Below are 95312 nucleotides of genomic sequence, written 5' to 3' on the forward strand. Positions count from 1 at the left end.
CGGCATCTGCGCGCGCGACAGGCCCGTGGCCGCGAGGCCTTCGTCCGACCAATCGCGCCGCGTCACGTCGAGCCAGAGCGAGCCCGAGGCATCCGAGGCGTCCTCGATCGCCTCACCTGACAGGATCAGGCGCAGATAGGCCTTTGGCTGCAGGACGAGCTTCGTCGCCGCAAAACTCTCCGACTCGTGCGCTGCGATCCAAAGCAGTTTTGGCGCGGTGAAGCCTGGCATCGCCTTGTTGCCGGTCGTGGTCCGAAGCGCCGGCCAGCGCTCTTCCAGCAAACGACATTCGGCGGCGGCGCGGCCGTCGTTCCAGATAATGCAGGGCCGCAGCGGCTTGTGATCGGCATCGAGCAGCGTGGCGCCGTGCATCTGACCGGACAAGCCGATGCCCTCGACCGCGGCAAGCTCGCGCGGATGATCCGCCTTGAGGGCATCCAGTGTCGCAAAGGCGGCCTCGATCCATTGCCGGGGATCCTGCTCGGAATGGCCTGAATGCGGCGAGAGCGTCTCGATGGGATGACTGCGGTTCGCGACCACGCGCTGCCTGTCGTCGACAAGCACAGTCTTCACCGCCGAGGTGCCGAGATCGATGCCAAGATACATGATACAGTCCGGTACGCGATCCGGATCGCGGCGGCAATTGTATCAAATGTGTGGCGCTGGCGCATTGTGCCGCGCGAAGAGTTCGCTCGGCGCCCTCGCAACTCGCCGCGGACCGGACTAACCTTAAGGTTGCCGAGCCGGATCGACCGGCCGGCGATACACCGGGAGGCTACGACGATGCGCGAGCAAGATCGCGACTTTGACGCTACACTCTCACGACGAACCCTTGTCCAGGGCCTGGCCGCAGCCGCCGGCGCCACGGTCGCCGGAGCGGGCACTGCATTGGCGCAGAATGCGACGCCAGGTCCGGCGGCGCCACCAACCACGATTACGACGCCGCCGCGCGATTTCAGCCCGCGCGGTGCGCCGACCACCTATTTCTGGGACCCCGATATTCTCGCGGTCGATCCGTCCTTCAACGACCTCGCGCAGCCGAACACCGCGATCAAGCGGCTCCACACCGGCCTCTTGTGGGCCGAGGGCCCGGCCTGGAGCGCCCAGGGCCGCTATCTGCTGTGGAGCGACATCCCCAACAACAGGCAGATGCGCTGGAGCGAGGACGACGGCCACGTCAGCGTATTCCGTTCGCCGTCCAACAACTCCAACGGTAACTCGTTCGACTTCCAGGGCCGACAGCTCTCGTGCGAACACCTGACGCGCCGGGTGACGCGCTACGAGCACGACGGCACCGCGACCGTGCTTGCGGACTCCTATCAGGGCAAGCGGCTGAACTCGCCGAACGACATCGCCGCGCATCCCGACGGCAGCTACTGGTTCACCGACCCGCCCTATGGCGGCCAGCTCTACGAGGGCGAACCGGACGGACCCGGCGGCCCGAGCAATGCGGGCGGCAAGCTCAATCCGCGGATCGGACAGCCGGCCGGCTTCGTGCCGGGCAAGCGCGAACTGCCGACCAATTGCTATCGCATCGATCCCTCAGGCCGCATCGATCTCGTCGTCTCCGAGGAGCAGGTGCCCGATCCGAACGGCCTGTGCTTCTCGCCGGACTTCAAGAAGCTCTATGTCATCTCGACCGGGAAAGGCCCTGGCGACACCGGGCCTGGTGGCAAGGGCGAGATCTTCGTGTTCGACGTCGGCAGTGACAACAAGCTGTCCAACCAGAAGCGCTTCTCCGACTGCGTGATCGACGGCGTGAAGTGCGGGCCGGACGGCGTACGCTGCGACGTCAACGGCAATGTCTGGGCCTCCAGCAATGCCGGCCGCGCCGTCGGCTACAGCGGCGTGACGGTGTGGTCGCCGGAGGGCAAGCTGCTCGGCCGCATCCGCCTGCCGGAAGTCTGCGGCAATATCTGCTTCGGCGGACCCAAGCGCAACCGTCTGTTCATGGCCGCGAGCCAGTCGCTCTACGCGGTGTACACGGCGACGCAAGGTGCCGGCCCGGGCTGAAGCGGCGCAAGCGTGCGACGCGGCGCCGGCATGCCTCGCCGGCGCCGCATCTTCTCTCCACCCGATGTTTTTCGGGGCTCAGCTATTCAGCTGCAGGAACGCGCCATATTGCTTGCTCGCGGCAACGGCGGCGGCCTGGCCGACAACACGCATCGTCGCCAACATAGGCCACGGCCCGAGACTCACCCGCCGAACGCCGACGCGGGCGAGATCGGGGATTTCGGGAACACCCTGGGTCACCATGATGTTGACCGGCAGAGGCGTAAGCTGAACGAGCTTCTCGATCAGGGCGAGGTCCGTGAGGCCGGGGACAAAGATTCCATCAGCTCCAGCATCGGCATAGACCTTCGCGCGCCTTGCGGCTTCATTCAGGCATTCATCCGGCGATCCGAATTTCAACAGAAATGGATCAGTCCGCGCATTGATGAACAAGCGCACATCCAGCTTTTGCGCAGCATCCCGCACTGCTCTGATCTTCGCCGCGTGCAGCTCGGGACTGACGAGTTGCCGCCTTCCACCGGAGAGCCCGTCTTCGATATTGATGCCGATGGCGCCGGCTCTGAGGATCCTGGTCGCTGAATTCGCGGCAGCGTCCGGGGTGTCGCCGTATCCTGCCTCCAGATCGATCGATACCGGAACCGACACGACCGCGGTCATTCGCGAAACCAGGCCTTCTACCATATCGAGCGGGGCATTTTCTCCGTCCGCGTATCCGAGTGCGGACGCGACCGCGCCGCTACTGGTCGCGATGGCCGGGGACGTCTTCGCAATGGCCCTGGCCGTCGCGACATCCCATGCGTTGAAGAGGACGAGCGGATCGCCCGTCTTGTGAAGACCGTGAAACGTCTCGGCGTATTGCTGCTGTGTCTTGGCGTCCATCGCCCACTCCTGGTCAGAGAGCCCGAGAGATATTGCACCTCGCGCGACTCATGGCTTCGGCACGTGAATTTCAGTTGGGGGCGTGCGTCTGGAACCAGTCCATGATCAGACCGGTGACTTCGGCTTCTCGCTCGAGGTGCGGGAAGTGACCGACATCGGGCAAGACAATGCGCTTGTGCGGCCCCTTGAAGAAGGGCTCCTCTTTGACCGAATACCTCGAGGTCGGATCGTTGGCGCCATAGATTGTCAACGTCGGCGTATGCATCTCATTCATCGGCAGCCGGCGCGCGCGTCCCGATTCGAACAAACCCCCGTAGTATTTCAACGCCGCCGTCATGGTGCCGGGAGAGCTAAGCGTCTCCTTGATCGAACGTAGGTGCTCATCATTCTTGAACGAGGGCGACCACAGCTTCCAGAGATAATCGACGAAGGGCAGGCCCTCGATATTGACCGCCGTGTCGGCGCCGGGAAGCTGGAAGAAATAGAAATGGAAGAGCGATCGAACGGCATCGGGATCCCTCCTGATGCTTGAGAATGTGATCGGGTGCGCGGTGTTCATGACCACCGCGGCCTTGATCGCCGACGGCGCCGTGGCCAGCGTCTGGAAGGTCGACGTGCCGCCCCAATCCATGCCGACGACGCGCGCCTGTCCGTCGTCGCTCAGCGCCGCGATGAGCGCTTCGAGATCCTTGCCCAGTGCGATGGGATCGAAGATTCCGTCTGCGGGAATCTCGGTCGGCGCATAGCCACGCAGGAATGGCGCGACCGCACGATACCCCGCATCCGCGAAGACCTGCATTTGCTTTCGATACGACCAGGCATTGTCGGGAAAGCCATGCATGAACATGACGAGAGGCCCGCTTCCCTGTTCGAGGTAGGCAAACCGCACGCCATTGGCCTGCACGTATTTAAGGACGGGCTCGCTGCCGGCGGCATTCGGCGTTGTTGATGCAGTGCTTCGCATATTCATCGCTCTTCTCCATGCTTCTTCGTCTGCGGTCGCGCGAGACAGGCGGCACTCAACAGCCGCGTTGACCTCGCCCTGGTGTGATGGTTGCTCGCCTTCATCCAAATATGTGCGCTACGCACATATTTGGTCAAGTTGTTTTTTGTGTGCTGCGCACATATTGTTCCGCGCATGGACACAGGAATCGCAAATCTGCTGGGGGCGCTTTCGCTCGCCGTCATGGATCGGATCGAGCAAGGCGCGCGCGAGGTCGTGGGCCGTGGCGGCGAAACGCCCGCAGCGCTGATCGTCATCGGGTATGGCCAGGGCATGACCAACGACACGCTGCGGCGGATCCTAGGCTTGTCGCATTCGGGAACCGTCCGGCTGGTGGATCGCCTGGTTTCTGATCAGCTCGTCGAACGCCGGCCGGGAAAGGACGGCCGGGAGGTCGCCTTGCACCTGACGACTAAAGGGGCTGCGAGCCGGAACGATCTGTTGGCTTCCCGGATTTCAGCTGTTGCGTCGCTTCTGGAAGTGCTGTCTCCGGCCGAAACCAAACGCCTGGGAACGCTGATACACGACTTGCTGGAGAGGCAGGACACCTCCGAGATGGATCGTTTCACGATCTGCCGGATGTGCGACGACAAGTGCTGTACCAATTGTCCATTGCCCACGAGCAAGAGCAAGCTCGATCGCTAGTATCAGCCTTGCTTGCCGGCGCGGCGGCAACACAGGATAGCTCCTGGCGTCCTGGGACTTGCGGACGGGATCATCAGGGAAGACCCCATGCGCGTCATCATCTGTGGCGGAGGCGTGATCGGCGCCTGCATCGCTTATTTCCTTCGCCGCCAGGGCGTCAATGTCGTCGTGGTCGAGCGGACCGAGGTGGCGGCTGCCGCCTCCGGCAAGGCCGGTGGCTTCCTGGCGCGCGACTGGTGCGCCGGCACCCCGCTCGATGCGCTGGCGCGACGCGGTTTTGCGCTTCACGCGCAACTGTCCGGGCAGATCGCAGGCGATTGGGGCTATCGCCCGATGATGGCTTATAGCGGTTTCGTTGCCTCCGATGCCGATCCGCGCCGGGACGCGCCATCCGCGCTCGGCTGGCTCGCCAAAGGCGTCGTCATCGCCCAGCGCATCGGCACGACGGAGACGACTGCGATCGTTCATCCCCGCAAATTCACTTTGGCCGTGATGAACGCTGCACTCGCGCAAGGCGCAAAGCTTCGCGTTGGCCGCATCACAGGCATCGTACGCGATGCAGATGGCACGACCGCGAAAGGCGTCGAGATCGACGGCAACGTCATCGAAGCTGACGCCGTCGTGATCGCGATGGGACCTTGGTCGCTGCTCGCCGCGCAATGGATGACCCTGCCCGCTGTCTATGGCCAGCGCAGCCCAAGCATCGTGTACGACACCGGCACCAATGTGCCGGCCGATGCGCTGTTCCTGGAGCATAAGGGCGACGACGGCGCCGTCTCGATCGAGGTTTTCCCGCGAGCGGACGGCAGCACGCACATCACGGCATTGTCCGACATCGCGCCGCTGCCGATCGACCCTGCGGCCGTGACACCGGACGCCGACGCGATCGCGCGTCTGCAAGCCATGTCCGAGCGGCTGTCGCCGCTGTTCCGTCCCGAGAAGATCATCGCGCAGCAGGCCTGCTTCCGCCCGGTGACACAGGACGGCCTGCCGCTGATCGGCCGGGTACCGCAGAGTGACGGCCTCTATGTTGCAACCGGACACAATGTCTGGGGCATCCTGAATGCCCCCGCGACGGGCGAAGCGCTGGCGCAACTGATCGCCGAAGGCGCAGCGCGCGACGTCGATCTCTCGCCATTCGATCCCGCCCGGCTTCAGCCGCTCGATCCAGCGCTGCTGCAAGCGCGTTGAAACCATTCGACGGCATCGCTGTTCATCGATCGGGTTATTGTGTGCTTGCGATACCCACGCATGCCCGCCGACCAAATCTGCATGCCTGCGCACGAAACGGGGTCCTGCGCCTATCCTGCCCGCTATTTACGCAGCGGTAGACTTTAGTCCGGCTCTCACAATCCTGAACGCGGTTTCACTTGCCGAGAATGCCGTCGCCGTTATAGTCGCGGCCCAATAGCTCAAAAGAAGCTTGGTTCAAGGGAGAGAACAACATGAATAGAGCACTCTCTGGTGCATTACGAATTGCGCTTGGTGCGGCCGCGACTGGCGCGGTGATGGCAGCTTCAGGCGCGGCACTTGCGGCCGACCCCATCAAGATCGGCGTGATCGCGGAAGCGCAGGCAATTGCCGGCGCGTCGATTCCACAGGCGGCGCAGCTCGCGGCCGACGAGATCAACGCCAAGGGCGGCGTCGATGGCCGCAAGATCGAGATCATCGGCTACGACAATCACTCCTCCTCGGCGGATTCGGTGCGAGCGTTCCAGCGCGCGGTGAACGAGGACAAGGTCAACGCGGTCATCGCCAGCTACATCAGCGAAGTGGTGCTGGCACTGGAGCCCTGGGCCTCGCGGCTGAAGACACCGTTCATCACGCCGGGCGCCGCCTCCAACGAGATCAGCAAGAGCGTTCACGCCGATTACGAGAAGAACAAGTACACTTTCCACGGCTATCTGACCTCGGCGGCGCTGGCGCTGTCGGTCTGCGATGCCGCCAAGGATCTGCTCGTCGACAGGATGCACATGAAGTCGGCGGTCATCATGAGCGAGGACGCCGCCTGGACCAAGCCGCTCGACGTCGGCTACGAGGAGTGCCTGCCCAAGATCGGGCTGAAGGTGCTCGACCACATCCGCTTCTCGCCTGATACGACCGACTTCACGCCGATCTTCAACAAGATCGAGGGCTCCAAGCCGGACGTGATCATCACCGGCATCTCGCATGTCGGCGTGCAGCCGACCGTGCAGTGGAAGAACCAGCAGGTGCCGATCCCGATGTTCGGCATCTCCTCGCAGGCCACCAACGAAACCTTCGGCAAGGACACCAACCAGGCTGCCGAAGGCGTGCTCTACCAGGGCGTCTCCGGACCCGGCGTCGCCGTGACACCGAAGTCGGTGCCGTTCGCGGAAAACTTCAAGAAAAAGTACGGCAACTATCCGTCCTATGCCGGCTACACCGCCTATGACGAGGTCTACTACATCGCCGATGCGGTGAAGCGGGCCGGCTCGACCGACGCCGACAAGCTGGTCGATGCACTCGAGAAGACCGACTGGGAGGGCACGATCGGCCGCGTCCAGTTCTACGGCAAGGACGATCCGTTCACCCACTCGATCAAATACGGCAAGGGTCTGATCACCGGGCTGATGCTGCAATGGCAGGACGGCAAGCAGATCGCGGTCTGGCCCAAGGACGTCGCGAAGGTCGACGTCAAATTCCCGAGCTTCATCAAGCTCAGCAACTAGCCGGAACAGCTCCCGGGATCACCTCCCGGGAGCTTCCACATGCGGCCACCCGCAGCACCTTCCCTCAAAGCGGCAGCCTGGCTGCCACCCGGCCAATCATAGATGCGAGCTTTCCAGATTCTGATCGATGGCTTTGCCATCAGCGCTCTCTACGCTCTCGGTGCCACCGGCTTCACGTTGATCTTCGGCGTCTCCGGCGTGCTCAACCTCTCCCACGGTGCCATCATGGTGGCGGCAGCGGTGGCGGCCTGGGCCGCCGCCAGCATCCTCGGTGTCGGCACCTATGCCGGCGCGCTGATCGGGGTCGCCGTCGCCCTCCTCACCGCCTTCGCCACCTATTTCGCGGTGGTCAAGCCGATCCAGGATTCCCGGCGCATTCCCAATGAGGAGAAGGAGATCTTCGTCCTCACCGGCACGCTGCTCTGGGGCATCATGATCCAGGAGCTGATCGCCTATTTCTTCACCAACAACGCCAAGACGGTGCTGCCGATCGTCGAGGGCGTGGTCGAGATCCTCGGCGTCCGCACGCCGAAGAACGAGATCTTCACCGCGATCGTGTGCTGCCTCGTGATTGCGCTGCTGTGGCTGCTGGTGAACCGCACCCGCACCGGCAAAGCGGTGCTGGCGGCCTCGATGAACCCGCGCGGCGTCACCCTGCTGGGACTCGAGCTCACCAACATCTACATCGTGGTGTGGGCGATCTACGGGATCCTCGCCGGCATCGCCGGCGTCCTGCTCGGAATGTTCTTAGGGGTAAGCTCCTACAGCGTCGGTCCGCTGACCGCGAGCGCCTTCTCGATCGTCGTGCTCGGCGGGCTCGGCAGCGTCTCCGGCTCGCTGATCGCGGCCTTCGTGGTCGGCTATCTCGAAACCCTCACGGCCTACCTGGTCTCGCCGGCGTACCGGACCATTCCGGCGCTGCTGCTGCTCGTGTTCGTAATGTACATCCGGCCCCAGGGCCTTCTGGGGAGGCGCTGAGATGTCCACCTTCTTCACCTCGCGCCTGTTCTTCGTTTCGCTCGCGCTCGTCATCATCGCGGCGACGCTGCCGCTCTACGTCTCCGGCTATGTGCTCGGCCTCCTGACCGTCGCCTTCTATTTCGGCGTGTTCGCGATGGCCTGGGACCTCTTGTTCGGCTTCGCGGGCGAGGTCAATTTCGGCCCGACCTTCCTGATCGGCGTCGGCGCCTACACTGCCGGCATCCTCAACAACCAGTTTGGCTGGTCGGTCTATCTCTGCATCTTGTTAGGGGCGCTCGCCTCGGTCATCGCCGGGCTCGTGCTGGCGCTGCCGGCGCTGCGGGTGCGAGGACCGTATTTCGGCTTGACCACGTTGGTCGCGGTCCTGATGCTGCAGAATTTTATCGTGGTGTTCGCCGATCTCACCGGCGGCGAGATCGGCCTGACCATCCCCGACGTCATCACCATCAACGCCGGTGCCAACTACTGGATCGCGCTCGGCTTCATGACGATCTCGGCTGCCATCCTCTACGGCCTGTCGCAATCGCCGATCGGGCTGGTGCTCCAGGCGAGCGGTCAGGACCCGGTGCAGGCCGGCGCGCTCGGCTTCAACATCGTCAAGCACAAGCTCGCCGCCTTCGTCGTCAGCGCGTTCTTCTCAGGGCTCTCGGGCGCGCTGCTGGTGTTCTACTTCGGCACCGCCTCGGTCGGCACCGTCGTCGACGTTGCGGTCGGCGTGAACGTCATCGTCTCGGCTGTGCTCGGCGGCCGGCGTACCGTGCTTGGCGCTGCGCTTGGCGCAATCTTCCTGATTGTGGCCGGAGAATTCCTGAGGCCAACCGGCGAGCTCGCGACCTTCATCGTCTCGGCGGTCGCTCTCCTCGTCGTGCTGTTCTTCCCCGGCGGCTTCCTTGGAGCGGCCCTCTCGCGCGAGGCTCGCTCGTAATGGACCAGAGGCTTTCAAACCGACCCGTGCTCGAAGTCCGTGGCCTGACAAAACGCTTCGGCGGCTTGACCGCCGTGAAGAACCTCGGCTTCGAGGTCAACAGCGGCGAGATCTTTGGCCTGATCGGACCGAACGGCTCGGGCAAGTCGACCGCGATGAAGAGCGTGATGGGCATCGAACGCCCGACCGCAGGCGAAGTGGTCTTCGAGGGCGAGAACGTCGCCGGTCTTCCCGCGCACAAGATCGCGCGAAAAGGCTTTGGCATGGTGTTCCAGCACTCGCGGCCGCTCAACCGGCAGACCGTGCTGGAAAACATCATGGTCGCGCTGCTGCCGGACAGCCTGTTCATGCTGTTCCCGGACAAGGCGCTGGTCGAGCGCGCCAAGTGGATTGCCGATCGCGTTGGGCTCGGTGCCGTGATGAACCGCCGCCCGCCGACGCTGCCATTTGCCGATCTGCGCCGGCTCGAGCTTGCGAAAGCGATCGCGCGCGATCCGAAGGTCGTGCTGGTGGACGAGCCCTTCGCCGGGCTCACGCGCGCGGAGGTCGATGTTTTCTCCGACCTGATTCGCAGTTTCCGCGACGAGGGCCGCGCCGTCATGCTGGTCGACCACAACGTCAAGAGCGTCGCCGCGCTCGTTGATCGCGTGCTCGCGATGTATCTCGGCGAGGAGATCGTCACCGGCAAGGCTGACGACGTCATGAAGAACGAGACCGTGCGCCGGGTCTATCTCGGCGGCGCGATCGAGACTCATGCGCGGCCCGAGACCAGCTTCAAGGACAAGGTGCCGCTGCTCCAGGTCGAGAATGTCAGCGTGTTCTACGGCAAGGCGCAGGCGCTGGAGAACGTCTCGATCCACGTCCACGAGGGCGAGTTCGTCTCCGTCGTCGGCCTCAACGGCGCCGGCAAGACCACGCTGTTCAACACGATCTCCGGCTTCCTGCCTTATACCGGCGAGATCGTGCGCGGCGGCGACAAGCTGCGCGGCAGGAGCCCGGCGAAGATCGCACGCAGCGGTCTCGTGCAGTGCCCGGAATCGCGCGAGCTGTTCGGCGAGATGAGCGTGCGCGAAAACCTCGATCTCGGCGGCCAGCACCTCGCCGACGAGAAGCGCGCCGCGCAGCTTGCCTGGCTGTTCGAGCTGTTCCCGATCCTCAAAGAGCGCCAGGGCCAAATGGCGCAGACCCTGTCGGGCGGCGAGCAGCAGATGCTCGCAATCGGCCGCGCGCTGATGATGCAGCCGCAGATCCTGATCCTGGACGAGCCGACGCTGGGCCTCGCGCCCGTCATCCTCGAGCAATTGTCCAAGGCGCTGGAGAAGCTGCGGCAGACGACCTCGATCACTGTACTGCTCGGCGAGCAGAACGTGACTTTCGCGCTGCCCCACGCTGACCGCGTCTACGTGCTGGAGCATGCCCGGATCGTCTGGGAAGGCGATCCCGGCCGCTTCGCCGCGGAAGCCGGCGCCGACTTTCTCTAGTTCTGGCGTATCAACAACAAAACAAGCAAAGGGAAACGACCATACGATCATCGACGATTCTCGGCAGCAGCTTCCTCGCCTCCGCGTTGGCGCTGTGCCTCGCCGCACCCGCCTACGCGCAGTCGAACGATCCGATCAAGATCGGAGTCATCGCCGAGGTGCAGTCGATCGCAGGTGCCGCGACCCCGGGCGGCGCGCAGATCGCCGCCGACGAGATCAACGCCAAGGGCGGCGTGCTCGGCCGCAAGATCGAGATCGTCACCTACGACAACAAGAGCTCGTCCGCGGATTCCGTGCGCGCGTTCCAGCGCGCGGTGAGCGAGGACAAGGTCTCCGCCGTGATCGCGAGCTACATCAGCGAGGTCGTGCTGGCGCTCGAGCCCTGGGCCGCGCGGCTTAAAATGCCGCTGATCACGCCCGGCGCCGCCTCGAACGAGATCACCAAGGCTATTCACAACGACTATGAGAAGAACAAGTACACCTTTCACGGCTATCTGACCTCGGCCGCACAAGCGCAGCTCGTCTGCGACGCAGCCAAGGATCTTCTCGTCGACAAGCTCAAGTTCAAGACGGTCGCGATCATGAGCGAGGACGCTGCCTGGACCAAGCCGCTCGACGTCGGCTACGAGGCCTGCCTGCCCAAGGCCGGGCTGAAGGTCGTCGAGCATGTGCGCTTCTCGCCCGATACCACCGACTTCACGCCGATCTTCAACAACATCGAGAGCAAGAAGCCGGACGTGATCGTGACCGGCATCTCGCATGTCGGCGTGCAGCCGACGGTGCAGTGGAAGAACCAGCAGGTGCCGATCCCGATGTTCGGCATCAGCGCGCAGGCGCTGAGCCCTACTTTCTGGAAAGACACCAACGGTGCCGCCGACGGCGTGCCCTCGCTCGCGGTGGCGACGCCCGATGTCGCCGTGACCTCCAAGACGAAGCCGTTCGCGGCCGCCTTCAAGGCCAAGTTCGGCACGCCGCCGGCCTATACCGGCTACACCTCTTATGACGAGGTCTACATCATCTCCGAGGCGATCAAGCGCGCCGGTTCGACCGATCCCGACAAGATGGTCACTGAACTCGAGAAGACCGATTTCGAAGGCACGATCGGCCAGATCAAGTTCTACGGCAAGGACGACGAGTTCACCCACGGCATCAAGTCCGGCCCCGGCGCCGTGACCGGCCTCGTCTTCCAGTGGCAGGACGGCAAGCAGATCGTGGTCTGGCCCGAGAAGATCGCCGAAGGCAAGATGAAGTTTCCGAACTTCGTGAAACTGTCGCAGTAATCGGCTCACGCCGGCGTCAAGCCCATCGCTCTGCAAGGAGCGGTGGGCTTTTTCTTTGTCTCTCGCAGATGCGTAGGGCCGCGGCCGGCGCGTATCGACCTTGGGCGATGTTGACTTTCCGCTTTCCCGCTCCCCATACTTCGCAAACAAGAATAACAAGACCAATCACACGACGGTTTTGAGGGAGGATAGGATGCCGACTTCACGCAGGCAGCTGCTGAAGACTTCGGCGGCTGCCGCCGCCGCACTCAGCCTCGATTGGACACGGGCCCAGGCGCAAGCCGAGACATTGCGCATCGGCCTGATTTACGACCTCACCGGTCCGTTTGCCGCCGGCGGCTCGGTTGCTTCCTCGGTCGGCGCGCAGATCGCCATCGACCTCGTCAACGAGAAGGGCGGCATCGGTGGCAAGACCAGGATCGTGCCTGTTGCCGCCGACTCCCAGAGCAAGGCCGATGTGGCGATCAACGAGGCCGAACGGCTGATCAGCCAGGAAAAGGTCGACATAATCAACGGTGTCTATTCCAGCGCGCACGCGGTGCCGATGGCGGCGAAGGTCGAGCAGCAGAAGAAGATCCTCTGGATCACGACTGCCGTCTCCACCGCCGTGTTCAAGGACAAGAACCTGCAATACGTGTTTCGCGCGCAGATCCACTCGGATCAGTATGGCCAGGCGTTTGCCGGCTTCATGAGCGAGCACGCCAAGGCGAAGCTCGGCATGGAGCCAAAGGACGTCAAGATCGCGCTGATCCACGAGGACGGCCCTTACGGCGTCGGTGTCGCCGCCGCCGACGAGGCCTATGCCAAGGAGGCCGGGCTTCAGGTCGTGCTGAAGGAAGGCTATTCGGCCTCGGCCCCGGATTTGTCGGTGCTGGTCACGAAGATCAAGCGCGCCAAGGCCGACGTGATCTCGCATGCCGGCTACAACCCCGACATCACCCTGTTCCTGCGCCAGGCGCGAGAAAGCGGCTTGCGCTTCAAGATGCTGTTCGGCGCGGGTGCCGGCTATAGCCAGCTCGACAAGCTGCGCGCGACCTTCGGCGCCGACATCGACAATTTCTGCAACATCGATCCGGTACCGGCGCAGCTGCTGGACCCGGCAAAGCTCGCACCGGGCATCGGCGATCTCATCAAGACCATGGTCAGCCGCTACCAGGCCAAGACCGGCGCAACCGACGTGCCGCCGCACTGCTCGATGGGCTTCAACCAGACCTGGGTGCTGCTCAACAACGTGCTGCCGGTCGCCAAGGAAAAGTACGGCAGCTTCGAACCCGAGGCTGTTCGGAAAGCGGCGCTCGACGTCGACATCCCGGCCGGCGGCACCATCCAGGGATACGGCGTGAAATTCTTCCCACCGGGCACGCCGCTCTCGGGCCAGAACGAGCGCTCGACACCAGTCGTGATGCAGAACGCCGGCGAGCACATCTCGGTGGTGTGGCCGACGAACATTCGCACACAAGACCCGGTGTTCCCGCTGCCGAAGGGATCGACTTACGGGGCGTAGCTCTTTGCGCTGCGTTGACGGTGCCCCCTCTCCCCTCGTGGGTCCCCTTGTGGGAGAGGGTGGCATAGGCGGCCTTCGGCGGCCGTTTCACAGCCTGCCTGCCGCTAACCAATCGGTACTGAGACTCTACAAAACCTCCTCATCGCGCTGACGGCGTTGCATGCGATTGTGCTTGCATCCAGAAGTAAGTTGTTTCGCTTTGTAGTTGGATTTTTGACCGCGCGGCAGCGCGCTCAGGTTGTTTGACGAAATTTTTCTGAAACAGAAAACCGCTACAAATGTGATCTAGGTAATTTTGCCTGTTCCGCTTTCTTTGTACATACAGGCCAGTCAGCCAATCGCGTTTGAGTCGAATTGGCGCAGTCTGCCGAGAGGCTCCCATAGAGGAGCCAAGGCTCTCGTTGAGGAGCCTTCGAGCAGTACCTTGAAATTTCAGACCGTGAATTTCAACGATGGGGGTGAGGATGCCCGCCATATTTGACTTGCTCTATCGCGAATATTGCCGCGCCCGCCTTGCAGAAATGCGCAAACAGCTTCTGCTCACGGGCAAGCATCCCGAACTCTTTCATGCAGATTACGACCCTGCTGATCCGAATAGCGTTGGCGGGAAGGACACTCAAGACGACATCGAATCGAAGCGCGCCCCGAAATAGGGGCCTCTCGTCGTGGCCACAGAAATCAGGAAAGGACATTAACTCAGGAGGCAACAATGAACACACCCGAATTCTATACTGCGTCGATTGCCTGCATCTCATGTATGACCATTTTTGTTATGATGGCTATCGGGGCGTGGTAAGTGGCGGCATCGCCGGTCAGCAAGCACGTGGCGGCGTCCTACAGCACCACCCGCCGCCCCTCCTCCGCCGCCCAATAGCCGGCGTAATTTACCTTGATTGTCTCGTACGCCAGCGCCAGATCCGACAGTGGCTGTCGTCCGCTCGCGGCGCATTCCATGAAATCCTGCATCTCCTGCAAATATCCGCGCGTCCATTCCTCCTCCAGGCAGACATATTGCCAGCCGGTTTTGCGATCGACCTTCTCGGTGATGTAGACTGAGCTGAGCTTTTCTTCGCTGGTCTGGTAGCTCATCAGATGTGTGTTCGGCGTGATGTTGGCGAACAGCGAACCGCCGCTCGTGTAGGTCTCGATCAGGTTGCGCACACCCCCCATGATCATGTCACCGGAGAACAGGGTCGCCTTGGTGCCGTCGGAGAACGTGGCCGTGAGCGTGCCCCAGTCCTCGACATCGACCGGGTTGGCCTTGATGTAGGTGCGCTCCTCCGGCCTGAGGCTGGCTGTGACGTTGCCGACATCGCCGGTGACGCTGGCGACGCGGATGGTCTCGCCGCGCGCTTTCGCCTCGACCTGCTTGAGATAGAGCACTGCCGAGAGCGGATGACAGCCCATGCGGATCAGCGAACCGCCGCCGGTCATCGCCCATTGCGCGGCATGCGCCGCGTGTGAGCCGGAATGGCTCTCCTCGCCCTTCATGAACAGGATCTTGTCCTTGGTCGCCTTGATGATCTCAGCGGTCTTGGTCACCGCAGGCGCGTAGATCCAGTCCTCGGCATACATGAAGAGTTTTCCGGTGCGCTCGATCGCAGCACGGGTCTGGTCCATCTCCTCCAGCACGCGCTCATACATCAGCGCCTTCGGCACGTGCTTGCCGATCGGCTGCCTGTCGCCCTCGCGGCCGAAATAGCCAGCGAACGGCTTTTCGCAGATCACATGCTTGCCGGCCTGCATGCTGGCTATGATCATCTCGGCATGGAGATTGGGCGGCGTGCAGATGTCGATGACATCGAGCTCGCGGTCCGCGATCAGCTCGGCGAAGCTGCGATAGACCCGCGCAATCTGATGCCGGCGGGCGAATTCGACGACATGGTCGCCGCGCGCGGCCACAGCCACGACCTCGACGTCCACACCGTAGACGCGCCGGAACGCATACATATGCAGCTCCGACACGAAGCCGCAGCCCACCAAACCCACCCTGATCTGCGTCATAGCGCCCCTCACCTTGCTTTGGGGGCACTATAGCGCGCCGTCAGGCCTATTCCACCGAGACCCGCACCACGCCGGCGCTCATCATGCCGAGCGCGCGGGCGGCAGGCACCGAGAGATCGACGATACGGCCGCGGATGAAGGGGCCGCGATCGTTGACGCGGCACTGGATGGTGCGACCGCTATAGGACACCGTGAGCACGCTGCCGAACGGGCGCGTGCGGTGCGCGCAGGTCATCTCGCCGCTCCTGCCAACTTTTCCGTACCCGTAGTAGGAGGCAAGCCCGCTTTCGGCATGTGCAAAAGGAAGAGCTGAAAGCGAAAAGGTGGACAGGCAAAACAGTAGCGTCGTTTGCGCTCGCACGGCATCGCTCCGGGTTTGCCCCGCGCTGCAAACGACCGCTTGTTCCGATAAGTTCCTAAAGCTGCCGGGCTAGCGCCCGGCAGTTCCATCAAAGATTGTTACTGTTTGTGAAAGACGAGGGTCCGGATTTCGATGCTCTCGCGCGGGGCTGCGTCGGCCGGCGTGGTCGGATCGACGAAGGCCGTGTGCGGCCCGAAGCGCGTGCGGCCGTCGGTTGCGGAATCATAGCACTTGAGCAGCAACGCTTCGTCCGGCGTCATCTCCGGGAAATAGAACCAACGATGGTTCGGATTGTATTTCACCGAATAGGTCTCGCCCCGGCGGTTGGGATAGATCAGGTCGGAGGCAACGAGATCATCAGCCGCCACCGTCGTGCCGTCGGCCATCGCCAGCGGTGAATCGCGAAGCGGACCGCGGATCGGCCGCCACAGATTGATCACCTGCACACGCCCCCCTGAGCAGCTCGTCGGCTTCATCAGGCAGATGCTCGCGCACGCGGTTGGCGCCCGAGATATCGGTCTGGTCCACATGGACGCGCGTTGCCGGCTGACGCGGTCCGCCACCGCGGATATCGGCTGCGCCTTCGACACGCTTGCGAACAGTATGGTCGAAGATGAAGACGCGTTCGGCCTTCAGCGTCGCGCGCAGGAACGCTTCGACAGCGGGATAGTAGACCGCCCTCACCTCCTCTTCGTTGTAGAAATCCTTCACCTGCGTCGGATGACGGACGAGCGCAAAGCCCTCGCGATCGAGCGAGAAGTTCTGCGCGATAAGGCGTGCATCGAAGATCGGGACCTGGTGCGGCTCTGGCAGCGACGTGCTCTTGGGCTCGCCCGGCGGCGGATCGAAGGCATAGGTGCGAGGCTTGCCCGAAACCGGCGCGAGGTAGTTGAGTTCGGCAGTGACGAAGGGAAGCGATTCGATTTTTGTTTCTTGCAGGCCCATGGCCGGTCTCCCGATGTGGTCGTCTGTCTGATTTTTGCCGGGATGCAGCGCGCTGCAAGGGAGGTGGTGCAAATAGCAACGCGGCTATCGCCGAGCGCAGGAAATGCAGAAGGAATGTTTCGAGGACGGCGATCAGGTTGGAAGCCTCGTTCCTATCTCACGGGCCCTTGATGAACTCGTGAGGTATCGTGCCCCGGACGCAGCGCATCACGCAGTGGTGCGCTGCCGAGCCGGAGCCCATGTGACCAGGAGCAATCCGTGTGGCATGGGTCCCGGCTCTGCGCCGCAGCGTTGCACGCTGCGCCGCGTCCGGGACACGGGGCCTATAATCCCGCCTTCGCAATCGCGTCCGCGAAGGAGCGATCGACGATCTCCGCCGCATCGAGCTTCTGCTTGATCAGTCCCCAGCGGAAGTAAAGGTCGATCGTGCCCTGCTCGTCCGCGACCACGCCGTCATCGATCGGCGCGATCCGGATCTTTGCGCGCGACAGCCAGTTTTGCGGCACGGCCGTCGGGACGTTCATCAGCTTGCCCCACATCGCAGCGTAGCTGTCGACGTTGTTCAGCGACCACGCCCGTGCCGTAGTGAGGCGCCGGATGAAGTCCGTCAGCTCGGCGCGCTTGTCGTGGATGGCGTCGGGCCTGGCCACCTGAAAGCTCAGCCCCGGCGTCAGGCCCTCCGAGGTGATGACACGGCGCGACCGGAACAGCACCTCCTCCTGGCTGACATAGGGCTCCCAGGTCGACCAGGCATCGACGGCGCCTTGCGTGTAGGCGATCTTGGCATCGGATGGCGCGAGGAACGCGATCTGCACGTCGCTCGCACTCCAGCCGTTCTTCTCGAGCGCGGCGAGAATCAGCTGGTGGCCGATCGAGCCGCGGCCGGTTGCGATCTTCTTGCCACGCAGATCGTCGAACGTTCGGATCGGCGAGTTCTCCGGCACGAGGATAGCGAGCCCCTCGCGCGTCTGCCGGATCGCAGCGATCGCCTTCACCGGCGCGCCCGAGGCGGCGGCGAAGGTGAACGGCGCATCGCCGACGAGACCCGTCTCGATCGCACCGGCGCTGAGCGCCTCGAGCAGCGGCGCGGCGGCCGGGAATTCCTTCCACTCGATCTTGTACGGGACGTCCTTGAGCACGCCCGCCGCCTCCATCACGGCTTGCGAATTGCCCTTCTGGTCGCCGACACGCAGTGTGGTCTGCGCCGCCGCCAACTCGAACGAGCCGAACAGCAGCGCGCCGGCCAGCATGAGGCGGATCATTCCGCCGCCTCGCCGCGAACAGCCTGACGCTTCGCGATCAGCTCGCGCGTCAGCGGGATCAACTCGCGGCCGTATTCGATGGTGTCGATCAGGGGATCGAAGCCGCGGATCAGGAAATGGCTGATGCCGAGGTCGTAATAGTCGCCGAAGACTTCGGCGACCTGCTCGGGCGTCCCCACCAGTGCGGTGGTGTTGCTGTTGGCGCCGGTGAGCTTTGCGATCTCGGTCCAGAGCCGCTTGTCGATGCGGGTGCCCTGGTCGGCGAGCGCAAGCAGCCGCCGCGCGCCGGCAGTGGCGTGGCCGTCGGCGGGCTTGCGGTAGCCGGTCTTGTCCTGAAGCGCGGTGGCGCGCGCGAGAATCTCCTCCGCCTTCTCCCAGGCCTGCTTTTCGGTCGGGGCGATGATCGGCCGCACTGAGAGGCTGAAGCGCGGCGTCGACCGCCCGTGCCTGATTGCCGCGTTGTGGACGCGGGAGGTGACATCGCGCACCTGCGCGTAGGACTCACCCCACAGCGCGAAGGTGTCGGCATGCTTGCCGGCGACGTCGATCGCCGCATCCGAGGCCCCGCCGAAATAGATGCGGATGCCCTCGGGACGATACGGCTTCACCTGCGAGAAGGCGTTCTCGACCTGGTAGTACTTGCCCTTGTAGGTGAATGGCTTGTCGCTGGTCCATTCCAGCTTGAGGATGTCGAGGAACTCCGAGGTGCGGGCGTAACGTTCATCCTTGTCGTCAAGCGTATTGCCGTCCTGCCGGAGCTCTGTCGCGTTGCCGCCGGTGATGACGTGGAGCGCGACGCGGCCACGGGAGAACTGGTCGAGCACCGCGAACTGCCGCGCCAGCAACGTCGGGGCGGTGAAGCCCGGCCGCTGCGCGATCAGCACGTTGAGGCGATCGGTGACACCAAGGATGTGCTGGGCAACCTGGAGCGCGTCCGGCGTGGTCGAATGAAACGCCAGCAGCGCACGATCGAAGCCGGCATTCTCGTGCGCTTTCGCCACCGTCTCGATGTGGGTCGGGTTGAGGATCGGACCTTCGCGGACGATGGTCTCGGACGAATTGTTGTTGCTGATGAAGCCGATGAACTCGATCGACATGGTCGTCTCCCTGTTTGTCTCTTAGAGCCCGAGCGCCGCGCGGCCGAGGCCGGTGCGTGTGGAATCGTCCTGCGGCGTGTGCACGCGCCCGCATAGGACATCGCGATAATGCCGCTCCAGCGGATTGGTGCGGGACAGGCCGTGATTGCCGGTCAGCGACAGGGCATCCTCGACCACGGCGACGGCGTTGTTGGTCACCGTCAGCTTGATGACGTTGGATTCGCCGGCGGAAAGCTGGACCCCGTCATCGAAATCGCGGGCGAAGGACTCGATCAGCCGCGCATTGACGGCGAGCCGCGCCTCGATGGCGCCGAGGATTTCCTGCGCGCGCGGCAAGGTCGCGAGCGGCGCGCCGAGGCTGGCGGGGACACGCTGTTTCAGGAACGAGATCAGCCAGTCGCGGGCGGCGCGCGCGACGCCGTCATAGATCGCAGCGACGAAGACCGTGTGGACGGTCGCTTGCGCAACGTCGGGCGCACGCCACTCCGCCGGCTTGCGGAGATCGACCTCGGCATCAAGGGGGATCACGACGTCGTCGAAGATGACGTCATGGCTGCCGCTGGCGCGCAGGCCGTGATGATCCCAGGTCTCGACGATGCGGGTGCCCGGCAGGCCCGCCGGCACCAGGAACTGTCCGACCCGCGGCTCGGCTTCGTCCGTCCGCGCCCAGACGAGATACCATTTCAGGATCGGTGATCCCGTCGAATAGATCTTGTGACCGGTCAGGCGCCAGCCGGTCTCGGTGCGACGCGCGATTGTTGCCGGCAATCCGCCGCGCGCAGGCGAGCCGAGCTCGGGCTCGACGCGCAGTGCGTTGATGAGCGCGAGACCCTCCACACTCTCGCGCGCGAGCTTGCGCGACAATCGCGCCGGCCAGGTCGGGCTTCGCGCCATGACCAGATGGTTGATGTAATGCATCGACAGCACCAGCGCGGTCGACGGATCGGCCTTGCCGATGATGCCGACGACGCGCGCGGCATATCGTGCGCCCGCTCCGGCCCCGCCATGGGCCGCCGGCACCGTGAGCGACAGCAAGCCCGCCTCGGATAGTTCGCGAACATTTTCGAAGGGGAAGCTGCCGGTGCGGTCATGTTCAGCCGCACGCGCGGAAAAGCTGTCCGCGAGCCCTTCGGCACGCGCGATGTAGTCGGGCTCGCCATGAATTGCCCGGCCCAGAGCTACAGAGGTCACCATGTGGCGTCGAGCCCCAACAGGCTGAGGATCTGGCGGCGCAAATCGGCCAGATACGGATCACCGCGATGGCGCGGATAGGGCCGGTCGACGCGGATGTCAGCCTTCACGCGCGCGGGGCGATCGCTGAACACGATCACGCGGTTGGCGAGCACCAAAGCCTCCTCGGCGTCATGCGTCACCAGCAGCGTGGTGAATCCCTTACGCTGCCAGAGCGCGACGATCTCGGCCTGCATGGTGATGCGGGTGAGCGAGTCGAGTTTTCCCAGTGGCTCGTCGAGGATGAGGATCTTGGGATCGTTGACCAGCGCACGGGCCAGCGCGACGCGCTGCGCCATGCCGCCCGAGAGCTGATGCGGATAGGCATTGCGGAAGGAGGCAAGGCCGACGAGATCGAGCGCGTCGTCGACACGCTGCCGCTGGCTCTTCAGGATACCCTGCGCCTCCAGCCCGAGCGCGACATTGTCCCACACCGATCGCCAGGGAAACAGCGTCGGATCCTGGAACACGACGACGCGCGAAGGATGCGGCCGGGTGATGCGGCTCTCGTCCTCGCGCAGCGTTCCTGCCTTCGGCTTGTCGAGGCCGGCGACGAGCCGCAGCAAGGTCGACTTGCCGCAACCGGAGGGGCCGAGCAGCGCGACGAATTCGCCCGGCTCGACCGAGATGCTGACGTCGCTCAGCACCGGCAGCTGGGCACCATCGATGTCGAAGGCGTGGCTGACCTGCTCGATATCGAGCGCGGCACCAGCGGCGGGCAGAGTGACAGTTTCGGCTAATGCGGCTGCGGCTACCATTTCACGGTCCCCTTCTGCCAGACCAGCAGGCGATCGCGGATCGCGAACAGCAGCGTGATCGCGCCGGAGCAGAGCAGCGACATCACGATCAGCGCGGCATACATGTTGGCGTAGGCGGCCCAGCCCTGCGCCCATTGCAGGTACCAGCCGAGCCCGGCCTTGACGCCGATCATCTCGGCGACGACGAGCACGGCGAAGGACGAGCCGAGCCCCATGAACAGGCCGACGAAGACGTGCGGGAGTGCGGCCGGTATCGCGACCTTCAGCACCAGGAAGGACGGCTTCGCGCCGAGCGTCCGCGCGACGTCGTAGTAGGCGTTGCTGACGCTCGCAACGCCCGACCACGTCAGCACGGTCACCGGGAAGCCGGTTGCGAGCGCGATCAGGAAGGTCGAGGCGCTCCAGCTCGATGGGAAGGTGAAGAAGGCGATCGGGAGCCAGGCGGTCGCCGGCAGCGGCCCGATGAAGCGGAGCACCGGATGCACCCAATAGCCGACAGCGCGCGACCATCCAATCGAGACGCCGGTCAGGAAGCCGACCGTGGCGCCTATCAAATAGCCGCCAAGCTGGAGCTTGACCGAGGCGAAGACACTGTCGAGCAGCTTTGGCAGGTCATCGGTATAGACCTCGACGATCGACTGCGGCGGCGGAAAGAACGGCAGCGGCAACCAGGCGAACTTTGCCGTGGCGACCTCCCACAAGGTCAGGAATGCGCCAAGCGCGACGAGCCAGGGCGCGCGCTGGCGCAGAGCGCGGCCTGCGGAGCCGAGATAATCGGCGCCGACCGTCCCGAACAAGGCGACCGCAGCGACGACGAAGGCGGCAATGCCGAGCGAATGGGTGCGCGACCAGTCGCCGACATCCTCCCACCACAGGCAGGACAGGCCGAAGGCGACCCACGCGATGCTGGCGAGCACGCCGACGCCCGATTCCCGCACCCAGTTCGCAAGCAGTGGCGCGCGCGACAGGCGCGGCGCGCCGGACGCGAGACCGTCAGACAGCGAATACGTCGACATAGATGCGCTCCGCGAATTTGGCCGTGTCGGTGCCCTGCTTGAAGACCTGCACGCTCTTGAGATCGTCGGCATAGGACTTCAGCTCGCGCTTCAGCACCTCGCCGACGGGATGATGGTGGTGGGTGTGGTAGCGCACCATGCCCTCGATATCGGCGAGCGTTGCCGCCTTCGGCGCGTAAGGCTGGAACGACTTTGCCGCCACTGTCGGATTCTGCGAGGTGAACATCGCGGCATCGAGCAACGCCTGCGTGATGGCGCGGGCGACCTGCGGCTCCTCGCGCACGAGGCTGCCGCGCAGGCCAACGATGCAGCAGCTCTTGTCGCGATATTCACCGTCGAGATTGGAGGCGACTTCCTTGTACTGGGTGTCCTTGAGCCAGAGATATGCCAGCGGATCGGACGACAGGAAGGCCTGCACCTCGCCCTTTTCCACGGCGACGTTGAGGAGGTTGCCGGGATAAGCGCGCCAGTCGACATCCTTGTTGGGATCGATGCCGAGCTTGGCCAACTGGATCGAGAAGAAGTTCTTGTCGGGCCCGGCGAGGTCGCCGACAGCGACGATCTTGCCCTTGAGGTCGGCAAGCTTGGCGACGCCGGAATCCGTGCGCGTCAGGACGCGCATGCAGCCGCCATGGGTGCCGGCGGCGATCTTGACGTCAAAGCCCTGCTCCAGCGGCTTCAGCCAGCGCAGCGCCATGCCGAGGCCGGCATCGCTCTTGCCGGTCGCGATCGCCTCGAGCAGCTGGTCGGTCGAGCCGGAATAATTGACAAGTTCGACGTCGAGATTCTGCTTCTGAAAGAAGCCGTGCTCGATGGCGACGGGCAGTGGCGCGAGACACACCGCGCCGGCATTCCATGACAGTTTCAGTTTGCGCGGCGCGCCGGTGAGCGCGGGGCCATCTGCGGCCGTCCGGCACAGCGGAAACTCCGAGAAGTCGACACCGAGCGCGATCCCGCGCGGCGCAAAGGCCTGCGCACCCAGCGGCGCAGCGAAAGCCGCCGCAAGCCCCGCCTGGAGCAGATGGCGCCGGTCGAGGCTCGATCCGCCGCGCTTGTTGTCGTTGTTCATCAGTCCCATTCCTGCGCTGGCACGGCTCCACCACTTGCGCAACGTTTCGCGTTGCGCATGTTCCCGGCGGAGCTGCGTTGAGAGAAAATCTTTCCGTCGGCGCTTCGCGCGCCGAATTGGTGCGATGCGCAAATCATGCGACGCGCACGCCGCATCGTCAATGAAATGGAATTTCGAATGTTGCGCAAAGCGAAGTCATTCTCTCCATCGGCGTGCGCGGACGCGATGAAAGGATTTTCGCAGATGAGATTGCCGGCGATGCGCATCGCGATCTCGCGATCTGAATCACCTTCATGCATCTTTCCAGCGAGCGCACGCTGCCTTCTCACGCAAGACGTTTCAGTGAAACGTCCTTGCTTGATGCATGCGCAATACGGACGGACATTTTATTGACTGCGTATTGCGCGGTCATAGACTTGATTATCTCGCTGCATCGTTCGCTCACGCGTCGTGAGCAAAGCAACAAGACAGGCCACATGAGCATCAACTCCCACGACCATCCCATCACGCGTCGGCTCGCGCTATCGCTGTTCGCCGCCGTCGTCACCTTGTCGACGACGGCCGCGTCATTCGCGGCGGACGCGGTCGTACTGCGCGTCGGCGACCAGAAAGACGGCAACCGCTCGCTGCTCGAAATCTCCGGCTACGCGAAAGATTTGCCCTACAAGATCGAGTGGTCGGAATTCCCCGCGGCCGCGCCGATCCTGGAAGCACTCAACGCCGGCGCGCTCGACGTCGGCTATACCGGCGATCTCTCCTTCCTCTCGGTTTATGCGGCCGGCGCGCCGATCAAGGCGATCGGCGGCACCAGGTCGGATGCGAAGACGCAAGCCATCCTCGTGCGCCAGGATTCGCCGATCAAGTCGGCGGCCGACCTCAAGGGCAGACGCCTCGCCGGCACGCGCGGCGGCTGGGGCCAGTTCCTGATCGACGCGACGCTGGAGAAGGCTGAGATCAAGCTGGAGGATGCGACTTTCGCGCCGCTCGGTCCTGTCGATGCCAAGATCGCGCTGGTGGCCGGCTCGATCGACGCCTGGGCGGTGTGGGAGCCCTACGTCTCGTTCGCGACGCTGAAGGACAAGGCCCGCGTGATCGCCGACGGCGAAGGCCTGACACCGACCATCACCTTCATCGTCGCCTCCGACAACGCCATCGCCACCAAGCGCGCGGCGGTGCAGGACCTGGTGCAGCGGCTGAACAAGGCGCGGCTGTGGTCGCTGGATCACCTCGGCGAATACGCCAGGAACACGGCCGAGCTGACCAAGCTGCCCGAAGACGTGCTGCTGTCGGCCTACACCGCGCAGCGCACCAGCCCGATCGTGATCGACGAGACCATCGTGAAGGAGGTCCAGGAAGCGTCCGACCGCTCCACGCGCTACGGCATCCTGCCGAAGCCGCTCGATGTGAACAAAGCCGTCGACCGCAGCTTCACGGCCGCGGCCGCCGGATCGAACTAGGCGGAGGCGGCGAGATGCGTGGGCTTCCTCTCAAGGCCGGCCCGCTGCATCTCGCCGTGATCGTGCTCGCGCATCTGGCCTGCATGAGTCTGCTCGTGTGGCTTTCGCTCTAGCCGCGCGAGGCGCTCACCAATATCCGCCGTAATAGCTGCGCGGATAGACCGGGTACGGCCGGTAGTAGTCACCGTAATACGGACGATAAGGCCGATAGTACCGCCGATAGGCGTAGGCAGGCCCATAGCCATAATAGGCCGGCGCATAACCATAGCCGTAACCCGGCCCCGGATATCCATAGCCGCCGTAATACGGGCCGCCGCCATAATAGCCATAGGGTGTGCTGCTCGCGATAGCAGCGCCGATGATCGCACCGGCCGCGAAGCCACCGAGGCCCCATCCCCAACCGCCGCCCCAGCCTCCGCCGCGCCATTGTACTTGGGTGACATCATCGCCCACAGCGGCCTTGATGGTCGCGACATTGGTTGGAAGCGGGGCCGCCGCCACCTGCTCCATTTGACCGGCCATAACCGCGCCCGCCAGCGAACAGGCAATTACCCTTTTCCACATACTCATGGTCTCCCTCCCTGTCTGACGTTTTCACCTGGAAGAGGATCGCCGGCGCATGATCGGTCATCCTTGCGCCAGGTCAAAGCCCCGATTTTTGCGTGCGACGCACAAGAGAGCCGCGCATGCCAGGATTGTGGTCTGCCCGGCGCCGGCACGCCGTGCGGTTATGACACCGGTGCGACGAAGCCCAAGGCCACCTCAAAGGCCACAGACACCGCAAAGCATTAAGCTTCCCGCGCGGTCGCAACCAACAACGACCTTTCCGATTTACTATTCGTACCGCTACTATCGGTTCCAATGGTGCGCGGCCGAAAGCCGTCTCGCGAAGGCCGGGCATGCGCCAGAGTGTGGGAGGATGACATGAGTGCCGTCGGAAATGAGCCGCTTGCCCGTCAGGCGCTAGCGTTCGTCCTCGCCGGCGGGCGCGGCAGCCGGCTTTTGGAGTTGACCGACCGGCGCGCCAAGCCTGCGGTCTATTTCGGCGGCAAATCCCGCATCATCGATTTCGCCCTCTCGAACGCGGTGAACTCAGGCATCCGCCGTATCGCGGTCGCCACCCAGTACAAGGCACACAGCCTGATCCGGCATTTGCAGATGGGCTGGAACTTCTTCCGTCCGGAGCGCAACGAGAGCTTCGACATTCTTCCCGCCAGCCAGCGCGTCTCCGAGAACATGTGGTATGTCGGCACAGCAGATGCGGTGTACCAGAACATCGACATCATCGAGTCCCACAACGCCCGCTTCATCGTGGTGCTCGCCGGCGACCACATCTACAAGATGGATTACGAGGTGATGCTGCGCCAGCACGTTGCGAGCGGCGCCGACGTCACGGTCGGCTGCCTCGAAATGCCGCGCGCGGAATCCTCTGGCTTCGGCATCATGCATATCGACGAGAACGGCTGGATCCAGTCGTTCCTCGAGAAGCCCGCCGATCCGCCGCCGATGCCTGGCAAGCCGGACGTCTCGCTCGCCAGTATGGGCATCTATGTGTTCGATGCGAAATTCCTTTACGAGGAACTCAAGCGCGACGCCGCGGACCCGAACTCGAACCACGATTTCGGCAAGGACATCATTCCCTACATCGTCAAGAACGGCCGCGCGATCGCGCACCAGTTCTCGACCTCCTGCGTTCGCTCCGGCAACAACGGCAGCGCCTATTGGCGCGATGTCGGTACCGTCGACGCCTATTGGGCCGCCAATATCGACCTCACCGATGTGGTGCCGGAACTCGATCTGTTCGACCGCGCCTGGCCGATCTGGTCCTACGCGGAGATCACGCCACCTGCGAAATTCGTCCACGACGAGGAGAGCCGGCGCGGCCAGGCCGTGAGCTCGCTGGTCTCGGGCGGCTGCATCATCTCCGGCGCCTCGCTGCGCCGTTCCCTGCTGTTCACCGGCGTGCGCATCAACTCCTACGCCAATGTCGAAAACGCCGTGATCATGCCCTATGTGAGTGTCGGGCGCGGGGCGCGGTTGAAGAACGTCGTGATCGATCGCGGCGTCGAGATTCCCGAGGGCCTCGTCGTCGGCGAGGATCCGCAATTCGATGCCCAGCGCTTCCGGACCACTGAGACCGGCATTTCGCTCATCACCCAGCCGATGCTCGACAGGCTCAATACATGATGCCTGTTCGCGTCCTCGCGGTCGCCTCCGAAGTCTACCCCATCGTCAAGACCGGCGGCCTCGCCGATGTCGCCGGCGCGCTGCCGCTCGCACTGAAGGCGCACGGCGTAGAGATGCGCACGCTGATGCCGGGCTATCCCGACGTGATACGGCTCGTCTCGGGCACAGAGGAAATCCGGCGCTGGCCGGACTATTTCGGCGGACCAGGCCGGCTGCTCGCCGGCTCCCAGAATGGGCTCGACCTCTTCGTGCTCGACGTGCCGCATCTCTACGCACGGCCGGGCAACCCTTACGTGACAGCCGAGGGCGTCGACTGGCCCGACAATGGCATGCGCTTCGCAGCGCTGTCGCGCGTCGCCGCCGACATCGGCCACGGCCTCGTTCCGGCTTTCGTGCCCGATGTCGTGCACGCCCATGACTGGCAGGCGGGGCTCGCGCCAGCCTATCTGCACTATGACAATCGTCCGCGGCCCGGCACCGTGATGACCATCCACAACATGGCCTATCAGGGCAAGTTCGACCGCGAGCTGATCGGTGCGATCGGCCTGCCCTGGTCCTCCTTCGACGTTCATGGCCTCGAATATTTCGGCGGCATCAGCTTCCTGAAGGCCGGACTGCAATTCGCCGATCGCATCACGACGGTGTCGCCGACCTATGCGCATGAGATCCAGAGCGACGAAGGCGGGATGGGGCTCGGCGGCTTGCTTCGCGAACGCGCGGGCGTGCTGAGCGGCATCCTCAACGGCATCGACATCGAGGTCTGGAATCCGAAAGAGGATCCGCACATCGCCTACCGCTTCGGCGCGGAGGATCTTACGTTTCGCGCGGCGAACAAGGCGGTGCTTCAGAAGCAGTTCAATCTTGCCTCCTCGGACGAGGCGCCGTTGCTCGGCGTCATCAGCCGCCTGTCCTGGCAGAAGGGACTCGATGTCCTGCTCGAGGCCATTCCGACCATTTTGGGCGAAGGCATGCAGCTCGCGCTGCTCGGCAGCGGCGACCGCGATCTCCAGGACCGCTATCAGGCGGTTGCGCGCGCAAATCCCGGCCGCATCGGGGTTGTGATCGGCTACGACGAGATTCTGGCGCATCTGATCCAGGCCGGCTCCGACGCGCTGATCGTGCCGTCGCGGTTCGAGCCATGCGGCCTGACACAGCTCTGCGCGCTGCGCTATGGCGCCGTGCCGATCGTGTCCCGCGTCGGCGGTCTCGAGGATACCATCGTCGATATCGGCGAGGCCGACACGTCGGACCGCGATGCCACCGGCTTCAAGTTCGGCCCCGTGACCGCGGATGCCCTCGCCGGCACGCTGCGCAAGGTCAACACCGCCTTCCACGACAAGCTGACCTGGCGCCGGCTGCAATTGAGTGGACTTGCGACCGACGTCTCCTGGCGCAACCGCGCCGGCGACTATGCCGCGCTCTATCGCGGTCTCATGGCATCCCGCCGGGCCTAGAGCCATTTCCGTTCCGATGGAATCGGAACGGGGCTCTAGATTCTCATTTTGACGCGTTTTCTTTACGCGAACCGGTATCCACTTCGCTCGAAAACGCTCCAGGCACGCCCAGGAGCGAATCCATGCTATAGAGTCGGCATGGAACCATTCGCGATCAAGCTGCTCGGCTTTGCCGCCGCAACCTGCACCACCGTCGCCTATGCGCCGCAGTTCATCAAGGTGTGGAAGACGCGCTCGGCCCGCGACATCTCGCTCGGCATGTTCCTGGTCATGGTGCTGGGCCTGGCGCTCTGGCTCGTCTACGGCCTGCTCAGCGGCGACGCCCCGCTGGTCGCCGCCAACGCCGTCACCATGGTGCTCGCCGGCGGCATTCTGTTCATGAAGCTGAAGTACGGGTGAGCTTGCAGCTGCGTAGGACGGATTAGCGCGTGCCCCCATAAATCCGGAATGTCTGCTTTTACGAAGAGGTCGCCGTTGAACTAACCAAAGCGCGGCCGAACGTACTCGTGGTATTCGGACCCGACGCAGCACGCGCTGCACAAAAAGCTACTCAACGCATTCCCATCGTTGCGCTTGCAGATGACTTGCTCGGCAGCAAGCTCGTCGCCTCCATGTCTCATCCCGACGGCAACACAACCGGTGTCGCCATTTTCGCATTTCAGCTAGATGTAAAGCGGTTGGCGCTGTTACATGAGGCACTCCCCGCAGCTCGAAAAATAGCTGTGTTTGCCGATCACGAGCCAATACGAAACATCGACGCTCTTGAAAGTGCTGCCCGTGCGTTCGGCATCGAGATCGTTCCGTATGTCGCAGGGTCTGAGGGGGAAGTCATTCGGGCGATAGATGCCATGAAGGCGACATCGGTCGAGGCGGTCAATGTCTTGGCGTCACCCTTACTGGGGGGATCTCTCCGTTTGCTAATCCGTGACCGCTTCGATCTGCATCGCCTGCCGGCCATCTTGCAATGGCCTGAAGAGGCTGAGGCAGGCGGCCTGATTGCCTATGGTCCCCGTCTCAGCGTTGTTTTTCGTCAATGCGCTCGTCAGGTCGCGAAGCTCTTGCGAGGCGCCAAAGTGGCGGAAGTACCTGTGGAACAGCCGACTGAAATCGTTCTGGCTATAAACCTTAAGACGGCCAAAGCATTTTGTGATCATTCCGCCAACGCTCCTCAGCGGTGCGGACCAAGTGATCGACTGAGGTCTGGTGTTGGTTCTGAGCTGACATCGCCGCGGTGCTGGCCGACATCCTAGCGTCAGCTTCTGCCAGTTCGCCGTTGTGCTAGAGTTTTGCGGTCAATCCAAGGGGGGGACGGACTTTGGTCGAGCAGCATGTCGAGCGCAGGCTTGCCGCGATCCTGGCCGCCGACGTGGCTGGCTACAGTCGGCTGACAGGGGCTGATGAAGAAGGAACAATTGCAAGGCTACGGACGCTGCGGAAGGAGGTCATCGATCCGGCTGTCTCGACCCATCATGGCCACATCGTCAAAACGACCGGAGACGGAATGTTGGTAGAGTTCGCTTCCCTCGTCGATGCCGTCCGGTGCGCCGTCGAGTTGCAGCGGCAGACGATCGATCGAAATACCGGCATCACTGCCGACAAGCAGATCAGTTTCCGGATCGGCATCAACCTCGGTGACGTCGTGGTCGAACCGGACGGCGATCTGATGGGCGATGGCGTCAATGTGGCTGCCCGCTTGGAGAACTTGGCGCCTCCGGGCAATATCTGTCTGTCCCGCGCGGCCTACGATCAGGTCAAGGGCAAGATTGCAATCGCGATGCACGATTGGGGTCAACAGCGCCTGAAAAACATCGCGGAGCCGGTCCAGGTGTTCATGCTCGATCCGGTCGGCGCGAAGCTGCCGACGCTGGCGAAACCCGGCATGCGATCAATCACAGTGGCCGCATCCGCAATTCTCGCTCTCGTAACCATTGGAGGCGGCGGGGCGTGGTATCTGTTAGGTGGCACGGGCGTCACATCGCGGGTAATCCAGGCCCCGAATACAGTGCCACTCAGGACGGCACCGCGCTTATCGATTGTCGTGCTTCCCTTTACCAACATGAGCGGAGATCCTCGGCAGGATTACTTTGCCGATGCGGTCGCCGACAGCCTGACCACAGATCTCTCCCGGATTCAGGGCAGCTTTGTTATCGCGCGCAATACGGCGTTCACCTACAAGAGCCGGGCGATAGAAGTCCGCCAGATCGGACGTGAACTCGGTGTTCGCTACGCACTCGAAGGCAGCGTGCAGCGCGCCGGTGATCAGGTTCGGGTCAACGCGCAGCTCATCGATACCGAAACTGGGGGCTATGTCTGGTCCGACCGCTTCGATCGTCCGCGCAGCAACTATCTGGAATTGCAGGATGATATAACCGGCCGGATTGCACGCATGCTGGGATTGGAACTGGTCGTCCTCGCGGCCAGGAGCATCGAACTGGAGCACCAGACCAATCCGACCGCGTCGGACCTTGCCTTGCAGGGATGGGCCGCGGTGTACAAGCCGACGACGCCCGAGACGCGAGAGGAAGCGCGGCATCTGTTTGAGCGGGCGCTTGAGCTTGATCCCCACACGTTACGGGCATTGACAGGCCTTTCCCTGACGCTCGCCAATCTGGTCATCAATGGACAATCGAGCAACGCGGCCGAGGATTTGCGGCGTGCCGACGTGCTCTCGCAGCAAGCAATCACGCTCGATCCGAACAGCTCAGTTGCCCATGCGCAACGCGCCCGAGTTCTGCAGGCACACGGGCGGCAGCAGGAGGCCGCCGAAGAGTACAGGATCTCGCTGCAACTTAACGGCAATCTACCGGCGCCGACGCTTTTTCTTGGCGAAACATTGGTATTCACCGGGAAATCCGTGGATGCAATTCCGCTGTTCGAACGCGCCATTGAACTCAGTCCCCGCGACCCCGGCCTAGGTACGTGGCAGTTTGAAATGGGCCGCGCGATGATCCTGCTCAGGCGCGATGACGATGCGCTGGCCTGGCTGAGCAAGTCGGTCGCGACCAATTCGAGACTGGCGTATGGCCAGCTTTATTACGCCGCGATCATGGCTATTAGAGGTGACCTTTACGCTGCTCGCGCGGCACTTGCGTCGGCGGGTCGCCTGAATCCAAATTACACGACACTCGCGAAATTTCGGGCCACCGATCTATCGGACGATCCCACCTATGTGGAGCAGCGCGTGTACGTGGAGAACGCGTTGCACAAGGCGGGACTGCCGGAGCAGTGACTTCCGATTTTTCCGGCTATAACTGGCAGAGGTCGCGCTTTGAGCTAGAGGAGGCAAATATGAAGCGATCAATCGCCTTGTCCGCGTCGCTAATTGTTGACTTCTCGATAGGAAGCATGGAGGCGTGAGTGCCGCAACTTACTGCCAATACGTTGGCTATCCCGCCAATTGTGTCGTTCGGCCCGGCGTCATTGTCGCGCCAATCCATGATGCTCGCGGACCGCCACCGTCGACTGATCCCCGCCCGAGCGGCGTGATAAGGCAGGACTTGTTCGAAAGGAACAATCCGAACAACCTGCGATCGGATTGGCCCAGTCCACCCGCTCAACCGGCCCAGTTCTAAAATTACGCGGCACGGTCGTGGCTGTGGAGTAGAAGTAGCAGAACCAAATTCGCGGGCATTTCCCAAACCGCTTCGTCCGAGTTTGGGCCCTGAGCTGACATCGCCGCAGCGCCGGCCGATGCCGCCCTTTGAATCATTCTGATCTTATCGCAAGCACTCGAAGCTGAGCATCTATGCGCTGCGCTGCGAATGGCTGCGCCGCGCGGCCCCGGCCGCGACGCACGGAGGCCTTTCGCCATGATAGGATAACGCACGGTCCACCCAGGCTGTCCGAGAGCAAGTCAAGCCCGGGCCGTTGAGCGAGACTATCTTTGTCTTAAATTCCTCTGCCTCAAGAAGGGAGGACACTCTATGCCGAGAAAAGAGATTCTCGACCAGATCCAGAAGTATATCCACCCATTCCGTATCTCCAGCGGCAAGGGCTTTCAGCTGAAGGACTTCGACCCCGGCGACACGCGCGGTCTAAACATGGAAAAGGGCGAAGCTGCTGACCTTCTTCAACGGGGCACCCGGTGGCTCGCAGAAGAACAGGACATGCTTTATGCCCAGGACCGTTGGTCGCTGCTGCTCGTGTTCCAAGCCATGGATGCGGCTGGCAAGGACAGCACGATCAAACACGTCATGACGGGGGTGAATCCGCAGGGCTGCCAGGTCTTTTCGTTCAAGCCGCCCTCACAGGAGGATCTCGCACATGACTTCATGTGGCGCTACGTCTCGCGTCTGCCCGAACGTGGGCGGATCGGAATCTTCAATCGTTCCTATTACGAGGAGGTCCTCGTTGTGCGCGTTCACGAGGAAATCTTGAAGCAGCAGAGACTCCCGCCGCCGTTCGTGAGCTCCCGGATCTGGGACGAACGGCTGGCAGACATCGCGCACTTCGAGGATTACCTCACCCGGCAGGGCACAGTCATTCTCAAGTTCTTCCTGCATGTCTCGCGCGAAGAGCAGAAGAAGCGCTTCATGAAGCGCCTCGACAACCCCGGAAAGAACTGGAAGTTCTCGGCATCGGACGTGCGCGAGCGCAAGTACTGGCTCGACTTCATGGACTCGTATGAAGGGGCGATCGCAGCCACTGCATCCGAGCACGCGCCGTGGTACGTGGTGCCGGCCGACAACCGATGGTTCACCCGCCTAGTCGTCGCAGCGGCAATCGTGGAGGCCGTAGAGAAGCTCGACCTTGCGTATCCGAAGGTGAGCCCGGAGCAGAAGAAGGAGCTGGCAGCGGCTCGTGCGGAACTTGCGCGAGAAGCTTAGCTCCCGTAGCCCGAACACTCGAAGGTCGGCGCAATCGGCGCAGCAACAAAAATCACGCCGCGGGTGACGCTCCGCGGCGCATTTCTGTCGGCCGCGGCGCCAAGCCGCGGCAAGAGATCGAAGCACGCGCACGCCTGCGAAAAGGAACCGCTCACGCGCCTGCTTCCGCGGCGACAACAAACTTTCGCAACGAGCTCGACGAGCGAATGACAAGCTTTTCTGCCTCGACCACGAGGAAGAACAGCAATCCGCCGGCAAGGAGCCAGGGCCACACCCAAAGCGGGATGGATTCGTTGCCGAACATCGCCTGGACCGGTGGTGCGTAGGTGAAAATCAGTTGCAAGATCACGACGGCAATGATGCCGAGCGGCAAGTACGCGTTGCCTATGTGCGCCTTCAGGGAGAGCGACGAATCGAGCAGGTAGCGGCTATTGAGCAGATAGAACACCTGGCCAATCGTGATGGCATTGACGGCTACCGTTCGGGCAAGCCCATCCGAGGCGCCTTGCGCCTTCATCCAGAAGAACGCCAACAAGGTGTAAGCAAGCAGCGCCAAGCCGACAAAGATGATCCGCCAGATCCCGAAGCCGGTCACGATGGGGCGGTCTACTGCGCGCGGGGGCCGATCCATCACATCGATCTCGTGCGGCTCAAAGGAGATGACCAGGCCGAGCGCGACCGACGTGACCATATTGACCCAGAGCACTTGCGGGGCCGTGATCGGCATCGTGAACCCTGCAAAGATTGCCACCGCAATGACCAGCGCCTGCGCGACGTTGGTCGGCAGGATGAATAGCATCGCCTTCTCGATGTTGTTGTAGACGGTGCGCCCTTCCTTCACCGCCGCCGAGATCGAGGCGAAGTTATCGTCGGCCAGGATCATTTCAGCCGCTTCCTTCGTGACCTCGGTGCCTTTGATACCCATCGCGACCCCGATGTCGGCTTTCTTGAGAGCGGGCGCGTCGTTCACCCCATCGCCTGTCATCGCCACGATTTGATTGTTGGCCTGGATCGCTTTCACCAGGCGCAGCTTGTGTTCGGGGCTGGCGCGCGCGAAAACGTCAACCGCGCGAACGCGTTCCTGCAGCGTCGCGGCGTCCATGTCCTCGATTTCGGCGCCGGTGATCGCGGTCTTTCCGTCACCAAGCCCAAGCATCTTGGCGATGGCCGCGGCGGTGATCTTGTGATCGCCGGTGATCATGGTGACGCGGATGCCACCACCGTGGCACTCCTTCACGGCTTCGATGGCCTCTTTGCGCGGCGGATCCAGCAGGCCGATCAGACCAAGCAAGACAAGCGTCCTTGGCAGGTCAGCCGCGGTGAGACCGCCAGCCTTCACCTTCGGGTTCTGGAGCCACGCGAACGCCAGCACACGTTCGCCTTGGGCCGCAAGCCTGTCCGATTGTTTCAAGAAGTGCTCGCGATCGAGCGGACTCGACTGGCCGTCGGCGGTCTGCTGGCGATCGCAGTGCTCAAAGATGACTTCCGGGGCGCCCTTGACGAGCAGGACTTGCTCCCCGTTCGCATCTCTTTGGAGCGTCGCCATGAACTTGTGCTCGGATTCGAACGGAATGGCGTCGATACGCGGAGATGCTGTCTGCTCGAGCTGCCGATCCATACCGAGCTTGGCTGCGAACGGATAAAGCGCGCCCTCGGTCGGATCGCCCTCAACCTTCCAGGTGCCCTCCTGCTGGAACAGCTCTGCGTCGTTGCAGAGCAAGGAGACTCGCCCCATCAGCGCGAGTACCGGGTCCTTGCCCGCGGGCTGTCCGTCCTTTTTGATTTCCCCCTCGGGAGAATAGCCGTCGCCGGTGACCTGATACGCCGACTCAGCCGTGACGGCGGACACCACCATCATCTCCATGAGCGTCAGCGTGCCCGTCTTGTCCGAGCAGATCCGCGACACCGAGCCGAGCGTTTCGACTGCGGGCAACCGCCGGATAATCGCGTTACGCTGGGCCATGCGCTGGACGCCGATGGCCAGGGTGATCGTGATAAGTGCGGGTAGTCCTTCCGGGATGAGCGATACGGCGATGCCGACGACTGCCTGGAAGAGCTCCACAAAGTCGATCCCCTTCACCCACTTGCCGTAGGCAAAGACCAGAACGCTGATCACCCCGATTACCGCACTGATGGTGTAGCCAAACTTCTTGATCTGGCGCAGCAGCGGAGTCTCGAGCGGGCTCACGTCGGCGAGCAACTGGTTGATACGGCCGAGTTCCGTCTCAGTACCGGTCGCGACGACCAATCCGGTCGCGCGACCCGATACAACCATGGTGCCGGAAAATGCCATGTTTGCGCGGTCGCCAACCGTCGCGTTCGCAGGCACCGGCTCGACGCTTTTTTCTGCCGGCACCGATTCACCTGTGAGGGCCGCCTCTTCAGTTCGCAAGTTCTTTGTCTCGAACAGTCGCAGATCCGCAGGAATCTTGTCTCCCGACTCCAGGAGCACGACGTCCCCCGGAACGAGATCCTCCGCGGGAATCATGCGGGTCTCCCCACCGCGTACCGTCCGTGCCTCCGCGGTCAGCATATTGCGGATGGAATCCAGCGCCTTCTCGGCCTTGCCCTCCTGAATGAACCCGAGAAGCGCGTTGAGAACGACCACGCCAAAGATGATGGCCGCGTCGACCCACAGGTTCAACATCAGCTTGGTGAACCCTGCAGCGAGCAGCACGTAGACCAGGATGTTGTTGAACTGTGAGAGAAGCCTCGCAAACCAACCGCGCTTCCTGCCTTCGGGCAGGCGGTTCTGACCGTATTTCTGAAGTCGGACAGCGGCCTCAGCCGGAGCAAGCCCGTTCTCGTAGCTGGTAGCATGTCGCTCCACGACCTCATGTTGAGGTAGTGCGTGCCAGCGCGCCACCTCATTGGTCGTGTTCGCATTCGCTGCTGCGCTCATGCTATTTTGCCTACCGGCCGACGTCTAAGACTGGTCAAGCCCGCTTACGGCGTTGACGTCTGACAGTTCTTTCGAAGCTCCCGATGACATCGGTTGTGAGCCGCAAGGCCCTTGATCTGAATCAAGGAACTTAGGCCCCTAGGAAAACTGGTTTCAATCCGGAGAATCCCTCACTCAACTTGGAGCTTCGCAGTATGGTTTGACGAGAGAAACCCCGATGCCGAGATAGCGCTCCGTGCTTTCGATCTTGGTGTGGCCGAGCAAGAGCTGCGCGGCTCGCAAATTCCCCGTGTCACGGATCAGTGTTTCGATCAGGAGCCGGGTTCGGATCGGCCAGAATTGGTTTGGCCGCGACGGAGGTTTGGCTCCGATCAGCTTGCCCTTGTTCCAGGGTTCGCGGCATGGCCGGTCAATCGGCGCCATGATGGAATTTTGCCGCTGTTTTGCCCGACGTGTCAAATGTCTTCAGGACGGCGCTTGAGCAAGCTAGCCTGCCGGGGCGATTTTGCTAAGCTTTTCTACTTTGCATGGGGTTGTTTTCGAGATTTTGCGTTTGCCCGGTCTCGCCCGCAACAAGCAACATCAGCCGCCGAACACATACGACGCCATCGCAACGCTCGCGACCTCGTCGACGAAGACGCGATGGCCGACGTCGCTGCCGGCGGCACCGGCGGCCACCATCAGAGGCAGCAGATGATCCTCGCGGGGATGGGCAAGGCGCGCGCTGGGTGCGTTCTCCCAGTCCACCAGCATCGCGTTACGGCGCGCCGCATCCGGATTGCTGATCGCCTCGTTCAGATAGGCCTCAAAATCATACGAGACCGGCTTGGACTCCGCCCGGCCGAAGCCGCGCATGTTGTGATAGGTCAGACCGCTGCCGATGATCAGGATGCCTTCGTCGCGGAGCGAGGCGATCGCCTGCCCGGCCCTGATGTGCTCGGCCGCATCATAGGTCGACTTCAACGACAGCAGCACAATCGGCATGTCCGCGTTCGGATACATCAGGCCGAGCGGCACGAAGGTGCCGTGATCGAATCCCTGGTTGGCATCCTCTCGGCAATCGAGGCCTGCGCGCGCGAGCAGCGTCTTCACCTCCGCGGCGAGCTCGGGCTTGCCCGGCGCCGGATATTTGAGGTGATAGGTATGCTCGGGGAAGCCGTAATAGTCGTACACCATCGGCGGATGCGCCGAGGTGGACACTGTGAAGGCGTCGGCTTCCCAATGTCCGGTGATGACGAGCACGGCCTTCGGCCTCGCCGGCAGAAGCTGCGGCAGCCGGCCGAACTCCTCGGCAGTCTTCGCATACTGCACCCGCCTGTCCTCTATGAAGGGCCAGGGGCCGCCGCCATGCGACAGGAACAGGGTCGGAAATCGCGTCATGGGCGAAGGCTCGTCTCGTTGGCAACATGCGCGTGCGAGCTGCCCGCGCGACAGGCGGCGAGCATAGGCAAACCGGTATGGTTAGCAAGTCGTTAACGATTTGCCGCCCAGAATCCCCGGCGTGGCCGAAGGAATAGGCCAGAAGACAAGGACGGAATATGAAGAAGTTTGCGCTGGGGGATGTCGTCAACAGTGACAAGGGCCGCCGCGGCGTCATCCGCGCCGCCTTCAGGTCGAGGGAAGGCCAACAGTTCTACGCCGTCGAGAAGGACGGAGCGGTGGACTATCTGGAGGAAGGCCGCCTCACCCCGGCGCCGCGCGTCGAGCTCGCGGCCTGATCCAACTCATCCTGCTCTAGCGCGCGAGGCGATCGAGACGGTCCGACCAGGGGTCGTCTCCGCTCGCGATGCGATCATTCGTGATCAGCAAAAGACGATCGCCTCCTGCCGCTGCGTCCCAGCGCGGCAGGTCGGCACCGTTGGGATCGCCGCTCTTCGCGAAGTTGATCCAGTAGGTGCGCATCCGGTTTGCGACCTCGCGATCGCGCCGTGAAAACATGCCCGCACCCGGCACGCCTTCCGCGCCGAAGATGAACTGCAACTCGCGCCCGTGACCGCCATCGGGATTCGCGCGCTGCGCCTCCGGCACATAGGCGAAGCGATAGCGAAAGGTCGGCGCGCCGCTTGCGGCATGCAGGCGAGCCAGCAACCTCACCGGCTCGGAGAAAACCTCGTCGGTGTAGAAGCGCGCCGCAAGTTCGGAAGGTGTGGTGAGACCGGGGTAGAGCTTGCGCAGCTCATCGAGCGTGCCGCCTGACGATGCTAGCTGCTCCTTGATATCGAGGTCACTGTCAAACCGCGTCTCGTCATCATTCGAGCCGATGATGAGGGGAATGCGACTTTCATGTCCCGCCGCGAACCCCGCGGCGTGACCTTCGGCAATCAGGCTTCCATCGATCGCCGGGGCGAAGCTGTGCGAGGATTTTGCCAGCAATCGCTTTTCAGCGGCCAGCAGTTGCGCCGGTGAGGCCGTGCGCAAATCAGTCTCCTGCCCGAGTGCCGCTACGAATTCCCGGCCTGCGGCTTCCGCCTCCTGCGCCGGACGCAGTCGCGCGCGGCCCGGCACCGATTGCAGAATGGCTTTCTGAAACAGATCGCGCGACTGCGTACACAGCATCAGGAGCGCGATTGAGGTCGCGCCTGCACCGCTGCCAAACAAGGTGACGTTGTTCGGATCGCCGGCGAAGGCCGCGATGTTGTCGTGCACCCAATGCAGCGCTGCAATCTGGTCCATCAGGCCGTAATTGCCAGAGCTGCCTTCCGACAGCGTGGGATGGGTGAGCCAGCCGAGTGCGCCGAGACGATAATTGACGCTGACCACGATGAGGCCGGCCTGTGCGAGCTTTGCACCGTCGAACAACGGATCATTCGCTGTGCCGCTGACGAAGGCTCCGCCGTGGATGAACACCATCACCGGCAGCGGGCCATCGACGCCGAAGGGACGGAATACGTTCAGCGTGAGGCAATCCTCGCTCGCGCCGGGCAACGACGGCTGAAGGCACGGCGCCGCGTAGTCGTAAGCGGTCCGCATCTCCGAACTCTCGGGCGTCGCCTGTGGTGGACGCCACCGCAGCGGGCCCACCGGCGGCGTTGCGTAAGCAAGTCCCCTGAACGAGGCCACCTCGCCTTCGACGGCGCCGAGCATCTGTCCTTCACGCGTCACCGCAAATGGAAATTGTCCGACCGCCTGGGCTACGGCCATATCGGCGCAACCGAGGAACGCGGAAGCGGCAAGAAGCGCAAGCAGGGACCGCATCTTCAGGGGATCTCGATGCGCTGAAGGGTTCCCTGCAGGTTACGTCCGCGGCCGGCAGCGAAGCAAGCTCCGCGACGGACGGTTAGCTGCTCTTGTAGCTGCTCTTGCCGGCGATCTCTGCGAGCGCACGGCGGGCGACAATGCCAAGTTCGCCCAGCGTGGCGTGACCGGATTGCGCCGCTTCGATCAGGCGCTCGGCGATGAATCTGCGGCTGTCGTGATCACCGCCGTGAGGCAATTCGCGGCACGTCTCCTCAAGGACGACGTCCATGTTGGCTTTGGTCCGTTCACTCAACTCTGTCATGACATCCGGTGGGCAACGCGTGGCACGGAACCGTAGCATACACAGACACATCGAGCCTGATTAGCCCGGAGAATCACGGCCATTGTGCATCGCGATAGGTGTACGCCCGCAACCTTCGCGCCGCCACGATGTCGGCGCAAACGACTACCGAAGATTGCACTTGTCCTGATGACAAGCCCGCCCCCCGGCGATAGCCTGCCGGCACAACAAAATACACGGGAGGAATGCCATGCCTGACGCAACGGTCGCCGCACGTGAGTCCAAAGCGGCGAGTGGAAAAGCCCAACAAGTCGACGTTGCCGTCGTCGGCGCCGGATTTGCCGGTCTCTATCTTCTCCATCGCCTGCGCAAGGCCGGGCTCACGACAGTCGCTCTCGAAGAGGCCGGCGATGTCGGTGGCACCTGGTACTGGAACCGTTATCCCGGCGCCCGCTGCGATATCCAGACCATCGATTACAGCTACACATTCGATCCGGAACTCGACAAGACCTGGACCTGGTCGGAGAAATACGCGACCCAGCCCGAGATCCTGCGCTATCTCGGCTTCGTCGCCGATCGCTACGATCTGCGCCGCGACATTCGCTTCAACACCAAGGTCACGGAAGCCAAGTGGGACGAGGCGACAGAGCGCTGGCAACTCACCACCGACAACGGCGATCCCGTCTCCTGCCGCTACTACATCATGGCGACCGGCTGTCTCTCCGCGCCAAAGCCGCCGGAGATCGATGGCGTCAACGAGTTTAAGGGCGAGGTCTATTTCACCGGCCGCTGGCCGCATGACGGCGTCAATCTCGCCGACAAGCGCGTCGCCGTGATCGGCACCGGCTCGTCGGGCATTCAATCGATCCCGCTGATTGCCGAACAAGCCGCACATCTGACCGTGTTCCAGCGCACGCCGAATTTCGCGCTGCCTGCGCATAATGGTCCCTCGCCGTCCGATCGCATGAGCTTTTTCCAGGACGACCGTGCGGCCTATCGCGAGCAGGCGCGGCAATCGATGGCCGGCGTGCCCTATCCGCAGCAGATGGCCGTGAGCTGGCAATTGAGCGACGCCGAGCGCCGCGCACGCTTTGAAGAGGGTTGGGGTAAGGGCGATCTCGTCTACATCCTCACGCAGCTCTGGGCCGACCAGGCCGTCGACTTCGACGGCAACAAGCTGATCTGCGACCTCATCCGCGAGAAGATCTCGGCGGCCGTGAAGGATCCGGAGACGGCGGCGGCGCTGATGCCGCATGACCATCCTTTCGGTGCAAAACGTCCCTGCCTCGATACCAATTATTACGCCACCTACAACCGGCCCAACGTCACGCTGGTCAATCTGCGCCAGGAGCCGATCAAGGCGATCACAGCAAGCGGCATCTCGACAGACAAGCGCACCTTCGATGTCGACGTCATCGTGTTCGCGACCGGCTTCGACGCCATGACCGGCGCGATCCGGGCCGTGCATCCGATCACCGGGCGCAGCGGCAAGTCGCTCACCGATGTCTGGGCGCACGGGCCGCAGACCTACCTCGGTCTCACGGTCGAAGGCTTCCCCAACTTCTTCATGGTTACCGGTCCCGGGAGCCCGTCCGTGCTGTCGAATATGGCGGTGTCGATCGAGCAGCATGTCGACTGGGTGGTCGACCGCCTCGCCGAGCTGCGCGACGCCGGCTTCACCACGATCGAACCGACCGAGACAGCACAGGCCGGCTGGGGCCAGCACATGGCCGACTGTTCGATGCTGACGCTGCACCGGCTCGCCAACACCTGGTACACGGGCGCCAATGTGCCGGGTAAGGTGCAAGGCCTGATGCCCTATACCGGCGGCGTCGGCCCCTATCGCAGCATCTGCGACGACGTCGTCAGCCGCGGCATGCTAGGCTTCAAGCTCACCGGCCCCAACGTCGCAGCGCAGTGCAACGATGGCGAGGTGGTGCGCCTGCAGCCGGACGTGCGGCTGGTGCTGAACCTGCTTGCATCGCTGAATCTGCCACCGATCGAGTCGATGGGCGCGATCGGCGCGCGCGCCTTCGTCAACGAGTTCAACAAGGGCCGGCCCGCGGGACGGCCGATCGGCGACATCGTCGATGGCACCCTGCCCGGCCCCGACGGACCTCTGCCGTACCGTGTGTACCGGCCGGCAGCGCCCGGACCGCATCCTGTCGTGGTCTACTTCCACGGCGGCGGCTGGGTGCTCGGTGACGAACAGTCGGACGAGCCGTTCTGCCGCGACATGGTGCGGCGGACCGGCATGATCTTCGTCAGCGTCGGCTATCGCCATGCGCCCGAGCATCGCTTCCCGGCCGCAGCCGAAGACGGCTATGCAGCGACTCGCTGGATCGCGGAGCACGTCGCCGAACTCGGCGGCAAACTCGGTCCGGTGCTGGTCGCGGGCTGGAGCGCCGGCGGCAACATAGCCGCCGTTACCTGCCAGCTTGCGCGCGATCGCGGCGGGCCTGAGATCGCCGGCCAGCTCCTGGTGTGTCCGGTCACCGACTGCACCTACGATCGCCCGTCTTACAACGACAATGCGACCGGCTACTTCCTGACGCGCTCGCTGATGTACTGGTTCTGGGACCTTTACTGCTCGCCGGCCGACCGCACTGATCCGCGCGTCTCGCCGCTACGCGGCAAGGTCGCGGGTCTGCCGCCGGCCTTCGTCGTCACCTGCGAGTTCGATCCGTTGCGTGACGAGGGCGTCGCCTATGCCGAGGCGATGGCTGCTGCCGGGGTCCCGGTCGAGCAGCTCAAGGCGCGCGGCCATTTCCACTCGTCCTTTGCGATGGTGGACGTCGTGATCACCGGTGTGTCTGGACGGGTGAAGATGGCCGAGGCCTTGCGGGGCTTCGCCGGGCTTCCTCCGCAGGTCAGGCGCGGCGATGAGAACAGCCACGGTCAAACCAGCCCGGGGCAAAAGATCGCGGCGGCCGCGAGCTAACCGCAGGCGGCCGGGAACCTTTTCCCGGCTGCCGCGTTGAGTGCTTGAGATGCAGCGACAGTTGTAGACCCCGGCACGCAGGTCCGCGTGCCGGGGTATTGTTTGCGTGAGGCAGGACGATGGGGGATGTGTCAGTTGCGGATTCAAAGGTCAATTTTGGTGCGCTCGCGGCCCTGCACAAATGGCCGTCGCTTGCAAACCAGCGAAGGCCGCAGAGAGCGTCTTATCAGGTGAGCGAAGGCACTCTCGATGAGTGCATCTCCGCTTTCATGGGGAAGCCGGCGGCGACGCGGCATCTCTATGAGATCCACACGACGGCGCAGCCGCCGCTGGTCACGGATATCCTCTCGCCCGAGCACGTCACCGAACTATCGCGGCTGAGAGAGTTTCTCTGACTGCGTGTGGTTGCTCCGGCTGCACGCTCGCGGCAAGCTTTTCGCGAGGCTAGGAACCTTCTTCCGGTTCTTCCCGTTAACCGGGATCGGAAGCCAAGGCGTGAGTCCTTTCGATGCTTGAAGCCGGAGCCCCTTCCCCGATCGTGCCCTATGGCGCAGATCAGACCCTGTTCGTGGTGATCGACCGCCGCGACGACGCTACTGAAATCCGGATCGAGCGCAGCGACCTCGAAGCCACGATCGGCGAACTCGTCGCCGGCTGCTTCAACGACCCCATCAAGGTGATATCGTTCAACACGCTCGAACATTGGATGAAGGACATTTCGACCGATGTCGCCGGTGAAATCCGGACGCGCTGCGACATAGACGGCGTGACGCTGCCCGATTATCTCAGCGATTTCGTCGAGAGCCACACCTGAGCGGATTAGGCGCGCCGGTACTTGCCGGCGATGACTTCGATCTCGCGGCGGCGTTCGCCGGCGAAGGTCAGGAGCTTTTCGATCGTCAGCGTATCCGTGATCCGTTTGGCAAGCCGCTCGGCGCGTGCGGCCTGATCTTCGAGATACTGGATCGTGTTCAAGCGCCGCCTCCCCGAAAGGCCCCGAATTGAAGCCCCGATGTGTTCGGGCATCCATGGTGCGCCAGAGCGACTAACAGCCGGTTAAGCGCGGCGCCTCAATTCGAAGAACCGCAGACTATTGGACGACGTCGAGCCTGACATTGGCGACGCCCTTGTCGACCATGCCGAGCTCCGCGGCCGCGGAAGGAGAGATGTCGACGACGCGTCCGCGAACATAGGGCCCGCGATCGTTGACCCTGACTGTCACGAAGCGGCCGGAGGAGACATCAGTGACCCGCAGCTTTGTGCCGAACGGCAGGGTGGGATGGGCCGCGGTCAATTCGTTCTTGTCGAACTTCTCGCCGCTCGCGGTCTTCGTATCCGAGTAGAAGCTGGCAACGCCATTTGCAGCGGCTTGCCTTGCGTCTCCGGCACGATGAGCGACACGCACACGGTTGTTCGGCCGCGGGTGCAGGTGCGCTACTCGGTGGGGCCGCTGCACGGCGGCCTGCCGGCTTGTGACGGCGAGATCGGCCCTCTGGCGGCCGACCGGCGATTGCGCGCACGCGGCGAGCGAAGCGGCACCGATGATGGCAAGCAGCAATCGGCTCAGGGTTGCGAGGGAAATCCAGGCACTTTCGGTATGCGTAATGTGAGACATGGTACGCCCCTCCGAACAACCCTGAGTTTCGGTGGTTAATCGGGGCAGAACCTTGTCGGAACAAAAGCGGGCCTGAGGCTGCGGCCGTTTCACATCAGCTGTGACGATTCCACCACAGTGCGTGTCCTGAATTGGGACAGACTCTGGAAAAAATCACCCTGCGACGCGCCAGACGATCGGGCGCGCGTCTGGCTGAGCTTCGGTGACCCACCTGAAATGGTATCGCTGTGCTGACCTAATCGCGATCGGGCCGGCCACCCGCTGATCAAATAATGTGAGAGCTTGAGAGGTCGTCATGCCCGGGGCCTGTCATTGCTTGTCCCGGGCATCCACGTTCTTCGTGCCATCGTGGATGGCCGGGACAAGCCCGGCCATGACGATGTGGGAATATCAGCGCACTAACCACGCCGTTCGGGCTTGGCGAGGTTAGTAATGCGGCTCGTACATCTGCGACTGGACCAGGCCCTTCACGTCGTTGGGCGCCGGGCCGTCGGCCAGCCCACGCTGATAGGCGACGTCTGCGACAGCGGCGGCGATGCGGGCCGAGACCTCGCGGATACGGGGCAGCGCCGGATAGAGGCTGCCTTGATCCAGATCCTCCTTGCCGACGCAATCGGCGAGCGTATGGGCGGCCGCCATGAACATCTCGTCCGTCACCAGGCGCGAGCCACTCGCAATGACGCCGAGGCCGACGCCGGGGAAGATGTAGGAGTTGTTGCCCTGGCGAGGCACGAAGGTACGGCCACTCAGCTTCACCGGGTCATAGGGGCTGCCGCAGGCGAACAGCGCGCGGCCCTCGGTGTAGCGGTAGGCATCCTCGGCCGAGCATTCGGCCTTCGAGGTCGGGTTGGAGAGCGCGAACACGATCGGTTGTTCGTTGAGCTCGGCCATCGCCTTGAGCACATCGGGCGTGAAGGCGCCGCCAACCGCGGCGACACCGATGATCGCTGTCGGCTTCAGCGTCTTGATCGCGGTGAGGAAGTCGGCGATTGGCGCCTGGCCGGCATGCGCATAGCGGAGCTTGTGGCCGGAGAGGCCCTCGCGGCCGCTGACGACAAGGCCGCGGGAATCCACCAGCCAGTTGCGCCGGAGCGCCTCTGCCTCCGAGGCGCCCTCGGCCAACATGGCGGAGACCACGAGATCCGCGATGCCGGTCGCCGCCTCGCCCGCGCCGAGGAACAGGATGCGCTGGTCCCTCAGCTTGCCGCCGGATACGCGCAGCGCCGAGAACAGGCCGGCGAGCGCAACCGCCGCAGTGCCCTGGATGTCGTCGTTGAAGACGCAAGTCTCATCGCGATATTTGTGCAGCAGCTTGAATGCCGAGTGATTGGCGAAATCCTCGAACTGGATCAGCACGCCCGGAAAGGTCTTTCGCGCGGCCTGCATGAATTCGTCGACGAAGCTGTCATAGGCCGCGCCCGTGAGCCGCCGCTCACGCAGGCCGAGATAATAGGGATCGTTCAGGAGCTCTTCATTGTTGGTGCCTACGTCGAGCACGATCGGCAGGCACAATTCGGGATGCACGCCTGCGCAGGCGGAATAAAGCGAGAGCTTGCCGACCGGAATGCCCATGCCGTTGGCGCCGAGATCGCCGAGGCCAAGGATGCGCTCGCCGTCGGTCACGACGATCAGCTTGGCCGGATAGGGCCAGTTCTTCAGAATCTCCGCGATCTGCCCGCGATCGCGCGAGGAGATGAACATGCCGCGCGGCCGCTGGAAGATCAGGCCGTATTTCTGGCAGGCGAGCCCGACCGTCGGCGTGTAGATGATCGGCTGGATCTCGTCGATATTGTCGACGACAACGCGGAAGAACAGCGCCTCGTTGCGGTCATGCAGCGCGTTCAGCGCGACGTATTTTTCGAGATCGGTCGGAAGCGTGCGCAGATTGGTAAGCACGCGCTCGACCTGGGTCTCCATCGTCAGAACGCAAGGCGGCAGCAGGCCTCGCAAGCCGAGCGTGTCGCGCTCCGCTTCCGTGAAGGCGGTGCCCTTGTTGAGCAGGGGATCGCGCAGCAACGTCATGCCGTGCGTAGGATCGGATGGTGTCAAATGGGCGTTGACCGGAGCAGGTCTATTCACGGATTCCCCCAGGGAGTTTCTTATTGAAGGGCAAACATTGTCGGCCAGCGCTCAGCTGAGATCAAGAACGTAGAATCTCGTGCATCGATTGTGATCTCGCACCGCAGCGAATTTCGCAACGAACCGCGGGTTGAGCGCGACAAAAGGTTAACGCCGCGAGGCTTCCACCCCTCATGGTGAGGAGCGCGGAACGCGCGTCTCCGGACGATGCTTCGCATCGCCGGGAGAACCATGAAGGCCCCTCGCCCGCAGCCATCCTTCGAGACGCCCGCTTTCGCGGGCTCCTCAGGATGAGGAAGAGTGCATGTGAGACAGCTATTCCGGCTTGATGTCGGCAGCCTTCACGATCGGCCACCATTTCTCGGTCTCTGCCTTCTGGAAGCGCGCAAGCGCCGCGGGCGTCTGCTGATCCGGTGGCGGAATCTCCTGTCCCAATTCGGCAGAGCGCTGCTTGACCGAGGGGTCGGCAAGCACAGTGACAATGGCCGCGTTGAGCTTTGCGACGATGTCCTTCGGCGTGTTCTTCGGTGCCCAGATGCCGTGCCAGTAGGAGATGTGGAGGCCGGGCAGGCCCGCCTCGTCGACCGTCGGAATATCAGGCGCGGATGCGAGCCGCGTCGGCGACGTCACCGCGAACGCCTTGATCGCGCCGTTCTTGTATTGTGGCAGCGAGTTCGACGCCTGGTCGAACATGATATCGATCTGGCCTGCGACGAGATCGATCATGGCGGGCCCGGCGCCGCGATAAGGCACAAACTGGAAGTCGGTGCCGGTCTTCTCCTTGAAGAAGACGCCAGCGACATGGGCGCCTGTACCGGCACCGGCCGTGCCGGCGGTGGCCTTGCCGGGGTTGGCCTTCAGCCAGGTGATCAGCTCTTTGAGATTGTTGGCCCCGAGGGCCTTCCGGCCGACGATGAGCTGCGTGCCCATCGCGATCGTCGCGACCGGCTCGAAATCGGCGAGCACGTCATAGGGCAGCTTGAAGATCGCGCCATTCAGCACATGCGTGCCCCAATGGCCGATCGTGATGGTCGTGCCGTCAGGCGTTGCGCGCGCCACGCGGGCACCGGCGATGCTGCCGGAGGCGCCCGCCACGTTCTCGACCACGACCGTCGTGTGCAGCTCGGCGGCGATCCGCTCAGACAGGATCCGCGCCAGCGTATCGGTCGGGCCGCCCGCTGCGAACGGCACCACGAGGGTGATGGGACGCGATGGAAACGGTTGTGCGCTCGCCGCTGCAGTCCACACCGCAGATCCGAACAACGCGCAAATGACGATCACAAGGCCGCGCAACCCGGCCCACAGCCCCCGCATCATTCTCTCCCCACCCCTTTTGCCGCCCGCATCTTGTCAGCGGACTGGAGCCGGAGTGAACCCTGCCGGGCGAGCAGAGGCAAGCTGGAATTTTTGCGAAGGGACTATCCAGCCGCCCGCCGCGGCGCCAGATTGACCGAGCTATCAGCCGGCGGCGCGATCTGCATCAAGATGGTCTGGACCGGGGACGCGACCTCGATGCCGTTCTGCTGGAAGCGCAGCTTCATGCGACGGTTGAATTCGCGCTGGACCGGCCAGCGGCCGGCCTCGGTGCAGCGGATCTGGCCGACGATCGACACCATCGCGCCGTCGACCTTGTCGATGCCCCATAGATCGAGGTCGCCGCGGATCGCCGCGCGGAATTCCGGCTCGCGGCGCATCTCCTCGACGATGTCCTTGAGGATCTGGCCGGCGCGGTCGGTGTCCTCCTTGTAGGCAACATTGACGCTGACGGATGCATTGCCGGCGCCGCGACTGGCATTGGTGATGGTCGTCACCGCGCTGAAAGGTACGATGTGCACGGCGCCGTCGCCGGCGCGGAGCCGAATGGTGCGGATCGAGACGTTCTCGACCACGCCGGAAAGTCCGGAAACGCTGACGTTATCACCAACCTGAACTGTGTTCTCCAGCAGCAAAAAGAGGCCGGTGATGAGGTCCTGCACCAGCTTCTGCGAGCCGAAGCCGATGGCGATACCGATGATGCCGGCGCCCGCGAGCAGCGGCGCAACATTGACGCCGATCTCGCTCAGCGCAGTGAGCCCGACGACCGTAGCGATCAGGCAGAGAAGCGCCGTTCGCAACATCGGCTGGAAGGTGCGCAGGCGCGCGGCACGGGCGTAGTGCCCATCGCGTGACAGCGTATTGATCTGGCGGTCCAGGAGCGCATTACTGGCTTCCCAGATCGCTGCAGCAATGAATACGGCGATGCCGATAGTCACCACAGCCGAGATCAGCCGGCCGCCAATCTGGCCGCCATAGAACCAGACGACGGCGTCCACGCCCCAGACCTCGAGCACGGCGACGAAACCGATGAAGGCGATCACGCTAGATACGATCTTGCGTAGCAACGGCAGATAGCGGTTGGCGCGGGTCTCCAGGCCGGGAAAACGCTGGAGGATCTCCGGCTTGATGCGGAAGCCGCGGTCGATCAGGCCGAGCGTCACCATGATGGCGACGCGGGTGATCAGCGCGACCACGACGGTGCCCACGAAATATTGCAACAGAAGCGAATAGCCGTTGCGGATGTTGAGCGCCCAGACCGCCCACAGCGCGAGATCGAGCGCGATGGCGAGATAGTGCCAGCCGCCGGCGATGCGGTTGCGCAGACGGGCCGCGATCCCCTGCCGGTCGGCCGGCGCGCGGATGGCCTCGGCGACCTGACGGCGGCACTGCAAGATGATGACGACGACGAAGAGATGCACGACAAGCATCACCATCCGCAACAGCGCGGCGTAGCCGGCGCGATGCAGACCGAGCAGCAGCGCCACATTGGCGAAGGCGATGCCGGACACGCCGACGCCGACAATGCGGCGCGCCCAGATCTCGACATAGGCCGCAGTCTCGGCGCGTACCGGAAACAGGCCGAATGGACCCGCGAGCGAACGGACCACACAGATGAGTCCGCGCGAGAACGCATAGGCATTGACGACCGCGAGGATCACGAGGCGGACGGTTGCGGGATCGCCGATCTCCGTTCCGAGCAAGGCGGTTGCCAAGCCGACAAAGACGAACACCGGAAGCAGTTCGAGCACGAGGCGCCCGAGCACGAAGGGCAGCCGCAACAGCAGCTGCAACGCCCGTGCTAGACTATGGCGGCGCTTTTGCAGTTCAGGCGCGGGCGTCACGTCGGCCACTGACGACGGCGGATCGGCAATCGGCAGCGCCTGCACCGGCAGGCGCGCGGTTTGCGGCATGCGCCCTTCGAGGAAGGCGACCGGACGCCGGATCACCCGGAAGACCACCCACTCCGCACTGAAGGCGCAGCCGAACACCAGCGCGAGCTTCCAGGCGATCTCGATCAGGAGGTTGTAAGCCGCCGGATCATTGGCGGTCCGCACGATCCAGTAATAGAAGGTTGGGAAGTGCGTGAGCGTCCGCGCCACATCGGCGATCTCGCGCGAGATCTCGCCAATCTGTTCGGACACGGTGAGCAGGAGTTGCGCGCCGAGACCATCGGCCGAGAGCGGGATCGGCGATTTCTGCTCGGGCGCGGGCGTGGCGATCTGCTGCGGACCGGACGCGTTCGCGATCGCGCGCAACGTGTCGATCATCTGCGCGCGCTTCTTGTCGTCCTGCAGCGTCTCCAGCGCGCGCTTGGCCTGGTCGGACGACAGTGCGGCCGCTCCATTGGCGGCCGGCGCGGACGGCTCGGCATAGGCGCCGGACAAAGATGAGATGGCGAGGAAGAGCGCTGCGAGAAGCGCAGAAGCCAGCTTATGCGACACGAGGATTCCCTGAAAATAAACGCGCTGTCGGAGTCGGGACGTTCGCCGCCGAAGCACTGCGTCATGTCGGACCGCAGTTATTCGCCCCGATCCTGTGTCGGAAGTTGGCCACCGAGACGACATTCTCTTGGCATTTGCCGCGGTGCGCGAACGGGAACCGCGAGCTCAGCCCGGAAGAACCACGGACTGGAATACCGCGCAGAAGACCTCTGCCGTCATTCCAGGATTCGGCCCGGAATGACGGCGAGGAGGAGGAGAGGAAAAGCAGGATCTCAGAGGCGCCCCGTGGCCTCATCGCGGCCATCCGACACACTCAGCGTGTCAGAATACAGCGCCGGGAAGGTAGGGGCCTTGCCTCACTGATGCGGCCCACTAAACCTTGTCCCGGCGTGCCGTTCGCGGTTTTCCGCCGCTATGCGATAGTCCGAACGAGCTCCATCGCAATCAACGCGGCTGGATTTGCGGAGGTGGCGTCATAGACCTCCCCTTGCTCATGAGATGGACATTACGCGTCGCTTGTTTGCGACCACCCGGATGCTCCTCCTGTGACACAAAACTGTCAAGCGGGATCAATGGCCTGAAGATCACAAATGAACGCGCGAGTTCCTTAAGCAGCTGCGCACTGCGACAGGATTTATCGTGCCTGGATGGCCCTGCGACTCAATGCTGCGGAATAAAGTCTTCCAGGCAGCGTTTGTGATGGCGAGTATAGCCATCACTTCTCCCGCTCTCGTTCATTTCCGGAAAGTCAAAAGATGAAGATATCGATTTGCCTCACCGCGCTCGCCGCTTTCGTTGCGGGGCTTGGATCCGCCACCGCGCAAAATCCGCCGCAGACTTCGACCAAAAAGGTCGACGGCACCGAGAACGTCTACATCTTCCGCTATGGCGGCCATCAGTCGATGTTCATCGTGACCCCGCAAGGCGTGATCGTGACCGACCCGATCTCGTATTTGTGTCCTGCAAAGCCCTATATCGACGCGATCAAGGCCGTCACCGACAGGCCGATCAAATACGTCATCTACAGCCACCACCATTACGATCACATCGCCGGCGGCCAGCCGTTCAAGGATCTCGGCGCCACCTTCATTGCCCATCGCCGGGCCAAGGAGCGCCTGCTCGAGTTGAAGAAGCAGAATTCGCTGCTCGCGGATGTCGTGCTGCCGGACCAGGTGGTCGATGACAAGAAGAGCATCACGCTCGGCGGCACCACGCTGGAGCTGAACTATGTCGGCCGCAACCATTCCGACAATTCGCTGGTGATGCGGCTTCCGAAGGAGAAGATAGTCTTCGTCGTGGACTTCGCGCCGATCGAGTCCGTCCAGTTTCGCAACATTCCCGACAACGCCTCGCCAGTGGAATATATTGCCTCCCTGAAGAAGCTAGCGTCGCTCGACTGGGAGCGGATGATCCCAGGCCATCCCTATGCCGGTGGCCGCCTCGGCACCAAAAAGGACATCGAAGACGACATCGCCTACATGGAAGACCTCTCCGCCGAGGTGAAGAAGGCCGCCGATGCCGGCAAGTGCTTCGACACAGCGATGAAGGAAGTGAAGCTTCCGAAATACGAGAAGTGGGCGAACTACGAGGCGAGCCTTCCCGCCAATGTGGAGCGCCTCTGCTACTGGTGGGGCCGCGGTTATTGAGGGGCCATTCTCCCTCTGCCCGTTCTTACGGGGAGAGGGCTGGGGTGAGGGGCCCATCCGCCAAAATGGTAGCAGACGGACTCGCGGAGAGTCCCCCTCACCCGGATTGCATCTTCGATGCGATCCGACCTCCCCCCGCAAGCCGGGCGAGGTAAAGGCGATAATCAGCTTAGCGAACGCGCCGTCCCGTCCTCGACGACTGCGCTTGCGCGAAATAGGGATTCATCAGGCAGGTCGCCGGCCGACCCGATGCGGAGGCCTGGCACTGGGCGAAGGAGGCGAAGATGCAATCCATCCGCTCGCCTTCGAGCTCGCCGAAAACGTGCAGGCAGACCGGAGAGCGCGGATCGTAGGTCTGGGCGCACACGGACGCACTCATCACGAGCGCGACAAATGCGGACATGGCAAGAACAGACTTCAGCACGGCAACCTCGAATCCGGAAATAATGCTTGGCGGATCGACCGTAGAGCAACTCCGATCCCGGTCAATGCCCGGCATCAAGCCGCGCGCCACATTACCGCTTCCCGCCCCCCCTTCCCTTCACGCTCAAGCGCCTTGCGGACCTCATTGAATTCCTCCAGCGACGCCTTGTCCGCGCGGGGGAAGCGCAAGTCGAGCTTTTCGAGCGCCGCATTGATTACGGAGCCGATCACGACGCGTGCGAACCATTTGTGGTCAGCCGGCACGATGTACCAGGGCGAATGAGGCGTTGACGTGTGCCGGACGATGTCCTGATAGACCGCCTGATAGCGCGGCCACAGTGCGCGTTCCTTGATGTCGTCCATGGAAAACTTCCACTGCTTGGACGGATTCTCCAGTCGCTCGAGAAAGCGCTCGCGCTGCTCGTCCTTGGAGACATTGAGGAAGAATTTCAGCACGACGGTACCATTGCGGCAGAGGTAGCGCTCGAAGGCCGAGATGTCCTCGAACCGCTCCTTCCAGATGTTCTTGGTCACAAGTTTTGGCGGCAACTTCTCCTTGGCGAGGATCTCCGGATGCACGCGCGTCACCAGGCATTCCTCGTAGTGGGAGCGATTGAAGATACCGATATGGCCGCGCTCCGGCAGCGCGATCACGTGCCGCCAGAGGAAGTCGTGGTGGAGCTCCTTGGTACTCGGCGCCTTGAAGGCATGTACCTCGCAGCCCTGCGGATTGATGCCCTCGAAGATTGCCTTGATCGCAGAATCCTTGCCACCGGCGTCCATGGCCTGAAGTACAATCAGGAGCGACCAGCGATCCTGGGCGTAAAGCTTCTCCTGAAACTCGATCAGCCGCTTCTTGTTGGTGTCGAGTATCTCCAGCGCCTTCTCCTTATCGAGGTCGCCCTTCTCGTTGGTCTTGTGGTCCTTGAGGTGAAACTTGCCGGATCCGTCGTAACGGAATGGCGTGATGTAGCGGTCAAGTTCCTGGGCGAGCGATTTGGACGGCTTCTTGTTCATGAGCGCGAGGCACCTTGCGTTGCGGCTTCAACCGGTCGAGCAAGCTACCAAGGATACCCTTGGGAAGGAATATGATGAAGAGGACGAGCAGCACGCCGTAGACGAGGTTGTCCCAGCCGACCGCCTTGGTGCCGAAGCCGATGCGCAAGGTCTCGGCCAGCAAAATGGTGATGACAGCACCGACGGTCGGGCCGAGCGAGACGAAGAGCCCGCCGACGATGGCCGCGAACACCATCTGAAGGGACACGGCGATGCCGCTGACCGTGTCGGGCGTGATGAACATCTGATACTGGCAGTAGATAGCGCCTGCCAGGGCCGTCATCAGCGCACTGAGCAGCGTGATCTTCAGCTTCTCGGCCGTGACGTCGACACCGGCGGCGGCCGCGGCATCCTCGTCCTCCGAGATCGCCTCCAGCGCATAGCGCGCCATGCTGCGATCGACCCAGTGCCAGACCAGGATGCCCGCAAGCCATACCCCCAGCGCGATCAGGTACCAGGTCGTCTTGTCGTCGAATTGCAACGCCAGCAGCTTGCTGCCCGAGGCCCGGTTCGGCGTATAGCCGAGGGAGCCGCCGGTGTAGTCGCGCGTTGCGGTGATGACCTGAAGCACGATGCCGGAGAGCGCCAGCGTCACCAGCACGAAATAGTGCCCGGTGATGCGGAAGCGGAAACAGGGGTAGCCGACGACCAGCGCGAGCGCGCCGGCCGCGACCATGCTGAGGGGAATGCCGATCCAGGGCGTCAGCCCGAGATGATTCCAGAGCAGCGCGGTGACATAGGCTCCGATCCCCATGAATCCGCCATGGCCGAGCGAGACGAGGCCGAAGCGCCCCATCATCGACCAGGACGTATAGGCGAACGACCAGATCAGGATCAGCACCAGAATGTGCAGATGATAAGGATCGCGATAGACGAAGGGCAGCGCGACCAGCGCCGCCAGTCCCAGCGCCCATGCAGCAAGCCGTCCCTGCCCCATCATCGGCGCCTCGCCAAGAGGCCCGCGGGCCGGATGAACATCATGACGATGAAGAAGGCGAAGGCGAGCACATAGCCCCATTCGAGATCGGAGAACAGGCCACCGAGCGAGATGATCTCGGCGAAGACGAAGGAGGCGACGAAGCCGCCGACGAAATTGCCGAGGCCACCAAGCACGCAAATGAGGAAGGTGATCGGCCCGAAGGAAAGACCGACGAAGGGGTGCACGTCATATTGCAGCACCAGCAGGCAGGCCGCGAGCCCGGCCAGCGCGCCGCCGAGCGCCGACGTGATGAGATAGATCCGCTTCGTATCGACGCCCATCAGCGCCATGATCTGCCGGTCCTGCGAGATGGCGCGGATGGCGGTGCCGGTGAACGTGCGCGTCATGAACAGGTAGACCGCGACCATGCCGACCAGCGCCGCCAGGAACGAGAGCAGCCGCGCGTAACTGAAATTCATGTCGCCGAAGGCGAGCACCGGCAGGCGGATGCCGAGATTGCGGAAGTCGATGCCGAAGGCGACGGTGGCAAAGCTCTGGAGCACGATCAGCACGCCGCCGGTCGCGAGCAACTGGTTGATCGGTGGCGCGGTCAGCAGTGGCGCGATCACGAGGTAGTGCAGCGCTGCGCCGAGCACCGCGACCAGAAGGATCGTGAGCGGCGCGGCGATGAAGTAGCTGATGCCGTAGTACTGAACCATGAAATACATGGCATACATGCCGATCATCACGAGTTCGGCGTAGCAGATCCAGGTCACGTCGATGACGCCGAAGATCAAGTTGAGCCCGAGCGCAAGGAGCGCCAACACGCCCCCGAGCAGGATGCCGTTGATCACGGCCTCCAGCAGGTAGATGTCGAAAATGTCCAAAAATGCTTGCATTCCTGCATGCCCCTACACCCCGAGATACGCTTCCTTGACCGTGTCGTTCGCCAGCATCTCGGCAGAGGTGCCGGAGGCCCTGATCGTACCCGCCTCGATCAGATAGGCGCGGTCGACCACCCGCAGCACCTGCTGCACGTTCTGCTCGACGATCAGCACAGTCAGCCCGCTGGCGCGGATCCGCCTCACCAGCTCGAACACCTGCTGCACCACGACCGGCGCCAGCCCGGCCGAGGGTTCGTCGAGCAGCAGGAGCTTTGGATTCGACATCAGGGCGCGGCCGATCGCGCACATCTGCTGCTCGCCGCCGGACATGGTGCCGGCCATCTGGTGGCGGCGCTCCTTCAGGCGTGGGAACAGGTCGAACACGACATCCAGCCGCTCGGCATAGTGGCCTCGGGCCTCCTTCATGAAGGCGCCCATCTTGAGATTGTCGTCGACCGAGAGCTGTGGAAACAGCCGCCGGTTCTCCGGCACATGCGCGATCCCGAGGCTGACAATCTTGTGCGGCGGCGTCGCCACGACGCTGGCGTCCTCCATCCTGATCGACCCGCGCGAGGGACGGATCAGGCCGGAGATCACGCGCATCAGGGTGGTCTTGCCGGCGCCGTTGGGACCAATGACGCCGACGGCCTCGCCGGCCCTCACGTCGAGATTGATGTCGAACAGGGCCTGGAACGTGCCATAGCCGGCATTGACGGCGCGGAGCTCCAGCATTGTCTAGCCCCCCGCGCGGCGGCGCGCTTCGGCGGCCGCGGCCTGCGTGATCTCCGCATCGGTTCCGAGATAGACCTCGATCACGCGCGGATCACCGGCAACCGCGCTCGGTAGTCCCTCAGAGATCTTCTCGCCGTGATCCAGCACCATGACGCGGTCGACGACGCGCATCAGCACGCCCATGATGTGCTCGACCCAGATGATTGTGATGCCGAGTTCGTCGCGGATGTTGCGCAGCATGTCGGCCGCCTGGTCCATCTCGGCCTCATCGAGGCCGCCGAGGCTCTCATCGGCGAGCAGCAATTTGGGCGCGGTGGCGAGCGCTTTCGCGAGTTCGAGCTTCTTCAGGCCGGCCGCGCCCAGGCCGTCGACGCTGGCGTGGCGATCGGTCGGCAGGCCGACCATGGCCAGCGAACGCTCGGCTGCCTCCTCCGCCTTGACGCGGCTGTGTCGACCCTGGCCGTAGAAGCCTGCGAGCGCGACGTTCTCGAAGATGGTCAGTCGCCGGAACGGCCGCGGGATCTGAAAGGTACGGCCGATGCCGCTGTTGATGATCCGATGCGGGGCAAGGCCCGCGATCTCTGAGCCGCCGAACAGGATTGAGCCGGAGCTCGGTGCCAGCGTGCCGGAGAGCATGTTGAAGATCGTGCTCTTGCCCGAGCCGTTAGGGCCGATCAGGCCGAGGATCTCGCCCTGATCGACCCGAAACGAAACGTTGTTGACGGCGGTGAAGCCACCAAACCGCTTCACCAGCCCGCTGACCTCCAACACCGGAACACTCCGCCGCTACTGGTTGCTGTAGGTGGTGCCCTTCGGCAGCGGCAGCACGGCCTCGCGCTGCGCCTGGCTCTTGGGCCACACCACAGAGGACTTGTCGTCGATATACTGGATCACGACCGGGAACGAGCGCTCGTTCTGCCCGGCCATGGGCGTGCCCTCGCCATAGAACTTCACGCCGAAGCCGAGCATGGTGCCGCCTTCGGGGATGTCGGTGTCGAGCGCCGCCTTGCGCAACGCGTCAGGATCGACCCCGCCATATTTCTTGATCGCGCGCGGCAGCACGTCGTTCATGAAGACATAGGTGTTGGATGCGCCGATGCCGACATGCGCGGAGCGGATTGCTACGCCCGGCTTGATCTTGTCGAATTCCTCGCCGACCATCTTGATGACCGGCGCGAGCTTCGGATCCATCGTCTTCTGGTTGGCGAGCCAGATCGAGATCGGGTCGGTGTTGAAGATGTAGTTCGCGTCAGTGCCCATCCCTTCCTTGAGCTTCTCATAGACGCCGTAGCCGGCGCCATGACCGACGAGAGCTGCGAACTTCAGGCCCTGCTCGCGGGCCTGGCGGAGCAGAAGCGTGATGTCGGGATTGTAGCCGGTGTGGAAGATCACGTCGGGCTTGGCGCGCTTGAGCTTGGTCACCAGCGCGGAGAGATCCGGTGCGGTCGCCGAATAACCCTCCTTCAGCACCACGTTGAAGCCGGCCTTCCTCGCGCCGGCCTCATTGCCCTTGGAGACGTCGACGCCGTAGGAGCCGTCCTCGTGGATGATGGCGACGCGGAGGTCCTTCGGCTCCTTGCCCAGCTTCGTCTTGGCGTTCTGCGCGATGAAATCCATCGTCATCGCACCGAACTGGTCGCCGCTCGCCTGCGGACGGAAGACGTACTTGTAGTTCTTGTCGGCGAAGACGGCGGACGAGATGCAGGTCGTCATCCACATGAACTTCTTCAGCTGCTCGACGCGGGCCGCGACCGGCACGCATTGCGCGGAGGAGAAGAAGCCGAGCACCATGTCCACCTTCTCCTGCTCGAGCAGGCGGACGGATTCGTTGATGGCGACGTCAGGCTTGCTCTGGGCATCGGCGTAGACAGCCTCGACCTTGTAACCCTCGACGCCGATCTTACTGAACTGGTCGAGGATGATCTTGGTGCCGATATATTCGAGCTCGGATCCGCCGCCGGCGAGCGGGCCGGTCAGGTCAAAAATAACGCCGATCTTGATCTTCTTGTCCTGAGCCTGGGCGGACATCGCCAGACCCGTTGTCGCAACCGCGACCATCAGCCCACACACCACGCGGGCAGCCATGCGCAAGCGCATCAAAACCTCCCTGAACGATTGTGCATTGCATTCTTTTTGGTTTTTCTTTTTGCCCATCACATGGGCTGGGCGATGCGATGTCAAGCCTCGCGCATCAGCGCGAAGCGAACTGCCGCTCGACGAAGGCCGTGACAAATCGCGGCATGGACGGCGTGAGATCGCTCATCCCGCGCACGAGATGAATGGCCGACAGCTCAGGCTCGGCCTCGCGGGCGAGATTGGCTTCTATCCGGGCACGGGCCACCTCGCCCGGCATATCCAGGTTGAGGACCTGCATCATTGCAATCGACGGACCGGTGACAACACAGTGCCAATCCGGCTCGGCCCGGTAGTCGGCCGTGGTCAGGCCGGTCTCCTCCCCGATCTCGCGCACGACGCTGCCGGGGATATCGAGTGTGCCGTCCCTGACGTCGTCGAGGTCCGGCGTGCCCGAAGGGAAATAGATGCGGCCCGCGTTAGCGGTGTGCTGCGCCATCTCGCCCATGACGAAGGCGCCGTCGGAGGTGCGCAGCGCGCCCATGCCGAAGCCGTTGAACACGGCCGGATCAGGAAAGCCCCAGTCGCGCCAGGCAAGGAAGCTCGCGAAATCGGTCTCGAAATAGGTCGCTGAGAGATGGCCGTCCGTGAACACGGCGTCGCGCCCGAGCAGAACGCGGCCGTTCCATATCTTCGGCCGCTCCCGTTGCTTCTCGGCGAAATGCGCTTCGATCTCCGCACGCCGTTCCTCCGCGAACGGCCAGACGATCGGGCGTACCGCAAGATCAAGCGTCGTGACGCGATGAATGACCGGTGACGTCATGACGCCTGACTACCTTCGCGTCAGTTATTTGGCGTTCCCCGTGGTCTTCTTGGCCTGGTCGGCGAACTTGTTGGTGAAGGTCTTGCTGACGTCGATCTTGGCGTTGGCCACCTCTGGCGAGCCGACGCTGAACACCGCGAGCACTGCGTCCGCGCCCTTCGGGTCCATCTTGCCGGTTTCGGAGAACATCGGGATCGTGTTCTTCAACGCGGCGAGATAGAGATCCTTGTTCTTGCCGACCATCTCGTCGGGCATCTTCGCCATGATCTCTTCGGGCGAATGCGAATGGATCCAGGCAAGCGTGCTCAGCATCGCATTGGTGAGCGCCTGCGTTTCCTTCTCGTGGCCTGAAACCCAGGCCGCGGTCGAGTACAGGGCGCCGCCAGGATATTCGCCGCCGAAGGTCTCGAGCGTGTCCTTTTGGGTGCGGGTGTCGCTGAGGATGCGCAAATCCTTGTGGCTGCCCTGGAGCACGGTGACCGAGGGATCGAGCATCACGGCCGCGTCGAGCTGCCCCTGCTCCATCGCGGCGACCGCGGTGGCGCCGAGGCCGACGCCGATCACGGCGGTGCCGGCGGGATCGAGCCCGTTCTTCTTGAGGAGATACTTTAGGAAGAAGTCGGTGGAAGAGCCAGGCGCGCTGACGCCGACCTTCTTGCCGGCGAGGTCCTTGATCGACTTGATGTCATTGGTCCGCGACGGAGCGACTACCAGCACGAGACCGGGATAGCGGTCATAGACCACGAAGGCCTGGAGCTCCTGCTTCTTGGCCGCGAGGTTGACGCAATGGTCGAAATAGCCGGAGACCACGTCGGCACTGCCGCCGAGCACGGCCTTGAGCGCGTCCGAGCCGCCCTTGAGGTCCACGAGCTCGACATTGAGACCGGCCTTTTCGTACTCGCCGAGCTGCTTTGCCAGCACCGTCGGCAGATAGCACAGGCAGGCGCCGCCGCCGACCGCGATGGTGACCTTGCTTTGCGCCGCGGCAAGACCCGTGGTGAGCGTCAGCGCGAGCAACGCGCCGGCGAGCCTGGCAATCGTGTTCTTCATTGGTTTCCTCCGTTCGGCCGGCGGCACCATAGAGCAGCACGGCTGGCTTGAGAAGCACGGCCTAAGGCTCTGGTCATCGGACTTTCGGCGCAATAGCATGCGCGAACAACAACAACCCTTGATAGGAGGATCGTTCATGAATCGCCTTGCTGCCGGGCTGTCGACCGCCGCCGCCTTTGTCGCCGGATGCGGCGCGACCTACCTGCTCGGGCCGGCGCTCGCCGCCGAGAGCATCACCGCGCAGATCATTCACACCGGTGAGATGGAAGGCGATGCGCTGGGCCCCGCCAACAAGGTCGGCTACCGCTCCAAGACCTTCATGACCGCCGACGGTGCCACCGTGTCAATCCAGGTCGGCAATGTCCCCAAGCACCTGCATCCCAACACCAACGAGATCCAGTATATCCTCGACGGGACCGGAACGATCTGGCTCGGCGACAAGGAAGTGACGGTAAAGCCGGGCGACCTCGTCATCATTCCAAAGGGCACGCCGCATGGCGGCACCAAGCCGATCAGCGGACAGGTCAAGGCGATCGCGATCAAGACGCCGCCGCAGGCGCCTGACGACGTCAAGCTGCTGGATTAAGCCTTCGCTATCCGGGGCTCGCGCCGATGCGCGGGCCCCGCCTAGCAACTAGCCGCGCCCATCCGATGCGGTCGGCCGCCACACCAGGAGGCGACGCTCGACCAGCGTGACGCCAAAGTCGATCAGGATCACGAAGGCCGACAGCACGAACATGCCGGCAAACACGCCGGCAACGTCGAATACGCCTTCGGCCTGCTGGATCAGATAACCGAGCCCTGCCGCCGATCCCAGATACTCGCCGACGACCGCGCCGACCACGGCGAAGCCGACTGACGTGTGCAGCGAGGAAAACATCCAGGACAGCGCCGACGGCCAGTACACGTGCTGCATCAGCTGCCGCTCGCTCATGCCGAGCATGCGGCCATTGTCGAGCACGGTGCGGCTGACCTCCTTGACGCCCTGATAGACGTTGAAGAACACGATGAAGAACACCAGCGTCACGCCGAGCGCGACCTTGGACCAGATGCCGAGGCCAAGCCACAGCGCGAAGATCGGCGCCAGCACGACGCGCGGCAACGCGTTGGCCATCTTCACATAGGGGTCGAACACCGCCGCGACCCGCGGCTGCCGCGCAAACCAGAAGCCAACCAGGACGCCGCCGACCGAGCCGATCACGAAGGCGAGGATGGATTCCCAGAGCGTGATCGCGAGATGCTTCCAGATCACGCCGGTCGCAAACCACTTCACGATCTGGCTGAACACATCGACGGGGTTAGAGAAGAAGAACGGCGGCAGCAGGATCTTGCCGAACACCGGCACGGTCGAAAAGAACTGCCAGAGCACGATGCAGACGACGGCGACCAGCACTTGCAGTGCTAACAGCGTGACACGCGACATCACACCGCCTCCACCGCCTGGGTGGACTGCGCGTAACCCTTCATCACCTCGTCCTTGAGCACGCTCCAGATCTCGCGATGGAGCGCATGGAACTCCTTGTCCAGCCTCACCTCGAAGATGTCGCGCGGGCGCGGCAGCGTCACGCGCCAGTCGCCGATGATGCGCGAGGACGGCCCCGCCGACATGATGACGACGCGGTCGGCAAGCGCGATTGCCTCTTCGAGATCGTGCGTGACGAACAGCACCGCCTTGCGGTCGGCGTTCCAGAGATCGAGCAGCAGATTACCCATCACCTGGCGCGTCTGCGCATCGAGCGGCCCGAACGGCTCGTCCATCAGGAGGATTTTGGGATCTCGGATCAAGACCTGCGCCAGCGCCACGCGCTTGCGCTGGCCGCCCGAGAGCATGTGCGGATAGCGATTGGCGAAGGCGCCGAGGCCGACGGACGTCAGCCATTTCTGCGCCCGCGGCAGCGCCTCGGCCCGCGGCGTGCCCCTGATCTCGAGCCCGATCGCGACATTGTCGAGCGCGGTCTTCCAGGGGAACAGCGCATCGGCCTGGAACAGGTAGCCGGCGTCCCGGTTCAACCCCGCGAGCGGCCGGTCGAAAATCTTGACGCTGCCGTCGGCCGGCTTCAGCAGCCCGGCCGCGACGTTGAGCAACGTCGATTTCCCGCAGCCGGTCGGGCCGACAATGGCGACGAACTCGCCCTGCGCGACCGTCAGATGGGCCTTCTCCACCGCCGTGTAGACGCGCCCGTCCCCCAGCCGGAACGCGACCTTGGCATCTTCCAGCGCCACTGCCGTGGGCGTTGACATATGTTCCCTCCGAACCTGGCTTGATGCCTTAGCCGCTCGCGCCGCCAAGTTCAATCAACCGGCCAAGCGTGGTACGCATGGGTCTCGTCATCCCCTTCACCCTCCCTGGAGGGTAAACAAAAGAACCCCGCCCGATGCCCTCCAGGCCGATGATTGGCTACACCCACGTCACCAAGCGCTTCGGTCCCCTCAAGGCCGTCGATGACGTGTCGCTTGACATCGCCGAAGGCGAGTTTGTGGCCATCGTGGGGGGCTCGGGATCGGGCAAGACCACGCTGCTGCGGCTCGCCAATCGGCTGATCGAGGCCAACGGCGGCAGCATCACGGTCGAGGGCGAGGATGTCCGAAGCGTCGATCCGGTCGCGCTGCGGCGCCGGATCGGCTACGTCTTCCAGAGCGGCGGGCTGTTTCCGCACTTAAGCGTCGCGGACAATATCGGGATCACACCAAAACTGCTCGGCGTGGCGGCCGCGGACATCGCCGCGCGGGTCGGCGAATTGCTCGATCTCGTGCAGCTAGATGGAACGGCGCACCGTGACCGGCTTCCGGAAGCGCTCTCGGGCGGCCAGCGCCAGCGCGTCGGCGTGGCGCGTGCGCTTGCGGCAAAGCCCCGGATCGTGCTGATGGACGAGCCGTTCGGCGCGCTCGATCCGCTCACCCGCGACGCGCTCGGCGACGACTACCGTTCGCTGCATCGCAAGCTTGGCCTGACCACGGTGATGATCACGCACGACATGACGGAGGCGATCTTGCTTGCCGACCGCATCGCAGTGATGCGCGGCGGAAAGATGCTCGCGCAGGGCACGCCGGCGGAGCTGTCGAAGAGCAGCGAGGCCTATGTGCTCGAGCTATTGCGGACGCCGCGTCGCCAGGTCGAGCGGCTGAACGCGCTGCTGCCGCAGAGTGGTTCGGTATGAGCTTGTTCGCCGATCCACGCTGGGGCGAGGCGCTGTCGCATCTCGCGGATTATCTCGGCAACCATGTGCGGGTCAGTCTTGCCGCCCTCGCGCTTGGCCTCGTCGTCAGCCTGCCGCTCGCGATCCTGACACGCAACCGCCCGGCGCCGCGCGCCATCCTGCTCGCGCTCGCCAGCATCGTGCAGACGGTGCCGGGACTGGCGCTGCTCGCGCTGTTCTATCCGCTGCTGCTGCTCGCCGCCTCGGTGACACTCGCCTGGTTCGGCGCCTCCTTTTCCGCCTTCGGATTCCTGCCGGCCATGCTGGCGCTCGCGCTCTATTCGATGCTACCGGTGCTGCGCAACGGCATCACCGGCCTCAACGGCATCGATCCCGCGTTGATCGAAGCCGCCAAGGGTGTCGGGATGACTCCGCAGCAGTCGCTCGTGATGGTCGAGCTGCCGCTGGCCCTGCCAGTGATGATGGCGGGCATCCGCACCGCCGCGGTGTGGGTGATCGGCACCGCGACGCTCTCGACCCCGATCGGGCAGACCAGCCTCGGCAACTACATCTTCGCCGGGCTCCAGACCCAGAACTGGGTGTTCGTGCTATTCGGCTGCTTTGCCTCGGCCTTGCTGGCGCTCGCCGTCGATCAGCTGCTTGGCCTGATCGAGGGCGGCTTGCGCCGCCGCAGCCGCCTGCGCACCGGGCTCGGCGCGGTCGGGATCGCGGCGCTGGTCGCCGCAACGCTGGTGCCGACGATGGGGCGCTCGTCGCAGAGCTATGTCGTCGGCGCAAAGACTTTTGCCGAGCAATATGTGCTGTCGGCCCTGCTGAGGGACCGCCTTCAGGCGGCCGGGCTCTCTGCCACTTCGCGCTCGGGCCTGGGCTCCAGCGTGATTTTCGAGGCGCTGAAGGCGGGCGATATCGATCTCTATGTCGATTACTCCGGCACGCTCTGGGCCAACCAGTTGCATCGCACCGACATCAAGCCACGTGCGGAGTTATTGGCAGAGCTGAAGACAGCACTCGCGAAGGAGAACATAACCCTGCTCGGTGAGCTCGGCTTCGAGAATGCCTATGCCCTGGTGATGCCGAAGAAGCGCGCCGAGGCGCTTGGCATCCACAGCATCGCCGATCTCGCCGCGCACGCATCGACGATGTCGATCGCCGGCGACTACGAGTTCTTCTCGCGGCCCGAATGGGCGGCGCTGCAAAAGGCCTATGGCCTTTCGTTCCACGCGCAGCGCCAGATGCAGCCGGACTTCATGTACGCCGCGGTCGCGAGCGGCGAGGTCGACGCGATCGCCGGCTACACCAGCGATGGGCTGATAGCGAAATACGATCTCGTTGCGCTCGACGATCCCAGGCACGCGATCCCGCCCTACGACGCGATCCTGCTGCTCGCCCCCAAGCGCGCCGGTGACGAGCGATTACAGGCCGCGCTCAAGCCGCTGCTCGGCAAGATCGACATCGCCACCATGCGCGAGGCAAACCTGCGCGCCAGCGGCAACGACGCGAATTCGTCGCCGGATGCGGTGGCGCGGTGGCTGTGGGAGAAGGTGGGCAAGCGGTAGGTCCGCTGCACGCCCCGTCATCCTGAGGCGCGACGCGTGCGCTGCGAAGCGGCGCGTGCGGAGCCTTGAAGGATGAATGGCCCCGATGCAGCCGGGCCGCTCATCCTTCGAAGCCTCCGCTACGCTCCGGCACCTCAGGATGACGGTGATAAAGGCTAAAGCCCCCTGATCATCCCCGCAGTGATCAGCAGCCGGTTCAGCCGCCGCGCTTCCGCGCCGTCATTGCAGCCGTAGAAGATGCCCTTGCAGCGGAGCATGATCTGCTTCTGCTCGGCGAAGGACGGATCGAGCGGAATGCCGGCGGCTTCCTGGATGACTAGCGGCAGATAGGGGCCGTCGATGGTGTCCATCACGGCGTCGCTCTTCACCGGTTCGAAATTGATGGCGTCGATCGCATAATAGGTCGCGTAGAGACGCGGATCGTAGGCGTCGAGCTTCTTGCCGATGCCGCCTTCGTCGAGCCCAGGCTCGAGGATGCCCGGCGCGAACTCAGGCTGATGATCGCCATAGCGCACGATCAGGAAAGGCTCACCCGGAAATTGCTTCTTCAGGCCCGCGACGAAAGCCTTGTACTGCTCGGCGCTCATCGCCTGTCGGCGCAGATACTCGTCGATGGACGGTAGATTGCCCGGCGCGCGCCAGCTCGGCACTAGATCGGGGCGGAAGCGCGTCTCCCAGGGGAAATGATTGGCGCCGAGATAGATGAAGGTGAACAGCGGCTTGTTCGGCGGCTGCTGCCCCATCAATCGAAGCGCCTTGTCGTAGAAGAAGCTATCGGGCTCGACATCCTTGGCGCCGAGATCCTTCGAGTCGAGGAAGCGTTCGATTCCGGTCGTCATCTGAAAGCTGCGCGCGCCCATGAAGCCGCCATGGGCGGGATAGAGCGACATTGTGTCATAGCCGCAGCGGCGCAGCGCCAGCGGCAATCCGCGCTCGACGCGGCCGGACGCGATGCGCGTCACGAAATAGGCGAAGCGGCCGAACGACCGCGAGGAAAGCCCCGCGAGCACGTTGTATTCGGTGAACCAGCTCGGCCCGCCATTGCTCTCGGCCAGAAACGTGCGCTCCTTGCCGTCCCAGGACTTGAAGTGACTGCCATAGCCAGGGGGCACCTTGATGCCCTGCGCGGCGCGGATGTCGAAGCTCGATTCATCATGGATCATGATGATGTTCGGCCGGCGGCCGGCCGGATGGCAGGCATCGACCAGCGGCATGTTGAGCCGCTCATTGGTCGAGGCCGCAGATTCCATGAAGCCGTACTGCACGAAGTCAGAGACCGCGGTGACGCCGGAGCGGAAGAACTTCGAGAGATAGCCGTCGTCGTAATAGCCGCGCCAGGCTTCGTCGGGATGATAGAGCGAATAGCCGACGAGCGCGGCAAGACAAGCGAGCTTGCAGGCGAACGCAGGCAGGCGGCGGATGCGGAACGGATCGAGCCACCACAGCGCATACATCAGCGGCAGCGTGACGAGGCCGGCCAGGATCACTGACCAGCGCAGGTTCGGGAAGATCGTAAACAGGAACGCGACGGTATCGCGGTCGATCATCATCAGGTCAATGAAGTTGACCGTCATCTGCGCGACGTCGTGCTTGAGCCGCGACAGCAACACCAGGACCACGACCATGGTCAGCGACAGCGCGCCCGACAACGCGGGCCGCCGCAACAGCGTGATCCAGAAGAAGTTGAGGATGCCCCAGGCCAGCACAAAGGAAAACCGAGAGCCGAAATCGGTCTCGGTCTCGTACATCAGCGCGAGCGCTGCCAGATGCGGCGACGCAACCGCGAGCAGCCGCCAGATGCCGAGCGCGGCGACGCTCGCCAGCACGGCGGTCGTGGCAGAAGGACCTGGATTGGGCGCGGACGCCATCGACGACACGCAACTTTAGGTCCGGCGCGGTGATGCCTAGCCATCCTGGCCGGCCTCAAGACGACCAGGACGTCCGGTACAGCCGGAAACCTGCACCGTGTCACAAAACTGTAACGGAACGGTCAAGAACAGGCAACGCGCGCTGCGATCCGACCTTCGCCTAAGAGTGAGCGGCGAAGCGCCGCACGCCTTCGGGCAGGTCAGGTGCCGCGGGTCAGCTTCGCAATCCCTGCGATGAACCGGTCGATTACCCCCTCCGCCGTCCGGTCGATCTCGCCCTCCTCCACGCCCCAGCGCGGAAAATGACCATCGAGATTCATCCGGGCAAAATCATAGACCAGGGCGCGGCCGGCAATCTGGATGCGCTTCAGGTCCGCCGGCCGCAGCAGCCCCTGCTCCGCCGCATCGGTCAGCATTGCTCCGTCAGCGCGACCAGCTCGGCATTGTCGCGCGCTACCAGGCGGATCGTCGAAGCGCAATAGCTAGCGGTCAAGAACGCACAGCAAATGCGGGCTCTTAAGATGAAGCGGCACGCGCGCGTCGCGACGCGAGAAGGTTCGCTCGATGAGAACGCGGATGAAGAGCGGAATCCTAGACTCTGAAGACGCTGGCGTTTTGCCGTCGGGAAATCCTGAAAATCGACGCGAGACCAAGAATGTGGTTTAAGCGTCAGTCCTTCGCGCTCAGGCTGCGCTTCAGCTCGCGAAGAATTTGAATGAAGAAGAATTTGAATGAAGCAGCAATGCTTCGCGCGAGATGAAATGAGCGAGACCGCTGTGTGCGATCTCGCTCGAATTTAGCCGCGAAGGTTTAAGAACTGGTTTGGCGAGCGAAGCTCGTGTTTTCGCTCTCTTGTCCCGGACGCGGTGCAGCGCACATAAGCCGCGTTCACGCGCGTCTTCCAAGCGATGCACCGCAGAGCCGGGACCCATCTCACCCGCATGGACCCCGGATCAGCAGCGCAGCACTCCGCGCCGCGCTGCATCCGGGGAACGCAAGCTCAGTTCTTCGACTTGTCGACCAGCGCGCCCTTCTTGATCCAGGGCATCATGTCGCGCAGCTTGGCGCCGACTTCCTCGATCGGGTGCTGGGCGAGCTTGGCGCGGGTCGCCTTGAACGAGGTCTGGTTGACCTTGTTCTCGAGCATCCAGTCGCGCGAGAACTTGCCGGACTGGATGTCGTTGAGCACCCGCTTCATTTCCTTCTTGGTCTCGTCGGTGATGATGCGCGGACCGGTGACGTACTCGCCGTACTCGGCGGTGTTGGAGATGGAGTAGTTCATGTTGGCGATGCCGCCTTCATAGATCAGGTCGACGATCAGCTTCACTTCGTGCAGGCACTCGAAATAGGCCATCTCCGGAGCGTAGCCAGCTTCGACCAGGGTCTCGTAGCCGCCCTTGATCAGCTCGACCAGGCCGCCGCAGAGCACGACTTGCTCGCCGAACAGGTCGGTCTCGCACTCTTCCTTGAAGGTGGTCTCGATGATGCCGGCGCGGCCACCGCCGATCGCCGAGGCGTAGGACAGACCGAGGTCATGGGCGTTGCCCGAGACGTCCTTTGCGATTGCGATCAGGCAGGGCACACCGCCGCCGCGCTGATACTCCGAGCGCACGGTGTGGCCGGGGCCCTTCGGCGCAATCATCAGCACATCGAGGTCGGCGCGCGGGTCGAGCAGGTTGAAGTGGACGTTGAGGCCGTGCGCGAAGACGAGCGCTGCGCCCTTCTTCATGTTGTCGTGCAGGTGCTCGCGGTAGATGTCGCCCTGGAGCTCGTCCGGGGTCAGCATCATCACGAGGTCGGCCCATTTGGCGGCTTCGGCGACTTCCATCACCTTGAAGCCGGCGTTCTCCGCCTTCTTGGCCGACGCCGAACCCTTGCGCAGCGCAATCGCCACTTCCTTGACACCGGAGTCCTTCAGGTTGAGCGCATGGGCGTGGCCTTGGCTGCCATAGCCGACGATGGCGACCTTCTTGCCCTTGATCAGGTTCAGGTCGGCGTCGCGATCGTAATAAACACGCATAGTCGTTTCCTCGTTAGGGGCCAGAATCGGCCGTTGGTCAGGTCTCGGACGGTGAAATTTGCGGATTTCGGGGGCTGTCTAGAGCATTTTCAGGCCCCTGGGAAACCCGTTTCTGCATGGAAAACTGCGGCATCATGCATCCATGAAGACAGGGTAGAGCGATGCCAAGAGCAGGATCGCCATCAGTTTATTGAAGGCGCGCACCAGCCGCTCGGAGGTCAGGACCGGCCGTAGTGCAGTGCCGAAGAAGGCCCAGACCACGGTCGAGGCCGTGCCCACCAGCAGGCTGATCAGGGTCTGGATCGCAATGTTCAGGGGGAACTGGGCGATCGCCGCATAGGCGGTGATCGTCCCGATTACGATCACCCAGCCCTTGGCGTTGATCCATTGGAACATGGCCGCGCCCCAGAAGGTCATCGGGCCGCGGGCACCCTCCTCGCCCGGCTTCGCCGGACCGGACAACGCGATCGCAGCGGCCAGGTAAATCAGGTAGGCGGCGCCGGCATATTTCAGAATGGTTTGAAGGATCGGATAGGCCAGGAACACCGTGCCGAGCCCAAGGCCGACGGCGCCGACCATGAAGGCGAAGCCGATGGTGATGCCGGCGATATGCGGGATAGTACGGCGGAAGCCGTAAGTGAGCCCCGACGACAGCAGCATGATGTTGTTCGGCCCCGGGGTAAAGAACATCACGAGGGCGAAGATGATGAAGGCATAGAGCAGCGACTGGGACATGCTCACCTCACGCTGTCTTCGCCAGCGGCTGCGAGCGCCTTGCCAGCACCATCACCGCAATACCGCCGATCACGGTCAGCATGCCGGCGAGCCTTAGGAATCCGAACCTTTCACCGAACACGATGCTGGAAGCGGCCGAGCCGACGAACGGCACCAGCAGTGCGAACGGCACCACCTGGGCGGCCGGATGGTCACGCAAAAGGCGACCCCAGAGCCAATATGCAATGCTGGTCGAGACGACGCCGAGCGCCAGCAGGCAGATGAGGCCGGTGAGCGACATATGGATCAACGAATGCCAGGTCGGCTCCGGCCCGTTGACGACCAATGCAAGCGCAAACAGCGGCACCGCGGAGATGAGGCACAGCCAGGCGAACAGGTCGAACATCGGCGCGCCTCGGGCACCGCGCAGCAGGAGGTTGCCTACCGCAAAACTGATCGGCGAGATCATCAGCACCGCGAAGGCCGCAACGCTGAAATCATAGCCCACCGTGCCACAAATCATCAGGAGGCCGGCCGCAGCGATACCGATGCCGAGCGCCTGCATCGCCGTCGGACGCTCGCCGAATGCGACTGCGGCAAAGCCGATGGTGAATAGCGCCTGGCTCTGCACGACAACGCTGGTCAGCCCGACCGGAACGCCATGGGCGATGCCGTAGGCCTGTGACAGGAACTGGCCGAGAAACAGCGTGAAGCTGATCGCCATCAGAAGCGACCAGGCTATCTTCGGCCTGGGAATGAAGAGGCACGGCAGCGCTGCAATGATGAAGCGCATCGCCGTCATCAGCTCCGGCGAGAACTCGTCGAGTGCGATTCGGCTGGCCACGAAGGCAAGCCCCCAGATGACCGCCACCAGGATGGCGATGAGGATATCGGCCGGCTTCATTGTTGTTCTCGGTTCTGCCCTGTCGTGCAGCCCTGTTGTTGTTCTGGTCTAGCCTTGCTCGCCGGCTTTCGGTTTCCGCAGCAGATAAGTGCCGTGCATCGGTGCGTGATAGTCGGCCGAGACCAGAGTGAAGCCGACGTCGGTCAGCATCCGCTCCATCACCCAGCCGAAGGTGGAATATTCGTCGCGCATGTGCGTCACCACGCCCCCGCGCGAGAAATCGTGGTTCTTGATCTGGAAATCAGCCCATTGCTCGACGTCGCGCTCGACGGTATCAGGCATCGACGCGTAGACGATGTCGCGCAGATAGAAGCTCGCGCCCGGCTTGAGCGCGCGATAGATCCGCGACATCGCCACCGCCTTCCAGAAATCCGGCAGATGATGCAGCGTGAACTCGCTGACGATCAGATCGTAGGATTCCGGCCGGTAGGTGAAACTGAGCAGGCCAGCTGATTGCGTGCGCACGGGCGCCTTGCGGTCGCGGGCATAGATTTCAGCAAGCGCCAACATTGCAGGCGAGATGTCGATGGCGTCGACCTCGGCGCCCATCAGCGCAGCTTCCGTGGCGAGCACGCCGTTGCCGCAGCCGATATCGGCGATGCGCCAGCCGCGCTGGACCCCGAGCATTTTCAGCGCGGCGCGCGCCCGCAGATCGGCATCATCATGGTTGTCGTAGATCGATGCCACCGCGGGCTCGATCCCCATCCGGTTCCGCTCGTTATAGTACCAGTCGCGCGCCAGCATCGTTCACATCCCCTCAGGCCCACGACCGATCGCGGCAACGCCGGTGCGCGACACCTCGACGAGGCCGAGCGGGCGCATCAGGTCGATAAACTGGTTGATCTTGTCGGTATTGCCTGTGATCTCGAACACGAAGCTCTCGGTGGTGGCGTCGATCACACGGGCGCGGAACGCATCCGCCAGCCTGAGCGCCTCGACGCGGTGATCGCCTTGCCCGCGCACCTTCACCATCGCCAGTTCGCGCTCGATCGAGCGCCTGGTCTGCGTCATGTCGACGACGCGGTAGACCGGGATCATGCGGTCGAGCTGGTGCTTGATCTGCTCGATCACCATCGGCGTGCCCGTGGTGACGATGGTGATGCGCGAGAGGTGCTTCTGGCTCTCCGTCTCCGAGACCGTGAGGCTCTCGATGTTGTAGCCTCGCCCCGAGAACAGGCCGATGACGCGGGCGAGCACGCCCGGCTCGTTCTGCACAAGCACTGCGAGCGTGTGCGTCTCGTTCGGATCGTGGCGGTCCTCGATGAAGTAGGCGGATGCGGGCTGGTTCATGATCGTCCCCTTTATTTTCGTCGTCACGCCGTTGCCCGCAGGGCAGCCGGCGCATCTGTCCCGACCCAACGGCGGAACAGATCGAAATCGATATTGCCGCCGGAGAGCACGAGACCGACGCGCTTGCGTGACAGCCTGGTCTTTTCCTGAAGCGCCGCGGCCAGCGCGGCCGCACCGGCGCCTTCGGCGAGATTATGCGTATCGGTCCAGTAGGCGCGGATCGCGGCCGCGACCTCGTCGTCGGTAACCTGGACAATGCGCGAGGCGCCCTTGCGGATCAGCGCGAACGCATCCGCGTCCGGAATGCGCGTCGCCATGCCGTCGGCGAGCGTGTTGCTGGTCTCGGTCGTCACGATCTTGCCGGCCGCAAACGACAGCGCATAGGACGGTGCTTCGGTCGACTGCACGCCGACGATCTCGGTCTTCAGGCCGAGCAGGTCGCGCGCCATGATGCAGCCGCAGATGCCGGAGCCCTGCCCGATCGGCACGTAGAGAATGTCGAGATCCGGCGCCGATCTGAACAGCTCGAGCGCATAGGTTGCAACGCCCAGCACGAGGTCCGGATGGAACGACGGCACCATGTGGAGCCCGGCGAACTGCGCGCGGCGCTCGGCCTCCTCACGGGCGGCCTGAAAGTCCTCGCCATGCTCGACCAGCTCGGCGCCGAAGGCCTTCATCGCGCGATTCTTCTCGACGGAATTGCCGCGCGGTACATAGATCACCGCCGGAACGCCGTGGCGGCTGGCTGCAAACGCGAGGCTCTGGCCGTGGTTGCCGCGCGTTGCCGAGATGATGCCGGGCGTATTTGGTCGCTCGCGCTTCAGCCGTTCGAGATAGACGAGCCCGCCGCGCACCTTGAAAGCGCCGATCGGCGTATGGTTCTCGTGCTTGACCACGACCTCGGTGCCAAGCCGCTCAGCGAGCAAAGGCCAGCCGCGTGCCGGCGTTGCCTGCACCGCCTGCCCCACGATCGCATGTGCGCGCTCAAGCTCCGTCAGGTCGAACATCAAAGCCCCGCGAGAGATCTGCTCCCTCGCCCCGCTTGCGGGGAGAGGGTTGGGGTGAGGGGGAGTCTCCACAGGGACGGTGAGAGCTGGACTCGCGGAGACTCCCCCTCACCCGGATTGCGCTCGCGCGCAATCCGACCTCTCCCCGCAAGCGGGGAGAGGTGAAGAGAGAGTGCTCGTCGCGACCCGATCATCGTTTACCAGCTCACACCAGCGCCTTGCCGCCGGCGAATGCCTTCGCGGTGGCCTCGTCGTTCGCCTGCTCCGGCAACAGCATCTCGTTGTGCGCCTTGCCGGAGGGGATCATCGGGAAGCAGTTTTCGAGCGCCGCGACGCGGCAGTCGAACAGCACCGGACGCTTGACCGAGATCATCTCCTGGATGGCGCCGTCGAGATCGGCGGGCTTGTGCACCTGGAGGCCGACGCCGCCATAGGCTTCCGCGAGCTTGACGAAATCCGGCAGCGCCTCCGAGTAGGAGTGCGACAGGCGGTTACCGTGCAGCAGCTGCTGCCACTGCCGCACCATGCCCATGTACTGGTTGTTCAGGATGAAGATCTTGATCGGCAGCTCGTACTGAACCGCCGTCGACATCTCCTGAATCGTCATCTGCACCGAGGCATCGCCCGCGATGTCGATGACGAGACTGTCCGGATGCGCCACCTGCACGCCGACCGCGGCCGGCAGGCCGTAGCCCATCGTGCCGAGACCGCCCGACGTCATCCAGCGATGCGGTTCCTCGAAGCCATAGAACTGCGCCGCCCACATCTGGTGCTGACCGACTTCCGTCGTGATGTAGGTGTCCCTGCCGCGTGTCGCCTCGAACAGGCTCTGGATCGCGTGCTGAGGCAGGATGACGTCGTTGCTCTTCTTGTAATAGAGCGAATTGCGGGCGCGCCACTGCGCGATCTGCTGCCACCACGCCTTGATGTCCGGCTTCTTCACCTCCGCCTTGAACACCTGGAGGATGTCGCCGAGGATGTTACCGCAATCACCGATGATCGGCACGTCGACGCGGATGTTCTTGTTGATCGAGGACGGGTCGATGTCGATGTGGATCTTCTTCGAGCCCGGCGAGAACGCATCGACGCGGCCGGTGATGCGGTCGTCGAAGCGCGCGCCGACGCACAGCATGACGTCGCAATCATGCATGGTCATGTTGGCTTCGTAAGTGCCGTGCATGCCCAGCATGCCGAGCCAGTTCTTGCCCGACGCAGGGTAGGCGCCGAGGCCCATCAGCGTGGAGGTGATCGGGAAACCGGTGACCTCGACGAGCTCGCGCAACAGCTTGGTTGCTTCGGGGCCGGAATTGATGACGCCGCCGCCGCTGTAGATCACGGGGCGCTTGGCGTTGGCGAGCAGCGACACGGCCTTGCGGATCTGCGTCGCATCGCCCTTCACGCGCGGCGCGTAGGACCGGTGCACGTCGGACTTGCGCGGCGGATGATAGGTGCCGGTCGCGAACTGCACGTCCTTCGGCACATCGACGAGCACCGGGCCCGGACGGCCGGTGGTTGCGACATAGAAGGCCTCGTGCAGCACCTTTGCGAGATCGTTGACGTCGCGCACCAGCCAATTGTGCTTGGTACAGGGGCGCGTGATGCCGACGGTGTCGCATTCCTGGAACGCGTCGTTGCCGATCAGATGCGTCGGCACCTGGCCGGAGATGCAGACCAGCGGGATCGAGTCCATCAGCGCGTCGGTGAGCGGCGTCACCATGTTGGTGGCGCCGGGGCCGGAGGTCACCAGCGCGACGCCCGGCTTGCCGGTCGAGCGCGCATAGCCCTCGGCGGCATGGCCCGCGCCCTGCTCGTGACGGACCAGGATGTGCTGAACCTGGCTCTGCTGGAAGATCTCGTCATAGATCGGAAGCACCGCACCGCCGGGATAACCGAAAATGTCGGTCACGCCATGATCGATGAGCGCGCGAACGATCATCGCGGCGCCGGTCATCTGGTTCGGATCGTGGCTCTTGTCGGTCATTGGCTTGCTCCGGATGCGCTGTTGCCAGCGGCTTTTTTTCGTGTCGGGTTCGGGAAATAAAAAAGGCCCCGAAGAGGGCCCACGCACACCGCCTGTCTTGTGGATGGCAGCTAGCCATCCCCGGCGGTGTGCCTGGGTACGACGGCGATAAGGATGCTGGTAATAATGTTACGCATAGCAGGCGCTCGGCTTCCCAAAGGTTGCGCGAAACATAGCGACCAAGACCCGAATGTCAAGGCAGAGCGGCCGTTCCCGCGCGATTTTGGCAGTGTAGCGGTGTTCCCGAGGTTCGGCGAGAGGTAAAATCGGAAACCCGGGCACAAAAGCGTGTCAGCCGGGGTCCCGGGCCGCGCTGACGACCGCGGCCAGCCATCCCCGCGCCTCCTCCAGCTTCACCCATTCAAACTCCGGCAATTGGTGCCGGAACCAGGTGAACTGGCGCTTCGCGTAACGGCGGGTGTCGGCGCGGCCGATCGTGGCGGCCTCCTCGAGGCTAAGCTCACCGCGCAGATGACGGATCAGGGCCGGCACGCCATGGGCCTTCATGGCCGGCAGCAGCGGATCGAGGTGTCTGGCGGCGAGCCGCTCGACCTCTCTCAGCGCGCCGCCGCCGAGCATGGCGTCGAAGCGGGCATCGATGCGGGCATAGAGTTCGTCCCGCTCGGGCGCCAGGAACACCGCGCGAAAGCTGTCCTTGGACAGCAAAGGCGGTTGGCCCTCCTGGTGCCAGTCGAGCAGCGAACGGCCGGTCGCCTCGACCACTTCGAGCGCCCGCGCGATGCGGGTTCGGTCGCGCAGGTTCAATCGCTCGGCTGCGCGCGGATCGCGGCGCGCCAATTCCGCGTGGAGCGCCTCGACGCCGTTCCGCTCCAGCCGCGCACGCACGTCCTCGCGCACATCCGCAGGGGTTGGCGGCACCACGGAGAGGCCCGCCGTCAGCGCCTTGAAATAGAGCCCGGTTCCGCCAGTGAAGATCGGCAGCCGACCTTCGGCTTTCGCCTCTTCGAGCGCCTTCGCGGCATCGGCCACCCAGGCGCCGGCCGAGAAATTCACGGCCGCATCGACATGGCCGTAGAGGCGATGCGGAGCGCGCGCCTCATCGCCATGTGTGGGGCGTGCCGTGATGATGCGCAGGTCGTGATAGACCTGCATGGAATCGGCATTGATGACGACGCCGCCCGCGCTGAGGGCTAGCTCGAGCGCCAGCGCCGACTTGCCGCTGGCGGTCGGGCCTGCGATAAGCACGGCCTTGCCAACATGCCTTCTGCTGACTTGCCCCTCGCTCACGAAAACCTCAAATGTCTCTCGTCGCCACGCTGATCTGCAATCCCGACAATCCCGCGCTCGATAGCACCATCGTCGACGGCGCCCGCGCGGTGCTGCCACAGGCCGCACCGGCGCACTGGCTGTTCGACGGGGTTGCGGTCGACATCCCCTTCGGCGCCAACAGTAACCTCGAAGGCGACCGTCACGCCATCGAACAGCGGTTGCGCGAGCTCCGCGGCGACCTGCCCATCGACATCGTCGTGCAGCCAGTCGGCTTCCGGCGCAAGAAGCTTTTTCTCGCCGACATGGATTCCACCATGATCGGCCAGGAGTGCATCGATGAGCTCGCCGATTTCGTCGGGGTGAAGACGCATGTGGCAGCCATCACCGAACGCGCGATGCGCGGCGAGATCGAGTTCGAGCCGGCGCTGCGCGAGCGCGTCGCGCTTCTGAAGGACCTCCCGGTCAGCGTGGTCGACGAAGTGCTGGCCAAGCGCATCACGGTGACGCCGGGCGGCCGTGAGCTGGTCGCAACCATGCGCGCTCACGGCGCCTATGCCTGCCTCGTCTCCGGCGGCTTCACGCTGTTCACCAAGGCGGTCGCCGCAAAGATTGGCTTCCAGGAGAACCGCGCCAACGAGCTCGTCGTGCGCGACGGCAAGTTCACCGGCGGGGTGAAGGAGCCGATCCTGGGCCGCGCCGCAAAGCTCGCCACGCTGGTGGATTTGATGGAGTCGTTCGATCTCGACGACATCGACTCGCTGGTGGTCGGTGACGGCGCCAATGATCTCGCGATGATCCAGGCGGCGGGGCTGGGCGTGGCCTATCATGCCAAGCCTGCGGTCGCGGCGGCGGCAGCGGCGCGGATCGATCACGGCGATCTCACCGCGCTGCTCTATGCGCAAGGGTACAGGCGTGAGGAGTTCGTGGAGGGGTAGCCTCCTCCGCGGGCGATCCAGTATTCCAGAGACAGCGCTGATTAAATCGAGAAGCCGCGGCGTACTGGATGCCCCGCTTTCGCGGGGCATGACAGTAAGTATGGGACCGATACCGTCCCTTACTGCACGCTCAGCGCCACGAAGCGCAGCTCGCCGTCGCCGTTCGAGACCAGCAGCAGCACCGACTTCTTGCCGTCCTTCTTGAGCTGGTCGACCCGCTTCTGGATGTCGGCGCCGCTCGAAACGGCTTCCTGCGCTACCTCCACGATGACGTCGCCGGCGGAGAGCCGCTTCTCGGCGGCGTCCGAATTGGCGTCGACATTGGTGACGACCACGCCCTTGACGCTGTCCTTGATCTTGTAGCGGGCGCGCAGATCCTTGCTGAGCGCCGCAAGATCGAGGCCGAGAGCCCTCTGCGTCACCGGCTTCTCGGGCGCGGGCTCATCGGTCTTCACCGCGGCCTGCACCTTGTCGGGATCCTGGAGACGGCCGAGCGTGACCTTCTTGGTCTCCTCCTGGCCCTTGCGGATGATGACGACGTCGACCTCCTTGCCGACCGCCGTGTCGGCGACGACGCGGGAGAGGTCCTTCGGGTCCTTGACGTCCTTGCCGTCGAATTTGACGACGACGTCGCCGGGCTCGATGCCGGCCGGCTTCGCCGGGCCCTTGTCATCGACGCCGGCCACCAGCGCGCCGCGCGGCGGCTTGATGTTGAGGCTCTCGGCGATCTCGTCGGTGACGCCCTGGATGCGCACACCGAGCCAGCCGCGGCGCAGTTCGCCGAACTGGCGGAGCTGGTCCACGACGCCCGCGACCGTCTTCGACGGCACGGCAAAGCCGATGCCGATCGAGCCGCCGGACGGCGAGATGATCAGCGTGTTGACGCCGATAACCTCGCCTTCGAGGTTGAACAGCGGGCCGCCCGAATTGCCGCGGTTAATGGCGGCGTCGGTCTGGATGTAGCTGTCATAGGGACCCGAGGAGATATCGCGGTTCTTGGCCGAGACGATGCCGGCCGTTACCGTGCCGCCCAGGCTGAACGGGTTGCCGATCGCGATCACCCAGTCGCCGAGGCGCAGCTTGTCGGAGTCGCCGAATTTCACCGCGACAAGCGGCTTCGTCGGCTTGAACTTGAGCACGGCAAGATCGGTCTTCTTGTCGACGCCGACCAGCTCGGCCTTGATCTTGGTGCCGTCGTTGAGGATGACGTTGATTTCGTCGGCGTCCGCAATGACGTGGTTGTTGGTCACGACGACACCCGAGGTGTCGATGATGAAGCCGGAGCCGAGCGAGTTGGTCTTGCGCGGCGGCGGGCTGTTCTCGCCGCCCTTGCTGCCGCCGGGCCCCCTGCGGTTCTTGAAGAAGTCGTCGAAGAACTCCTCGAAGGGCGAGCCGGGCGGCAGTTGCGGCATGGTGCTGCTGCCGCCACCCTTGGCTTCGACGGTCTGCGAGGTCGAGATGTTGACGACTGCGTCGATCACCTTCTCGGCGACGTCGGCGATGCCCTCCGGTCCGCGCGCATAGGCCGGCGTGCCGAACGCGCTGAATGCGCCGATGGCGAGCGCGGCCAACCCAAGTCGCACGCCAAGTCGCGCGCAATGGCGCAAGCGGGTCGGGGCAATGGTGGCAGCGGTCATTGTGATCTCCAGAGAAGAAAAGGATTCGGCCTCCAGACTGCGCTCGAACGGGGGAACGGCGCAAGCGCGGAGCTCAATGGGCCTCAAGACCCGAATAATACGGCGAAAACCGGCCTGTCGCCTTCACTTTGACGTAGGGCGACGCCTAAATCGGACGCCGCATAACCCAGATCAGGATCAGGCCTGCCACGGCCGAACCGATCCCGACCGCCCGCAGGATATTGTCTGGCGTGGCGATGGCGCTCTTCATGGCCTTGCGCATCCAGTTCGGACTTGCCGCGAACATCAAGCCTTCCAGCACGAACAGGATGCCTAAGCCGATGAGGAAGTCGGCGAACGCAATGGACCTCATCGGATTGGAACTCCCCGTTGTGCTGTTCTTGTCTGGACGAAGGGCGGCAGAACTGCCGCCCTTGTCTGGCTTAAGGCTTGTCTAGCTTAAGGCTTCTTTAGCTCAAGGCTTGGCCGGCGTCTCGGTCGCCGTCTTGCCGGACGGGCTACCGAAGTACCGGAAGAAATCCGACTCGGGCCGCAGCAGGAAGCGGGTGTCGTTCGCGCGCAACCCGTTTTCGTAGGCCGTCATCGACCGGTAGAATGCGAAGAAGTCGGCATCCTTGCTGTAGGCCTCGGCGAACAGGCGGTTGCGTTCGGCATCGCCAGCGCCGCGGGTCTGATCGGCCTGCGAATTGGCTTCCGCGACGATCACGGTCGCCTCGCGGTCGGCCCTGGAGCGGATCTCCTGCGCCTTCTGGCCGCCCTGCGCGCGGAACTCGGCGGCCTCGCGCTCGCGCTCGGTCTTCATGCGCAGATAGACCGCCTGGCTGTTCTGTTCCGGCAGGTCGGCGCGGCGGATCCGGACGTCGACGACCTGGATGCCGTAGCCGTCGGCCTCGCGATCGAGCTGGTCGCGGATGCGCTGCATCAGCTTCTCTCGGTCGTCACGCACGACGTTGATGAAGGTGACCTCGCCGAGCACGCGGCGCAGCGCTGCGTTCAGGAGCGTGGTGAGCTGGAGGTTGGCCGCCTGGATCGAGCCGACGCTCTGGTAGAAGCGCAGCGCGTCCTTGATGCGGTAGCGCGCGAAGGCGTCGACCACCAGCCGCTTCTGGTCGGACGCGATTGCTTCCTGCGACGGATTCTCGAGATCGAGGATCCGCTTGTCGATGTTGATCACCGAATTCCACGGCGCCTTGAAGTGCAGGCCGGGTGCGGTGACAACGTCGACGGGACGGCCGAACTGCAGAACGATGGTCTGCTCGGTCTGCTGCACCGTGAACAGCGACATGTAGCCGACGATCACGACGAACAGGAGGGCGAGCAGCGCGACGATACCTGTGACCGGAGACCTCATCGGTTGCCTCCGCTCGACTGCTGCTGACCGCTGGTAGGCGGCCGCTTGGTCGTCAACTCGCCCAGCGGCAGATAGGGCACGACGCCCTGGCCCGCGGCGCCGCCGTCATAGACGAGCTTGTCCGCGCCACCGAGCACCCGCTCCATGGTTTCCAGGTAAATCCGTTCACGCGTCACGTCGGGCGCCTTCTTGTATTCCTCGTAAATCTTCAGGAAGCGCGCGCTCTGACCCTTGGCCTCGGCGATCGCCTGCTCCCTGTAGCCTTCGGCGGCCTGCAGGATCTGCGCCGCACGTCCGCGCGCCTGTGGCACGACCTGGTTGGCATAGGTCTGCGCTTCGTTCTGCAGCTGCTCCTGATTGGCGCGCGCCGCCTGGACGTCGCGGAAGGCGTCGATCACCTGCGCCGGCGGATCGACCTTCTGCATCTGCACCTGGGTGACAAGAATGCCCGCCCCATAGCTATCCAGCGTCCGCTGGATCAGTTCCTGCACGCCCTGCTCGGTCACGTTTCGCGCGCCGGTCAGGATCGGCTGAATCTGCGAGCGGCCGATCACCTCGCGCATCGCGCTCTCGGCGACCGCCTTCACGGTGCCTTCGGGATTCTGGATGTTGAAGAGGAAATCACCGACGCCGTCCGGCTTGATGCGCCAGAGCACGGTGAAATCGACGTCGACGATGTTCTCGTCGCCGGTCAGCATCAGGCTCTCTTCCGGCACGTCACGAATGGAGCGGCTGCGCCGCGCCGGATCGTCGATGAGCGTCATGCCGATGGAGATGGTGTTAACGCGCAGCGCCTTCGGCAGCAGCACGGTCTCGATCGGATAAGGCAGATGATAGTTCAGGCCCGGCTGCACAGTGCGGACATGCTTGCCGAAGCGCAGCACGACGCCGAGTTCCTCGGACTGCACGCGGAAGAAGCCCGACAGCAGCCAGAACGCGATGATGAGCAGGATGATCAGCGTGATGCCAATGCCGGAGAAATGGCCGCCCGGCATGATCTGCTGGAGGCGGTCCTGGCCGCGCCGCAGAAGGTCTTCCAGATCCGGCGGCCTCGGCCCGACCGGTTGCGGGCCTGAGCCCCACGGTCCCTTCGGACCCGAGCCCCATGGCCCACCGCCCTGATTCTTCCACGGCATTCGACGTTCTCCTCGGCAGACCGGGACTAGAACTCACCCGGCCGGCATTGTCCGGTCCGGCTTTATAGGGGACAGGCAAGTCCCTTACAACGCAGCCCTAGCCGCCTTCCGAGCTATGCTCGGGCACGAAAAAGTCAATGTAAACATTGGCGGAAGCAGTTAATGGCGGGGCCGCCGACGATATGTCACATAGGAGAAGTCGGCGCTGTCATCGGGGCCGGCAGGTTGGCGAATGCGCTCAACTTCCTCCCACTCTGCCTTGTCGATGCTGAAATGCGTGTCGCCTTCGGGGCGCGCATGCACTTCGGTGATTTCGAGGCGATCGGCGCGATCGAGCCATTGCCGATAGATCTCGGCACCGCCGATTACCGCGATCTCGGCGACCGAACGCCGCAGGGCATCGCCCCGCGCGACCGCCCCCGCATCGGCAGCCGATGTCGTAACGACGGCGCCGGCGGCGCGATAATCCGCATCGCGCGTGATGACGATGTTGGTGCGGTTGGGGAGCGGCCGGCGCAGGGATTCGAAGGTCTTGCGCCCCATGATCACGGGCTTGCCGGTCGTGAGCGCCTTGAAGCGCGCCATGTCGGACTTCAATCGCCACGGGATCGTGTTACCTGCGCCGATGACGCCGTTCTCCGCAATCGCCACGACGAAGACGATCTCCATCAGGTCGCGCTCCCGGCAAGGCGCGTCAGCGCAGGACCGGTGACGCGGCACAGCGTCCAGTCGTCCATCATGGCGGCGCCGAGCGATTTGTAGAACTCGATCGACGGCGCGTTCCAGTCAAGCACGGCCCACTGCAGGCGCGACCAGCCGTTGTCGACGCATTCCTTCGCGAGATAGACCAGCAGCGCCTTGCCGAGGCCCCTGCCCCGGTACGACGGCCGCACGTACAAATCTTCGAGATAGATGCCGTGGCGGCCGCTGAAGGTGGAGAAATTGACGAACCACACCGCAAAGCCGACAGGCTCGCAGTTCCACTCGGCGATCGCGCAATAGAGCTGCGGATTGCTGCTGAATAGCGCCTCCGCGATCATCGCCTCAGTCGCCTCGACCTCGTGCGACAGTTTTTCGTACTCAGCCAGTTCGCGGATGAAAGCAAGAACCAGCCCGGCTTCGCCAGGACGCGCGCGGCGGATGTTGAGCGACATCGGCGTCAGACCGCGACTTCCGCCTTGATGTGCGGATGCGGATCGTAGCCCACGAGCTCGAAATCCTCGTAGCGGAAAGAGAAGATGTCCTTCACGTCGGGGTTGATCCGCATCACCGGCAGCGCACGCGGCGCGCGCGAGAGCTGAAGCCGGGCCTGCTCCAGATGGTTGGAGTAGAGATGGGTGTCGCCGAACGAATGCACGAAGTCGCCGGGCTTCAGACCGGTGACCTGTGCCACCATCATGGTGAGCAGCGCATAGGAAGCGATGTTGAAGGGCACGCCGAGGAACACGTCAGCCGAGCGCTGATAGAGCTGGCACGACAGCTTGCCGTTGGCGACGTAGAACTGGAACAGACAGTGGCACGGCGGGAGTGCCATCTTATCGACCTCGGCCGGGTTCCACGCCGAGACGATCAACCGGCGCGAGTCCGGGTTGCGCTTGATCATGTCGACCACATTCGCGATCTGGTCGATGCTGCGGCCGTCCGGCGCGGGCCAAGAGCGCCACTGATGGCCGTAGACCGGACCGAGATCGCCATTGGCATCCGCCCACTCGTCCCAGATGGTGACGCCGTTGTCGCGCAGATATTTGATGTTGGTATCGCCCTTCAGGAACCACAGCAGTTCATGCACAATCGCCTTGAGCGGCAGCCGCTTGGTGGTCAGCATCGGGAAACCGGCGGACAAATTGAAGCGCATCTGATGGCCGAACACCGACAGCGTGCCGGTGCCGGTCCGATCGGTCTTCTCGGCGCCGTCTGAAAGAATCCGCTCGAGCAGGTCCTGATACTGGTGCATGTGCCATGAGCCTTTGGGGAGGCGGCGAACTTAGCGGCCGCCCCCGCGCTGCGACAGCGGCGATTCGCCGTCTGTGCCCATTATACCCGGAAAAGTGAGCGTTCCCGGCGCAAACGACAAGGGGCGGAACTCTCGTCCCGCCCCTCGCCTATCGGTTTGAAAGTGCTGGTTAAGTTGCCGGCTTGAGCACCGGGGTCCACTTCGCGATCTCGTTCTTGACGAGGGTCGCCAGCGCCTCCGGCGTGCGGTCCGCAGGACCCGGGATGACGCTGCCGAGTTCGAGCAGACGCTTGCGCACGTTCTCGTCGTCGAGCGCCTTGATCGCGGCGGCGTTCAGGCTCGCCACGATGGCAGGCGAAGTTCCCTTCGGCGCGAACATGGCGTTCCAGGCCTGGGCCTGGAATGCAGGCAGGCCGGCTTCCGCCGTCGTCGGCACGTTCGGCAGCGACGGATTGCGCTCCGGCGTTGCGATCGCATAGGCCTTGATGGTGCCGGCGTTGATCTGCGGCACGGCGTTGACGATCTGGTCGCACATGTAGTCGACCTGTCCTGCCACCAGCGCGTTCATCGCAGGTCCCGTGCCGTTGAAGGGCACACCGACCGGCTTGATGTCGAGGATGGAGTGCAACAGCTCGCAGGACACGTGCGAGACCGAGCCGACGCCGGCATGCGCCGCGTTCACCTTCTCGGCATTCGCCTTCACGTAAGTCACGAACTCCTTCAGGTCCTTCGGCGGGAAATCCTTGCGCGCCAGGATCAGGATCGGCGTGCCCGCAAGCAGCGCGATCGGCTCAAAATCCTTTTCGGGATGATAGGCGAGCTTCGGATAGAGCGGCACGGACGCAGCGTGCGTGCCCATATGCCCGGTAATCAGCGTATAGCCGTCATTGGTCGCGCGCGCGGCGCGCGTGGTCGCGGTGGTGCCGCCGGCGCCGACCACGTTCTCGATGACGATGCTCTGCCCCAGCGTCTGCGCCATATGCGCGGTGACGATGCGTGAGATCACGTCGGTCGGACCGCCGGCCGCGAACGGCACGATCATGGTTATGCTGCGCGTCGGATAGGTCTGCGCCTGCGACGGCGCAACAAAGGCGCACAGCGATGCGAGCACTGCTGCACATGCGCTCGTAGCAAGCGCGCGAATGGAAGTCATCGAGATCCCCCGGGACACAAACAAAAATGCCGGCCATAAGGCCGGCATTTTCATTTCACGAAGCCATCGCGTAAGTCGATTCGACTTCCGAATGCGGCGCGCGACGCAGGCGCGACGACGACGCAGAGCGCGGCGCGATCAGTTCTCGGACTCGGTGAACACCTCGTCGCGCTTGGCGCGCAACGCGGGCAGCACAGTGAGCACCAGAAGGAACGCCGCGATCGCGAGCAGCACCGCGGACAACGGACGCGTCAGGAACACGCTCCAGTCGCCGCGCGAGATCAGCAGCGCGCGGCGCAGGTTCTCTTCCATCAGCGGTCCGAGCACCATGCCGAGCAGCAGCGGCGCCGGCTCGAAATCGTGCTTGATCAGCCAGTAGCCGACCAGGCCGAAGACGCCGGCGAGGATGACGTCGACCGGTGCGTTGTTCACCGAGTAGATGCCGATCGCGCAGAAGATCACGATCGAGGGGAACATCAGCCGGTAAGGCACGCGCAGGAGCCGCACCCAGATTCCGACCAGCGGCAGGTTGATGATGATCAGCATCAGATTGCCGATCCACATCGAGGCGATCATGCCCCAGACGAGGTCGGGCTGCTTCTGCATCACCTGCGGACCCGGCACGATGCCGTGAATGGTCATCGCACCGACCATCAGCGCCATCACCGCGTTCGGCGGGATGCCGAGCGTCAGCAGCGGGATGAAGGAGGTCTGCGCCGCGGCGTTGTTGGCGCTTTCCGGCGCCGCCACGCCCTCGATTGCACCGCGGCCGAACCGCGACGGGTTCTTGGCGATCTTCTTCTCGAGCGTATAGGCCGCGAACGACGCGATGACCGCGCCGCCGCCCGGGAGGATGCCGAGGATCGAGCCGAGCACGGTGCCGCGCAGGATCGGCGGCGTCGAGTCGATCAGATCCTTCCTGGTCGGCATCAAGCCGGTGATCTTCTGCTGCACGAGGTCGCGGTTCATCTCGGCGCCGGCGTCGAGATTGCGGATGATCTCGGCAAAGCCGAACACGCCCATCGCCACCGTCGCAAAGCCGAGACCGTCGGCCAGTTCCGGAATGTTGAACGCCATGCGCGAGGCGCCAGTCTCGATGTCCGAGCCGACCATCGACAGCAGCAGGCCGAACACGATCATCGCGATCGCCTTCAGCACCGAGCCCTTGGCCAGCACGACCGCGAAGATCAGGCCGAGCACCATCAGCGAGAAATACTCGGCCGGGCCGAACGCCAGCGCGAGCTTGGTCAGCGGCGCGCCGAGCACTGCGATGAGCACGGTCGCAACGCAGCCGGCGAAGAACGAACCGATCGCCGCGATCGCCAGCGCCGGACCAGCACGGCCCTGCTTGGCCATCTGGTGGCCGTCGATGGCAGTGACAACCGATGTCGCTTCACCCGGAATATTGACCAGGATCGACGTGGTCGAGCCGCCATACTGGGCGCCGTAGTAGATGCCGGCGAGCATGATCAGCGCGCCGACCGGCGGCAGTCCGAAGGTGATCGGCAGCAGCATCGCGACCGTCGCGATGGTGCCGATGCCCGGCAGCACGCCGACCAGCGTTCCGACAAGAGCGCCGATCAGGCACATCAGGAGGTTGATCGGAGAGAAGGCGACGACAAAACCGTGAGCGAGGTTGGCAAAGAGCTCCATCACACCCTCACTGGACCAGGAAACGCGGGAACATCGGCATCGGCAGCCCGAGCACGTAGGGGAATAGCACGGCGCAACCGAGCGTCAGGCAGGCGCCGACGATGGCGGCCTCCAGCCAACGCGTCTCATGCGATCCTGTCGCCGCGATCATGAAGCTCACGAAGGCGGAGACCACAAGGCCGAGCGGCCGGATCGCCAGCGCGAAAAACAGGATCGCGACCATCACGAACAACGGTCCGCGCCAGGAGTAATGCTGGAGCGCCGGCCCCTCGGCCAGAAGGCCTGTCAATGCAATGCCTGCGGACAGAGCCACCAAAAGCCCGCCGAACATCCGCGGCGCCGTACCGGCGCCGAAGGAGAAGCCGCGCATGCCCTGAAGATCGCTCGACGCCCACAGCGCGAACAGCGCCAGCGCCATGAGAATGACACCGCCGACATAGTCCTGCGCCGACCTGATCGTCATGAACAGCGTCACGATCGCCACCGCGAACAGCGGATAGGAATAGATCAGCGCCAGCAGCACATCTGATGACGTCTTCTTGGTGTCACCGCCGATCGCTCCGATCAGTGCGCCAGGAGCGCCCGCGACCAGCGCGGTGGCGTGACCGATCACGACGGCGGCCGGGCCGCGGCCTGCGCCCCAGCCAAAAATCGTGCCTATCGACCAGATGAACTCGAAAATCTGCGGCGCAATCGCCAGCAGACAAAAGCCGAGCGCCACCGATGTGTTTCGGGTGGCTGTCGCTGAGTGGCCCATCGTATCGGCCATGCATGTCTCCTCCGCGACTCGCAAGTCACGAGCACTGTTGTTCTAATCGGCTGGAAATGGATCCCCCGCCCGGATCACTGCGTAGCGATTTTCATCACACAATGCCAGCGAAACCCAACAGGCCGCCGGCGAGCAGGAGCCACAACGGATTGATGCGCGAGACGGATGCGATCACTGCAACCAGCGCGGTCAGAAGCAGTGCAGCAATGGTGCGATCGGTCGACTGGGCCAGGATCAGCGCGCTGGCTGCCATCAATCCGATCGAGAGTGGAACCAGTGCAGCCTGGATCAGGCCAGGCCAGCGCGATTGGCTCGGCCGGTTCAGGAGCCGGCTGACATAATAGGCAAGCAGGGCCGTCGGCAGACACATCGCCAGCGTCGCCGCCAGCGCGCCGGGAATGCCGGCGACGGCATAGCCGATTAACGTGACGATAAGCACGTTTGGACCTGGCGAGAGCTGCGCGATCGCATAGGCGTCGGCGAACTGCTTGTCGGTCATCCAGTGATGCACGTCGACCGCGATGCGCTGCATCTCCGGCACCGCCGCCGCGGCGCCGCCGACCGCGAACAGCGACATTAGACCAAAGGTGGAGATCAGCGACCAGATCGGGTTCTCGCTGTTCATGCTGCTACCTTCCGCCGCATCAGGAAGGTGACGCCGATGCTGAGGGGCATTGCAACCAGCAGCACCGCCTGGAGCGGCAGGCGGAGCACACCGATGGCGACGAACACGCCGACCATCAGGATGAGCACGACGACATCCATCCGCTTGAGCAGGGGGGTCATCATCCGGAACACCACCGCGATCAGCAGGCCGACCGCCGCACAGGCGATGCCCGCGAGGATGCGGCGCAGCACCTCCACATCGCCCAACCGGGCGTAGATGATCGCGAGCAGCGTCATGATCAGCGTCGGCGGCAGCAACAGCCCGGTGAACGCGGCGACGCCACCGGCGATCCCGCGCAGCCGCGAACCGAACACCATCGACAGATTGACGATGTTCGGCCCGGGCAGGAAATGGCAGAGCGCAAAAGTCTCGTTGAACTCGTCCGCTGTCATCCAGCGGTGCCGATCGACAATGGCGTGCCGGGCAAAGACCAGAACCCCACCAAAACCGGCCAGTGACATCCGAGCGAAGGCCAGGCACAGTGCGAGCAGACCAGGCGGAGGGGCGTGGGCGGCGGGGACATCCGGCTCTTGGTCTGGCTCTTGGGCGGCCGGTGCTGAATCCGTGGACATGTCAGGAGCTTAGAACGCCGGCTGCCGCACGGCCAAGATCATACCGGAGAGCGCGCGGAAACTATCCAAAGGGAACCGTGGGATCGTCGCGCGAAACCACTGTTTTTTGAAACCTTTGCCCCCTATATTGGGAGTGCCGGTTCGCCGGCTATGGAAATAAACGGTCGTCGCAATAAACCATTCGGACCCGGGGGCGGTACCCGGCGCCTCCACCAAAGCTCATCGACCAGCGGCTCAGGCCCGCCCGGGGAGCTGAGTTTTGGAGGGGGCGAAATAGGATCGACGAGGGCGTAAAGGGCGTACTTTTTCCCGGTATTGTTCCGCCGTTATCGGGCTACTGCAATAGTTGCCAACGACAACTTTGCTCCGGTTGCTCAGGCTGCGTAACGCAGTTTGAAAGACCACTTTAAAGTCCTAGCGGGTTAAGCTCCGCTAGGCGGGGTTCGGAGGCACCTGGCAACAGAAGCCTCCACTTGCCTCTTAATTCCTTCCCGGCGGGGACTCCTGCTGAGCCGTCAGGCGCGGTACTATCGCGGCTTGGCGAGTCGGGCCGGCAGGGCTCTGCTCCTGGAATGCAACAGGACCACCATGGCGACCGATCATATCCGATACGATGTGCTGGCCCGCGACGCGCTGCGCGGCGTGCTGCGGAAGGTGCTGACCGATGCCGCGTCCCATGGACTGCCGGGCGAGCATCACTTCTTCATCACCTTCGTATCGAAGGCCGAGGGCGTGAAGCTGTCGTCGCGCCTGCTCGCGCAATATCCCGAAGAGATGACGATCATCCTCCAGCACCAGTTCTGGGATCTGACTGTGCTCGAGGACCGCTTTGAGGTCGGCCTGTCCTTCGGCGGCATTCCGGAGCGGCTGGTGGTGCCGTTCAGCGCCATCAAGAGCTTCCTCGATCCGTCCGTGAAGTTCGGCCTCCAGTTCGATACCTCCGATGTCGCGGAGGTCTCGCCCGAGGCACTGCCGGCCGCTCCTGCACCGTCGGCGGTCGCTGTGCCTGCGCCTGCCGCTGAGGCGGCCGAGGCCGCGGAGGAGCCGACCCCGCCGAGCCAGGGCGGCGCCGAAGTCGTCCGGCTCGATCGTTTCCGCAAGAAATGATCCAGGCTGGGCGCGAGACCATCGCACCCGGCCAAACTGCCTATATAGATGAGCACACAAAGAGGCCGCGCGACGTTTCGCCCGGCAGAATGGATGTGCTCATGGCCAAGACTTCCCGTTCGAAGACTGCCCGCTCGAAGACCAATAGCCGCTCCGCAACCCGCATTGAGACCGACAGTTTTGGTCCGATCGAGGTCCCTTCCGATCGCTATTGGGGTGCGCAGACCGAGCGCTCGCGCCAAAACTTCCGCATCGGTACCGACCGTATGCCGATCTCGCTCGTGCATGCGCTTGGCATCGTCAAGCTCGCCGCGGCACAGTCCAACCGCGAGCTCGGCCTGCTCGACCAGCGCCGCGCCAATGCCATCATCCGCGCCGCGCGCGAGGTGATCGACGGCAGCCTCGACGATCATTTTCCGCTCGTGGTGTGGCAGACCGGCTCGGGCACGCAGACCAACATGAACGTCAACGAGGTCATCGCCAATCGCGCCAATGAGCTACTCGGCGGCGAGCTCGGCGCCAAGAAGCCGGTGCATCCCAACGACCACGTCAACATGAGCCAGTCGTCGAACGACTCGTTCCCGACCGCGATGCACATCGCGGCCGCGAGCCGCATCACCGCCGATCTCGTTCCGGCCCTCGGCGAGCTGCAGCGCGCGCTACGCAAGAAGGAGAAGGAGTTCGCCGGGATCGTCAAGATCGGCCGCACCCATACCCAGGATGCGACGCCCCTGACGCTCGGCCAGGAATTTTCCGGCTATGCCGCGCAGGTCGAAAGCGGCATCGCCCGCCTCAAGGTCGCGGTGAAGGATCTCTATCCGCTGGCGCAGGGCGGCACCGCCGTCGGCACCGGCCTCAACTCGAAGCCGCGCTTTGCAAAACTGTTCGCAAAGCACGTTGCCGGGATTACCAAACTCCCCTTCACCAGCGCCGCCAACAAATTCGAGGCACTGGCCTCAAACGACGCCTATGTGCTGGCGCACGGCGCCATCAATTCGGTCGCGACAGGGCTCTTCAAGATCGCCAATGACATCCGCCTGCTGGGATCTGGCCCGCGCTCGGGCCTGGGCGAATTGATCCTGCCGGAGAACGAGCCGGGCTCCTCGATCATGCCGGGCAAGGTCAATCCGACGCAGTGCGAGGCGATGACGATGGTGTGTTGCCAGGTGTTTGGCAATCACACCGCGATCACGGTGGCCGGCAGCCAGGGCCATTTCGAGCTCAACGTCTACAAGCCCGTGCTCGCCTACAACATGCTGCACTCGATCCGCCTGATGGCCGACGCCGCGCGCTCCTTCACCGAACATTGCGTCAGCGGCATCCGCGCCGACGAAAAGCGCATCAGGGAGCTCATGGAGCGTTCGTTGATGCTGGTGACCGCGCTGGCGCCCAAAATCGGCTACGACAATGCGGCCAAGGTGGCCAAGACGGCACATGCCAACGGCACCACGCTGAAGGAGGAGGCGCTGCGGCTCGGCTTCGTCTCGGCGGATGAATTCGACCGCCTGGTCCGCCCCGAGAAGATGACCAGCCCGGGATAAAATTCCGAATTCCGACAACCCATCCGTAATGTTACGGAAGCCCCAACTCGCAAAAATATGCGGCTTTGAGGGCGGGATTTGATTACCGTCAATGTTGCGGCAGGGCGGCGTGGTACGCAGCCCTCTCGCCTCGACAGGGCGAATTCATCGTTTGATGGTCCTAGAGGCCGATTGACGAGGACGAGCGAATGGCGATCAAGTCTTGTGGGGCGCAACGCGGCACCCTGTTTCTGGAGATTTCATCCTGCCCGAGGAGGATCGGATGATGGAGACGCGGCATGGGGAACGTCATCAACCTGAATCGTTTCAGGAAGCGCGCCGAGCGGGAAGCCTCGGCGAAGCAGGCGGACGCCAACCGGGCGAAGTTCGGCCGCACGAAGGCGGAACGGTCGGCGGAGGAGACGCGCGCGGACAAGGCGAAGGCGCATCTGGACCAGCATCAGATCGATCGCGAGGATCAGCCATGAAGTCGCCCGTCGTGAAGCGTTCGATCGTCGTCGCCGGTCACAAGACCAGCGTCAGCCTGGAAGAGGCGTTCTGGAACGGCATGAAGGAGATCTCGGGCCTGCGCAACATGACGCTGTCCGAACTCGTCGGCGAGATCGACGGCGCCCGCCAGCAGGGCAATTTGTCCTCGGCGATCCGTCTGTTCGTCCTCGACTATTTCAAGAGCCGCGCCATGGCCGTCCAGCCGGAAAAGGTCCCGGCTCAGTAAGCGCCCGGGGGCATCCCCCGACGCCCCCCCGGGCCACTGCACTTTAAAATAGCTCTAAGGTGCAGCTTCGGCGAGCAAGCACGCTTGACCTCAATGCCCGGCGTTGAAAATACAGGGCATGACCGACACCAATGATACGCGTTCGCAAATGCCGCTGGGCCTGGCCCAGCGCGGCTATACCGGCGTCATTCAGCATCTTTCCGCCAGGGACGCGGGCTCGGCGCTCTCGGACATCGAGCTCGAGAGCCGACTGATCGAGCTCGGCTTCGTCGAGGGCGCCCGGGTCGAGGTCCTGCACGAGGGGCTGGTCGGGCGCGACCCGATCGCCGTCCGTGTCGACAACATCACGATCGCGGTGCGCCGTCGTGAAGCCATGGCCATCATCGTCGCCTGACGCGACCGGACGCCTCATCCCAAGTCTCTTGCCAGGTCTTTTGCCAGGTCTTTTGATCACATGGAATTACCCCTGCTGCATCTCGCCCTGGTGGGCACGCCAAACAGCGGCAAGACGTCGCTGTTCAATGCGCTGACCGGCAGCCGGCAGAAAGTCGCGAACTACCCCGGCGTCACCGTCGAGCGCAAGGAAGGCTTCTTCGTCACCCCGCTCGGCCGCCAGGTCTCGGTGGTCGACCTGCCCGGCACCTATTCGCTGCGCGGCCGCAGCCCGGACGAGGAGATCACCCGCGACTTCGTGCTCGGCAAGGCCTCCGGCGAGACGGTGCCCGACCTCGTGCTGTGCGTCGCCGACTCGACCAATCTGCGCCTGACCATCCGCCTGCTGCTCGAGCTCAAGCGCACCGGCCGGCCGATGATCCTCGTGCTCAACATGTTCGACATCGCGAGCCGCCGCGGCATCACGGTGGACGTGGAGCGGCTCGCGAAGGAGCTCGGCGTGCCCGTGGTCACCTCGATCGCGGTGCGCAAGGGCGGCACCGCCGACCTGTTGAAGCTGACCGACGAGATTTCGGCCAAGCTGGCCGCCGAGCCTCAGGAGAGCAGCTGGCGCGCGCTCACCGTCTCCGAGCTGCGCGCCACCCAGCGCGAGGCCGACCGCATCATCGCCGACTGCGTCAGCCTGCCGAGCCGGCCCGACACATGGACCGCGCGGATCGACGCCGTGGTGCTGCATCCCGTCGGTGGCCTCATCCTGCTCGCGCTGATCCTGTTCGTGATGTTCCAGGCGGTGTTCGCCTGGGCGCATCCGCTGATGGAGCTGCTCCAATCCGGCTTCGATGCGCTTGGCGAGCTCGTGCACGCCACCCTGCCCGACGGCCTGTTGCAGAGCTTCCTGCAGAACGGCGTGATCTCCGGCGTCGGCAGCGTCATCGTGTTCCTGCCGCAGATCATCATCATCTTCCTGTTCATCCTGCTGCTGGAAGATTTCGGCTACATGGCACGCGCCGCGTTCCTGATGGACCGTATCATGGGCGGCGCCGGGCTGCACGGCCGCGCGTTCATTCCGCTGCTGTCGAGCTTTGCCTGCGCCATTCCCGGCATCATGGCGACGCGCGTCATCGACAACAAGCGCGACCGGCTGACCACGATCCTGATCGCGCCGCTGATGACCTGCTCGGCGCGCATTCCTGTCTACACGCTGATCATCTCCGCCTTCATTCCGGCCAAGGAGGTCTGGGGCGTCATCAACCTCCAGGGCCTCGTGATGTTCGGCCTCTACGCCACCGGCATCGTCAGCGCGCTGCTGGTCTCGTTCCTGATCAAGTTCTTCATGCTGCGCGACTATGCGCCGGCGCCGTTCATGCTGGAGCTGCCGGACTACAAGATGCCGCGGCTGAAATCGATCGCGATCGGCATCTTCACGCGCGCAAAAATGTTCCTGCAACGCGCCGGCACCACGATCTTCTCGATGATGGTGCTGATCTGGTTTTTGGCCTCGTTCCCGCAGCCGCCCGCGGGCAGCACCGAGCCCGCGATCGACTTCAGCCTGGCCGCGATCATCGGCAAGGCAATCGAACCCCTGCTCGCCCCTGTCGGCTTCAACTGGCAGATTGCGGTGGCGCTGATCCCGGGCATGGCGGCACGCGAGGTCGCGGTCGCAGCGCTCGGCACGGTCTATGCGATCGAAGGCGGCAAGGAAGCGGCCGAGCAGATCGGGCAGGTGCTGGCGACGAAATGGTCGCTGGCGACCGCGCTGTCGATGCTGGCCTGGTACATTTTCGCTCCGCAATGCGCCTCCACGCTCGCCGTGATCCGGCGCGAGACCGGAAGCTGGACCTGGATGGCTGTGACCTTCACCTACATGCTGGTGCTCGCTTATGCGGCAAGCCTTCTGACCTACAACGTCGCCGTCGCGCTCGGCGCAGGCTAGCGCCCTCTCGCACTAAAACTGCGAAAACAACCCCATGCAAAGTAGACGGGGGTTGTCGGAATGGTGACCGGTGATTTCCTTGAAGCCATTGGCACGTCGAGCAAAACACCCGTAGCCCTGATAGAGCGCAGCGAAATCCGGGGCGCAGTGATCCCGGATTGAACTGCGCTTCATTTGAAATTGCGGCTGATCGGCACGACATCCGAGGCGAAGAGGCCGCCGGCCGGCTAACTCCTGCTCGCGGTCGGCATCAGATCACTTGGTGTAGCCCTGGCTCGTACACCACCACATGGCTTCACCCGCGGTCGCGCCATGCTCTACGACGTATTTTCGGCACGCTTCGTAATTGACGGCATAACGTTTGGCGCACGGGACGGCGGAAATGGTACCGCCGCTTACGGAACAATTGTGAGCGATTGCAGTCGGCATCGAAAGGGTTGCGACAGCGAGCCCGACAACGAGGAACGACAAGGTCTTCATGGCTATCTCTCCCGGAGTATAGGAGTAGCGAGCGCTATCCCAGGTAGCATGATATCACGCTTTCGACCGCGCATGCTCGACAAATGCCCGCTGGGATGCGCAGGGGTGGGTGGGGCCAACTCGTAGCATGCGCTCACGCTTCGCGCCGGTTGACCCGTCGGGCAAAACAGCGGCACGATGACATCATCGTGAGACTGCCAGGGACGAAGATATAGATCCCTTCGAACCCTTGATCTGAGTCAAGCCGCCTCGTGCAGCGCATCCAAGAATGGCGATAGGTCGTCGCACACTGGGCCCAAACAGAGTGGGGGGCACGGAGCGACTGACATGCCGGTGTTGGCGTATTTGTGGAAGGTGGGCGCGGCGTTGCTCGCGCTCCTGTTCGTTGCGGACTTTTTTCTGCCCAGGGCACCCCTTGAGGCACCGCCAGCCGAGAAGACGGCCGAGGATCGGCAAACCATACGCATTCACTCGGATCGCAAATGGCCTGAGCGCGTGGAACTCGATACGAGCCAGCCGACAATCTTCGCGGCGACGCCCGAGCTCCCGATCACGCAACCTCCGGCCATCCGGGCGGACACTCCGGCAGTCGCCGATGCGCTCGCCATGGCCCGCACAGAATCGAGCCCGCGCGAAACCGTCAATCGCAAGCAACCGCGCAAGGCGCAACACATTGCGACGCGACCGAAACGACACGCGTCGCCGCAGATGCTTCTGGCGGCGCGCCCAGGGCAGTTTGCGTGGTTTGGCTACTACAGGTACTGGTGACCGTCGCCGGGGCATCGCCGCAGTAAATCGCGCGAGCATCCACGTTGCGCTGGATCATGGCGGGGCTTCGTGACGGCTTCGCTAGGGCGTGTACTTATAAACAGTCGATGTCTGCTTTCTGGGGTAACGCGGAAATGCGCCAAAGGCACGGGAATTTCGCCTTTTTGACCCCAAACCAGACATTACTGCTCTGGTAGCCCTGCGATGCGAAGACCCTCGTAAAGGCGTTCGCGGCCCGCAAGGTAAATGGGATTGTCGCCCGCTGCGTTTAGACGATAGCTCCGAATTGAAAAGTCCGGATCGAGCGCCAAGCCAGAACGGGCGGCTCCTTGGGCCTCGGCTACGTTGCCAGGCAGAGCTAACGCGGCAGCAAGTTGGAACCACCCAATCGAATAGTTGCGATTTGCTTCGACGCAGCGGCGCAGCCAAGCCACGGCAGCAGCGTCGTCTTCAATCGTGATTTTGGAGACGCCCGCGGTGCTCAACCATCGAAACGCGAATATGTCGCGAGGCGAGAGGCGGTCTGCTTCCTTGACGTGGAACTCAGCCTCGACGTTGCGTCCCATGAGATGTTTGCCGAAGGCAATCATTCCATGCGCGCCCGCCAGGTTTCTATCCAGCGCGAGAGCCTTCTCGCATAGTGCGACTCCAGCCTCCACTCGCTTGGTCTGGATCTGGACAAGTCCGAGAAATGAGTGAGCCCACGCATTGTTGGGCGCCAAGGTCAGGATTTGATCAAGCAGGGACTCGGCTCTGGCAAATCGCGCCCATCGACCATCGTCAATAAAGGTGGACCCCAGACCGACCTCGACCCGCGCCAAGCCAATCAGCGCTTCCACGCTGCTCGGATCAGCGGCCAGAGCCTTTGCAAAATATTGTTGCGCCATTGCCATGTTTTCGCGCGTAGGTCCCCTGTAGACCCAGGCGGTCCCCTGAAAACAGAGCTCGATCGCATTTGGGTTGAGGACGCGTTCGGCGCGTTTGGCTTCCGCTCGCACGAGTTCGGCATCAAGAGTGTTGGCTAGCCTCGATACGATCTCGTCCTGCATGTCGAAGAGATCGGCTATGGGTTTGTCAAAGCGCTCGGCCCACAGATGTTTGCCCGTTTCAGCGTCAACAAACTGCACGTTGACGCGAAGCCTATTGCCGCTGCGCTGGACCGAACCTTCAAGTACATAACGGACGTTCAACTCTCGCCCGATTTGCTTCACGTCAACGATCTTGTTTTTGAATGTGAACGCGGTATTGCGGGCAATCACGAACGAGCCGCTGATGCGTGACAAATCCGTGGTCAGGCTCTCGGTCACTCCATCAACGAAGTACTCCTGCTCAGCA

Annotated in this window: 90 protein-coding genes, 1 other RNA gene and 2 pseudogenes (1 of these 93 only partly in view); 34 read left to right on the top strand and 59 right to left on the bottom strand. The window is 63.6% G+C overall.

The genetic code is table 11. The annotated features are described in order from the left end of the window. Positions 1-606, bottom strand: partial view of a xylulokinase gene (gene xylB / locus AC629_RS12505; RefSeq protein WP_084805051.1) — the 5' end (the start) only. 840 nt of this gene lie to the left of the window's left edge; only the first 606 of its 1446 coding nucleotides appear in the window; the start codon lies at positions 604-606; the stop codon falls past the left edge of the window. Positions 607-783: 177 nt separating this feature from the next. On the opposite strand from xylB, the gene AC629_RS12510 reads away from it, so the two are divergent. Continuing rightward, the gene (locus AC629_RS12510) at positions 784-2013 is read left to right on the top strand and encodes an SMP-30/gluconolactonase/LRE family protein (protein WP_084805052.1); all 1230 of its coding nucleotides are present in this window, start codon (positions 784-786) and stop codon (positions 2011-2013) included. A 78-nt stretch (positions 2014-2091) separates the two neighbouring features. Here AC629_RS12510 and AC629_RS12515 read toward each other — a convergent pair whose 3' ends face one another. Together AC629_RS12515 and AC629_RS12520 are read right to left on the bottom strand one after the other, a co-directional pair. Continuing rightward, the gene (locus AC629_RS12515; protein WP_084805053.1) at positions 2092-2892 is read right to left on the bottom strand and encodes an isocitrate lyase/PEP mutase family protein; all 801 of its coding nucleotides are present in this window, start codon (positions 2890-2892) and stop codon (positions 2092-2094) included. Positions 2893-2962: 70 nt separating this feature from the next. After that, positions 2963-3964: an alpha/beta fold hydrolase gene (locus tag AC629_RS12520; protein WP_245331828.1), complete on the bottom strand. Its 1002-nt coding sequence runs from the start codon at positions 3962-3964 to the stop codon at positions 2963-2965. Positions 3965-4030: 66 nt separating this feature from the next. Here AC629_RS12520 and AC629_RS12525 point away from each other — a divergent pair, with 66 nt between their 5' ends. The 9 genes from AC629_RS12525 (at position 4031) to AC629_RS12565 (ending at position 14054) form a co-directional block, all read left to right on the top strand. Next, complete coding sequence (locus AC629_RS12525) at positions 4031-4540, top strand: MarR family winged helix-turn-helix transcriptional regulator (protein ID WP_084805055.1); 510 nt, start codon at positions 4031-4033, stop codon at positions 4538-4540. 87 nt (positions 4541-4627) lie between these two features. Beyond that, positions 4628-5731 (top strand): NAD(P)/FAD-dependent oxidoreductase, encoded by a 1104-nt coding sequence (locus tag AC629_RS12530; protein ID WP_084805056.1) that lies wholly within the window; start codon positions 4628-4630, stop codon positions 5729-5731. 254 nt (positions 5732-5985) lie between these two features. Further along, positions 5986-7230: an ABC transporter substrate-binding protein gene (locus tag AC629_RS12535; RefSeq protein ID WP_084805057.1), complete on the top strand. Its 1245-nt coding sequence runs from the start codon at positions 5986-5988 to the stop codon at positions 7228-7230. Between the two features lie 102 nt (positions 7231-7332). After that, positions 7333-8208 (top strand): branched-chain amino acid ABC transporter permease, encoded by an 876-nt coding sequence (locus AC629_RS12540; protein WP_074118339.1) that lies wholly within the window; start codon positions 7333-7335, stop codon positions 8206-8208. A 1-nt stretch (position 8209) separates the two neighbouring features. Then, positions 8210-9136, top strand: coding sequence for a branched-chain amino acid ABC transporter permease (locus AC629_RS12545; protein ID WP_084805058.1), 927 nt, complete (start codon positions 8210-8212; stop codon positions 9134-9136). Continuing rightward, the gene (locus AC629_RS12550; protein ID WP_084805059.1) at positions 9136-10617 is read left to right on the top strand and encodes an ATP-binding cassette domain-containing protein; all 1482 of its coding nucleotides are present in this window, start codon (positions 9136-9138) and stop codon (positions 10615-10617) included. Before AC629_RS12545 ends, AC629_RS12550 begins: the two co-directional genes overlap by 1 nt. A gap of 41 nt (positions 10618-10658) precedes the next feature. Beyond that, positions 10659-11897, top strand: coding sequence for an ABC transporter substrate-binding protein (locus tag AC629_RS12555; RefSeq protein WP_143199086.1), 1239 nt, complete (start codon positions 10659-10661; stop codon positions 11895-11897). Between the two features lie 193 nt (positions 11898-12090). Further along, positions 12091-13401, top strand: a complete 1311-nt coding sequence (locus tag AC629_RS12560; protein ID WP_084805061.1) for an ABC transporter substrate-binding protein — start codon at positions 12091-12093, stop codon at positions 13399-13401. Between the two features lie 464 nt (positions 13402-13865). Then, entirely contained in the window at positions 13866-14054 is a 189-nt protein-coding gene (locus AC629_RS12565) for a hypothetical protein (protein WP_084805062.1), read from the top strand. Between the two features lie 181 nt (positions 14055-14235). Here the strand turns inward: AC629_RS12565 and AC629_RS12570 are convergent, their stop codons facing one another. The 10 genes and pseudogenes from AC629_RS12570 to AC629_RS12615 all read right to left on the bottom strand — a co-directional run bounded on the left by AC629_RS12570 (position 14236) and on the right by AC629_RS12615 (position 23409). Beyond that, positions 14236-15405, bottom strand: coding sequence for a Gfo/Idh/MocA family protein (locus AC629_RS12570; RefSeq protein WP_084805063.1), 1170 nt, complete (start codon positions 15403-15405; stop codon positions 14236-14238). 46 nt (positions 15406-15451) lie between these two features. Beyond that, complete coding sequence (locus AC629_RS12575; protein WP_084805064.1) at positions 15452-15766, bottom strand: septal ring lytic transglycosylase RlpA family protein; 315 nt, start codon at positions 15764-15766, stop codon at positions 15452-15454. A gap of 98 nt (positions 15767-15864) precedes the next feature. Beyond that, positions 15865-16711, bottom strand: a pseudogene (locus AC629_RS12580) (CmcJ/NvfI family oxidoreductase). 323 nt (positions 16712-17034) lie between these two features. Beyond that, on the bottom strand, positions 17035-17973 hold the full coding sequence (locus AC629_RS12585; RefSeq protein ID WP_084805065.1) for an ABC transporter substrate-binding protein: 939 nt from the start codon (positions 17971-17973) through the stop codon (positions 17035-17037). Continuing rightward, positions 17970-19070: an LLM class flavin-dependent oxidoreductase gene (locus tag AC629_RS12590; RefSeq protein WP_084805066.1), complete on the bottom strand. Its 1101-nt coding sequence runs from the start codon at positions 19068-19070 to the stop codon at positions 17970-17972. The genes AC629_RS12585 and AC629_RS12590 overlap by 4 nt, the downstream gene beginning before the upstream one ends. Positions 19071-19091: 21 nt before the next feature. Continuing rightward, positions 19092-20264: an acyl-CoA dehydrogenase family protein gene (locus tag AC629_RS12595; protein ID WP_084805067.1), complete on the bottom strand. Its 1173-nt coding sequence runs from the start codon at positions 20262-20264 to the stop codon at positions 19092-19094. Further along, positions 20258-21058, bottom strand: a complete 801-nt coding sequence (locus tag AC629_RS12600) for an ABC transporter ATP-binding protein (protein ID WP_084805068.1) — start codon at positions 21056-21058, stop codon at positions 20258-20260. Before AC629_RS12600 ends, AC629_RS12595 begins: the two co-directional genes overlap by 7 nt. After that, a complete protein-coding gene (locus AC629_RS12605) occupies positions 21052-22074 on the bottom strand; it encodes an ABC transporter permease (protein WP_084805069.1) in 1023 nt (340 codons plus the stop codon). Before AC629_RS12605 ends, AC629_RS12600 begins: the two co-directional genes overlap by 7 nt. Continuing rightward, complete coding sequence (locus AC629_RS12610) at positions 22052-23143, bottom strand: ABC transporter substrate-binding protein (protein WP_084805143.1); 1092 nt, start codon at positions 23141-23143, stop codon at positions 22052-22054. The genes AC629_RS12605 and AC629_RS12610 overlap by 23 nt, the downstream gene beginning before the upstream one ends. Continuing rightward, a complete protein-coding gene (locus AC629_RS12615; protein WP_143199088.1) occupies positions 23143-23409 on the bottom strand; it encodes a hypothetical protein in 267 nt (88 codons plus the stop codon). The genes AC629_RS12610 and AC629_RS12615 overlap by 1 nt, the downstream gene beginning before the upstream one ends. 210 nt (positions 23410-23619) lie before the next feature. Between AC629_RS12615 and AC629_RS12620 the strand changes: the two genes are divergently transcribed. Continuing rightward, positions 23620-24600: an ABC transporter substrate-binding protein gene (locus tag AC629_RS12620; RefSeq protein ID WP_084805144.1), complete on the top strand. Its 981-nt coding sequence runs from the start codon at positions 23620-23622 to the stop codon at positions 24598-24600. Between the two features lie 126 nt (positions 24601-24726). Here the strand turns inward: AC629_RS12620 and AC629_RS12625 are convergent, their stop codons facing one another. Then, positions 24727-25170: a hypothetical protein gene (locus tag AC629_RS12625; RefSeq protein WP_084805071.1), complete on the bottom strand. Its 444-nt coding sequence runs from the start codon at positions 25168-25170 to the stop codon at positions 24727-24729. A gap of 354 nt (positions 25171-25524) precedes the next feature. Between AC629_RS12625 and glgC the strand changes: the two genes are divergently transcribed. The 6 genes from glgC (at position 25525) to AC629_RS12660 (ending at position 33067) form a co-directional block, all read left to right on the top strand. Next, on the top strand, positions 25525-26787 hold the full coding sequence (glgC, locus tag AC629_RS12630; RefSeq protein ID WP_084805072.1) for a glucose-1-phosphate adenylyltransferase: 1263 nt from the start codon (positions 25525-25527) through the stop codon (positions 26785-26787). After that, positions 26784-28241: a glycogen synthase GlgA gene (gene glgA, locus AC629_RS12635; RefSeq protein WP_084805073.1), complete on the top strand. Its 1458-nt coding sequence runs from the start codon at positions 26784-26786 to the stop codon at positions 28239-28241. Before glgC ends, glgA begins: the two co-directional genes overlap by 4 nt. Positions 28242-28379: 138 nt before the next feature. Next, positions 28380-28640 carry a SemiSWEET transporter gene (locus AC629_RS12640; protein ID WP_084805074.1) on the top strand — a complete coding sequence of 87 codons (261 nt, stop codon included), beginning with the start codon at positions 28380-28382 and terminating at the stop codon, positions 28638-28640. Between the two features lie 107 nt (positions 28641-28747). Continuing rightward, the gene (locus tag AC629_RS12645; protein ID WP_245331829.1) at positions 28748-29491 is read left to right on the top strand and encodes an ABC transporter substrate-binding protein; all 744 of its coding nucleotides are present in this window, start codon (positions 28748-28750) and stop codon (positions 29489-29491) included. A 65-nt stretch (positions 29492-29556) separates the two neighbouring features. After that, the gene (locus AC629_RS12650; RefSeq protein WP_084805075.1) at positions 29557-31470 is read left to right on the top strand and encodes an adenylate/guanylate cyclase domain-containing protein; all 1914 of its coding nucleotides are present in this window, start codon (positions 29557-29559) and stop codon (positions 31468-31470) included. Positions 31471-32164: 694 nt separating this feature from the next. Then, a complete protein-coding gene (locus AC629_RS12660) occupies positions 32165-33067 on the top strand; it encodes a polyphosphate kinase 2 family protein (protein WP_084805077.1) in 903 nt (300 codons plus the stop codon). Between the two features lie 151 nt (positions 33068-33218). On the opposite strand, the gene AC629_RS12665 is transcribed toward AC629_RS12660, so the two are convergent. The 3 genes and pseudogenes from AC629_RS12665 to AC629_RS12675 form a co-directional block, all read right to left on the bottom strand. Further along, positions 33219-35969 carry an HAD-IC family P-type ATPase gene (locus AC629_RS12665; RefSeq protein WP_084805078.1) on the bottom strand — a complete coding sequence of 917 codons (2751 nt, stop codon included), beginning with the start codon at positions 35967-35969 and terminating at the stop codon, positions 33219-33221. Positions 35970-36143: 174 nt separating this feature from the next. After that, positions 36144-36272 (bottom strand): annotated as a pseudogene (locus AC629_RS50150) (tyrosine-type recombinase/integrase); the annotation flags it as partial. Positions 36273-36551: 279 nt separating this feature from the next. Continuing rightward, positions 36552-37349, bottom strand: coding sequence for a DODA-type extradiol aromatic ring-opening family dioxygenase (locus tag AC629_RS12675; protein ID WP_084805080.1), 798 nt, complete (start codon positions 37347-37349; stop codon positions 36552-36554). A 158-nt stretch (positions 37350-37507) separates the two neighbouring features. Between AC629_RS12675 and AC629_RS12680 the strand changes: the two genes are divergently transcribed. Further along, complete coding sequence (locus tag AC629_RS12680) at positions 37508-37687, top strand: hypothetical protein (protein ID WP_084805081.1); 180 nt, start codon at positions 37508-37510, stop codon at positions 37685-37687. Between the two features lie 16 nt (positions 37688-37703). On the opposite strand, the gene AC629_RS12685 is transcribed toward AC629_RS12680, so the two are convergent. Then, positions 37704-39164, bottom strand: coding sequence for a carboxylesterase/lipase family protein (locus AC629_RS12685; protein ID WP_084805082.1), 1461 nt, complete (start codon positions 39162-39164; stop codon positions 37704-37706). A gap of 82 nt (positions 39165-39246) precedes the next feature. Next, complete coding sequence (locus AC629_RS12690; protein ID WP_245331830.1) at positions 39247-39468, bottom strand: hypothetical protein; 222 nt, start codon at positions 39466-39468, stop codon at positions 39247-39249. A 229-nt stretch (positions 39469-39697) separates the two neighbouring features. Here AC629_RS12690 and AC629_RS12695 point away from each other — a divergent pair, with 229 nt between their 5' ends. From AC629_RS12695 to AC629_RS12705, 3 genes are all read left to right on the top strand, one after another. After that, complete coding sequence (locus tag AC629_RS12695) at positions 39698-42388, top strand: flavin-containing monooxygenase (protein WP_084805084.1); 2691 nt, start codon at positions 39698-39700, stop codon at positions 42386-42388. 119 nt (positions 42389-42507) lie between these two features. Further along, on the top strand, positions 42508-42783 hold the full coding sequence (locus AC629_RS50155) for a hypothetical protein (RefSeq protein WP_084805085.1): 276 nt from the start codon (positions 42508-42510) through the stop codon (positions 42781-42783). Between the two features lie 113 nt (positions 42784-42896). Then, complete coding sequence (locus AC629_RS12705; RefSeq protein WP_084805086.1) at positions 42897-43202, top strand: hypothetical protein; 306 nt, start codon at positions 42897-42899, stop codon at positions 43200-43202. A gap of 5 nt (positions 43203-43207) precedes the next feature. Here the strand turns inward: AC629_RS12705 and AC629_RS46725 are convergent, their stop codons facing one another. From AC629_RS46725 to AC629_RS12725, 5 genes are all read right to left on the bottom strand, one after another. Next, positions 43208-43363 (bottom strand): hypothetical protein, encoded by a 156-nt coding sequence (locus AC629_RS46725; protein ID WP_014493103.1) that lies wholly within the window; start codon positions 43361-43363, stop codon positions 43208-43210. Positions 43364-43478: 115 nt separating this feature from the next. Further along, positions 43479-44003: a septal ring lytic transglycosylase RlpA family protein gene (locus AC629_RS12710; protein WP_084805087.1), complete on the bottom strand. Its 525-nt coding sequence runs from the start codon at positions 44001-44003 to the stop codon at positions 43479-43481. Between the two features lie 426 nt (positions 44004-44429). Beyond that, positions 44430-46025, bottom strand: a complete 1596-nt coding sequence (locus AC629_RS12715) for an NAD-dependent malic enzyme (RefSeq protein WP_084805088.1) — start codon at positions 46023-46025, stop codon at positions 44430-44432. Positions 46026-46397: 372 nt separating this feature from the next. Beyond that, on the bottom strand, positions 46398-47396 hold the full coding sequence (locus AC629_RS12720) for a tripartite tricarboxylate transporter substrate-binding protein (protein ID WP_084805145.1): 999 nt from the start codon (positions 47394-47396) through the stop codon (positions 46398-46400). Positions 47397-47500: 104 nt separating this feature from the next. Beyond that, the gene (locus AC629_RS12725) at positions 47501-49840 is read right to left on the bottom strand and encodes a mechanosensitive ion channel domain-containing protein (protein ID WP_084805089.1); all 2340 of its coding nucleotides are present in this window, start codon (positions 49838-49840) and stop codon (positions 47501-47503) included. A gap of 755 nt (positions 49841-50595) precedes the next feature. Between AC629_RS12725 and AC629_RS12730 the strand changes: the two genes are divergently transcribed. Beyond that, a complete protein-coding gene (locus AC629_RS12730; protein ID WP_084805090.1) occupies positions 50596-51486 on the top strand; it encodes an MBL fold metallo-hydrolase in 891 nt (296 codons plus the stop codon). Positions 51487-51655: 169 nt separating this feature from the next. Here the strand turns inward: AC629_RS12730 and AC629_RS12735 are convergent, their stop codons facing one another. The 9 genes from AC629_RS12735 to AC629_RS12775 all read right to left on the bottom strand — a co-directional run bounded on the left by AC629_RS12735 (position 51656) and on the right by AC629_RS12775 (position 59446). Next, positions 51656-51985, bottom strand: coding sequence for a DUF3551 domain-containing protein (locus AC629_RS12735; RefSeq protein WP_084805091.1), 330 nt, complete (start codon positions 51983-51985; stop codon positions 51656-51658). After that, on the bottom strand, positions 51985-52926 hold the full coding sequence (locus AC629_RS12740) for a polyphosphate kinase 2 family protein (protein WP_084805092.1): 942 nt from the start codon (positions 52924-52926) through the stop codon (positions 51985-51987). Before AC629_RS12740 ends, AC629_RS12735 begins: the two co-directional genes overlap by 1 nt. After that, positions 52886-53905 carry a branched-chain amino acid ABC transporter permease gene (locus tag AC629_RS12745; protein ID WP_084805093.1) on the bottom strand — a complete coding sequence of 340 codons (1020 nt, stop codon included), beginning with the start codon at positions 53903-53905 and terminating at the stop codon, positions 52886-52888. Before AC629_RS12745 ends, AC629_RS12740 begins: the two co-directional genes overlap by 41 nt. After that, complete coding sequence (locus AC629_RS12750; RefSeq protein WP_084805094.1) at positions 53902-54783, bottom strand: branched-chain amino acid ABC transporter permease; 882 nt, start codon at positions 54781-54783, stop codon at positions 53902-53904. Before AC629_RS12750 ends, AC629_RS12745 begins: the two co-directional genes overlap by 4 nt. A 12-nt stretch (positions 54784-54795) precedes the next feature. After that, entirely contained in the window at positions 54796-55500 is a 705-nt protein-coding gene (locus AC629_RS12755; RefSeq protein WP_084805095.1) for an ABC transporter ATP-binding protein, read from the bottom strand. Positions 55501-55503: 3 nt separating this feature from the next. Further along, positions 55504-56271: an ABC transporter ATP-binding protein gene (locus AC629_RS12760; protein WP_084805096.1), complete on the bottom strand. Its 768-nt coding sequence runs from the start codon at positions 56269-56271 to the stop codon at positions 55504-55506. A 15-nt stretch (positions 56272-56286) separates the two neighbouring features. Continuing rightward, complete coding sequence (locus AC629_RS12765; protein WP_084805146.1) at positions 56287-57597, bottom strand: ABC transporter substrate-binding protein; 1311 nt, start codon at positions 57595-57597, stop codon at positions 56287-56289. A gap of 94 nt (positions 57598-57691) precedes the next feature. After that, positions 57692-58396 (bottom strand): hypothetical protein, encoded by a 705-nt coding sequence (locus tag AC629_RS12770; protein WP_084805097.1) that lies wholly within the window; start codon positions 58394-58396, stop codon positions 57692-57694. A 24-nt stretch (positions 58397-58420) separates the two neighbouring features. Then, positions 58421-59446, bottom strand: coding sequence for an ABC transporter substrate-binding protein (locus AC629_RS12775; RefSeq protein WP_084805098.1), 1026 nt, complete (start codon positions 59444-59446; stop codon positions 58421-58423). Between the two features lie 136 nt (positions 59447-59582). On the opposite strand from AC629_RS12775, the gene AC629_RS12780 reads away from it, so the two are divergent. Next, positions 59583-60032 (top strand): cupin domain-containing protein, encoded by a 450-nt coding sequence (locus AC629_RS12780; protein WP_084805099.1) that lies wholly within the window; start codon positions 59583-59585, stop codon positions 60030-60032. A gap of 48 nt (positions 60033-60080) precedes the next feature. Here the strand turns inward: AC629_RS12780 and AC629_RS12785 are convergent, their stop codons facing one another. Both AC629_RS12785 and AC629_RS12790 read right to left on the bottom strand, forming a co-directional pair. Next, complete coding sequence (locus tag AC629_RS12785) at positions 60081-60869, bottom strand: ABC transporter permease (RefSeq protein ID WP_084805100.1); 789 nt, start codon at positions 60867-60869, stop codon at positions 60081-60083. Then, positions 60869-61687, bottom strand: a complete 819-nt coding sequence (locus AC629_RS12790) for an ABC transporter ATP-binding protein (protein WP_084805101.1) — start codon at positions 61685-61687, stop codon at positions 60869-60871. The genes AC629_RS12785 and AC629_RS12790 overlap by 1 nt, the downstream gene beginning before the upstream one ends. Before the next feature lie 134 nt (positions 61688-61821). Between AC629_RS12790 and AC629_RS12795 the strand changes: the two genes are divergently transcribed. Both AC629_RS12795 and AC629_RS12800 read left to right on the top strand, forming a co-directional pair. Then, positions 61822-62604 (top strand): ATP-binding cassette domain-containing protein, encoded by a 783-nt coding sequence (locus tag AC629_RS12795; RefSeq protein ID WP_084805102.1) that lies wholly within the window; start codon positions 61822-61824, stop codon positions 62602-62604. Continuing rightward, positions 62601-64160 (top strand): glycine betaine ABC transporter substrate-binding protein, encoded by a 1560-nt coding sequence (locus tag AC629_RS12800; RefSeq protein WP_084805103.1) that lies wholly within the window; start codon positions 62601-62603, stop codon positions 64158-64160. Before AC629_RS12795 ends, AC629_RS12800 begins: the two co-directional genes overlap by 4 nt. A gap of 155 nt (positions 64161-64315) precedes the next feature. Here AC629_RS12800 and AC629_RS12805 read toward each other — a convergent pair whose 3' ends face one another. From AC629_RS12805 to miaA, 10 genes are all read right to left on the bottom strand, one after another. Continuing rightward, a complete protein-coding gene (locus tag AC629_RS12805; protein WP_084805104.1) occupies positions 64316-66028 on the bottom strand; it encodes a sulfatase-like hydrolase/transferase in 1713 nt (570 codons plus the stop codon). Between the two features lie 200 nt (positions 66029-66228). Then, positions 66229-66444: a hypothetical protein gene (locus AC629_RS12810; protein WP_245331832.1), complete on the bottom strand. Its 216-nt coding sequence runs from the start codon at positions 66442-66444 to the stop codon at positions 66229-66231. Between the two features lie 584 nt (positions 66445-67028). Continuing rightward, positions 67029-68048 carry a ketol-acid reductoisomerase gene (gene ilvC / locus AC629_RS12815; protein ID WP_084805105.1) on the bottom strand — a complete coding sequence of 340 codons (1020 nt, stop codon included), beginning with the start codon at positions 68046-68048 and terminating at the stop codon, positions 67029-67031. 132 nt (positions 68049-68180) lie between these two features. After that, positions 68181-68783, bottom strand: coding sequence for a LysE family translocator (locus tag AC629_RS12820; RefSeq protein ID WP_084805106.1), 603 nt, complete (start codon positions 68781-68783; stop codon positions 68181-68183). Between the two features lie 7 nt (positions 68784-68790). Continuing rightward, positions 68791-69666 (bottom strand): EamA family transporter, encoded by an 876-nt coding sequence (locus AC629_RS12825; RefSeq protein WP_084805107.1) that lies wholly within the window; start codon positions 69664-69666, stop codon positions 68791-68793. Positions 69667-69714: 48 nt separating this feature from the next. After that, positions 69715-70410: a class I SAM-dependent methyltransferase gene (locus AC629_RS12830; RefSeq protein ID WP_084805108.1), complete on the bottom strand. Its 696-nt coding sequence runs from the start codon at positions 70408-70410 to the stop codon at positions 69715-69717. A gap of 3 nt (positions 70411-70413) precedes the next feature. Beyond that, positions 70414-70956: an acetolactate synthase small subunit gene (ilvN, locus tag AC629_RS12835; protein ID WP_084805109.1), complete on the bottom strand. Its 543-nt coding sequence runs from the start codon at positions 70954-70956 to the stop codon at positions 70414-70416. A gap of 23 nt (positions 70957-70979) precedes the next feature. Next, positions 70980-71963: a threonine dehydratase gene (locus tag AC629_RS12840; RefSeq protein WP_084805110.1), complete on the bottom strand. Its 984-nt coding sequence runs from the start codon at positions 71961-71963 to the stop codon at positions 70980-70982. A gap of 205 nt (positions 71964-72168) precedes the next feature. Next, entirely contained in the window at positions 72169-73944 is a 1776-nt protein-coding gene (locus tag AC629_RS12845; RefSeq protein ID WP_084805111.1) for an acetolactate synthase 3 large subunit, read from the bottom strand. A 330-nt stretch (positions 73945-74274) separates the two neighbouring features. After that, on the bottom strand, positions 74275-75231 hold the full coding sequence (miaA, locus tag AC629_RS12850) for a tRNA (adenosine(37)-N6)-dimethylallyltransferase MiaA (protein WP_084805112.1): 957 nt from the start codon (positions 75229-75231) through the stop codon (positions 74275-74277). 11 nt (positions 75232-75242) lie between these two features. On the opposite strand from miaA, the gene serB reads away from it, so the two are divergent. Continuing rightward, positions 75243-76148, top strand: coding sequence for a phosphoserine phosphatase SerB (serB, locus tag AC629_RS12855; RefSeq protein WP_084805113.1), 906 nt, complete (start codon positions 75243-75245; stop codon positions 76146-76148). Positions 76149-76267: 119 nt separating this feature from the next. Here serB and AC629_RS12860 read toward each other — a convergent pair whose 3' ends face one another. The 12 genes from AC629_RS12860 to AC629_RS12915 all read right to left on the bottom strand — a co-directional run bounded on the left by AC629_RS12860 (position 76268) and on the right by AC629_RS12915 (position 87040). Then, positions 76268-77785: a Do family serine endopeptidase gene (locus AC629_RS12860; protein WP_084805114.1), complete on the bottom strand. Its 1518-nt coding sequence runs from the start codon at positions 77783-77785 to the stop codon at positions 76268-76270. A 145-nt stretch (positions 77786-77930) separates the two neighbouring features. After that, positions 77931-78137, bottom strand: coding sequence for a DUF2065 domain-containing protein (locus AC629_RS12865; protein ID WP_057747247.1), 207 nt, complete (start codon positions 78135-78137; stop codon positions 77931-77933). A gap of 102 nt (positions 78138-78239) precedes the next feature. Next, on the bottom strand, positions 78240-79136 hold the full coding sequence (gene hflC, locus AC629_RS12870; RefSeq protein WP_084805115.1) for a protease modulator HflC: 897 nt from the start codon (positions 79134-79136) through the stop codon (positions 78240-78242). Next, a complete protein-coding gene (gene hflK / locus AC629_RS12875; protein ID WP_084805116.1) occupies positions 79133-80272 on the bottom strand; it encodes an FtsH protease activity modulator HflK in 1140 nt (379 codons plus the stop codon). Before hflK ends, hflC begins: the two co-directional genes overlap by 4 nt. 159 nt (positions 80273-80431) lie before the next feature. Further along, positions 80432-80941 (bottom strand): dihydrofolate reductase, encoded by a 510-nt coding sequence (locus tag AC629_RS12880; protein ID WP_084805117.1) that lies wholly within the window; start codon positions 80939-80941, stop codon positions 80432-80434. After that, positions 80941-81426: a GNAT family N-acetyltransferase gene (locus AC629_RS12885; protein ID WP_084805118.1), complete on the bottom strand. Its 486-nt coding sequence runs from the start codon at positions 81424-81426 to the stop codon at positions 80941-80943. Before AC629_RS12885 ends, AC629_RS12880 begins: the two co-directional genes overlap by 1 nt. Positions 81427-81431: 5 nt before the next feature. Next, positions 81432-82226, bottom strand: a complete 795-nt coding sequence (locus AC629_RS12890; RefSeq protein WP_084805119.1) for a thymidylate synthase — start codon at positions 82224-82226, stop codon at positions 81432-81434. Positions 82227-82395: 169 nt separating this feature from the next. Next, positions 82396-83379: a tripartite tricarboxylate transporter substrate binding protein BugD gene (locus tag AC629_RS12895; protein WP_084805120.1), complete on the bottom strand. Its 984-nt coding sequence runs from the start codon at positions 83377-83379 to the stop codon at positions 82396-82398. A 138-nt stretch (positions 83380-83517) separates the two neighbouring features. Continuing rightward, positions 83518-85032, bottom strand: a complete 1515-nt coding sequence (locus AC629_RS12900) for a tripartite tricarboxylate transporter permease (protein ID WP_084805121.1) — start codon at positions 85030-85032, stop codon at positions 83518-83520. Between the two features lie 7 nt (positions 85033-85039). Next, complete coding sequence (locus tag AC629_RS12905; RefSeq protein ID WP_084805122.1) at positions 85040-85801, bottom strand: tripartite tricarboxylate transporter TctB family protein; 762 nt, start codon at positions 85799-85801, stop codon at positions 85040-85042. 94 nt (positions 85802-85895) lie between these two features. After that, on the bottom strand, positions 85896-86426 hold the full coding sequence (locus tag AC629_RS12910) for a chromate transporter (RefSeq protein WP_084805123.1): 531 nt from the start codon (positions 86424-86426) through the stop codon (positions 85896-85898). Then, positions 86423-87040, bottom strand: coding sequence for a chromate transporter (locus AC629_RS12915; protein ID WP_084805124.1), 618 nt, complete (start codon positions 87038-87040; stop codon positions 86423-86425). Before AC629_RS12915 ends, AC629_RS12910 begins: the two co-directional genes overlap by 4 nt. Positions 87041-87136: 96 nt before the next feature. Between AC629_RS12915 and ssrA the strand changes: the two genes are divergently transcribed. The 7 genes from ssrA (at position 87137) to feoB (ending at position 92729) form a co-directional block, all read left to right on the top strand. After that, positions 87137-87514, top strand: a transfer-messenger RNA (tmRNA) gene (gene ssrA / locus AC629_RS12920). Positions 87515-87628: 114 nt separating this feature from the next. Further along, a complete protein-coding gene (locus AC629_RS12925) occupies positions 87629-88147 on the top strand; it encodes an SspB family protein (protein WP_084805125.1) in 519 nt (172 codons plus the stop codon). Between the two features lie 89 nt (positions 88148-88236). Beyond that, positions 88237-89688: a class II fumarate hydratase gene (gene fumC / locus AC629_RS12930; protein WP_084805147.1), complete on the top strand. Its 1452-nt coding sequence runs from the start codon at positions 88237-88239 to the stop codon at positions 89686-89688. Positions 89689-89966: 278 nt separating this feature from the next. Further along, positions 89967-90155 (top strand): DUF4169 family protein, encoded by a 189-nt coding sequence (locus tag AC629_RS12935; protein ID WP_074118396.1) that lies wholly within the window; start codon positions 89967-89969, stop codon positions 90153-90155. Further along, complete coding sequence (locus tag AC629_RS12940; RefSeq protein ID WP_084805126.1) at positions 90152-90403, top strand: ribbon-helix-helix domain-containing protein; 252 nt, start codon at positions 90152-90154, stop codon at positions 90401-90403. The genes AC629_RS12935 and AC629_RS12940 overlap by 4 nt, the downstream gene beginning before the upstream one ends. Before the next feature lie 118 nt (positions 90404-90521). Beyond that, positions 90522-90797: a FeoA family protein gene (locus tag AC629_RS12945; RefSeq protein WP_084805127.1), complete on the top strand. Its 276-nt coding sequence runs from the start codon at positions 90522-90524 to the stop codon at positions 90795-90797. Between the two features lie 60 nt (positions 90798-90857). Continuing rightward, on the top strand, positions 90858-92729 hold the full coding sequence (feoB, locus tag AC629_RS12950) for a ferrous iron transporter B (RefSeq protein WP_084805128.1): 1872 nt from the start codon (positions 90858-90860) through the stop codon (positions 92727-92729). 255 nt (positions 92730-92984) lie between these two features. On the opposite strand, the gene AC629_RS12955 is transcribed toward feoB, so the two are convergent. Beyond that, positions 92985-93209: a hypothetical protein gene (locus AC629_RS12955; protein WP_084805129.1), complete on the bottom strand. Its 225-nt coding sequence runs from the start codon at positions 93207-93209 to the stop codon at positions 92985-92987. Positions 93210-93536: 327 nt separating this feature from the next. Between AC629_RS12955 and AC629_RS12960 the strand changes: the two genes are divergently transcribed. Continuing rightward, complete coding sequence (locus AC629_RS12960) at positions 93537-93977, top strand: hypothetical protein (protein ID WP_143199093.1); 441 nt, start codon at positions 93537-93539, stop codon at positions 93975-93977. Between the two features lie 182 nt (positions 93978-94159). Here AC629_RS12960 and AC629_RS46730 read toward each other — a convergent pair. After that, the coding region (locus AC629_RS46730; RefSeq protein WP_349531103.1) for a tetratricopeptide repeat protein at positions 94160-95312 on the bottom strand (1153 nt) is incomplete at its 5' end.

The sequence above is a fragment of the Bradyrhizobium sp. NAS80.1 genome (genome assembly GCF_001908205.1).
Classification (GTDB): Bacteria; Pseudomonadota; Alphaproteobacteria; order Rhizobiales; family Xanthobacteraceae; genus Bradyrhizobium.

Coding starts and splice junctions, on each gene's coding strand:
- AC629_RS12665 (WP_084805078.1), bottom strand. CDS start 35,969: ATGAGCGCAGCAGCGAATGCGAACACGACCAATGAGGTGGCGCGCTGG.
- AC629_RS12625 (WP_084805071.1), bottom strand. CDS start 25,170: ATGAGTATGTGGAAAAGGGTAATTGCCTGTTCGCTGGCGGGCGCGGTT.
- AC629_RS12925 (WP_084805125.1), top strand. CDS start 87,629: ATGGCGACCGATCATATCCGATACGATGTGCTGGCCCGCGACGCGCTG.
- AC629_RS12805 (WP_084805104.1), bottom strand. CDS start 66,028: ATGGCGTCCGCGCCCAATCCAGGTCCTTCTGCCACGACCGCCGTGCTG.
- AC629_RS12775 (WP_084805098.1), bottom strand. CDS start 59,446: ATGAAGAACACGATTGCCAGGCTCGCCGGCGCGTTGCTCGCGCTGACG.
- AC629_RS12705 (WP_084805086.1), top strand. CDS start 42,897: ATGCTTGAAGCCGGAGCCCCTTCCCCGATCGTGCCCTATGGCGCAGAT.
- AC629_RS12790 (WP_084805101.1), bottom strand. CDS start 61,687: ATGTCAACGCCCACGGCAGTGGCGCTGGAAGATGCCAAGGTCGCGTTC.
- AC629_RS12550 (WP_084805059.1), top strand. CDS start 9,136: ATGGACCAGAGGCTTTCAAACCGACCCGTGCTCGAAGTCCGTGGCCTG.
- AC629_RS12545 (WP_084805058.1), top strand. CDS start 8,210: ATGTCCACCTTCTTCACCTCGCGCCTGTTCTTCGTTTCGCTCGCGCTC.
- AC629_RS12955 (WP_084805129.1), bottom strand. CDS start 93,209: ATGAAGACCTTGTCGTTCCTCGTTGTCGGGCTCGCTGTCGCAACCCTT.
- AC629_RS12735 (WP_084805091.1), bottom strand. CDS start 51,985: ATGCCGGGCATTGACCGGGATCGGAGTTGCTCTACGGTCGATCCGCCA.
- AC629_RS12820 (WP_084805106.1), bottom strand. CDS start 68,783: ATGTCCCAGTCGCTGCTCTATGCCTTCATCATCTTCGCCCTCGTGATG.
- AC629_RS12690 (WP_245331830.1), bottom strand. CDS start 39,468: ATGACAGAGTTGAGTGAACGGACCAAAGCCAACATGGACGTCGTCCTT.
- AC629_RS12525 (WP_084805055.1), top strand. CDS start 4,031: ATGGACACAGGAATCGCAAATCTGCTGGGGGCGCTTTCGCTCGCCGTC.
- AC629_RS12945 (WP_084805127.1), top strand. CDS start 90,522: ATGACCGACACCAATGATACGCGTTCGCAAATGCCGCTGGGCCTGGCC.
- AC629_RS12795 (WP_084805102.1), top strand. CDS start 61,822: ATGCCCTCCAGGCCGATGATTGGCTACACCCACGTCACCAAGCGCTTC.
- AC629_RS12810 (WP_245331832.1), bottom strand. CDS start 66,444: ATGCTGACCGATGCGGCGGAGCAGGGGCTGCTGCGGCCGGCGGACCTG.
- ilvN (WP_084805109.1), bottom strand. CDS start 70,956: ATGAACCAGCCCGCATCCGCCTACTTCATCGAGGACCGCCACGATCCG.
- AC629_RS12615 (WP_143199088.1), bottom strand. CDS start 23,409: ATGCGCATCGCCGGCAATCTCATCTGCGAAAATCCTTTCATCGCGTCC.
- AC629_RS12710 (WP_084805087.1), bottom strand. CDS start 44,003: ATGTCTCACATTACGCATACCGAAAGTGCCTGGATTTCCCTCGCAACC.
- AC629_RS12865 (WP_057747247.1), bottom strand. CDS start 78,137: ATGAGGTCCATTGCGTTCGCCGACTTCCTCATCGGCTTAGGCATCCTG.
- AC629_RS12860 (WP_084805114.1), bottom strand. CDS start 77,785: ATGACCGCTGCCACCATTGCCCCGACCCGCTTGCGCCATTGCGCGCGA.
- AC629_RS12825 (WP_084805107.1), bottom strand. CDS start 69,666: ATGAAGCCGGCCGATATCCTCATCGCCATCCTGGTGGCGGTCATCTGG.
- fumC (WP_084805147.1), top strand. CDS start 88,237: ATGGATGTGCTCATGGCCAAGACTTCCCGTTCGAAGACTGCCCGCTCG.
- AC629_RS12535 (WP_084805057.1), top strand. CDS start 5,986: ATGAATAGAGCACTCTCTGGTGCATTACGAATTGCGCTTGGTGCGGCC.
- glgA (WP_084805073.1), top strand. CDS start 26,784: ATGATGCCTGTTCGCGTCCTCGCGGTCGCCTCCGAAGTCTACCCCATC.
- AC629_RS12880 (WP_084805117.1), bottom strand. CDS start 80,941: ATGGAGATCGTCTTCGTCGTGGCGATTGCGGAGAACGGCGTCATCGGC.
- AC629_RS12605 (WP_084805069.1), bottom strand. CDS start 22,074: ATGTCGACGTATTCGCTGTCTGACGGTCTCGCGTCCGGCGCGCCGCGC.
- AC629_RS12915 (WP_084805124.1), bottom strand. CDS start 87,040: ATGTCCACGGATTCAGCACCGGCCGCCCAAGAGCCAGACCAAGAGCCG.
- AC629_RS12510 (WP_084805052.1), top strand. CDS start 784: ATGCGCGAGCAAGATCGCGACTTTGACGCTACACTCTCACGACGAACC.
- serB (WP_084805113.1), top strand. CDS start 75,243: ATGTCTCTCGTCGCCACGCTGATCTGCAATCCCGACAATCCCGCGCTC.
- glgC (WP_084805072.1), top strand. CDS start 25,525: ATGAGTGCCGTCGGAAATGAGCCGCTTGCCCGTCAGGCGCTAGCGTTC.
- AC629_RS12890 (WP_084805119.1), bottom strand. CDS start 82,226: ATGCACCAGTATCAGGACCTGCTCGAGCGGATTCTTTCAGACGGCGCC.
- AC629_RS12830 (WP_084805108.1), bottom strand. CDS start 70,410: ATGCTGGCGCGCGACTGGTACTATAACGAGCGGAACCGGATGGGGATC.
- AC629_RS12905 (WP_084805122.1), bottom strand. CDS start 85,801: ATGGCCGATACGATGGGCCACTCAGCGACAGCCACCCGAAACACATCG.
- ilvC (WP_084805105.1), bottom strand. CDS start 68,048: ATGCGTGTTTATTACGATCGCGACGCCGACCTGAACCTGATCAAGGGC.
- AC629_RS12840 (WP_084805110.1), bottom strand. CDS start 71,963: ATGTTCGACCTGACGGAGCTTGAGCGCGCACATGCGATCGTGGGGCAG.
- AC629_RS12680 (WP_084805081.1), top strand. CDS start 37,508: ATGAAGAAGTTTGCGCTGGGGGATGTCGTCAACAGTGACAAGGGCCGC.
- AC629_RS12530 (WP_084805056.1), top strand. CDS start 4,628: ATGCGCGTCATCATCTGTGGCGGAGGCGTGATCGGCGCCTGCATCGCT.
- AC629_RS12570 (WP_084805063.1), bottom strand. CDS start 15,405: ATGACGCAGATCAGGGTGGGTTTGGTGGGCTGCGGCTTCGTGTCGGAG.
- AC629_RS12885 (WP_084805118.1), bottom strand. CDS start 81,426: ATGTCGCTCAACATCCGCCGCGCGCGTCCTGGCGAAGCCGGGCTGGTT.
- AC629_RS12610 (WP_084805143.1), bottom strand. CDS start 23,143: ATGAACAACGACAACAAGCGCGGCGGATCGAGCCTCGACCGGCGCCAT.
- AC629_RS12730 (WP_084805090.1), top strand. CDS start 50,596: ATGAAGATATCGATTTGCCTCACCGCGCTCGCCGCTTTCGTTGCGGGG.
- AC629_RS12515 (WP_084805053.1), bottom strand. CDS start 2,892: ATGGACGCCAAGACACAGCAGCAATACGCCGAGACGTTTCACGGTCTT.
- AC629_RS12780 (WP_084805099.1), top strand. CDS start 59,583: ATGAATCGCCTTGCTGCCGGGCTGTCGACCGCCGCCGCCTTTGTCGCC.
- AC629_RS12800 (WP_084805103.1), top strand. CDS start 62,601: ATGAGCTTGTTCGCCGATCCACGCTGGGGCGAGGCGCTGTCGCATCTC.
- AC629_RS12585 (WP_084805065.1), bottom strand. CDS start 17,973: ATGATCCGCCTCATGCTGGCCGGCGCGCTGCTGTTCGGCTCGTTCGAG.
- AC629_RS12895 (WP_084805120.1), bottom strand. CDS start 83,379: ATGACTTCCATTCGCGCGCTTGCTACGAGCGCATGTGCAGCAGTGCTC.
- AC629_RS12845 (WP_084805111.1), bottom strand. CDS start 73,944: ATGACCGACAAGAGCCACGATCCGAACCAGATGACCGGCGCCGCGATG.
- AC629_RS12600 (WP_084805068.1), bottom strand. CDS start 21,058: ATGGTAGCCGCAGCCGCATTAGCCGAAACTGTCACTCTGCCCGCCGCT.
- feoB (WP_084805128.1), top strand. CDS start 90,858: ATGGAATTACCCCTGCTGCATCTCGCCCTGGTGGGCACGCCAAACAGC.
- AC629_RS50155 (WP_084805085.1), top strand. CDS start 42,508: ATGGGGGATGTGTCAGTTGCGGATTCAAAGGTCAATTTTGGTGCGCTC.
- AC629_RS12910 (WP_084805123.1), bottom strand. CDS start 86,426: ATGAACAGCGAGAACCCGATCTGGTCGCTGATCTCCACCTTTGGTCTA.
- AC629_RS12685 (WP_084805082.1), bottom strand. CDS start 39,164: ATGCGGTCCCTGCTTGCGCTTCTTGCCGCTTCCGCGTTCCTCGGTTGC.
- AC629_RS12595 (WP_084805067.1), bottom strand. CDS start 20,264: ATGGTGACCTCTGTAGCTCTGGGCCGGGCAATTCATGGCGAGCCCGAC.
- AC629_RS12540 (WP_074118339.1), top strand. CDS start 7,333: ATGCGAGCTTTCCAGATTCTGATCGATGGCTTTGCCATCAGCGCTCTC.
- AC629_RS12740 (WP_084805092.1), bottom strand. CDS start 52,926: ATGAACAAGAAGCCGTCCAAATCGCTCGCCCAGGAACTTGACCGCTAC.
- AC629_RS12720 (WP_084805145.1), bottom strand. CDS start 47,396: ATGCGGGGGCTGTGGGCCGGGTTGCGCGGCCTTGTGATCGTCATTTGC.
- AC629_RS12765 (WP_084805146.1), bottom strand. CDS start 57,597: ATGCGCTTGCGCATGGCTGCCCGCGTGGTGTGTGGGCTGATGGTCGCG.
- AC629_RS12770 (WP_084805097.1), bottom strand. CDS start 58,396: ATGACGTCACCGGTCATTCATCGCGTCACGACGCTTGATCTTGCGGTA.
- AC629_RS12620 (WP_084805144.1), top strand. CDS start 23,620: ATGAGCATCAACTCCCACGACCATCCCATCACGCGTCGGCTCGCGCTA.
- AC629_RS12640 (WP_084805074.1), top strand. CDS start 28,380: ATGGAACCATTCGCGATCAAGCTGCTCGGCTTTGCCGCCGCAACCTGC.
- AC629_RS12935 (WP_074118396.1), top strand. CDS start 89,967: ATGGGGAACGTCATCAACCTGAATCGTTTCAGGAAGCGCGCCGAGCGG.
- AC629_RS12755 (WP_084805095.1), bottom strand. CDS start 55,500: ATGCTGGAGCTCCGCGCCGTCAATGCCGGCTATGGCACGTTCCAGGCC.
- AC629_RS12785 (WP_084805100.1), bottom strand. CDS start 60,869: ATGTCGCGTGTCACGCTGTTAGCACTGCAAGTGCTGGTCGCCGTCGTC.
- AC629_RS12675 (WP_084805080.1), bottom strand. CDS start 37,349: ATGACGCGATTTCCGACCCTGTTCCTGTCGCATGGCGGCGGCCCCTGG.
- AC629_RS12960 (WP_143199093.1), top strand. CDS start 93,537: ATGCCGGTGTTGGCGTATTTGTGGAAGGTGGGCGCGGCGTTGCTCGCG.
- AC629_RS12660 (WP_084805077.1), top strand. CDS start 32,165: ATGCCGAGAAAAGAGATTCTCGACCAGATCCAGAAGTATATCCACCCA.
- AC629_RS12560 (WP_084805061.1), top strand. CDS start 12,091: ATGCCGACTTCACGCAGGCAGCTGCTGAAGACTTCGGCGGCTGCCGCC.
- AC629_RS12900 (WP_084805121.1), bottom strand. CDS start 85,032: ATGGAGCTCTTTGCCAACCTCGCTCACGGTTTTGTCGTCGCCTTCTCT.
- hflK (WP_084805116.1), bottom strand. CDS start 80,272: ATGCCGTGGAAGAATCAGGGCGGTGGGCCATGGGGCTCGGGTCCGAAG.
- AC629_RS12590 (WP_084805066.1), bottom strand. CDS start 19,070: ATGTCGATCGAGTTCATCGGCTTCATCAGCAACAACAATTCGTCCGAG.
- AC629_RS12695 (WP_084805084.1), top strand. CDS start 39,698: ATGCCTGACGCAACGGTCGCCGCACGTGAGTCCAAAGCGGCGAGTGGA.
- AC629_RS12750 (WP_084805094.1), bottom strand. CDS start 54,783: ATGCAAGCATTTTTGGACATTTTCGACATCTACCTGCTGGAGGCCGTG.
- hflC (WP_084805115.1), bottom strand. CDS start 79,136: ATGAGGTCTCCGGTCACAGGTATCGTCGCGCTGCTCGCCCTCCTGTTC.
- AC629_RS12745 (WP_084805093.1), bottom strand. CDS start 53,905: ATGATGGGGCAGGGACGGCTTGCTGCATGGGCGCTGGGACTGGCGGCG.
- AC629_RS12715 (WP_084805088.1), bottom strand. CDS start 46,025: ATGACGTTGCTGCGCGATCCCCTGCTCAACAAGGGCACCGCCTTCACG.
- AC629_RS12565 (WP_084805062.1), top strand. CDS start 13,866: ATGCCCGCCATATTTGACTTGCTCTATCGCGAATATTGCCGCGCCCGC.
- AC629_RS12940 (WP_084805126.1), top strand. CDS start 90,152: ATGAAGTCGCCCGTCGTGAAGCGTTCGATCGTCGTCGCCGGTCACAAG.